Origin of the sequence: Amycolatopsis sp. NPDC001319, from assembly GCF_042896185.1 — a bacterium.
Lineage (GTDB): Bacteria > Actinomycetota > Actinomycetes > Mycobacteriales > Pseudonocardiaceae > Amycolatopsis.
Genome location: NZ_JBIAWY010000006.1, coordinates 1 through 113,973 on the forward strand (window position 1 = coordinate 1; position 113,973 = coordinate 113,973).

Below are 113,973 nucleotides of genomic sequence, written 5' to 3' on the forward strand. Positions count from 1 at the left end.
GCGCACCAACCATCGGCGTTGTTTCAAGCCTTTGTTGTTTGGGCCACCCACTCAATCGCCTGAGGCGAGAGCTTGGTTCGTGTCCCGGTGGCCGCTCGGTTTCCCTGGCGACTTGGAGAACTTTACACGCCCCGAAAGGGCCCGAAACAGGGGGGTACCTTAACCGCGTTCCCGCAGGTCAGAGCCCTGTTTCGGGCCGTCGGCCGGGATCAGCCGCCGAGGCTGACGCCGGCGATGTTCCGCTTGCCCTTCCGCACCACGAGCCAGCGCCCGTGGAGCGCGTCGGACGCGGCCGGCTTCCACTCCTCGTCGGCGATCTTCACGTTGTTCACGTACGCCCCGCCTTCCTTCACGGTGCGGCGTGCGGCGCCCTTGCTGTCCACCAGTCCCCCGGCCAGCAGCAGGTCGACGATCGTCGACTCGTCCGACGCCTTGCCGGTCGGGACCTCGGCCATCGCCGCGTCGAGCGTCTTCGCGTCGAGCTCACCCAGCTCACCGCGCCCGAACAGCGCCTGGCTGGCGGCGATGACCTGCTTCGTCTGGTCCTCGCCGTGCACGAGGTCGGTGAACTCCTGCGCGAGCCGCTTCTGCGCCGCGCGCAGGTGGGGCCGCTGCTCGGTGTCCTCGGCCAGCGCGTCGATCTCCTCCCGGGTGAGGAAGGTGAACATCCGCAGGTAGCGCATCACGTCGGCGTCCCCGACGTTCACGAAGTACTGGTACCAGGCGTACGGCGAGGTCATCTCCGGGTCGAGCCACAGGTTGCCGCCGCCGGTGGACTTCCCGAACTTGCGGCCCTCGGCGTCGGTGACCAGGGGTGCCGTCAGCGCATGCGCGCTCCCGCTCTCGACCCGCCGGATCAGGTCGACGCCGCCGATGAGGTTGCCCCACTGGTCGGAGCCACCGACCTGCAGCTTGCAGCCGTACTGCCGGTAGAGCTGCAGGTAGTCCTGCGACTGCAGCAGCAGGTAGCTGAACTCGGTGTAGGACATGCCGTCGGACTCGAGCCGGCGCTTCACCGTCTCCCGGTTGAGCATCACGTTCACCGAGAAGTGCTTGCCGACGTCGCGCAGGAACTCCAGCACGTTCTGCTGGCCGGTCCAGTTCAGGTTGTTCTCGACCACGGCGCCCGTCGGCGACTCGTCGAACTCGACGAACCGCTCCAGCTGCCCGCGGATGCGCCCGGCCCACTCGGCGACGACGTCGAGGGTGTTGAGCGTGCGCTCCCCCGTGTCACGCGGGTCGCCGATCATGCCCGTCGCGCCGCCGGCCAGCACGATCGGCCGGTGCCCGGCGCGCTGGAAGCGCTTGAGCATCAGCAGCGGGACGAGGTTGCCGGCGTGCAGGCTGGGCGCGGTCGGGTCGAAACCGCAATAGAGGGTGAGGGGTCCCTGGTCGAGGTCTCGCCGCAAAGCGTCGATGTCGGTGGACTGCGCGATCAGGCCGCGCCAGGACAGCTCGTCAAGGATGTGCTCACTCACACCTGTAGATCCTCCCGCACCAGGTCAAGCGACTAACCCGCGGGGCGCACCTGCCGCCGTTTGCCGCCGCGCCGGTAGGCGGACACGGCGGGCGAGCCGTCGACCCAGAACCGCCATGGCGTGTCGATCCCCGTGGCGACGCCGACTCGCGGGCCGCTGCGGATCCGCTCGGGCGGCACCCGCTCGCCGACGCGCAGCCGGACCGGCGAAGCCGGGTCCGTGAGGTCCACGCCGTTCTGCGACAGATCCACGCGCAGCACGGACGTGAGGATGGCGGGTCCCTTGGCGACCTCGCCGTTCCCGCGGGCATTGGGTCGGCGGGCGCGCACGAGGTCCGCGCCCTGAACCACTTCGCCGGCGCGCAGGAGCACCCCGCCGGGCTCGTCTTCTTCCCCGCTGATGACGTTGGCGCAGAAGTGCATGCCGTAGACGAAGTACACGTACAGATACCCCGCCGGCCCCCACATCAGGGCGTTGCGCGGCGTCTTGCCCCGGAAACTGTGCGACGCCGGATCGTCGAAGCCGCGGTAGGCCTCGACCTCCACGAGCCGCACGCCGACGGTGCCGTCGGGCGCGTCGGCCTCGAGGACTGCGCCGAGCAGCAGGTGCCCCAGGTCGACCGGGTCCAGTGCCAGTTCCTCGCGCCGGAACAACCGGTCCACGCGTGCTCCCCTCGTTCCGCCCCAGCCTAACCGGCGGTTCCCGGGTGATCGGTCCGGCCGGGAAGCTCAGGCTCCCCGGCCGGGCCGGCGCGCTACTTCAGCCACTGCCGCACGGTCGTCACCCGGTCCACCAGGCGCTCGAGCTGCTCGGCGACGCGCTCGGGCGCCGTGCCGCCGCGGGCGTTGCGCGAACGCACCGATCCCTCGACGGTGAGCACCTCGCGCACGGCCGGCGTGAGGGCCGGGTTGATGGTGCGGAACTCCTCGTCGGTCAGCTCGTCGAGCCCGACGCCGCGGCCCTCGGCCACGCGCACGCTCTCCCCCGCCGCCTCGTGGGCCACGCGGAACGGCACGCCCTGGCGCACCAGCCACTCGGCGATGTCCGTGGCCAGCGTGAAGCCGGCCGGGGCCAGCTCGGCGAGCCGGTCGGTGTGGAAGGTCAGCGTGGCGAGCATGCCCGCGATCGCCGGGAACAGGAGCTCCAGCTGCTCGACCGAGTCGAACACCGGCTCCTTGTCCTCCTGCAGGTCGCGGTTGTACGCGAGCGGCTGCGCCTTCAGCGTCGCCAGCAGGCCCGTGAGGTTGCCGATGAGCCGGCCCGCCTTGCCGCGCGTGAGCTCCGCGACGTCGGGGTTCTTCTTCTGCGGCATGATCGAGCTGCCGGTGGCCCACGCGTCGTCGAGGGTCACGTAGCCGAACTCGGCGGTGTTCCAGATGATCACCTCTTCGGCGATCCGCGACAGGTTCACCGACAGCATCGCGACGGCGAAGGCGAACTCCGCCACGAAGTCGCGCGACGCGGTGCCGTCGATGGAGTTCTCCACGCTCGTGTCGAAGCCCAGCTCCGTGGCCACGGCCTCGGGGTCGAGGCCGAGCGACGAACCGGCCAGCGCACCCGAACCGTACGGCGACTCGGCGGTGCGGGCGTCCCAGTCGCGCAGGCGGGAGACGTCGCGCAGCAGCGCCTGGCCGTGGGCCAGCAGGTGGTGCGCCAGCAGGACCGGCTGCGCGTGCTGCAGGTGGGTTCGGCCGGGCAGAATGACCTCGGGGTGGCGCTGGGCCTGCGAGACGAGCGCGTCGACCACGTCGAGGGTGCCCGCGACCACGCGGCGCGCGGCGTCGCGCAGCCACATGCGGAACAGCGTGGCCACCTGGTCGTTGCGCGAGCGGCCCGCGCGCAGCTTGCCGCCCAGCTCCGTGCCCGCGCGCTCCAGCAGCCCGCGTTCGAGGGCGGTGTGCACGTCCTCGTCGGCCACGGTCGGTGTGAACGCGCCCGAGGCCACGTCCTGCGCGAGCGTGTCGAGTGCCTCGAGCATGCCCGCGAGCTCCGCGTCGGTGAGCAGCCCCGCCTTGCGCAGCACGCGGGCGTGGGCCCGCGAGCCGGCGATGTCGTAGGGCGCCAGGCGCCAGTCGAAGTGGGTGGAGGCGCTCAGCGCCGCCATCGCCTCGGCCGGTCCGCTGGCGAACCGGCCGCCCCACAGGGCCACCGGCTGGTCTTTCGCGCTCACGTTCTGCCTTTCTGCCTCGGGCGTCTCACGACGCCCGGTGGGTCGGGTGGTCCGGGTGCTCCTGCCCGGTCAGGGGACGGTACCGCCGGCCGACGGGGCGCAGGTGCCGGCCGCGTCCGGCGGGCTCTTCGCCGCGGCGCCCGGTGACGACGGCGGCACCGCCGTGGAACACCAGCCGGACGTCGCCGCACACCTGCTCCTGGCTCTGCCGCACGAACGCGTCGAGCGGCTCGCGCAGCGGCGAGGACCACAGCCCGTCGTGGACGAGCTCGGTCCAGCGCCGGTCGACCGAGCGCTTGAACCGGGCCAGGTCCCGGTCCAGGGTCAGGTTCTCCAGCTCCTGGTGCGCGGTGATCAGCACCCACGCGCCGGGGGCTTCGTAGATCTCCCGGTTGTCCGTGGCGAGGTCGAACCGGCCGACGCCGTGGGCGCCGGCGCGGTGCCCGAGCCGCAGCACGGCCTCGGCCACGCTCACCGTCTCGCCGTCGACCGCCACGGGCACGCCGCGGTCGAACGTGATCACGGCTTCGTCGGGCGCGTCGATGTTGGCCGCGGCGTCCTCGGTGTAGGCGAAGACGTCGCCGGGTCCGTGCCACGGGTCGGGGTCGGCGACCACGACGGAGCGGCCCCAGAGCGTGCGGTCGGGCGACAGCGTGCCCGGTTCGCGTGGCCAGACGACGTCGGCGTCGCGCGCCCGGGCGAGCGCGGTCACGTGTTTCTCGATCAGCGGGCGGGCCAGCGACCCGACGAGCGGATAGCGGTCGTACAGCAGCGCGTTGGCCTGCAGCGCCGGCAGGCAGTGTTCGTTCGCGAACTCGGCGCGCGCGTCGACCACGATCGCCTCGGCCGCGCCGGCCGCGAGGGCCCGCTCCCGCAGGGTCGTGAGGTCGACATCGCCCGCACCGAGGTCGACGGAGACCGCGACCACGTCCGTCTCCCGCGCGAGACGGGCCAGCGCGGCCGTGTCACCGGCGTAGGCGAGGACGGTGGTCACAGCTCCTCGCCCTCCGCCGAACGCCGGGCCAGCGTGGTGAACCGTTCCGCGAGATCCCTGCCGCTCAACGGTTCCCGGGCGATGACGGCCACGGTGTCGTCGCCGGCGATGGAACCGACGACCTCCTCGAGCGCGGCGCGGTCGATGGCGCTCGCGAGGAACTGCGCGGCGCCGGGCGGCGTGCGCAGCACCGTGAGGTTGCCGGACGCGTCGGCCGAGACGAGCAGTTCCGCGAGCAGCCGGGACAACCGCGACGTGCCGCCCTGCACCCCACGCACCGGGCTGCCGTCCTCGGGGATGACGTAGACCGGCGCCCCCGAGTCGGCGCCGCGCAGCTTCACGGCGCCGAGCTCGTCGAGGTCGCGCGACAACGTCGCCTGCGTGACCTCGATGCCCTCGGCCGCGAGCAGCTTGGCGAGCTCGGTCTGGCTGCGGATGGCCATCGTGGACACCAGCTCCGTGATGCGAGCCTGGCGCCCGACCCGGCTGCCGGTCATCGCCCGCTCTGCTCGAACAACCAGACCAGCAGCGCCTTCTGGGCGTGCAGACGGTTCTCGGCCTCGTCCCACACCGCGCTGGCCGGGCCGTCGAGCACCTCGTCGGTGATCTCCCAGCCGCGGTGCGCGGGCAGGCAGTGCAGCACGATGGCCTCGTCGGCGGCGCGCTTGAGCAGCTCGGTGTTGACCTGCAGCGCGCGGAACGGGCCGACGCGGTCGAGGCCGTCGTTCTCCTGGCCCATCGACGTCCAGGTGTCGGTGACCAGCACGTCGGCGCCGGCGACGGCGTCGTGCGGGTCGGTGAACACGGCCGCGCTGCCACCGGTCTCGGTGCCGCGGTGCTTCGCGTCGAGCATCACCTGCTGGTCCGGCTGGAAGCCCTCGGGCGAGACGACCCGCACGTGCATGCCCGCGGTCACGCCGCCGAGCAGCAGCGAGTGGGCCATGTTGTTGGCGCCGTCGCCGAGGTACACCAGCGTCAGCCCGGCGAGCTTGCCCTTGCGCTCGCGGATGGTCATGAGGTCGGTGAGGACCTGGCACGGGTGGAACTCGTCGGTGAGCGCGTTGACGACCGGCACCGACGCGACCGACGCCATGGAGTCGATGCGCTTCTGCGCGAAGGTGCGCCACACGATGCCGTCGACGTAGCGCGACAGGACGCGTGAGGTGTCCTCGATCGTCTCCTCGCGGCCCAGCTGCATCGACCGGCCGTCCACGATCACCGGGTGCCCGCCGAGCTGGCTGATGCCGACCTCGAACGAGAAGCGCGTGCGGGTGGAGTTCTTCTCGAAGATCGCCGTGACCGTCTTGCCGGCCAGGGACTTGTTGCCGAGCGGGTCGGCCTTGAGCGCGTCGGCCAGGTCCAGGAGCGCGGCCTGCTCGGCGGGGCTGACGTCGTCGTCGCGGAGGAAGTGGCGAGGCATCAGTTCGGGTCCTTCGTGGTGGTGGAGTCGAGCGCGTCCGGGAGTGCGGTCAGGAAGGCCTGGGCCTGCCCGGCCTCGAGCACGAGCGGCGGGGCGAGCCGGATGGTGTCCGGCGCGACGGGGTTGACGAGGTAACCGGATTCCTGCACGGCCTTGGCGACCGCGGCGGACACCGGCTCGCGCAGCGTGATGCCGAGCAGCAGCCCGGCCCCGCGCACGCCGCTGACGAGCGGGTGCCCGATCGCCTCGACACCGGTCGCGATGTCCTTGCCCAGCGAGGAAACGTGGTCGAGCAGGTTGTCGCGCGCAATGGTCCGCAGCACGGCCAGCCCGGCCGCGCAGCAGACCGGGTTCCCGCCGAACGTGGTGCCGTGCTGGCCCGGCTTCAGCAGATCGCCCGCCGCGCCGATGCCGATCACGGCACCGATCGGCAGCCCGCCGCCGAGGCCCTTCGCGAGCGTGATGAGGTCGGGGACGATCCCCGCCTGCTGGAACGCGAACCAGGTGCCGAGCCGGCCGATGCCGGTCTGCACCTCGTCGAGCACGAGCAGCGTGCCGGTGGCCTTGGTGATCTCGCGAGCCGCCTGCAGGTAGCCGTCGGGCGCGGGGATCACGCCGGCTTCGCCGAGCATCGGCTCGAGGAACACGGCGGCGGTGTCGGTGTCGACGGCCGCGCGCAGCGCTTCGACGTCGCCGAACGGCACGTGCGTGACCCCGGGGACCAGCGGCGCGAACGGTTCGCGCTTGCTCGGCTGACCGGTGAGCGACAGCGACCCCATCGTGCGGCCGTGGAACGCGCCCTCCGCCGCGACGACCTTGGTGCGGCCGGTCAGGCGGCTGATCTTCAGCGCGGCCTCGTTGGCCTCGGCGCCGGAGTTCACGAACAGGACCTTGCCCTGGCCGGTCAGGCCCGCGACGTCGAGCAGCGCCTCGGCGAGCTCCAGCGCGACCGGGTTCACGTACAGGTTCGACGTGTGGCCCAGCGTCGCGATCTGCTCGGAGACGGCGCGCACCACTTCTGGGTGGGCGTGGCCGAGCGCGTTGACCGCGATGCCGCCGACGAGGTCGAGGTACTCGGTGCCCTCGGCGTCCCACACCCGCGCGCCCTCGCCGCGGACAAGCGTCAGCCCGGGGGTGCCGTAGTTGTCCATCAGGGCCGACTGCCAGTGCTGCCGGCTCGCCTCGTTCGAGGTCGGGGTGGTCACGGGAGCTCCGTTCCTGGGTTCTCGGGGTTCGGGGTGGGTTCGGGGTTCGGGGTGGGCTCGGGGTTTGGGGTGGGCTCGGGGTAGACCATCGTGCCGATGCCTCGTGAGGTGAAGACCTCCAGCAGCACGGAGTGTGCGAGGCGCCCGTCGATCACGTGGGCGCGGTGCACGCCGCCGCGGACCGCGCGCACGCAGGCCTCCATCTTCGGGATCATGCCGCTGGCCAGCTCGGGCAGCATCTTCTCCAGCCGGTCGACCTGGATGCGGTCGATCAGCGACGAGCGATCGGGCCAGTTGGCGTAGAGGCCCTCGACATCGGTGAGCACCACGAGCTTCTCGGCGCCCAGCGCCGCGGCCAGCGCGCCCGCGGCGGTGTCGGCGTTGACGTTGTGCACCACGCCGTCGACGTCGGGCGCGACCGTGGACACCACCGGGATGCGCCCGGCGTTGACGATGTCGAGCACCGCGTCCGGGTTGACCGCGGCGACCTCGCCGACGAGCCCGATGTCGACCTGCTCACCGTCCACAGTGGCCTGTTTGCGTTCGGCGGTGAACAGGCGCGCGTCCTCGCCGGAGATGCCGACGGCGTACGGGCCGTGGGCGTTGATCAGGCCGACGAGCTCACGGCTGACCTGCCCGACCAGCACCATGCGGACGATGTCCATCGTCTCGGGCGTGGTCACGCGCAGGCCGCCCTTGAACTCGCCTTCGACGCCGAGCCGGGTGAGCATCGCGGTAATCTGCGGTCCCCCGCCGTGCACGACCACGGGGCGCAGGCCGGCGAGGCGCAGGAACACCATGTCCTGCGCGAACGCCGCCTTGAGAGTGTCGTCGATCATGGCGTTGCCGCCGTACTTCACCACCACGGTGGCGCCGTGGAACCGCTGCAGCCACGGCAGCGCCTCGATGAGCACCCCGGCCTTCTCGGCCGCCGTCTCGAGCCTTTCGTCCGCGGAAATCAGGTCCTCCGTGCCGGTCATGAGGAGTAGGCGCTGTTCTCTTCGACGTAGCCGTGGGACAGATCGGTGGTGTAGATCGTGGCCTCGGCCGAGCCGACGCCCAGGTCGACGACGACCTCGATGGCGCGCCCCGACAGGTCGGCGGCCGAGCGGTCCGCGGCGGTGGTGCCGGAGGCGAACAGCGTGACGCCGTTGATCGTGATCGACACCGTCTCAGGATCGATCCGCGCGGGCGCGCGGCCGAGCGCCATCGCGATGCGGCCCCAGTTGGGGTCGGAGCCGAACAGCGCCGTCTTCACGAGGTTGTCCTCGGCGATCGTGCGGGCGACCACCACGGCGTCGTCCTCGGACGCGGCGCCGCGCACCGTGACGTCGACGTCCTTGGTCGCGCCCTCGGAGTCGGCGCGCAGCTGCAGCACGAGGTCGTGCGCGACGGCGGTGAGCTGCTCGGTGAGCTCGGCTTCCGTCGGCTCGACCCCGCTCGCGCCGGACGCGAGCACCAGCACCGTGTCGTTGGTGGACGTGCCGCCGTCGACGTCGAGCCGGTCGTAGGTGACGCGGGTGGCGGCGCGCAGCGCGCGGTCGAGAACTTCCTTGTCCGCCACGGCATCGGTGGTGAGGACCGACAGCATCGTCGCGAGGTTCGGCGCGAGCATGCCGGCGCCCTTGGCAAACCCGCCGACGCTCCAGCCGTCCGCGTGAGCCGCGAACGCCTGCTTCGGCTTGGTGTCCGTGGTCATCACGCCGGAAGCCGCGTTCAGGCTCGCCTCGGCGCTCGCGTCGAGTGCCTTGACCGCACTGTCCACACCGGACAGCACCGCGGCCATCGGGAGCCGCTCGCCGATGAGACCGGTGGAGCACACGGCCACCTCGATCGCGCCGATGTCGAGGACCTCGGCGACCTTCTCCGCGGTGGCGTGCGTGTCCTGGAACCCGCCCGGACCGGTCGCGGCGTTGGCGCCGCCGGAGTTGAGCACGACCGCCTTGAGCTTCTGCTGCTTCAGGACTTCCTGCGACCACAGCACCGGCGCGGCCTTGATCACGTTGCGCGTGAACACACCAGCGGCGACGTCGAGCGGGCCGTCGTTCACGACCAGCGTGAGGTCGAGCGCGCCGGAGGCCTTGATGCCGGCGGCGACGCCGGCGGCGCGGAAACCCTTGGGGCCGGTGACGGTCACGGTGCCACTCCCACAGTGGAAAGTCCGGTGGCCTCGGGGAATCCGAGCGCCAGATTCATCGACTGGACGGCACCGCCTGCGGTGCCCTTGGTGAGGTTGTCGATCGAGCAGATCACGACCAGGCGGCCCGCGTCGGCGTCCACACCCACCTGAAGCTGGACGTTGTTCGACCCGAGCGTCGACGCCGTCGCGGGCCACATCCCCGCGGGCAGCAGCTGCACGAACGGCTCGGTGTCGTAGGCCTTCTCGTACACCTCGCGCACGGTGTTCTCGTCGACGTCGCCGATCAGGGGCGCGGTCGCCGTCGTGAGGATGCCGCGCGGCATCGGGGCGAGCACAGGCGTGAACGACACGGTGACGGGCTTTCCCGCCACGCCTGAGAGGTTCTGGGCGAACTCTGGCGTGTGCCGGTGCTTGCCCGCCACGCCGTACGCGCTGGCGGACCCCATCACCTCGGACCCGAGCAGGTTCGGCTTCAGGCTCTTGCCCGCGCCGGAAGTGCCGGTGACCGCCACGACCGTGACGTCCGGCTCGACCAGGCCCGCGGCCAGCGCCGGGGCGAGGGCGAGCGAGCCGCCGGTCGGGAAACAGCCGGGGACCGCGACGCGCTTGGTACCCACGAGCTTCTCGCGCGCGCCGGGCAGCTCGGGCAGGCCGTAGGGCCACTGTCCCGCGTGCTCGCCGCCGTACCAGCGCTGCCAGTCGGCCGGGTCCGCCAGCCGGTGGTCGGCGGCGAGGTCGACCACGAGCACGTCGGGTCCGAGCTGCGCCGCGACCTCGGCCGAATGACCGTGGGGCAGCGCGAGGAACACGACGTCGTGGCCGGCCAGCGTCTCCGTCGTCGTCTCGGCCAGCACACGCCCGGCCAGGGGCGCGAGGTGCGGCTGGTGCGTGCCCAGCAGCGTCCCCGCGCTGCTCGCCGCCGTCAGCGCACCGATCTCGACTTCCGGATGGGTCAGCAACAGGCGCAACAGTTCACCGCCCGCGTAGCCGCTCGCGCCGGCCACCGCGATCTTCACCGTCATACGCATGATTATGCACGACCATGCAATCTCAAACAAACAGGATTCCGCTGGGCCAGGTGTGTTTCCTGCCATGCCGAGGCGGAGCCAGGCCTGCCACGCCGGTCGTCCGCGCCGTTGTCGCAGCTCCCGGCGTCGCGGCGACCGGGCCGTTCGCACTTCACCCGATCGAGTGCTCTCGCCGGGGCCGTGCCCGCGGCCACGAGGGCCGCAGGCACGGCTGCTCACTGGTCCCCCTCGGCTGACTCGCGCAAGCTCGGCGGCGCGGGCAGGTGATGGCCCGGCCGTTCCGGGTCGCAGCCGACGCGCGGCAGGCGGGAGCGGATGCCGCCTGCCGTGCGCTCGAACCGGCGGGCCAGCTCGGCCACCGTGTCGCCCGCGAGCCACGCGGACTCCAGCTCCGCGTCGAGCTCGGCGCTCCACGGTTTCCCTTGCTGAGCGGGCCGTTCGCCCGATCTTCGGCGCGGCCCGCCCGCGAAGGCGTGGAGGCTGCCGGCCAGGAGGTCGGCCACCGCCGGAACCACGGCGGTGTCGAGGTCGAGCCTGCCGTGCACGACGGACTCCCCGTCAGGCCCCTCGCCGCCCACGGTGACCGTGACGCGGCTCTGCTCGGCCGTCTCGCCCGGGCGGGCGACGACGGCGATCTGGTACTGGACGTTTCCGGCCCGGACCTCGGTCCGGTGCTCTTCGATGATCGTCATGGCGGCGAAGGTAGCGCCCACCCCCGACAGAATCCGCTCACGGTCCGTGCCCGGCCGGGTGCGCTCCGAAATTGTCGGACCCGTGTCGTAGCGTTTTCGAGCGATCACGAACAGCGACCGAGGGGGTCCGATGGAAGGGCACGGATCAGGACCGGAGCACAGACACAGGGTGCCCCGATCCGGCGAACCGGACCGGGGCACCGGGAGGAAGGGATCAGAAGTGCGACAGCGTGCCCGTTTTGACCTGGGCCTGGGCTGGTGCCTCGCTCTTCTGCTGCGCGCCCGCCGCCGCCGGGACCGGCGCTGGCACGGGGTCGCACTGCGCGTCGGAGTGGTTGCCCGACGTGCGTTTGGGCAGCGCGCCCGTCGCGAGGTAGTCGGCGACCTTGTCGTCCACGCAGGCGACGCCCGACAGCGAGCCGGCGTGCGTAGTGCCGCCGGGGGCGCTGATCAGGCTCGACTCCGGGAACAGCTTGCGCACAGCGAGGCTGCCCGCGTACGGCGTCGCCGCGTCGAGTTCCTCGCTGATGAGCAGCACGCCACCGACCTTGCTGCCGTCCACCTTCACGGGCTTGCCGGCTTTGGCGGGCCAGTCACGGCAGGGCGCGTTGAACCACGCGTTGCCCCAGGTCTCGAACGGCGCGCGGAAGTACGTCGTCCAGTTGTCGAGGCGCCAGCGGTTCCAGCCGGCCGGCCACTGCACGTCGGTGCACTGGACGGCGCTGTAGACGGCGTACCCGTTGTCGTCACCGGGCGGGTTGGCGGCGTCGTAGAGGTTCTTGAGCGTCTGCCAGTCGCCGCGGTGCACCCAGCCGTCGAACGCCTTGGCCAGGTCTTCCCAGCCGAACACGTAGTAGCCGGCCTGCAGGAAGACGTCGGTCCACTCGTCGCCGCCGATCACGCCGCCCGCGGCCGAGCGGTCGAGCTTCTTCTGCTGGTCGTACCAAAGCGTCTCCACGGCGGACTCGGTCTTGCCGAGGTGGTAGACGTCGTCGTACTTCGCGAGCCAGCCGAAGTAGATCTTGATGTTGCGGTCGAAGGCCACGTCCTGGTCCAGGTTGGCCTGGTACCAGACCTTGCCCGGGTCGACGTTGCCGTCGAGCACCATGCGGCGCACGTTCTTCGGGTACAGCGTGCTGTAGACCTGGCCGAGGTAGGTGCCGTAGGAGAAGCCGTAGTAGTTGATCTGCTTCTCCCCCAGCGCCACGCGGAGGCTGTCCATGTCCTGCGCGACGTCGGTGGTCTTGATGTGCTCGAGGATGGCGCCGTTCTTCGCGCACGCCTTCGCGTAGCCCTCGGCCTTGGCGAGCCAGGTGCGTTCGAGCTGCGGCGTCGAAGGCACGTACGGCGGGCGGTCGTAGGAGAAGTAGCCGCCGTCGCACCGCACGGCCGGCTTGCTGGAGCCGACGCCGCGCGGGTCGAAGCCGATCCAGTCGTAGCTCTCGCCGGCACCGTGCGGCACGTACTGGCCGAGCACCGAGAGCCCGAGCCCGGAACCGCCGGGGCCGCCCGGGTTGACCAGCATCACGCCCTGGTACTGCGCGGACTTGTGCTTGATCCGCGACACGGCGACCTGCACCTTGACGCCGGAGGGTTTCGCGTAGTCCATCGGGGCCACGAGGAACCCGCACTCGGCGCCGGCGTTTCTCAGGCTCGTGGTCTGGCACGGCCCCCAGCTGATCGGCGGCGGGGTGTAGCCCGGCTTCGCCGCCCCCTGCGCTGCGGTGGCGGCCGGCGCGGCGGCCATCGTCCCGACCGCGACACCCGCGGCAGCCAGGACGGCAAGGATCTTCTTCACGGTGGCCCTCTTCGCTCGCGGGTTATCCGAATTGGTCGAAACTACCCACAACCCGGAACAATCTCCTCGCACGACACGACTTGCGCCAGCCGTCGCCCACCGCCGGCCGGCGCGGTGGAGGTGAGCGCGGATGGGTGTGGACAAGGCGTTGGTCTCGGCTGTCCGAACCGGACTCGCCGCCCGGGCGGACCCGGCGAAAGCGCCCGCCATGCAGGCGTACATGAAGTCGGCGATGCCGTATCGCGGGGTGGCCAAGCCCGCGCGCGCCGCGCTGATGAAAGAGGTCCTGGCCGCCCACGTTCTGCCCGATCGGGTGAGTTTTTCAACGACGGTGCTCGCCCTGTGGCGCGACGCGGAATTCCGCGAGGAGCGCTACGCGGCGATCGATCTGTCGGGCCACCGCGCGTACCGGCGGTGGCAGGACCCGGACCTGCTCGGCCTCTACGAGGAGCTCATCGTGGACGGTGCGTGGTGGGACTTCGTCGACGAGGTCGCGATCCGCCGCGTCGGCCCGATCCTGCGCGAGTACCGCGCGGACGTCACGCCGGTGCTCCTGCGCTGGGCCACCGACCCCGACCGCTGGCGGCGCCGCACCGCCGTCATCTGCCAGGTGTCGGCGAAGACGGCCGTCGACCACACGCTGCTGACGGCGGCGATCGAAGCCAACCTCGATGACCGGGACTTCTTCTTGAGGAAGGGCATCGGCTGGGCGTTGCGCGACCACGCCAAAACCGAGCCGGACTGGGTGCGCTCCTTTGTGCGCGACCACCCGGGGCTGTCCCCACTGTCCACACGGGAGGCTTTGAAGAACCTGACCTGACCACGATCGGCCGAACGAGCGGAGAGACCAGGCACGGAGCAGCCGCCGCCAGGCGCGGCACCAGCAGCCGATGACGGTACGGCTAGCGCTCTCTGCCGACCCCGCGACCGGGCGACCCCGGAGACGGGCCACGCAGCAGCCGCCGTGTATCGCCGAGCGAAGCGCACGACCCGGCTGAGGCGGGCAACCAGCGCAGCCTGGCCGCCGCGGGCGACCCCGCGGCGAAGGCCGAGACGACGCCCGCGAACCGAGCCGCTCAGGCCGGCATTCGGGGCACTGCCAGGCACCCAGCCGAGCGGCCACTCGCGGTGGGCGCCGGGCAGGCACCCGAAGTCGGTGCCAGGGCGGCACCCGGGCAGGCACCCCGGGACCAGCGCCCGACGGGCAACCGACGCTGGCACCCATGCCGGGCACCCGAGGCCCAACCCTCGACAGGCGCCCGTGGCAAGCAGCGGGCCGGCCGCTCGCAGCGAGCAGCCACAGCAGGCACTCTGGGTCAACGCCCGTGGCGGGCGGTCGTAGTGGGCGCTGGGCCCGGCGGGCACCCGGGGACGGCCCCTAGTGGGCCGTCGCCGCGCGTGCCCGCGACGGGTGTCCGAAGCCGATGCTTCGATGGGCGACCGAGTCAGCTACCGGGCTAGCCACTCGCAGCGCGCAGCCACGGCAGGCCGCTTTGGTCAGCGCCAGCGGCAAGCACTTGTGGCGGGCGCCGGCGCACGCCGGCGAACGGCCACACGCAGCGGGAAGCCCGGGGCTGCCATCCCGCGCACGCACCCGAGGCCGGCACCTGGGTGGACACCCGGCGCAAAGCGCCTGGGACTGCCACTCGCGGCAGCGACCCAGGGAGCCCACTCGTGAGTAGCCGTGGCAGGCGTCCGAGATGGCGCTGAGGCAGGAACTCGTGGCAGGCACCCGGGGTCGGCGCCGCCGCAGCCGCCAGAAGTCGGCACCGGGGCAGACACCCGGGGTCGCCGCCGCGGCAGGCAGTCGTAGTCGGCACCAGGGCAGGCACCCGGGGTCGCCGCCGCGGCAGGCAGTCGTAGTCGGCACCAGGCCAGGCACCCGAGGTGCGCGCCGCGGCAGGCAGTCGAAGTCGGCACCAGGCCAGGCACCCGGGCAGGCAGCGACCGGAGAGACGGCAGTGGGCCGGAAACTCCGCAGTGAGGCGGTGTCTCCGGCCCACTGGGCCGACGTCGGGCAGGTGCCAGGCTCGGGTCAGGCGCGCAGCGTGGCGCCGAAGCGGTCGCCGGCGGCGGAGACGGCGGCGTCGCGGGCCTTGGTGGCTTCGTCGACCGTCAGGGTGCGGTCCGGGGCGCGGAAGCGGAGCTTGTAGGCCAAGGACTGTTTGCCGTCGCCGATTTGGGTGCCGGTGTAGACGTCGAAGAGGGTGATGTCTTCGAGGAGGTCGCCGGCGCCCGAGCGGAGGACCTCGGCGAGGTCGGCGGACGGGACGTCGGAGGCGGCGACCAAGGCGACGTCGAGCAGCACCGGCGGGTAGGCCGACACGCTCGGGGCCGGGCGGGAGTCCGGCAGCGGGATGGCGTCGAGGTCGAGCTCCATCGCCACCGTGCGGGGCGGCAGGCCGAGGGCCTCGACGACCTTCGGGTGCAGCTCGCCCGCGTGGCCCACCGGCCAGTCGCCCACGCGCAGCTGGGCGCAGCGGCCCGGGTGCCACGGCGGGAGATCCGACGCCTGCACCGTGAGCTCCACGCCGGCGGCCTCGGCCACCAGGCGGGCGGCCTCGACGGCGTCGGCCCAGGAGGCCGGCTCGCCCTTGCCCCACCAGCCGGCGCGGCGGCGCAGGCCCGTGAGCACGACGGCGACGTGCACCGGCTGGGCGGGCACGGCGGCCTCCAGCACGGCGAGCTCCTCGTCGCTCGGCCGGTGCTCGACGCCGAGGTCCGGCACCTTCAGCTGGTGCGGCTTCGGCAGCACGACCTGGCCGATGTGGAAGAGCGACACATCCTTCATGCCGCGGGACACGTTGCGCTGCAGCGTGTCGAGCAGGCCGGGCAGCAGTGTCGTCGACATGCGGTCGTGGTCGGCCTCGAGCGGGTTGCGCACGCGGACGGTGTTGCGGCGCACGTCGTCCTCGGGCAGGCCGAAGGCGTCCCACACCGAGTCGCTGACGAACGGGAAAGGCAGCACCTCGACGTGACCCGCCTCGGCCAGCGCGCGGGCGACGCTGCGGCGGCGCTTCTGCTCCTCGGTGAGGCCACGGCCCGCGGGCGCCGCCGGCAGGACCGACGGGATGCTCTCGTAGCCCTCGAGCCGCAGCACCTCCTCGACGAGGTCGGCGGGCTGCACGAGGTCCGCGCGCCAGCTCGGCGGCGTCGCGGTGACCGACGAGATGCCGGCATCGCTGGTGCTCACCTGGACCTTGCAGCCGATCTGCGTGAGCCGCCGGACGGTGACGCCGCGCTCGTAGCGCACGCCCGCCACCTGGTCGGGCAGGTTGATCGGCATGGTGACCGGCGGCAGCGGCGCCACGCCGCCCTCGTCGGTACGGCCCGGCTGGATGGCGCCCTCGCCGTACTGGCGCAGCAGCCGGGCGGCCAGCTCGACGGCGGCCGCGCACAGACCCGGGTCGGTGAAGCGCTCGAAGCGCTTCGCCGCCTCCGAGAACAGCTTGTGGCGACGCGCCGTGCGGCTGATCGACGCGGGGTTCCAGTGCGCCGCTTCGAGAAGCACGTCGGTGCTCTCCGGGGTGATCTCCGTGCTGGCGCCACCCATGGTGCCCGCGAGCGAGATCACGCCGGAGTCGTCGGCGATCACGATGTCGTCGGCGTCGAGGGTGCGCACGACGTCGTCCAAAGTGGTCAGTTTCTCGCCCTGCCGAGCGCGCCGCACCACCAGGTCGCCCTGGATGGCGGTGGTCGCGAACGCGTGGAGCGGGTGGCCGAGCTCGAGCATCACGTAGTTGGTGACGTCGACCGCCAGCGAGATCGAGCGGATCCCGGCCAGCATCAGCCGGCGGCGCATCCACCACGGTGACGGGGCCGTGGCGTCGAGACCCTTCACGCGGCGCAGCACGAACCGCGGGCAGCCTTCGGGGTCCTCGACCCGCACCGGCCACGCGTCGCCCTCGGCCTCGGGGATGTCGAGCATCGCCGGGTCGCCGAACGGCACGTCGAGCGCATTGGACAGCTCGCGCGCGAGACCGCGGATCGACAGCGCGTAGCCGCGGTCCGGGGTCGGCGTGACCTCGATGACGGTGTCGGTGAGCCCCAGCAACGCGATCGCGTCGTCGCCCGGGCTCGCGGTGCCCGGCGGCAGCACGAGGATGCCGCTGTGGTCCTCGCCGAGGCCCAGCTCCTTGGCGGAGCAGATCATGCCGTCGCTGACCTTGCCGTACGTCTTGCGCGCGGCGATCTCGAAGTCGCCCGGCAGCACGACGCCCGGCAGCGCGACCACGACGAGGTCGCCCTCGGCGAAGTTGCTGGCACCGCAGACGATGCCGCGGGTCTTGATGCCGTGGGGGCCCTCGTTCTCGATCGGGCCTTCGTCGTCGTCCTCGTCGTCGTCCTCATCGGAGGAGCCGGTGTCCTCTTCGGACTCCGGCTCCTCGCCGACCTCGACGCGGCAGAACCGCACCGGCTTCTTGAAGCCCGTCAGTTCCTCGATCTCGGCGACGCGCCCGACCACGAGCGGGCCGGTCACGGGGCCGAGCTCGCTCAGCTCGTCGACCTCGATCCCGATCCGCACGAAGGCGTCGGCCAGGTCCTGGGGCGTGACCTCGTCACCCACGTCGAGGTGCTCGGTCAGCCAGCTCACCGGGACTCGCACTACGCCTCCGTTCCGAAGGGAAGGGTGAACCGGACGTCGCCTTCGACCATGTCGCGCATGTCCGGGATGCCGTTGCGGAACTGCAGGGTCCGCTCGATGCCCATGCCGAACGCGAAGCCCGAGTACACCTCGGGGTCGACGCCGCACGCGCGCAGCACGTTGGGGTTGACCATGCCGCAGCCGCCCCACTCGACCCAGCCGGGGCCGCCCTTCTTCTCCTCGAACCACACGTCCACCTCGGCGGAGGGCTCGGTGAAGGGGAAGAAGTGCGGGCGCAGCCGCGTCTTGGAGCTCTCGCCGAACATCGCGCGCGCGAACGCGTCGAGCGTGCCCTTGAGGTGGGCCATGGTGATGCCCTTGTCCACGGCCAGGCCCTCGACCTGCGTGAACACCGGCGTGTGCGTGGAGTCCAGCTCGTCGGTGCGGTAGGTGCGGCCCGGGCACACGACGTAGACCGGCAGGTCGCGGTGCAGGAGGCTGCGGGCCTGCACGGGCGAGGTGTGCGTGCGCAGCACCAGCCCGGAGTCCTCTTCGCCCACGTAGAACGTGTCCTGCAGCTGGCGTGCGGGGTGGTCCTTGCCGAAGTTCAGCGCGTCGAAGTTGAACCACTCGGCCTCGAGCTCGGGGCCCTCCGCGACCTCGTAGCCCATCGCGATGAAGGCGTCGGCCACGCGCTCGGACACGGTGCTGATCGGGTGTCGGGCACCACGCGGGATCTGGTCCCACGGCAGCGTGACGTCGACGGCCTCTTCGCGCAGCACGTGCTCGTCCCGCTCGGCCTGCAGCACGGCACGGCGCTCGTCGAACGCGGCCTGGACGGCCTGGCGGGCCTCGTTGACCCGCTTGCCGGCGTCGGCCTTCTCCTGCTTGGACAGCGCGCCGATGGCCCGGCGCGCGAGCAGCAGCGGCGCCTGGTCCCCGAGGTGCGCCGGCTTGACGGCGGCGAGCGCCTCCAGGTCGGCAGCGCCCGCGAAGGCCTCTTCGGCCGCCTTGATCGCCGCACGCAGGGTTTCCGGTGCGAGCACGTCGACCGGCTTGTCTGTGGCTCCGGACATGACTCCTCGGCGTCCACTGGGACGGGTTGAGCGGCAGCGCACGGGCAGGCAGCCGCACGTGCACATCGGGCAGCCCAGTCTAGGGGATCGGCCGAGGGCCCCGGCCGCTCACCCTCCGCTAACGAGCGTGCCTCCGCACCGGCTGCGATCGGCCGCGCACGACGGCGCCGGTCAGCGGTGCGCGGCCATCGCGGCGGTGTACACGCAGACGGCGGCCGCCGTGGCCAGGTTGAGGCTTTCGGCCTTGCCGTAGAGCGGGATGCGGACGGCGGTATCGACCGCCGACAGGACCGACTGCGACAAGCCGTGGGCTTCGTTGCCGAAGATCCACGCGACCGGGTCACCGAACGTGATCTCTTCGAGTGAACGGTCCGCGTAGCCGTGGGCGGCCACTGTGCGCAGGCCGGCGGCGGTCAGCGACGACAGCACCGCCGGGATGTCGCGCTCGCGGGCCAGGGGGACCTGGAAGGTGCTGCCGGCGGCGGCGCGCACGCTCTTGCCGTTGTGCGGGTCGACGGTGTCGCCCGCGAGGACCACGGCGTCGGCGCCCGCGGCGTCGGCCACGCGGATCACCGTGCCGGCGTTGCCGGGCTCGGCGACGTCCACGAGGACGACCACGAGCCGGGCACCGGTCAGCACCGTCGCGAGTGGACGGTCGACCAGGGCGCACACGGCCACGAGGCCTTGCGGCGTCACGGTTTCCGACAGGCCCTCGGCGGCGCGGTCGGTGACGAGCGAGACCGCCACCCCCGCCGAGGAGGCCGACGCGATCAGCTCGGGGTGGGCCGCGGCCGCGCGCTCGGTGGCGAACAGCTCGAAAACGGTGCCGTGCGCCAGCGCGGCCTCGACGGCGTTGACGCCTTCGGCCAGGAAACGGCCGGTCTTCTCGCGTTCCGCGCGGCGCGTCAGCTTGCGCGCAGCAACGACCCGGGGGGTCCGTTCGGTGAACGGAACCGCCCCGGGTCGCGGAAAACTGCCGGTCAGGCCGACTTCGCTTCGCCGGTGTTGACGTTCGCCTTGGCGAGCTCGGCGAGCGCCGTGAAGGCGGCGGCGTCGTTGACCGCGAGGTCCGCGAGGATCTTGCGGTCGACCTCGACACCGGCGACCTTGAGGCCCTGGATGAACCGGTTGTAGGTCACGCCGTTGGCACGAGCGGCCGCGTTGATGCGGGTGATCCACAGCTGGCGGAAGTCACCCTTGCGCGCACGGCGGTCGCGGTAGGCGTAGTTGAGCGAGTGAAGCGTCTGCTCCTTGGCCTTGCGGTACAGCCGCGAGCGCTGGCCGCGGTAGCCGCTGGCCAGTTCGAGAGTTGACCGACGCTTCTTCTGGGCGTTGACCGCCCGCTTGACGCGTGCCACTGGTCCATCCTGTCGATTCGGGGGGCGCGGTGGCGCCCGGGGTGATCAGTACGTGTGCGGAGGGTGGCTCAGGCTCAGATGCCGAGCAGGCGCTTGACGCGGCCGGCCTCGGTCTTGGCGAGCTCCGTGGTGCCCTCGAGACGCCGGGTGAGGCGGTTGGACTTCTTCTCCATCAGGTGGCGGCGGCCGGCCTTCTGGCGGCGCAGCTTGCCCGTGCCCGTCACGCGGATCCGCTTGGACGTACCGCTGTGCGTCTTCATCTTCGGCATGGTTGTTCTGTCCTCTTCCGTGCGGCGGCACACCGGTGCCCCGGTGTGCCGCTGACTGTGCTGGGCGCTGCGGGAGGCGTTATGCCTCGGGAGCCGTCTCGGCCTTCGCGACCTTCGGCTTCACGTTCTTGTGCGGGGCCAGCACCATGATCATGTTGCGCCCGTCCTGCTTGGGCGACGATTCGACGAAGCCCAGCTCGGTCACGTCGTCGGCCAGCTTCTGCAGCAGCCGGAAACCGAGTTCCGGCCGGGACTGCTCGCGACCGCGGAACATGATCGTGACCTTGACCTTGTTGCCGGCCGCCAGGAACCGTGACACGTGACCCTTTTTGGTCTCGTAGTCGTGCTGGTCGATCTTCGGACGCAGCTTCTGTTCCTTGATGACGGTCAACTGCTGGTTGCGGCGGGACTCGCGGGCCTTCTGCGCGCTCTCGTACTTGAACTTGCCGAAGTCCATGAGCTTGCATACGGGCGGGCGGGCCTGGGGCGCGACCTCGACGAGGTCGAGATCGTTCTCCTGTGCCAGCCGCAGCGCATCTTCGATCCGGACGATGCCGACCTGCTCGCCGTTGGGTCCGACGAGCCGGACTTCCGGCACCCGGATACGTTCGTTGATGCGTGTCTCGGAGCTGATGGGGCCTCCTTGGTCCGAGTGACTACTTCTCTTCTCGACCTGGTGCCCACATGACTCAGGCCCCGTCTCCGGCATACAACCGGTTCACGGGGCCCGCTCTGTCTCCGATCGCGCCCGATCGCGAGGATCGAACGCTTCGCCGGAGCGACAGATGTACCGACATCCACCACTTCGGCGAGACCGGACCCGGACACCTGAGGCGGTGACGCGGGTGGGAGCGGGGCTCCACTTGCCGCCCCCGATTCCTCGGGAGCTGGTCGCTCGTGGAAGGGTACCAGACGTGTCAGAACAACCTTCGGAACAGCCCCCCTATTCCCCGGACGTCCGCGACCTGGAGGACATCCCGAGCGTCGAGGTGATCAGCCGCGCGGCCGTGATGCTGATGTCGGCCGCGGCCGAACGCCTGGGCCTGGCCGACGCCGACCCGGACACCTCACCCCACCGTGACCTCGACGAAGCGCGCCGGCTGATCACGGCGCTGGCCGGGCTCGTCACGTCGTCCGTAGAGTACCTGGGCCTGCACGCCGGCCCGCTGCGCGACGGGCTGCAGTCGCTGCAGAAGGCGTTCCGCGAAGCCTCCGCCGTCCCCGACGCGCCGGGCCAGGGCCCGGGTGAAAAGTTCACCGGCCCGGTTCACTGACCGTCGCTTCCGAGGCCCGTCCGCCACCCGCGGACGGGCCTTCTTCGTCCCGAAGTCCTCAGGTCCCCGTGTCCCCGAGTCCCGACGGCCTTGCCGAACCGCCCGAAAGACATCTAACATGTTAGATGTGAGTCCGCTCCCCAAAGTCACCCGGCCACTGCTGCGCGACGAGGCCTACGACCGCATCCGCCAGGCCATCATCGACGGCAGCCTCGCCCCCGGCACCCCGCTGCGCGACGCCGACCTGGCCGACGAGCTCGGCCTGTCCCGCGCTCCCGTGCGCCAGGCCCTGCTGCGTCTGGCCGGCGACGGGCTCGTGGAGTCCAAACCGCAGAGCTACACGCGGGTGGCCGCGATCGCGGGCGACGAGGTGCGCGACGCCGTCCAGCTGGTGCGCGCGCTGCACGAGTTCGCCATTCGCCAGGCCCTCCCCCGGCTCGGCACCGAGCAGGTCGCCGAGATGCGCGCGGCGAACGAGCGCTTCGCCGCCGCCGTGGCCGAGGGAGAGGTGGCCGCGGCGATCGCGGCCGACGACGAGCTGCACGACGTGCCCGTGCGCGCGTGCGGCAACCGCGCCGTCGCCGCGACGGTGGAGCGCTACACCCCGTTGCTGCGCCGGCTCGAGTACGCGCGCTTCAGCTCCCTGCCCGCACACCGCTCGGTCCGGCGGCACACCGAGCTCGTCGACGCGATCGAAGCCGGCGACGCCGACACCGCCGCCGCTGTCACCTCGACCATCTGGTCGGACCTCGAAGCAAGCCTGGAGACCCCGTGAGCCTCGCCGACTTCCCGCGTTTCCCCCTGATGATCGGCCCGTCGCCGATCCACCGGCTCGACCGCCTCACCGAACACCTCGGCGGCGCGGAAATCCGGGCCAAGCGCGAAGACCTCAACTCCGGTCTCGCCTACGGCGGCAACAAGACCCGCAAGCTCGAATACCTCGTGGCCGACGCGCTCGCCCAGGGCGCCGACACGCTCGTGTCCATCGGCGGCGTGCAGTCCAACCACACTCGCCAGGTGGCCGCGGCCGCCGCCCGCGCGGGGCTGAAAGCCGTGCTGGTGCAGGAAAGCTGGGTCGACTGGCACGCCCCGCTGCACGACAAGGTCGGCAACATCCAGCTGTCGCGGATCATGGGCGCCGACGTCCGGCTCGTCGAGGCCGGCTTCGGCATCGGGTTCAAGGAGAGCTGGGAGCAGGTCCTCGCGGAGGTCCGGGACGCCGGCGGCAAGCCGTACGCGATCCCGGCCGGCGCGTCCGACCACCCGCTGGGCGGGCTCGGGTTCGCGGGCTGGGTCGCGGAGCTGGAACAACAGGAGCGAGACCTCGGTGTCTTCTTCGACACCGTGGTGGTCTGCTCGGTCACCGGCAGCACCCAGGCCGGGATGGTGGCGGGCGCCGCACTGGGCGGACGACCCCGCCGCATCCTCGGGATCGACGCGTCGGCCAAGCCCGCCGAGACGCGCGACCAGATCACCCGCATCGCCGAGCACACCGCCGAGCTCATCGGCGCGCCCGGCATCGGAGACGTCGAGCTCGACGAGCGCTACCACGCGGGTGTCTACGGCATCCCCGACGAGTCCACTCTGGACGCCATCCGCACGGCGGCGCGGCTCGAAGGCATGATCACCGACCCGGTGTACGAGGGGAAGTCCATGGCCGGACTCATCGATCTCGTGCGCCGCAGCGAGATCCCCCGCGAGTCGACCGTGCTCTACGCGCACCTCGGCGGTCAGCCGGCGATCAACGCCTACACGAGCGTGCTGGGCTGACCGGGTTCGCCCGGGCCCGCCACCCCGGCGAGCCCAGGCGAACCCGGCGAAACCCGGGAGGCCGGACTCAGTCGAGCACGCACAGCACGTCGATCTCCACGAGGAGACTGGCGGGCAGGCCGACGTAGACGGTGGTGCGGGCCGAGTGCGGGCCTTCCCCGATCAGCTCGTTGTAGACCTCGTTGAACGGGCCGAAGTGGCTCGTGTCGGTGAGGTACACGCGCACCATCACCGCGTCGGCCCAGCCCGAACCGGCCTCGGTGAGCAGGGCCTCGATGTTCTTGAACACCTGCCGCGTCTGCGTCGCGATGTCGTCGCCGACGACCGCGCCGGTCGCGGGGTCGAACGCGACCGTGCCCGCGATCTGCAGGATGTTGCCCTTGCGGACGGCCTGCGAGAACTTCGCCGGCGGCTTCGGCGCGTTCTCGGTCGTGATCGCCGTCTTGCCCATCATTACCCCTTTCCGTTCCCCGTCCATCCACTGTGGACGGAAGCCTCGTCGGTGGCGGCGCGCAGCTCCGGCACGAGCGCGAGCAGGCCGTCGTAGTCCAGCAGCACCTTCGGCACCGACATCGACGCCGCGGCCAGCACCTCGCCGCCGGCGCCGCGCACCGGCGCCGCGATGCAGTGGATGAAGTCCTCGTGCTCGGCGTTGTCCACGGCGTAGCCGCGCTCGGCGACCTTGTCCAGTTCCGCCAGGTAGGCCTCGGGCGAGGTGATCGTGTTCGGCGTGAGCACCACGTAGTCCAGCGAACGCGCGATCTCCTCGCGCCGCGCCCGCGGCATCGCGGCGACCAGCACCTTGCCGACGGCGGTGCAGTGCAGCGGCGCGCGTTTGCCGATGCGCGAGTACATCCGCACGGAGTGGTGGCCCTCGAACTTGTCGATGTACACGACCTCGCCGTCTTCGTACGAGGCGAGGTGCACGGTGTGCCCGGTGCGGATGTTGAGCGCCGCGAGCGCGTCGTGGGAGCTGCTGCGCACGTCGAGGTCTTCCAGCGCCTGGTTCGCGAGGTCGAATAGCGCGCTGCCGAGGCGGTAGTGGCGGGTCCCCTCGCGGCGCACGAAGTGGTGCGACTCGAGCGTGCGCAACAGGCGCAGCACGGTCGTCTTGTGCACGCCGATCTCCTCGGCGAGCTCGTCCAGCGTCTTCGCGCCGCGGGCGAGCCCGGCCAGCACGGTCAGCGCCCGGTCCAGGCTCTGGCTCACCTCACCACCACACCCTCTCCCGTCAGGCGGGCCGCGCCCCACTCTTCGGCGTCCGCGCGCAGCAGCGTATCCACCACGGGGGCGGGCAGGGGCGTGCCGACGTCGTCGTGGGTCAGCAGGGTCGCGGCGGCCTGGAGGTGCCCGCGGCGCAGCCGGGTCGACGGGTCGGCGCCGCGCAGGGTGGCGGCGAGGAAGCCGGCCGCGAACGCGTCGCCGGCACCGACCGGCTCGACCACGTCCACGCGCAGCGCGGGTTCGAACACCGGCGCCGCGTCGCCTTCGACGAGTGTCGCGCCGCGTTCGCCGTGCTTCACCACGAGCGTGCGCGGCCCGGGCAGCAGTTCGCGCAGCCGCCTGGGATCACCGGTCCCCCACACGCGTTCGGCCTCGTCGTCGCCGGTGAGGACCAGGTCGGCGAGCCCGGCCAGCTCCGCGAGCACGGCGACATCCTGCCCCAGCGCGGGCCGGTGGTTGACGTCGAACGACACGAGCCGCTCCCCGCGCGGGGCCGCCAGCAACGCGCGCACGAGCGCGAGGCAACTGGCCGACAGCGCGGGCGTGATCCCGGACAGGTGCAGCACGCGCACGCCCTCGAGGTGCAGCCGGTCCACGAGGTCCGGGCCGAGCGCGGAGGCGGCCGATCCGGTGCGGTAATAACGCACCGGGCTGCCCTGGGTGCCGCTTTCCTTGACGTACAAACCTGTCGGACGCGCCGGATCGATCTCCACGCCGCTCACGTCGACGCCGGCCGAGGCGATCTGCTGCACCAGCGCGCGGCCGAACGGGTCGTCGCCGACCGCGCTCACCCACGCGCTCGGCACCCCGAGTGCGGGCAGGTGGCACGCGACGTTCGACTCGGCGCCGCCGAAGGTGCGCAGCCAGCTGCGCACCCGTTCGGGCGGGCCGGGTTCGGCCGGCACGAACAGGGCCATCGACTCGCCGATGCAGAGCACCTCGGGCGGGCTGGTCACTGACTTTCTCCCCGTTCCGTCACCCCGTTGACCTGTGGCGGACCGGATGCTACACCTATGTCGCGCATTTTGCGCAACGCCAGTTGCATCATACGCAACCTATGCCCGCACCGAGGTCTGAATCGATGAACAGCTCCGAGCACGCCGCCCTGACCGCCGCCGTCCGCGCGGGCCGGGACGAGAAGATCGACTGGCGCTTCCGCTCGATCGCGCCCGCGCTGGCCGGGCTCACCCTCGACGAGGCCGCGGCCCGGCGTGCGAACCTGTTCGCCGACGGCTTCTTCGGCCCGTTCGTCGTGCTCGACGCCGCGGCGCTGGAGCACAACCTCGCCACCATGGCGGCGTGGTGCGCCGGGCACGGGATCGCGCTCGCGCCGCACGGCAAGACCACGATGGCGCCCGAGCTGTTCGCGCGCCAGCTCGCGCACGGCGCGTGGGGCGTCACCGCCGCCAACGCCGGGCACCTGCGGATCTACCGCGCGTTCGGCGTCTCGCGGATCCTGCTGGCCAACCAGCTCGTGGACCCGGCGGGCCTGCGCTGGCTCGCGGGCGAGCTGGCGGCGGACCCGGCGTTCGAGTTCGTGTGCTGGGTCGACTCCGTGCGCGGGGTCGAGCTGATGACCGAGGCGCTGGCCGGCTCCGCGCGCCCGGTCGACGTGCTCGTGGAGCTGGGTGGCGCCGGCGGCCGCACCGGGGTGCGCGACCCGGAGACGGCGCTGGCCGTGGCCGAGGCGGTCGCGAAGAGTCCCGCGCTGCGGTTGCGCGGCACGGGCGGCTACGAGGGCGCGCTGTCGCACGACACCGACGACGCCGCCCTGGCCAAGATCAGTTCCTATGTGGACACCCTGCGCGACTCGGCGATCGCGTTCGCAGACCAGGGACTGCTCGCCGAAGGCCAGGTGTACGTGACGGCCGGCGGGAGCGCCTACTTCGACCGCGTGGCCCAGGAGCTCACGAAACCGTGGCCCGACGGCATGGACGTGCTGCCGATCCTGCGCAGCGGCGCCTATGTCACCCACGACGACGGCTTCTACCGCGAGATCTCGCCGCTCGGCGTGCACCCGCGGCTGGCCGGCGTCGAGCCGTTCCACGCCGCGCTGCACGCGTGGGCGCAGGTCACCTCGAAACCCACTGCCGAGCTTGCGCTGCTCACCGCCGGCAAGCGCGATCTGCCCTACGACGAGGGCATGCCGGAGCCGCAGCTGCTGCGCAAGAACGGCGTCAACGCCGAGCTCACCGGCCACGCAGTGACGAAGCTGAACGACCAGCACGCGTTCCTGGCGCTGCCCGCGGACTCCCCCGTCGAGGTCGGCGACTGGGTGCGGCTCGGGCTTTCGCACCCGTGCACGACGTTCGACAAGTGGCCGCTGCTGCCGGTGGTGGACACCGACGGCGAGACGGTCGTCGACTTCGTGCGGACGTGGTTCTGATGGATGTGCTCTGATGGACACTGTCTTCCGCGGCGCCCAAGTGGCCGACGGCACCGGCGGTCCGATCACTCGCCACGACGTCGGGATCACCGGCGACCGCGTCACCGAGGTCGCCGAACCCGGCTCGCTCACCGGAAAGCGCGTGCTGGACGCGGACGGCCTCGTGCTCGCGCCCGGGTTCATCGACATGCACTCGCACTCCGACCTGCAGCTGCTCACGAACCCGGACCACCTCGCGAAGGTCTCCCAGGGCGTGACCACCGAGGTGCTCGGGCAGGACGGCCTCTCGTACGCGCCCGTGGACGACACCGTGCTCGAGGCACTGCGCCAGCAGCTCGCGGGCTGGAACGACGACCCGGCCGGCTTCGACTGGAACTGGCGCTCGGTCGGCGAGTACCTCGACCGGCTCGACCGCGGCGTGGCCGTGAACGCCGCCTACCTCGTGCCGCAGGGCACCGTCCGGATGCTCGCGGTCGGCTGGGAGAACCGGCCGGCGACCGGGGCCGAGCTCGACCGGATGAAGGAACTGATCGCGACCGGGCTCGAAGAAGGCGCTTTCGGGCTGTCCTCGGGGCTCACCTACACGCCGGGCATGTACGCGGACACGGCCGAGCTCGTCGAGCTGTGCCGCGTGGTCGGCGCGCACGGCGGCTACTACAGCCCCCACCACCGCAGCTACGGCGCCGGTGCGCTGGAGGCCTTCGCCGAGATGGTCGACGTCTCGCGCCGCGCGGACTGCCCGCTGCACCTCGCGCACGCCACGATGAACTTCTCCGTCAACAAGGGCAAAGCACCGGGGCTGCTGAAGCTGCTGGACGACGCCCTCGACGCCGGCGGCGACATCACCCTCGACACCTACCCGTACCTGCCGGGCGCCACCTACCTGTCGGCGCTGCTGCCGAGCTGGGCCACCGAGGGCGGGCTCGACGCCACGCTCGCGCGACTGTCCGATGCGGACACCCGCGAGCGGATCCGCGTCGAGATCGAAGAGACCGGCTCGGACGGCGCGCACGGCGTGCCCATCGACTGGTCCGGCATCGAGATCAACGGCGTGCGCCACCAGAGCAACGTCGGCCTCGTCGGCCACAGCGTCGCGGAATCCGCCCGTACGCAAGGAAAAACGCCCGCCGAGCTGTACTTCGCCACGCTGGTCGACGAACGGCTCGGCACCTCGTGCCTGATGCACATCGGCCACGAGGAGAACGTGCAGGCCATCATGCGCCACCGCACGCACACCGGCGGTTCCGACGGCCTGCTCGTCGGCAACCGGCCGCACCCGCGCGCCTGGGGCACGTTCCCCCGTTACCTCGCCCGCTACGTCCGTGAACTGGGCGTGCTCGGGCTGGCCGACTGCGTCGCGCACCTCACCGGGCGCGCGGCGCGGCGGCTGCGGCTCACCGACCGGGGCCTCGTGCGCCCCGGGTACGCGGCCGACCTGGTGCTGTTCGATCCCGCCACGATCACCGACACCGCCACGTTCGAAAACCCGAGGCAGCCCGCCGAGGGGATCTCCCACGTCTTCGTGAACGGCGTCGCCGCGATCGAGGACACCCACCCCACCGGCGCCCTCGCCGGCCATTCCCTTCGTCACCCCGGGAGGGGCCGATGATCCACTGGCTGCAGACCACGACCGGCGGTCTGCTGACGCTCGCGGCGGTTTCGATCGCCGTCCTGCTCGTGCTCATCATCAAGGTCAAGCTCGAACCGTTCATCGCGTTGATCGTGGTGGGGGTGCTCACCGCGCTGGCCGCCGGCCTGCCCGTGGGAACGCTGGTCGGCACCGCGCAGAAGACGTCGGACTCCTTGCTGGAGAAGGGGTTCGGCAGCATCCTCGGGCACATCACGGCGATCATCGGCCTCGGCACCCTGCTGGGGTCGATCCTCGAACGCTCCGGGGGCGCCCGCGTGCTGACCTCGGCGCTGCTGCGCGCGTTCGGCGAGAAACGCGCGCCGCTCGCGATGGGCCTGTCCGGTCTGATCTTCGGCATCCCGGTGTTCTTCGACATCGGCATCTTCGTGCTGGCGCCGCTGGTCTACGCGGCGGCCAAGCACGGCGGCCGCTCGATCGTGCTCTACGCGATGCCGCTGCTGGCGGGCCTGTCGATCACCCACGCGTTCATCCCGCCCCACCCCGGGCCCGTCGCGGCCGCCGGGCTGCTGCACGTGGACCTCGGCTGGCTCATCCTGATGGGCGCGGTCTGCGGCATCCCCGCGTGGTTCGTCGGCGGCATCCTGTACTCGACGTGGATCGGCAAGCGCGTGAACGTGCCGCTCGCCGAGGAGTTCGCCAAGCTCGCCGGCGACGACGACGAAGAGAACCCGAACCCGCCGTCGCTGGCCCTGGTCAGCGGCATCATCGCGATCCCGCTCGTGCTGATCCTGGTGGGCACGTTCGGCAGCATCGTGCTGCCGAAGAACTCCGGTGCGGCCGGGGTCGCGGCGTTCCTGGGCACGCCCGCCATCGCGCTGACGATCGCGACGCTGCTCGCCTCGTGGCTGCTGGGCCACCGCCGTGGCATGACGGGGACGGACCTGGCGCAGCTGTCGGCGAACGCGCTGCGCCCGGTCGCGATGATCCTGCTGGTGGTGGGCGCGGGCTCGTTCTTCGGGGCGGTGCTCTCGGCGACCGGCATCGGCCAGGCCGTCGCCGGCTCCCTCGGCGACGCGGGCCTGCCCGTGATCCTCGCGGCCTACATCATCAGCTGCGGCATGCGCGTCGCGCAGGGCTCGGCGACGGTCGCGATCGTGACCACCAGCGGCATCGTCGCGCCGACGGTGGTGGAGCTGCACTACTCGCAGCCGCAGCTGGCCCTGATCGTGATCGCGATCTCCGCGGGCTCGATCATCGCCTCCCACGTGAACGACGGCGGCTTCTGGATCGTGTCGCGCTACTTCGGCCTTTCCGTGCCCCAGACGCTGAAAACGTGGACCGCGCTCGAAACAGTCCTTTCCCTCAGCGGTTTCGCCGTGGCAGCATTGATCATGGCAGTGGTCTGAACCACCTTCTGGTCCCCTCACCGTTGGGAGAAACCTCGATGGCCGGACTTTCCCGTCGCACGTTCCTCGGCGCCGCCGGCGCCGCCGGACTCGGCACCGTGCTCGGCACCCAGCTCGCGAACGCCGCACCCGCCGGGTGCGCGCGAGACGCGCGCGCGATCGCGTACGTCGGCAGCTACACCAGCACCCCACCGGCCGGGCACGGCCTCGACGTGGTGGGCCGCACGGGCACCGCGCCGGCGCTCACCCCGGTGCGCACCGTCGCCGGGGTGCCCGACGCGTCGTGGTTCGACCGCAGCCGCGACGGCCGCACCCTCTACGCGACGAACGAGGGTGACCCGAATGGCGCCATCTCGGCCCTCGACGTCACCACGGCGAACCGGCCCCGGCTGCTCAACTCCGTGTCGTCGAAGGGCAGCGCGCCGACGCACCTGTCGGTGCACAGCAGCCAGAAGTACGCGCTGGCGGCCAACTACGGCTCGGGCAGCGTCGTGGTGCTGCCGATCCTGGCGGGCGGCAAGCTCGGCCCGGCCACGGACGTGCAGCAGCACCAGGGCGCCGAGCGGGACGCGCACGCGCACCAGGTGGTGAACGACCCGACCGGGCAGTGGGTGCTGTCGGTGGACCTCGGCGCCGACTCGGTCTACGTGTACACGCTCGACACCGGCAGCGGGAAGCTCGCGCTGCACCAGCAGGTCACGCTCCCCTCCGGCGCGGGGCCGCGGCACCTGGCGTTCCACCCGAACGGCCGCTACGCCTACCTCGCGCAGGAGCTGCGCCCGGAGATCACCGTGCTGTCCTGGGACGCGGCGGCGGGCCGGCTCACCCCGCTCGCGGTCGTCCCCGCGGTACCGGCGGGCAGCACCGGCGACCTGTTCCCGGGCGAGATCGCCGTGTCGACGGACGCCAAGTTCGTCTACGCGACCGTCCGCGGCCCGAACACGATCGCCACGTTCTCGGTGTCCGGCGGCGGCACCACGCTCAAGCTGGTGTCCAGTGTGGACACCGGGGGCAACTGGCCGCGCCACGTCGCGCTCTCGCCCGACGAACGCTGGTTCTACGTGTCCAACCAGCGTTCGGGCACCGTCACCTGGCTGCCGCGCGACCCGGCCACGGGCCTGCCCGGCGCGGTCGCCGGCTCGCTCGCCGTGCCGTCGGTCAACTCCGTTTTCTTCGCCTGACCCGGCGTCGCCGGCCGGCGGCGGACCAGACCGGTCCGTCGCCGGCCGGCCCCTACCCTCTGGGAGCTCAACGATGAGAGTGCGTCGTACGTTCACCGCCATCACTGTCTCCGCGGCGCTGGCCCTGCTGGCCGGCTGCGCGCCCACCCAGTCGGCCCCGGCGGCCTCGGGCGGGGACGACCAGACCGGCACGCTGCGCGTGTGGCTGTTCGACGAGGCCAGCCGCGCACCCAAGGAAGCGGCGGTGAAGGAGGCCATCACCGAGTTCAAGGCCGCGCACGCCGGCGTGGACGTCGACGTGCAGTGGGTGCCGGTCGAGGGCCGCGCCGACAAGTTCTCCGGCGCCTTCAACGACCCGTCGAACGCGCCCGACGTCGCCGAGTTCGGCAACACCGACGTGGCGAGCTACGCCCAGACCGGTGCGCTCAGCGACCTCACCGGCGACATCTCGTCGTGGAGCGACGGCAAGGACCTGCTGCCCTCGGTGCTCGGCACCGCGAAGTCGGGCGGCAAGACCTACGGCCTGCCCTGGTACACCGGCATCCGCGCCCTCTACTACCGCACCGACGTGTTCACCGAGCTGGGTCTCGAGCCGCCGGCCACCCTCGCCGAGCTGACCGACGACGCCCGCAAGATCCACGCCGCCAAGCCCGACCTCTACGGCATCTCGACCGGCGGCAAGTACACCTACGCGCTCCTGCCGTTCGTCTGGGCCAACGGTGGCGACGTGGCCAAGCAGGACAGCGGCAAGTGGACGTCCACTGTGGAGTCGCCGCAGGCGAAGGCCGGCATCACCGCGTACGCGAACCTGCTCAAGGACGACATCTGCCCGCCCGCCGCGTGCGCGAACCTCACCGGCACGCAGAGCGTGACCGCGTTCGCCGGCGGCAAGGCCGGGATGACCATCGGCGGTGACTTCAACCGCAAGGCCGTGGAACAGGGTGCGGTTAAGGGCAAGTACGCCGTGGTCCCGCTGCCGGGCACCACGCCGGGCTCGGTCGCGCCCGCGTTCGCCGGCGGCAACCTGCTGGGCGTGTTCGGCGCGAGCAAGCGCCACGGGCTCGCCGTGCAGTTCGCGGAGCTGCTGGCCGGGGCGAAGTACCAGGAGAAGATGTACAACGCCATGGGCAACCTGCCCACGCTGGAGAGCGTGCAGAAGAAGCTCGCGGCGAGCGACCCGACGCTCAAGCCGTTCGTGGACACCCTCGCCGCCGGCACGAAGTTCGTGCCGAGCACGCCCGGCTGGTCGAAGATCGACAGCCAGAACGTGCTGCCCACCGCCGTGCAGCAGATCGCGACCGGCGGCAAGGACGTCGACGGCGCGCTCGCCGACGCCACGGCGGCGATGAACAAGAACTTCGGCTGATGGTCACGCAGCAGCTGCCCGTGACCGTCCCGGCTCCGGTCGCGCCCCGCCGCGCGCGCCGGCGGCGGGACGGCCGGGCGGCGCTCCTCTACCTGCTGCCCGCCGGCATCCTGCTCGCGGCGCTGCTGGTGTACCCGATCTACCAGCTGGTGCTGATCTCGTTCTACGACTACGGGCAGCCCCAGGCCGCGGGCGCGGCGCCGCTGGTGTTCCTCGGGTTCGACAACTATGCGGCGCTGCTGCAGGACGTGCAGTTCTGGACGGTGCTCGCGAAGACCGTCGGGTTCGCCGCCGCGTGCGTGCTCGGCAGCCTGGTGGTCGGGACGGCGCTGGCGGTGCTGGCGTCGAAGGTGCGCGCGGTGCCGCGGACGCTGCTGTTCCTCGCGGCGCTCGGCGCGTGGTCGACGCCCGCGATCGCCGGCTCGTACGTGTGGCTGTTCCTCTTCGACACCGACTTCGGCCTCGTGAACGAGGTGCTCTCGGGCATCGGCTTCACGGGCATGGCGCACCACTCCTGGACGTTCGGCACCTTCGGCGCGTTCGGGCTCGTGGCCGCCGAGGTGATCTGGTGCTCGTTCCCGTTCGTGCTGGTCACGATGTACGCCGGGATCAAGGCGATCCCGGAGGAGGTCCTCGAGGCCGCGTCGCTGGACGGCGCGTCGGCGTGGCGCAGCACGTGGGCCGTCGTGCTGCCGATGGTGCGGTCGCTGCTGATGATCGCGACGATCCAGTCGATCATCTGGGACTTCAAGGTGTTCACCCAGATCTACGTGATGACCAACGGCGGCGGCGTGGCCGGGCGCAACCTCGTGCTCAACGTCTACGCCTACCAGCAGGCCTTCGCCGGGCAGGAGTACGGCCTCGGCTCGGCGATCGGAGTCGTGATGACGCTGCTGCTCCTGTCGATCACCGGACTGTACGTCCGGTCCCAGCGCCGGAGCACGGCATGGCTGTGATCACGGCGAAGTCGCGCACTCGCCGCGTCCGGCGGCCGGGCCGGCTCGTCGCGGAGATCGTCACGGTCGTGGTGGCCGGGATCGTCGCGTTCCCGCTGTACTGGATGGTGCTCTCGGCGTTCAAGCCCGCCGACGAGATTCAGACGGCGAACCCGAAACCGTGGACGCTGGCGCCTTCGCTCGACAGCTTCCAGCGCGTGCTCACCGTTTCGGGCTTCGGCCGGTTCTTCGTGAACAGCCTCCTGGTCGCGCTGGCCGTGGTGGTGCTGTCGCTGCTGCTGTCGTTCCTGTCGGCCGTGGCCCTCACGCGGTTCCGCTTCCGCGGCCGCACGGTGCTGCTGGTGATGATCCTCGTGGCGCAGATGGTGCCGGTGGAGGCGCTGACCATCCCGCTGTTCTTCCTGATGCGCCAGATCGGCGCGGTCGCGCCGGCGTTCGGGCTCAACGAGCTGGGCTCGCTCGTGCTCGTGCACCTGGCGTTCAGCCTGCCGTTCGCGATCTGGATGCTGCGCGGGTTCGTCGCGGCGGTGCCGGTGGAGCTGGAGGAAGCGGCGAAGCTGGACGGCGCGTCGCGGATGCGCTTCACGTGGCAGATCCTGTTCCCGCTGGTGGCGCCGGGCTTGGTCGCCGTGAGCGTGCTGGCGTTCATCCACGCGTGGAACGACTTCCTGTTCGCGAAGACGTTCATCATCTCCAAGACCGAGAACCAGACGCTGCCGCAGGCGATCCTGGTGTTCTTCAAACCGGAGGACACCGACTGGGGCGCGGTGATGGCGTCGTCCACCCTCATGACGATCCCGGTGCTGGTGTTCTTCGTGCTGGTGCAACGCCGGCTCGTCGCCGGGATGTCCGGCGCGGTGAAAGGCTGATCATGCCCGGGTTCGACACCCTGCTCCCCCGTCCCGTCTCCGTCACGGAGGTGCCGGGCACGTGCCCGTGGCCGGCCCCGGTCACCGTGCGGCCGGCGCCGGACCTGCCCGCCGAGGGCTACCGGCTGGCGATCACGCCCCACGGCGTCACGCTGTCGGTCGCCGACGCGGCGGGCGAGGTGTACGGCCGGCAGACGCTGCGCCAGCTCGCCGGGCCGGACGCGTTCCGGGCGGCGTCGATCCGCTCCGGGCTGAGGTTGCCGTGCGGGGTGGTGGAGGACCACCCGCGGTTCGGCTGGCGCGGCTGCCTGCTCGACGTGGCGCGGCACTTCCGCACGAAGGCCGAGGTGCTGCGGTTCGTCGACCTGCTGGCGGCGCACAAGCTCAACGTGCTGAACCTGCACCTGACCGACGACCAGGGCTGGCGCATCGAGGTGCCGCGGTTCCCCCGGCTCACCTCGGTCGGTGGCTGGCGGCGTTCGTCGATGGTGGGGCGCCACGACGGTCCCGAGCGCGACGGCCGTCCCCACGGCGGCTTCTACTCCACCGACGACCTGCGGGAGATCGTCGCGTACGCCGCCGCGCGGGCCGTGACGGTGGTGCCGGAGATCGACGTGCCCGGCCACGCCCGCGCGGCCATCGCCGCGTACCCGAAGCTCGGCCCCGACCCCGACGCGGACTGGGAGGTGTGGACGTCCTGGGGCATCAGCACTTCGCTGCTCGACCCTTCGGAGTCCACTTTGGCCTTCTTCCGCACGGTGTTCGACCACGTGCTGGACATCTTCCCGTCGCCGGTCATCGGCCTCGGCGGTGACGAGGTGCCGGGCGCGACCGAGGCCCACGGCCGATTCGTCCGCGAGATCGCCGCGCACCTGGCCGCACGCGGCAGGCAGGCGCTCGGCTGGGACGAGGTCCTCGACATCGACGACCTCCCGCCCATGGTGATCGGCGCCTGGCAGGACGAGGCGCGCGGCGAGCTGGCCGCGTCCCGGGGTCACGACGTGGTGCTGTGCCCCGAGAACCGCGTGTACCTCGACCACCGCCAGTCCGACCACCCCGACGAGCCCATCCCGGTCGGCTACCTGCGCACACTGGAGGACGTCTACACCTACGATCCGGCGCTGACCGGCCCGCACCTGCTCGGCGCCCAGGCCCAGGTCTGGACCGAGCACCTCGACACCGCGCGGCGCGTGGACTACGCGGCTTTCCCCCGGCTGAGCGCGTTCGCGGAGCTGGCCTGGACCACCGGGCCCCGCGACTTCGCCGAGTTCCTGCCGCGCCTGCGCGACCACCACCTGCCGCGGCTCGACGCGCTGGGCGTGGAGTACCGGCCGCTCGACGGGCCGCACCCGTGGCAGACCCGGCCCGACGCACCGGGCCGCCCTCGCTGAGCTCTAGCGCTGCCCGCGGTCCGGCCGGACCACGTGCGGCCCGGGCCTCCCCTCCGGCAGCGCGCGCACCGGACGGACGCCCGTGGCCCACCACCAGAACGCCGCTCCGACCACCGCCACCAGCAACCCGCCGACCATCAGGACCACCGCGAGCCCCACGACCGACGCCGACAGCGCGGCCATGCCCCCGACCACGGCCAGCACCCCGGCGAAGTACACCAGCGCCCATCCCAGCAGCGACTGCCGCACCTTCCGGACGGCCGCGACGCGCAGCTCGAGCTCGGCGCCGCACCAGTCGCAGACGGCCGTCGCCGAGGCGTAACCGGCCGTGGGGCGCCGGACGGTGAGCCGCGAGGTGCGTTCGCTGCCTTCGGCACTGCGCTCGTGCGCGAGGTGCCGCAGCAGCAGCCGTGGGCGCGGGTCTCGCTCCACCGGATTCCCCTTCGTCGGGCTGGTTCGCGGCGACCGTACCTCGTGCCCCGCCGAGCTGTGTAGGGCGTTATACAGAAACAGTGCGCGAACAACCGTCCGGGTGAGGCCGGGCGATTCGCCCCGCACCCGGCGCGACCAGGTACTGGTCGTCAGGCGGGGCCGTGGCGGTACCAGACCTCGGGGCGCCCCACCTGGCCGTAGCGGGGTTCGCGGTGGGCCAAGCCGTTGTCCGCCAGGTACTCCAGGTAGCGGCGGGCCGTGACGCGCGACGCGCCGATCGCGCTCGCCGCGCCGGCGGCGGAGAGCCCTTCGGAGGCGGCGGCCAGGGCGGCGGTGATCGCTTCGAGCGTCTCGGCGCTCATGCCCTTCGGCAGGGCCTGCTGCTCGCTCGTGCGCAGCGTCGCAAGCGCGCGGTCGATCTCGGCCTGGCCGGTGACCTCGCCCGAAGCCCGGTGGAACTCGGCGTAGCGCTCGAGCTTTTCCCGCAGCGAAGCGAACGTGAACGGTTTCAGCAGGTACTGCACCACGCCCACCGAGACCGCCGCCTTCACCAGCGCGAGGTCGCGCGCCGAGGTCACGGCGATCACGTCGATGGGCAGGCCGGCCGCGCGCAGTGAGCGGCACACGGCGAGGCCGTGGGTGTCGGGCAGGTAGAAGTCGAGCAGCACGAGGTCGACGGGTTCGCGCTCGCAGAAGCGCAGCGCGTCGCCGCCGGAGTGGACCACGCCGGCGACGCTGAAGCCGCCCACGCGCTCCACGTAGAGCCGGTGGGCCTCGGCGGCCACGGGCTCGTCCTCCACCACCAGCACGCGGATCACCGCAGCGCCTCCTGCCTCGGCAACCGGACCGTGAACACCGCGCCACCCTCTTGCCCGACGTCGACGCGGCCGCCGTAGCGCCGGACGGCCTGGGCCACCAGCGCGAGCCCGAGCCCGTGGCCCTCGGCCGCCTTCGTGGACCAGCCGCGGCGGAACATGTCCTCCACAGCTTCCTCCGGTACGCCCGGGCCGTTGTCGGCGACCCGCAGCAGCAGCCCGTCCTCGTCGGTCCGCGCGGTGACGACCACAGCCGGCCGGCCGGCCGCCCCGCGCGCGGCGGCGTCGATGCCGTTGTCGACGAGGTTGCCCAGGATCGTCACGAGGTCCCGGCCGGCGATCCCGCCGCCGAGGTCCTCGATCACCGTGTCGGGCGTGATCGTGAACTCGACGCCGCGTTCGCTGGCCTCCGCGGCCTTGCCGAGCAGCAAGGCCGCGAGCACGGGCTCGGACACCGCGCTCATCACGCGGTCGGTGAGCTCCTGGGCCAGCGCGAGCTCGGCCGTCGCGAACTCCACCGCGTCTTCGGGCCGGCCGAGCTCCACGAGCGAAACGACGGTGTGCAGCCGGTTCGCGGCCTCGTGCGCCTGCGACCGCAGCGCCTCCGACAGGCTGCGGGCGGTGGTGAGCTCACCCGTGAGCGTCTGCAGTTCCGTGTGGTCGCGCAGGATCACCACAGTGCCCTGCGCGCGCCCGCCGGAGCGCACGACGGTGGTACTGACCACCAGCACGCGCGTGTCGGTGAGGTGCAGCTCCTCGGTGCGCGTCTCGGCGGACACGAACGCGGCCACCAGCTCCGGCGGCAGCCCCAGCTCGACCAGCGGCCGCCCCACGGGATCCGCGGTGAGGCCCAGGAGCGTGCGCGCGCCGTCGTTGCACAGGCCGACGCGGCCGTCGCGCCCGACCAGCAGCACGCCTTCGCGCACGGAGTGCAGCACGGCTTCGTGGTACTCGAACAGGTTGCTGAGCTCACCGGGCGCGATCCCGCGCGTCTGGCGTTTGAGCCGGGCGCTCACGAGCCAGCCGCCGCACGCGCCGACCAGCAGCACCGCGGCCGCGACACCGGCGAGCGGCCATACCCGGTCGCGCAGCTCGGCGGAGATCGCGGCGATCGTGATGCCCACCGCCACCAGCGCGACGACGCGGTGGTTCGCGTCGAGCACCGGCACCACGGCGCGGACGGAAGGCCCGAGCGAACCGGTGTAGGTCTCGGTGACCACGCCACCCTCCTGGGCGGCGGCGATGTGGCCGAGGAACGGCTGGCCGATCAGCGCCGGATTCGGGTGCGTGTAGCGGATCCCCTGCGGCGTCATGATCGTGACGAAGTCGACGTCGGCGTCGGCCTGCACCCGCACCGCGTAGGGCTGCAGCACTGCCGTCGGGTCCGGTGTGGACACCGCCCGCACCACTCCCGGCGAGTCGGCGATCGCGTGGGCGACCGCCAGCGACTGGTCGCGCGCCCGGTCGGTCGTCGTGCGGCCGGCGTCGAGGTACGCGATGGTGATCCCGCCACCCACGAGCACGAGCAGCACCGCCAGCTGGAGCACCAGCAGCTGGCGGGCGAGGCTCCAGCGGCTCGTCCGGGTCCGGGTGGGCGCAGGCACGTGCCCATACCAGCACATACGGGCGGACGGCAACACCCGGGTGGTGCGACGGCCCTCGCGTACCACTGTCCGAACCGGACTGGACCTCTCGTGCGAACTCAATGAACACAACGGTGACGCTGGTCATATCCTCCCCGCATAGTGACCGGCGTTCCACCCCTTCCCCGACTGGAGGCAACGGTGCCGACACCGACCCCCGAAGCGGCCGCGCCCCGGCGCGACCGCACGCGTTACCTTTATCTGGCCGTGATCGTCGCCGTGGTGCTCGGCGCCGCGGTCGGCCTGATCTGGCCGTCGGTCGGCAAGGAGCTCGCCCCGCTGGGCACCGGTTTCGTCAACCTGATCAAGATGATGATCGCGCCGATCATCTTCTGCACCATCGTGCTGGGCATCGGCTCGGTCGCGAAGGCGGCGAAGGTCGGCAAGGTCGGCATCACCGCGCTGGTCTACTTCGTCGTGATGTCGACGTTCGCGCTCGCGATCGGCCTCATCGTCGGCAACATCCTGCACCCGGGCAGTGGTCTGCACCTCAACCCGGCCGACGTCACCAAGGTCCACGACCAGGCCAAGGGCGCCGAGGGCGGCGTCGACTTCGTGCTCGGGATCATCCCGACCTCGTTCGTCTCGGCGTTCACCGAGGGCCAGACCCTGCAGGCGCTGCTCATCGCCCTGCTGACCGGGTTCGCGCTGCAGAAGCTCGGCCGGCGCGGCGAGCCGATCCTGCGCGGCATCGAGCACGTGCAGCGCCTGGTGTTCCGCATCCTGTCGATGATCATGTGGGCGGCACCGGTCGGCGCGTTCGGCGCGATCGCGGCCGTGGTCGGCGCGACCGGCTGGGGCGCGCTGCGCAGCCTGCTGGTGATCATGCTCGGCTTCTACGTGACGTGCCTGATCTTCGTCTTCGGCGTCCTCGGCGCGGTGCTGTGGGTGGGCGCGCGGGTCAACATCTTCCAGCTGCTCAGGTACCTGGGCCGCGAGTTCCTGCTGATCCTGTCCACGTCGTCGTCGGAATCGGCGCTGCCGCGGCTGATCGCGAAGATGGAGCACCTCGGCGTGAGCAAGCCGGTCGTCGGCATCACGGTGCCCACCGGCTACTCGTTCAACCTCGACGGCACGGCGATCTACCTGACCATGGCGACGCTGTTCATCGCCTCGGCGCAGGACGAGCCGCTGGCCCTGGGCGAGCAGATCGGGTTGCTGCTGTTCATGATCCTGGCCTCGAAGGGCGCGGCGGGCGTCAGCGGCGCCGGCATCGCGACCCTGGCGAGCGGGCTGCAGTCGCACCGGCCCGAACTGGTCGACGGCGTCGGGTTCATCCTCGGCATCGACCGGTTCATGTCCGAGGCCCGCGCGCTGACGAACTTCGCCGGCAACGCCGTGGCGACCGTCCTCATCGGATCGTGGATGAAGGAGTTCGACCGCGACAAGTCCCGCCAGGTCTTCGCGGGGTCCGCGCCGTTCGACGAAGCCACGCTGCTCGACGAAGCGCCCGCACCGGTCACCACCGAGCCGCCCAGCGACCGGGGCGAACCCGTGGGTGCCTCCGCGGGCAACTGAAGCCGTTCGCACCCCAGGGCTCCTTCCGGCCCACACTCCCCCGCCGGGGTGCGAACACCCCCGTGTGCCGTGGTCGTGAGCGTCCCCCGTGCTCACGACCACGGCACACGCGTTTCTACTGCGCGTCGTAGACCTCGCGCGCCACGGCGATCGCCTCGCGGTGGCGCTGCGCCCAGTCCACGAGCCCCGACAAGGTGCCGTAGAGCTCCCGCGCCATCGGCGTCGCCTCGTACTCCACACGCGGTGGCACAGTCGGGTAGACGGTGCGCTCCAGCAGCCCGTCGCGTTCGAGGTTGCGCAGGGTCAGCGTGAGCATCCGGCGGCTGATGCCCGCCACCGAACGCTCCAGCTCCGTGAACCGCACCGGGCCCTGCGACGCCTCCAGCAGGATGCCGATCGCCCACTTGCCACTGATCCGGTTGAGCACCTCGAGCAGCGTGCACGCCTCGAGTTTCTCCGGGTCGATCGCGCTGACCTGCTCGGTCACAGCGGTGTTCCCCTGGGACATGAAAGTGCCTCCTTCCGCGCCCCTCGATGGTCACACAAGATGGTCGCAGTAACAAGAGATGCCCTGGGCGCGACCTGGGGATTCTCTTCGGTGATCGTTCTGGAGGGACCGAAATGCCGGAAGTCCGTCGGCGGGCCGTCGCACTCGTGGTGCTGTGCGCGGCCTCGCTCATGGTGGTGCTCGACGGGAGCATCGTCGCCGTGGCGCTGCCCTCGATCCAGGCCGAGCTGGGCTTCACGTCCGCGGGCCTGGCCTGGGTCGTCAACGCCTACCTCGTCGCGTTCGGCGGGCTGCTCCTGCTCTCCGGCCGCCTCGGCGACCTGCTGGGCCGGCGGCGGGTGTTCCTCGCCGGGCTCGTGGTCTTCACCGCGTCCTCGCTCGTGGCCGGGCTCTCGACCGACGCGGCGGTGCTGGTGACCGCCCGGTTCGTGCAGGGTGCCGGCGGCGCGCTCGCGTCGGCCGTGGTGCTGGGCATGATCGTGACGATGTACCCCGAACCCCGTGCGCAGGCGCGGGCGATCGGCGTCTTCAGCTTCACGCAGGCCTCGGGCGCGTCGATCGGGCTCATCGCGGGCGGCGCGCTCACGCAGGCGCTCGACTGGCACTGGACCTTCTACGTGAACCTGCCGATCGGCGCCGCCGCGCTGGTGCTGGCGCCGCTGGTCGTGGACGCGGACCGCGGCCGCGGGTTGCGCACGGGGATCGACGCGCTGGGCGCGGTGCTCGTGACGGGCGGCGTCATGCTGCTGGTGTACGGGATCGTCGAGACCGGGGCCGCACTTCCCTTGGCGGGCGCGGTTTTGCTGCTCGTCGCGTTCGTCGTGCGCCAGGCCCGGGCCCGGACTCCGTTGCTGCCGCTGCGGCTGTTCCGCGTGCGCGCGGTCAGCGGCGCCAACGTCACGATGGTGTTCATGGTCGCCGGCATGATGGGCTTCCAGTTCGTGACCGCGCTGTACCTGCAGAAAGTGCTCGGGCTCGACGCGCTCGCCACCGGGCTCGCGTTCCTGCCGGCGCCGGTGATGATCGCGGTGTTCTCCCTGGGGATCTCGGCGAAGCTCAGCGCGCGCTTCACGCCGGGCGCGGTGCTCCTGGGCGGGCTCGTGGTGGTCGCGATCGCGTTCGCGCTGCTCACCACCGTGCCCACGGACGGCAGCTACTTCCTGCACGTGTTCCCGGCCCTGGTGCTCATGGGTTCCGGTGCGGGCGCAGCCATCCCGGCCGTGATGGGGCTGGCGATGTCCGGGACGGACCCGGCCGACGCCGGCGTGGCGTCGGGCCTGATCACCACCACGCAGCAGGTCGGCGCGGCGATCGGCACCGCGGTGCTCGCGACGGCCGCCGCGGCGCGCACGGCAGGACTGGCGTCGGAGGGGGCTCGCGCCGCACTCGCTTCGGGCTACCGGCTCGCGTACGGGCTGAGTGCGGGCTTCGTGCTCCTCGCCGCGGTGGCGGCGGCGCTCGTGCTGGTGTGCCGCCCGCGCCCGGTCGCGAAGCCGGACCTGTGCGTGGCGGGTCAGGCCAGGTAGGCGGCCAGGCCGCGGTGGCCCCGGCTCATCATCCACGCGTGGTTGGCGCGGAAGAACGGCCGGGCCACCGTGTCCAGCTTGCGCAGCAACGGTTTGCGGGCCCGCACGTGCTGCGTGATCTCCAGCCGCGTGCCCGCACCGACGGGGTGCAGCGCGCCGGCGAGGAAGCCTTCGAGGTCACCGCTCAGCCCGACGCGGACGTGGCCCGCGTCGGGGTCCTCTTCCTCGCGGTGCATGGCGATCACCAGCCGGTACGGCAGGCGCGAGCGGCAGACGACCTCGGCCGTGTCGTCGTCGAGGCGGCGGACCGAGCGCACGTCGGGCCACCACCGCGGATAAGCCTCGAGGTCCACGACGGCGTCGAAGACCCGGCGGGCCGGGGCGACCGGGAGCCACCAGGTGCTGGAAAACCGGTACTCCGCCCCCGCCACCGCCTTACACCCGCGCCGAGACCAGGTCCCGGCCGTCGAGGGTGACGATGCCGACCGAGGTGACGTCGGCCGGCGCGACCAGGACCGAACCGTCGAGGCCGAAGCCCTGCGTGCTCCACTTCTCCGACACGAGCCAGCTGCCGGCGTCCCACTTCGCGCCGGTCTTGTCCGTGACCACGAGCTTGCACTTCTCGCCCGCGGGGATGCCCTTCACGGCCACGTGGACCTTGACCCAGCCGGCCGCGGGGATCACCGACGCGGTGAGGCTCGCGCCCGTCGCCGCGTTGGTGGCGGCCACGTCGCGGGTGCCGGGCACGGCCACCTGCTGGGCGGGTTCGGGCGCCGTCTGGCGGCCGATGAAGACCCCGCCGCCGAGCGCCACCGCGGCGACGACCGCCGCGGCCGCGATCGCGAGCCCCCGGCGGGAGGAGCCGCGGCTCGGGGCCGCGGCGGATTCGGCGGGAGCGGCCTGCTCCTCCTCGGCCCGGATCCGGCGCAGCGTGCGCTGCAGCAACAGGTCGCCGCCCTCGGGCGGGCCGTCGAGGAACGCCTCGGGCGGCACCTCGTCGAGCGCCTCCCGCAGGGCGCCGAAGTCCTTGAGCTCGAAGCGGCACTGCGCGCACGTGGCCAGGTGGCGTTCGAACTCGACCGCCTCGGCCGGGTCCAGCGCGCCGAGGACGTAGGCGCCGAGCTGAGTGTGCTCCTGCTCGACCGCGCTCATCTCACTGCCTCCGTTCCGCCGCTCACCATCGCCGCGCGCAGGGCGCGCAGCGCGTAGTAGGACCGGGATTTCACGGTGCCGGGAGCGACCCCCAGCATCTCGGCTGCCTCCGCCACCGATCTCCCTCGATAGTAGATCTCCACGAGCACGTCGCGATGGTCTTGCGACAACCCTTCGAGGGCTCCCAGCACCGTCATCGAGTCGACCACCCCCTGGGCGTGGTCGCGTTCCACCGGCGCCGCGAGCGTCTCCGGGCCTTCGGCCACCTCCGGCGGCCGCGAAGCGCGGGCCCGCGCCCGGTCCGTGACGAGGTTGCGCACCACGGTGAGCAGCCAGCCGCGCACGGACCCCTCGCGGTCGCCGCTCAGGTCGTCGGCGTGCTTCCAAGCCCGCACCAGCGTTTCCTGGACCACGTCCTCGGCGGCCGCGCGGTCGCCCGTGAGCCTGGTCGCGTAAGCCAGCAGGCTCCGGCCGTGTTCCGCGTAGAGCTGCTCCACGAGCCGCTCGGCGGCGGCCCGTTTCGGCCGCCCGCGTCCGATCGCCACCCTCGACCTCCCGACGGTGTTCTGGGTAGGCGAGGACAGTACTGCAAACCACGGCGTGAACGCCGGTCGTCGCCGCACGCCCAGCACCGCCGCCGTGTCCACCGGGAGATCGCCCCCTTTCCGCGTGCTCGACGTGTGCTCGATGCCGGGGTGAGAGTCCCCGACACCCCTCACACGGATGCCGGCGCGATGCGGTTCACCGCGAATTCAGAAAGTTCGCCGGGGAATTCGCCGCCGGAGGCGGGACGGATGGGTTGTGCCGGTGATCGGGACGCGGCTTGTCGATCACCGGCGCGGGTTCCTAAGCTGACGCGGCACCGCCGCCGCCTGGACGTCCCGGAGGCCTCGCCGTGCCCGTGAAAACCCGTCTCGCGCTCGCGGCGCTGGCTGTCCTGGTCACCGCCGGCTGCTCCTCGGCCCCGGCCGCGACTCCGGCGTCACCTGGGCCGGGCCTCACGGCGACGCTCACGACCCCGACGGACATCGACCTGCGCTGGCCCGCGGGCGACCCCGCCGCGGCCGGGCACCTGCTCGAATACGCGAACTCCGCCGGCGGCCCGTGGACGGCGCTGCAGTACTTCCCGCGCTCGCAGACCACCTACCGGCACCCGGACCTGATCCCGGACACGCCGTTCTTCTACCGCGTGCGGGACTTCTACGGTCCGGTGTCGGCGGTGGTGCGCCCGGGCGCGCCCGGGCGCGCTGCTCCCCCGGTCGCGGCCGTGCCGGTGCGGACGCCGGGGGACGCGGCTGCTCCGGCCGACGTGACCGTGGTCCCGGCCGAGGACGCGTCGGTGCACTTCACCTGGGCGGACCGTTCGAGTGACGAGGCCGGGTTCCTGGTGGAGATCCGCAAGCCGGGCGCGGCGGGCTTCGTGCCGGTCGAGATCACCGACCCGAACACCACGACCTGCGCGCTGTCGCTCCTGCCCGACGAGCAGGGCTCCGCCTTCCGCGTGCGCGCGCTCTACTACGGGCCGCTCTCGCCGGTGGTCGACCGCACGACCGGCAAGGACTGACTCCCGCCGGTGCGGTGACCCGCGTTCGGGCCACCGCACCGGGACGGGTCAGGCCGGGTTGAGGACCTGGCCGAGGAACTCGCCCGTGTAGCTCTCCGGCACCGACGCGATGTGCTCGGGCGTACCTTCCGCGACGACCATGCCGCCGCCGGAACCACCCTCCGGGCCCATGTCGATGATCCAGTCGGACGTCTTGATCACGTCGAGGTTGTGCTCGATCACGATCACCGTGTTGCCCTTGTCCACCAGCCCGTTGATCACGCCGATCAGCTTGCTGATGTCCTCGAAGTGCAGGCCCGTGGTCGGCTCGTCGAGGATGTAGACCGTCTTGCCCGTGGAGCGCTTCTGCAGCTCGCTCGCGAGCTTCACGCGCTGCGCCTCGCCACCCGAGAGGGTCGGCGCGGGCTGGCCCAGGCGCACGTAACCGAGGCCGACGTCGACGAGCGTCTGCAGGTGCCGGTGGATCGCCTTGATCGGCTCGAAGAACTCGGCCGCCTCCTCGATCGGCATGTCCAGCACGTCGGACACCGTCTTGCCCTTGTAGTGCACCTCGAGCGTCTCGCGGTTGTAGCGGGCGCCCTTGCAGACCTCGCAGGGCACGTAGACGTCGGGCAGGAAGTTCATCTCGATCTTGATCGTGCCGTCGCCGGCGCACGCCTCGCAGCGGCCGCCCTTGACGTTGAACGAGAACCGGCCCTGCTGGTAGCCGCGCACCTTGGCCTCGGTGGTGGCCGCGAACAGCTTGCGCACGTGGTCCCACACGCCGGTGTAGGTCGCCGGGTTGGACCGCGGGGTGCGGCCGATCGGCGACTGGTCCACGCGCACCAGCTTGTCGACCGTGTTCAGCCCGTTGACCCGGGTGTGGCGGCCCGGGACCTGGCGCGCGCCGTTGAGCTTGTTGGCGAGCACCTGGGCGAGGATGTCGTTGACGAGCGTGGACTTGCCCGAACCGGAGACACCGGTGACGGACACGAGGCAGCCGAGCGGGAACGACACGTCGATGCCGCGCAGGTTGTGCTCGCGCGCGCCCACGACCGTGAGCTGCCGCTTCTTGTCGACCGGGCGCCGGATCGCCGGCACCTCGATCGAGCGGCGGCCAGACAGGTAGGCGCCGGTGAGCGACTCCTTGCTCTTCAGCATCTTCTTGTACGGTCCACTGTGGACGATGTGCCCACCGTGCTCGCCCGCGCCCGGGCCGATGTCGACGACCCAGTCGCTCGCGCGGATCGTGTCCTCGTCGTGCTCCACCACGATCAGCGTGTTGCCGAGGTCGCGCAGGCGCGTGAGGGTCTCGATCAGGCGGTGGTTGTCGCGCTGGTGCAGGCCGATCGACGGCTCGTCGAGCACGTAGAGCACCCCCACCAGGCCCGAGCCGATCTGCGTGGCCAGCCGGATGCGCTGCGCCTCGCCGCCCGACAGGGTGCCCGACGCGCGGTCGAGCGAGAGGTAGGTGAGGCCGACGTCGAGCAGGAAGCGCAGGCGCGCCTGGATCTCCTTGAGCACCGCGCCGGCGATCATCGCCTCGCGCTGCCCGAGCACCAGCTCGTCGAGGAACTTCGACGCCTCGTCGATCGACAGGGCGCAGACCTCGGCGATCGAGCGCTCACCCTGCGTCTCGTGCTCCAGGGTGACCGCGAGGATCTCCGGCTTGAGCCGCGTGCCCTGGCAGGTGGGGCACGGCACCTCGCGCATGTAGCCCTCGTACCGCTCGCGCATGTACTCGGACTCGGTCTGCTCCTGGCGCCGCTCGAGGAACGGGATCACGCCCTCGAAGTTGGCGTAGTACGAGCGCTGCCGGCCGTAGCGGTTCCGGTAGCGCACGTGGACCTGCTCGTCGACGCCGTGCAGCACCGCCTTCTGGACCTTCGCCGGCAGCTGGCGCCACGGCGTGTCCATGCGGAAGCCGATGGCCTCCGACAGCGACTCCAGCAGCCGGATGAAGTAGTCGGCGCTCTGCCCGCCGGCCCACGGCGCGATGGCGCCCTCGCCCAGTGACAGCTCGTCGTCCGGCACCACCAGCTCCGGGTCGACCTCCTTGCGGATGCCGATGCCGGTGCACACGGGGCACGCACCGTAGGGCGAGTTGAACGAGAACGACCGCGGCTCGAGGTCCTCGATCGCGAGCGGGTGCCCGTTGGGGCAGGCCAGGTTCTCGGAGAACCCGCGTACGCGGTTCGGGTCGTTCTCGGGCAGGTCGACGAACTCCAGCTCGACCAGCCCGTCGGCCAGCCGCAGCGCCGTCTCGACCGAGTCGGTGAGCCGCTGGCGCGAGCTCGTCTTCACGCTCAGGCGGTCGATGACCACGCCGATCTGGTGCTTCTCCTGCTTCTTCAGCTTCGGCGGGTCGGTGAGCGGGTGCACCTTCCCGTCGACGACCACGCGCGCGTAGCCCTGCTGCTGCAGGTTCTGGAACAGGTCGAGGTACTCGCCCTTGCGCCCGCGCACGACCGGCGCGAGCACCTGGAAGCGCGTGCCCTCGTCCATGTCGAGCACCTGGTCCACGATCTGCTGCGGCGTCTGCTTGCTGATCAGCTCACCGCACTTGGGGCAGTGCGCCTTGCCCGCGCGGGCGTAGAGCAGCCGCAGGTAGTCGTAGACCTCGGTGATCGTGCCCACCGTGGAGCGCGGGTTGCGCGAGGTGGACTTCTGGTCGATCGACACCGCGGGCGAGAGGCCCTCGATGAAGTCGACGTCGGGCTTGTCCATCTGCCCGAGGAACTGCCGCGCGTACGCCGAGAGCGACTCGACGTAACGGCGCTGCCCCTCGGCGAAGATGGTGTCGAAAGCGAGGCTCGACTTGCCCGACCCGGACAGGCCCGTGAACACGATCAGGCTGTCGCGGGGCAGATCGAGGTCGACACCGCGGAGGTTGTGCTCGCGGGCCCCGCGAACAACGAGGCGATCAGCCACGCCCACGTCCCTTCAATTCAAATCTCGGCTCGGAGGCCGGCCCGGTGGAAGTCCTGCACGGGCGGCCGCGTCCATGCTAGGACCGACCACCGACAGAAACCGGGCTCTGGCTCTTCGACCTGGGCTTTTGCGGGTTCCTGGGCGGTTTTGCCCGCCCGCCGGGCGGTCCGGCGACGGCCGTTCCACCCACGCGGTGAGCGCCCGGCCGGCGACCGGCACCGCGGAGCCGCGGCCGGCCGGGGACACCGATGTCCGGCAGGGCGCGCGCCAGGACGTAACCCGGTTCCCGGCGCACCAGGTAGAGACCATACGAGATCCCGGCGAGCCGGGTGAGCGCCGGGGCGACCCCGCGCGGGGTCCTGGGGCATCGCCCGGTGGAACGGGAAGACGTGCAGGTCCGGTACCACAATACAGGCCGCGAAGAGCAGCTCGAGGCGTCAGGACGCCGGCCGAAGGAGACGTTCACGACAGGGATCGGCGTGCGGCGCGGGTCGAAGGTCGACAACCGAACCACGGTGAGTACGACCATCAACACCCAGACGAGCCACATCATCACTCGATCGGTGCGCCACCGCCGCGAGGCAGCGCAGAACGCTCACCTCCGCCACGAACCGCGCCGGGCGTAGGTGCTCGGGGGTGGGACAGACCGCGTCGACCCGGCTACCGTGTGGACGTGAACATCGCCGACACCTACACCGGGCACGTCGAACCGGGCGGCGACGCCGCCCGCCGGACGCTGGACGCGCTGACCATCACCAAGCTCTCCGTGGGGCCGATGGACAACAACGCGTACCTGCTCGTCTGCCGCGCCGAGAACGAAGCGCTGCTGATCGACGCCGCCAACGACCCCGAGCGCATCTCCGACCTCATCGGCCACGGCCCCGACCGGCCCGCGCTGCGCACCGTCGTGACCACCCACCAGCACCAGGACCACTGGCAGGCCCTGGGCGCCGTGGCGGGCGCCAACGGTTCCAACACCGCCGCGCACCCCCTCGACGCCCCGCCACTGCCCGTTCCCCCCGACTTCCTGGTCGAACACGGCGACACCCTGAAGGTCGGCCAGGTCACCCTCGAGGTGATCCACCTGCGCGGCCACACGCCGGGCTCCATCGCCCTCCTGTACCGCGACCCGGCCGGCCACCCCCACCTCTTCACGGGCGACTCACTGTTCCCGGGCGGGGTCGGGAAGACTTCGTCGCCGGAGGACTTCGCGTCGCTTCTGGACGACGTCTCGGCGCGGATCTTCGACGAACTGCCGGATGAGACGTGGTTCTATCCGGGGCACGGGGATGACTCGACGCTCGGCGTGGAGCGGCCGAAACTGGCGGAGTGGCGTTCGCGCGGTTGGTGAGCTGAAGGTTTGTTCGAACCGGGCTGTCTGGGTTTCAGGCAGCCCGGTTTTGTTTCGCCTGAGACAGATGGGGCCTCAGACGAAAGGACCGAGCAGTTCGAGCGAGCTGACCGAAACGGCGGCGTCGGCCGATCAACCTCGTTACCTGGCACCCTCGTCGAACGGGTCGTCGCGGCGCGCTGAGCGGCCGCGTTTCGTTTACAGGACCGCGATGTCGCTGATGCGCCACTGGCCGTTGTCTTCCGTGGCGGTGAGGCGGACCTGGGCGCCGCCGCTGGAGGTGTCGGGGGTGGCGGCGCGGGAGGTCGTCTGGTCGGCGAAGACGAGGACGTGGGCGGTCGTGCCGGTGATGTCCTTGATGCCGATGGTGCGGACGCGGCTGGTGAGGGTGAGGTGGTTGGGGACGGCCTGTTGCTGGACGGCCGAGAGCAGCTGCCGGTACTGGGTGACGGCGTTTCCGGTGAGGTACTGGTCGGCGGCCCGTTGGGTTTTGGCGACGTCCTGGTAGTCGAGGGAGAAGACGGCCTCGAAGGCGGCGCTGAGCTGGCCGGTGACGGCGGAGGTGGCGGCGCTGTCGGAGAAGGCGGTGTTGGCGGCCGGGCCGGAGGTCGTGGACTGGTGGGCTTGCCAGGCGAACCAGCCGGCGGCGGCGAGGAGGACGACGGTCAGCGCCGACAGGCCGACGGTCACCCGGCTGCGGAGACGGTTGCCCGGCGCCGCGGTTGCCGGTTCGGCTGAAGCGGCCGGCGAGGCATCATCGGCGGGCGGCTCGGGATCTGAGTCCGACGTGGCGGCAGGGCGACTGCTCGGGGCGGCGTCGGAGTCCGGTGTGCTCGCAGCACGATCCTTCGATTCGATCCCGGAGTCCGGCGCGACCGCACCACGATCCTTCGATTCGATCCCGGAGCCCGGCGCGACCGCACCACGGCCCTTCGACTCGATCCCGGAGCCCGGCGCGACCGCACCACGGCCCTTCGACTCGATCCCGGAGTCCGGCGCGACGGCTCCAGTCTCGGCGGCGAGGCCCGGCCCCACGGCCGGCTCGATCACGTCGACGGCCGAGGCCGCGGAAGGCTGCGCGGCGCGGGGTTTGCCGGCGACCGCGGTGCGGCGCGGGCGGGGGGACGGCGGGCGGTGGCGGGTGAGGGCCATGGCGGGAATCCGTTCGGAAGGGGCTCAGAGGCTGACGGTGACCGGCTGCGCGGCGGAGAGCTTCCAGCCCTCCGGGGTCCGCGTGACGGTCGCCTGGAAACGGTTGCGCTTGACCGCCGCCGGGGTGGCGCCCTGGCGCGCGGTGACTTCCACGACGGCCATGAGCTGCGCGGTGCCGGCCTGCGCGTCGAGCTGGGACAGCGCGGCGTCGAGGACGCGGGCGGTGGTGGTGCTCTTGGCGGTCTGCAGGGCCGTGACGCCCTGGGCGTGGCCGGCACGGATCTGGTCGAGCAGGGGGCCGGTGGTGACCGTCTCCCACTTGCGCAGGTCGGCGTCCGCGGTGGTGTAGTTCGCGGTCGTCAGGGTGGCGACGGCGGTTTCGCCCGCGGCCTCGGCCGCCTCACGATCGGCAGCGATCGAGACGGGGTCGCTGTGGGCCGCCGAGGCCCACCACCAGCCGGTGCCGGCCGCGGCCAAGGCGGCGATCACCACGGCCACCGCGGCCAGTCGTTTTCCGGAGAAGCGCATGGGAATCCTCATTTCGCGCGAGCCGAGCCGACCGAGCCGGCCGAAGTCGTGGCCGGAGTCCCGGCCAGAGATGGACCAGGAGCGGAAGTCGAGACACGGCGCATGGAATTCCTCACTTCGCGCCGAACAAGCCGGCCGAGGTAGCGACGACGAGCAGGTCGCGCAGAAATAGCCCCGAGGCCGTAGCCGAGACAGGGCACAAAAGAAGTCCTCACCTCGCGCGAGACAAGCCGAGCAAGCCGGGCCAGGGCGGAAGCCGAGACAGGACGCACGGGAATCCTCCCTTCGTGCGAGACAAGCCGAGCGAGCCGGCCCGGGGTGGAAGCCGAAACGAGTCGCATGGAAATCCTCACTTCGCACCGGAAAGGCCGAGCAGCCCGGCCAACGACGTAGGCCCGGAAAGAGCCGGAACCCCCAGCAGGCCCGGCAACGGCGCACCACCCACCGGAGACCCACCGGAAGACCCAACCGCCGGAGGCGGCACCGCAAGCGGCTTCCCGCCGTAAGGCGCGTTCTGCGAGCCCCGCACCGAGCTCGGGCTCCCCGGCGGCAGGGCGCAGTACGCCGTGGTGTTCGCCGGCGCCTGGGCGACCTGGTCGGCGGGCCGGCGAACCGTGTTCTCGTAGCCGCGGGTGCAGACGTACGGGTCGAAGAAGTTGAGCACCAGGCCCAGGTGCGCGGTGCCGTCGCCGGGGACGACGGTGTTGGCGAGGGTCATGAGCTGGGGGTAGGACACGAGGATGTCCTCGATGCCGTCGCGGCGGGGGGCGATGACGTCGGCCGTGGTGAGCAGGTTGGCGAGCAGCACGCTGAGCTGCGGGCCGGTCTCGGTGAGCACGGCGTTGATCTGCTGGGCCGCCTGCGGGGCGGCCGCGATGAGGTGCCGGAGGTCGCCGTCGGAGGACTTGAGCTGGGTGGCCAGCACGCGGAGGTTGGCGGAGAAGTCCTTGATCTGCGCCGATTGCGTGTTCTGGGTGTCGAGTACGACGCGTGCGCTGGACAGGAGCTGCGAAGTCTCGTCGACGTGGTCGAGCGCCGCCGCGGTGAAGGTGTCCGTCGAGTCCAGCAGCTGCCGCAGGTCGGGCGCGGCGGAGCCGGACAGGGCGTTGTCGAGCTCGTCGACGACCGTGCGCAGCTGGTCGGTCGGCACGCTGCCCGCGAGTGCCTCCACGTGGTCGAGCAGCTGCTCGGTCGGCACCGGCGTCTGGGTGTCGCGCGAGGCGATGACCGAGCCGTCGCCCAGGAACGGGCCGGAGCCGGTGCGCGGCAGCAGGTCCACGTACTGCTCGCCGACCGCGGAGCGGTTCGCCACCACGGCCTCGACGTCGGCGGGCACGGGCGGCGCGTCGCGGTCGAGGACGAGGTCGGCCTCCGTGCCGCCCTGCGCGCCGAGGCGGACGGCGCCGACCTTGCCGACAGTCACCCCTCGATAGGTGACGTCGGCGTCGGGGTAGATGCCGCCGGAGTCGGCCAGCTCCAGGTGCACGGTGGCGCCCTGGCCGCCGAAGAACCGGCCCAGCCCGGCATACCGGACGCCGACGTAGCCGACGGTCACCAGCGACAGCACGACGAACACGAGGATCTTGAACCGGGTGCCCCGCGTCAGCATCTACAGCCCTCCCAGGATCGCGCCGAGCACGCCGCCGAGACCCGGCGCCGAAGCAGGCGGGGCGGACGGACCGGATGGGACGGCCGTGCCCGGCAACGGCAGCACCGGCGAACCCGGCGGCAGCGACGGCGAGCCCAGCACCGAGACCGGCAGCCGCGGCGCGCCCAGGATGTTCGGCAGCACCGAGTCGAGGTCCAGGTCGAGTTTCGCGGTGAAGTTCGTGTAGTCGCCGCGGATCGAGTCCAGCGACTTGGTGTTGAACGGGAAGGTCAGCAGATAGTCGAGGCTGCGCGGGATGTCCTGCCCGGTCTTGGTCAGCTGCTCCAGCGTCGGCCCGAGCGAGCGCAGGTCGGCGACGAGGTCGGCCTGGCTGCGCCGGACCGTGTCGACGGTGACGCCCGACAGCGACGTCAGCGCCTGCAACATCCCGACGAGCTGCCCGCGCTGCTGCTCCAGCACCTGCAGACCGGGCCCGAGGTCCGCCAGCGCGCGGCCGAGGTTGTCGCGCTGGCCCTTCAACGTCGTGGCGAGCCGGTCGAGGCCGTCGAGCGCGCGCACGATCGTGGCGCGCTGGGCGTCCAGGGCGGACACGAGCGAGTCCACACTGGACAGGAGCCCGCGCAGCTCGCCTTCGTTGCCCTTCAGCGCCTTGGTCACTTCCTGGCTGATGGTGCGGATCTGCTCCACTCCCCCGCCGTTGAGCAGCAGCGACAGCGCGCCGAGCACCTCCTCCACCTCGGGGTAGCGGTTGGTGCGGTCGGCGGTGATCACGGCGCCGTCGGCGAGCGTGCCGGCCGGTTTCACCGCAGCGGGCGGGGAAAGCGCCACGTACTTCTCTCCCAGCAAGCTCGACTGCACCAGCTGCGCATCGGCGTTCGCCGGCAGGTGCACGTCCCCGTTGACGGTCAGCCGCACCTGCACCGTCCAGCCGTCGTCGCCGAGGTCGACGGAGTCGACGCTGCCCACCGGCACGTCGTCCACCTTCACCGCGGCGTGCGGCACGAGGTCCAGCACGTCGGGGAACTGCACGGTCACGTGGTACGGGTAGTCGCCGGTGTCGGCGCCACCGGGCAGCGGCGCGTCGTACAGCCCCGAGTAGTCGCCCGCGCCGCAGCCGGACACCAGCAGGCAGACCGAACCCAGGGCGAGCACGCGGAACCGGTTCATCGGGCGCCTCCGGCGGTCACGAGCGGCAACGGCAGGTTCCCCGTCTGCAGGCCGTTGAGCACCTGCGCACCCGAAGGCAACGGCACCACGCCGTTGAGAACGGGCGCCAGCTGGTCGCACGCGTCGGCGAGCGTGGCCGGCAGCTGCTTCGGCGTGCTCTGCCGCACGAGCTTGCACGCGGTGACCAGCGGCGGCGAGGTCAGCTCGTTGATGTCAAGCCGCGCGTCGAGGGTGCCGCTGGTCTCGTTGTACGCGTTGACCAGGTTGTTCAACGCCAGCGGCGCCACGTCCAGGATCTCCGCGAGCGACGCCCGCTGGTCCGAGAGCACCTGCGTCACCGCGGCCAGGTTGTCCACATTGGACTTGATCCCGGCGCGGTTGTCCTGGATGAAGCGGCGCACCCGGTCGAGCGCAGAGCCCAAAGTGGACAACGCCGCCGCGAGCTGATCCTTCTGCCCGGCCAGGAAGCCCGACGCGTCGGACAGCCGCCCGGTCAGCTCGCGGAACTGGCCGTCGCTGCGGGCGAGCGTGGTGGTGAACTTCTGCAGATTGTCCACGGTGCTGAACAGGTCGCCGCTGTTGTCCGACAACGTCTTGCTCAGGCTGCTGAGGTCGTGCAGCGTCTGGTTGATCGTCTGGCCGGTGCCGTCGAGGTTCTTCGCGGCGGTGTCGAGCACGTCGGTCAGCGCGCCGCCGGAGTTGGCGCCCTTCGGGCCGAGCGCGGTGCTCAGCTGGTCGAGGCTCTGGTACAGCTGGTCGATCTCGGCCGGCGTCACGGTGCGCTCGCGCGGGATCACGGCGCCGTCGGCCAGTGCCGGGCCACCGAGGTACACGGGGGTGAGCTGCACGTACCGGTCGGCGACCAGGCTCGGCGCGACCACGACCGCGCGCGCCCCGGACGGGACCGACACGTCACCGGACACCGACAGCACCACCTGCACGTCCGAAGCCCGCGGTGTCACGCTCTCGACGCTGCCCACCTTCACCCCGAGCACCCGCACGTCGTTGCCCGGGTACACCCCGATGGCGCGCGCGAAGTACGCGGTGAACTGCCGGTCGCCCGGCCGCGACGAGAGCCACCACAGGCCCGTCGCGGCCACGAGCCCCAGCACGACGGCGACCACGGCGTAGCGGAACGCGTGCCGACGCACCGCACCGACGAAACCCATCAGTTCCCTCCCGGCACGCCGGAGTTGGTCCCCGCGGGCAGGCAGCCCTCGGGGTTCGCGACGAGAAGATCGAGGTTCACGTTCGGCGGGACCACGCCGCACGCGTAGGTGTCGAACCAGCGGCCGTTGCCCAGGGTGTTGGTGAAGACCCGGTAGAACGGCGCGAGGTTGCGCAGGCCCGCGGCCAGGTTGTCCTGGTTGTTCTCGAGCAGCGTGGTCACCTGGTTCAGCTGGTCGAGCGCGGGTTTCAGCTGCGCCTCGTTGTCCTGCACCAGCCCGCTGACCTGCACGGCGAGCGACTGCGCGCCCGACAGCAGCGCCGCGATCGCCTGCTCGCGCGCCTGGATCTCGCCCAGCAGCAGGTTTCCGTCCGACAGCAGCTTCTGGAACTGCTCGTCGCGGTCGGCGAGGATGCCGCTCACCTCACGAGTGCTCGCCAGCAGCGCCGCGAGCTGCTGGTTGCGCGAGGACACCGTCTGCGACAGCGCGGACAGCCCGCCCAGCGCCTCCTTCAGCGACTCCGGCGTGCCGCGGAACGCGTCGGAGATCGTGGTGAAGCTCTGCGCCAGCTGCTGCGTGTCGATCTGCCCGACGGTGTCGGACAGGTGCTCGACCGCCGTCGTCACGTCGTAGGGCGACACCGTGCGCGAGCGCGGGATCACCACGTCCGGGTCGAGCGGTGCGGTGCCCTCGGGGTCGAGCGCGAGGTACTTCTGCCCCAGCAGCGTCTTGATCTGGATCGACGCCGACGTCTGGTCGCCCACCCACGCGTTCTTCGCGGTGAAGGCCACGCGCACGTGGTCGCGCTCCAGCGAAACGTCTTTGACGGCACCGACTTTGACACCGGCGATCCGGACCTCGTCGCCGGAGGTCAGCCCGGCCGCCTCGGAGAACTCGGCCGCGTAACGCGTGCCGTCGCCGATCACCGGCAGGTCCTCGTAGAAGTACGCGGCGAGGCTGCCGAGCAGGATCACGACCACCCCGACGATGCCGATCGGGACCGGGTGACGTTCTTCGAAGGCCTTCACCGCGTGCACCTCGCCGGCTGCTGCGTGGCCGGCACCGGCAGCACCGGCACCTCCACGTCGAGGGAGCTGATGCCGACCTGGCCGGTGACCTGGCAGGCGTAGAAGTTGAACCACGACCCGTACGTCGCCGTCGGCGTGATCTTGGCGGCGTTCTCGGGCAGGTGCTGCAGGAACTGCTGCACCAGATCCTGGCCCTGGTTGAGGTTCGCCGCGAGCGAGCCGAGGCCCGCGATGTCGCGTTTCAGCGGCTCCCGGCCCTGCTCCAGCAACCCGGACACGGAGCTGCTCACGTCGGCGAGCGCGCTCACCGAGTCGCCGATCGGCTTGCGGTCCGCGGCCAGGCCGGACACCAGCTGCTGCACGGTCGTGACCAGCCCGGCGAGCTGGTCGCCGTGGCTGGTGACGGTGTCGAGCACCGAGTTGAGGTTGTCGATCACGCGCCCGATCACCTCGTCCTTGCCCGCGATGGTCGACGCGAGCGAGGCGGTGTGCTGCAGCAGCGAGGTGATCGTGCCGCCCTCGCCCTGCAGCACCTGGATCAGCTCGTAGGACAGGCTGTTCACGTCGTCGGGCGAGAGCGCCTGGAACAGCGGCTTGAACCCGTTGAACAGCACGGTCAGGTTGAGCGCCGACGTCGTCTGCGTGAGCGGGATGGTCGCGTCGGCCGCCAGGATCGGGCCGGGCGCGGCGGAGTCGCGTTCGAGCGCGATGTAGCGCTGGCCCACCAGGTTGCGGTACTTGATCTCGGCGTGCACCGCGGCCGGCAGCTTGCGCCGGCTGTCCACGGTGAACTCGACGAGCGCCAGCTTCCGGTCCGTGATCCCGATCTCGGACACCGAGCCGACGCGCACGCCGTTGATGCGCACGTCGTCGCCGGTGTTGAGCGCGGTCACGTCGGAGAACACCGCGCGGTAGCTCGACTCGCTCGAGAACGTGATGTTGCCGATCGTGAACGCCAGCAGCGCCGTGGCGAGCACGGTGACCGTGACGAACACGGCGATCTTGAGCAGCGTCGGCGTGAGGCTCCTCATCGGACGGTCACCTCCGTTCCCCGGTACAGCGGGCCCACGAGCAGCGAGCTCCACGACGGCACCTCGGTCTGCGGCACACCCAGCTGCGGTGCCAGCAACGCCGACAGCAGCTGCTGCTCCGCCCCCGAGTTGGCCAGCGCCGCACCGCCGCCGCCGACGGGCGACGAACCGTCCTGGATCGGCCGGCCCTCGGGGTACTGCGGCGCCTTCTCCCCCGGCTGCAGCGAGTAGCAACGCGGGCCGCGGTGCTCGTCGTAGGCCGGCGTGTCCTGCCCGGGCACGTACTTGCCGCGGCTGTTGGCGATCTCGATCGTCAGGTGCAGCTTGTGGTCGCCGTCGGCGCCGCCCCAGACGTCGTCGAGCTTCGGGCCGAAGTCGGCCAGCTGCTTCGTCAGGCACGGGTACTCGGGCGCGTAGCGCTCCAGCAGGTCCAGCGTCGGGCGCGAGTCGCTCGTGACGCGGATCAGGTTGTCCTTGTTGGCGGCCAGGAAGTCGCGCAGATTCAGCCCGGTGGTGGTGAGGTCGGAGTAGAGCGAACGCAACGAGTCCTGTTGCTGCGCAATCGTTTTCGTCGTCGTGGTGAGGTCGCTCAGCGCCTGCAGCAGGTCCGGCGCGGCCTGGTCGTAGGTGTCCGCGACACCGGGCAGCGCGGCGAGGTCGGCGGTCAGGTCGGGCACCGACGGGTTGATCCGGCGCACGTAGTCGCCGAGCCGCGTGAGCGTCTGCCCGAGCTGCTCGCCGCGGCCGTCGAGCGCGTCGGACACCGCGTTGAGCGTGGTCGAGAGCTTCTGCGGCTGCACGGCCTGCAGCACCGGCATCAGCTTGTCGAGGATCTGGTTGAGCTCCACGGCCTCGGCGCTGGTGTCCTGGTGGATCACCGCCCCCTCGGTCAGCCGCGCGCTCGCCGGGTGCGCCGGCTCGACGAGGTCGACGTAGCGCTCGCCGAAGAGCGTCTTCGGCAGCAGCCGCGCGGTCACGTCCGCGGGGATCAGCGTCGCTTGACGCGGATCGAGCGCGAGGGTGAGCGAGGTGCCGTCGCCGGAGGTGGTGATTTCGCGCACCTCCCCCACGAGGACGCCGCGCAGCTTCACGTCGGCGAGCCGCGTGAGCTGGTTGCCGATGTGCCCCGCGCGCAGCGTCACCGTGGTGACGGTCGTGAACACCTTGTCGTAGGCGGCGATCGTCAGGCCCAGGAAGGCGAGGATCGCGGCGAAGTAGGCCAGCCCCATCAGGCGCCGGGGCACGGCGGGCAGGCGCCCGCGTTCGGTGGTCATCCCGCGATCCGCACGGTCGTGGTGGTGCCCCAGATGGCGAGGCTGAGGAAGAAGTTCAGCACGACCACCGTCACGATCGCGCTGCGCACGGCCTTGCCCACGGCCACGCCCACCCCGGCGGGCCCGCCGTTGGCGGTGTAGCCGTGGTAGCAGTGGATGAGGATCAGCGCCACCGCGAACACCAGCACTTTGCCGAAGGACCACAACACGTCCCCCGGTGGCAGGAAGAGATCGAAGTAGTGGTCGTACGTGCCGGCAGACTGTCCATTGAGGACCACGGTGATCTCCCGCGAGGCGACATACGAGCTCAGCAGGCCCAGCGCGTACAGCGGGATGATCGCCACGAACCCGGCGACCATCCGCGCCGTGACGAGGAACGGCAGGCTCGGGATGCCCATCACCTCGAGCGCGTCGATCTCCTCGGAGATCCGCATCGCGCCCAGCTGCGCGGTGAAGCCGGACCCGACAGTGGCCGAGAGCGCGATGCCCGCGACCAGCGGCGCGATCTCGCGCGTGTTGAAGTACGCGGACACGAACCCGGTGAACGCGGCGGTGCCGATCTGGTTCAGCGCCGCGTAGCCCTGCAGGCCCACGACCGTGCCGACGAACAGGCTCAGCGCCATCATCACGCCCACCGTCCCGCCGATCACGGCCAGCGCGCCCGTGCCGAAGCTGACCTCCGACAGCAGGCGCGTGATCTCACGCGGGTAGCGGCGCAGCGTGCGCGGCGTCCACAGGAGCGCGCGCAGGTAGAACCACAGCTCGTCCCCGTGCCGGTCGAGCGAGCGCACGGGGGCGCCGGCCAGGCCGAGGAAGTCTTCGCGCAGGGCGCGCGTGGTGGTCGTCATCAGCTCCCCTTGGCGGGAACGATCTGCAGGTAGATCGTGGTGATCACGAAGTTGGCGAAGTACAGCAGCAGGAAGGTGATGACCACGGCCTGGTTCACCGCGTCGCCGACCCCCTTGGGCCCGCCCGAGGGGTGCAGCCCGCGGTAGCAGGCCACGATCCCGGCGGTGAACCCGAAGATGAACGCCTTGAGCTCGCTCACCCACAGGTCGGGCAGCTGCGCCAGCGCGTTGAAGCTCGCCAGGTAGGCACCGGGCGTGCCGTCCTGGAGGAAGACGTTGAAGACGTACCCACCGGCCACGCCGACGATGCTGACCAGGCCGTTGAGCAGCACGGCGACGCCCACCATGGCCAGCACGCGCGGCACGACCAGGCGCTGGATCGGCGAGACGCCCAGCACCTTCATCGCGTCGATCTCCTCGCGGATGGTGCGTGCGCCCAGATCCGCGCAGACAGCGCTTCCTCCGGCGCCGGCGATGATCAACGCGGTCACGATCGGCGCGGCCTGCTGCACGGTGGCCAGCACGCCCGCGGCGCCGGTGAACGACTGCGCGCCCAGCTGTTTGGTCAGCGAGCCGAGCTGCAACGCGATCACCGCCCCGAACGGGATCGCCACCAGCGCGCTCGGCAGGATCGACACGCTCGCCACGAACCAGAACTGGCCCACGAACTCGCGCGTCTGGAACGGCCGGCGCGGCACGAGCCGCAGCACGTCCAGACCGAGGGCGAACATCCGGCCGGTGTGGCCGAACGCGCGCGAGCCGGGAAACGTCCACGCGGTGCTCATGAGACCTCCTCGACGCGGTGCCGGCCCGCGTGCTCGACGCCGTAGCGCCGGCGTTCCTCCGGCGTGAGCGACGCGAGGATCCCGTCCTGCGCCGCTTCGGGCAGCGTCGGCAGGAGCCGCAGCACTCGGTCCTTGCGCCGTGCTTCACCCGGGCGGGCCGGCAGCCCCGGCGCGGGCTGCATCTGCGGCGGGATGCCCACGACCTCTTCCACGCCGCCGGCGTGGTGCCCGGCGGCGAACTTCGCGCGTTCGGCGGCCATCGTCGCCGAGTCCTTCTCCTCGCTCATGCCGATCGGGCCGTCCATCCGGCCGTTGAGGAACTGCCGCACCACCGGCTCCTCACTGGTCAGCAGGACCTCGCGCGGCCCGAACATCACGAGCTCACGGCGGAAGAGCATGCCGAGGTTGTCGGGGACGGTCCGGGCGAGGTTGATGTTGTGCGTGACGATGAGGAACGTCGCGTCGCTCTGGGCGTTGACGTCGAGGAACAGCTGCGAGATGTAGGTGGTGCGCACCGGGTCGAGGCCGGAGTCGGGCTCGTCGACGAGCACGATCTCCGGGTCGAGCACGAGTGCGCGGGCCAGCCCGGCGCGTTTGCGCATGCCGCCGGAGATCTCGCCGGGCAGCTTGCGGTCGGCGCCGGACAGGCCCGTGAGCTCCAGCTTCTCGTGCACGATCCGCCGGATCTCGGTCTCCGACTTGCGGGTGTGCTCGCGCAGCGGGAACGCGATGTTGTCGAACAAGGTCATGGAGCCGAACAGCGCGCCGTCCTGGAACAGCACCCCGAACAGCTTGCGCACCTCGTAGAGCCGGTGCTCCGAGCACGTGACCACGTCGACGCCGTCGACCACGCAACGGCCGCGGTCGGGCTTGAGCAGCCCGATCAGCGACTTGAGGAACACCGACTTCCCGGTTCCCGAGGGACCCAGCAGGACGGACACCTCACCCGGGGGCAGGGTGAGGGTCACGTCCCGCCAGATCGTCTGGCGCCCGAACGACTTCGTCAGGCCCTCGACGACGACTTCCGCACCCACCGTTGTGCTCGCCCTTCCCGGCTCAGCCGACGATCAGGTCCTCGCGCCCGTCGGCGCGCAGCTTTTCGACGTACACGGGGAAGAGCTTCTTCGACAGCGGAGCGAGCTTGATCAGCTTCGACACCGGACCGTCCACCTTGACCTTGCCGCGGGCCATGGCGAACGTGAGGTTCACCTTGCCCTGCCAGTAGCCGTTGGCGACCTCGCTGTCCATCGTCATGGTCGCGTCGGCCGGCGCGTCGAACGCGTCGCCGGTCACGCGGCGGTTCTGCGTGTCGATCAGCAGCGCGGACTCGGGGTTGGTGCACACCATCTTCAGCACCAGGCCGGTGCCGGCGAGCTTGGCGGCGAGGTCGGCGTCGGCGAACGCGGTTTCGAAGATGCCGCCGATGTACTGGTAGATCTCTTCGGGCTTGCTGAACGCGGGCATGGCTGGCCTCCGGTCTGTTCGGGAACGTGGTCTCAGAAGAAGCAGGGCATGGCGCGCACGGCGTGCACGAAGTTGCCGGCCAGGTAGTCCGGCTCGCCGGCGGTGATGGTCGGCAGCGTGCGCAGCAGCTCGCCGAACAGGGCGCGCAGCTGGGCCTTGGCGACCTGGTTGCCGAGGCAGAAGTGCGCGCCGCCCCCGCCGAAGCTCACGTGCGGGTTGGGGCTGCGGCTCAGGTCGAAGCGGCCGGGCTCGTCGAACACCTCGGGGTCGAAGTTGCCGGACGCGTAGAACATCACCACCTTCTCGCCGGTGCTGACCTGCTGCCCGCCCAGCTCGAAGTCCGCGACGGCCGTGCGGCGGAACGTCATCACCGGGGAGGCCCAGCGGACGAACTCGTCGAGCGCGCTGCCGATGCGGCCGTCGAAGTCGGCCATCAGCCACTCGCGCTGCTCCGGGAAGTCGGTGAGCGCGCGCAGCGTGTGGCTGGTGGTCTGGCGGGTGGTGTCGTTGCCCGCCACCGAGAGCAGCACGAAGAACGCCGCGATCTCCTCGTCGGTGAGGCGCTCACCGTCCACTTCGGCCTGCACGAGGTTGGTCATCAGGTCCTCGGCCGGGTGGGCGCGGCGGTGCTCGGCCATCTCGAACGCCACACCGTGCAGCGTCATCTGGGCCTCGAAGATCATGTCGATCGGGTCGCGCCCGTCGAGGTAGACCGGGTCGGCCCAGGACACCGACGCGTCGGCGGCGTGGGCCACGCTCTCGCGGTGGGACTCGGGGATGCCGACCATGTCCGAGAGCGTGCGGATCGGCAGCTGCCCGGAGCACTGGCGCACGAAGTCGGCACCGCTGCCCGCCTCGGCCAGCTCGCGCACGATGTCACGGGCGTTGGCCTTGATCTGCTCCTCGATGCGGCGCACCTGCTTCGGGGTGAACGCGGCGCTGACGAGCTTGCGGATCTTCGTGTGCCGCGGCGGGTCCATCGCCAGGAACGACTGCGACGCCTCGAGCATCTCCTCGGGGATGTTCTCGAACATCACGCCCTGGCCGGACACGAACACGTCGTTGCGGCGGCTGACCTCGACGATGTCGGCGTGGCGGACCACGGCCCAGTAGCCGGGGTCCTCGGGGTCCTCCATCAGCGCGTCCTCGACCGGCCGGTGCCACGACACCGGGCGCTGCAGGCGCAGCGCGGCGAAACTGCGCTCGCGGTCGGCGGCGCGGGTCGACCAGAAGGCCCGCGACGAAAGGTCGATCTCGTCGTACTCGCGCTGCTGCGGGGTCACGATCGCGGTCATGCGGGGATCTCCTGTCCCAAGTAGACGGACTTGAGCTGCTGGTAGGCGGCCAGGCCCTCGGGGCCGAGCTCGCGGCCGACGCCGCTGGCCTTCACGCCGCCGAACGGCGCGCCCAGGTCGAGGTCGTAGAAGTTGACGCCGACGCTGCCGGTCTCCACGCGGCGCGCCACGTCGAGGCCCTTCTCCACGTCGGAGGTCCAGATGGTGCCGCCGAGCCCGTAGTCGGAGTCGTTGGCGATGGAGACCGCTTCGTCGACGTCGCCGTACGGGATCACCGTGAGCACCGGGCCGAAGATCTCCTCCCGCGCGATCCGGCTGCCGTTGTCGACGCCGCCGAACACGGTCGGCTGCACGTACCAGCCACGGTCGCGGTCGGGGCGCCCGCCGCCGGCCGCCAGCGTGGCGCCGGACTCGCGGCCCACGGCCACGTACTCCTCGACCTTGCGCCGCTGCTTGTCGCTGACCAGCGGGCCGATGTGCGTGCCAGGATCGAGCGGGTCGCCGACGGTCAGCGCGGAGGCCAGCCCGGACAGCGCGGCGACGACCTCGTCGTGGCGCGAGCGCGGGGCGAGGATGCGCGTGGAGAGGTAGCAGGTCTGGCCGTTGTTGAGCAGGCTGGCCGTGGCCAGGCCCTGCACGGTGGTGGCCAGGTCGGCGTCGTCGAGCACGATCGCCGCCGACTTCCCGCCCAGCTCCAGCGTGACGGGCCGCAGCAGGCGGCCGCAGGCCTCGCCGATCTTGCGGCCCACGGGCGTGGACCCGGTGAACGCGACCTTCTGCACACCCGGGTGGGTCACGAGGTACTCACCGATGTCGGCGCCGCCGGAGATCACGTTGAGCACGCCCGCGGGCAGCCCGGCGCGTTCGGCGGTGGCCGCGAGCTCCAGCGCGTCCAACGTGGTCTCGGGCGACGGCTTGAGCACCACGGTGCAGCCCGCCGCCAGGGCCGGCGCGAGCTTGAACATCGTGAGCACCTGCGGGAAGTTCCAGGGCACCACGAGCGCGACCACGCCGACCGGCTCCTTGCGCACCACGGTGACGCCCTGCCCGTCCAGCCGCGGCCGGCGCTCCTCGGCGGGCGCGGCGCCGAGCGCGGCGTAGTACTGCAGGATCCCGACCGGGCCGGCCCCCTCGGCGGCGGTGGCGATGGTGATCGGCATGCCGTTCTGGATCGTGGTGAGCTCGGCGCGCTGGGCCACGTTCTTGCCCAGCTCGTCGGCGAACGCCATCAGCAGCCCGGACCGGGCTTCCGGTGTGAGCCCGCCCCACTCCGCGGACCGCAGCGCGCGACCGGCGGCGGCGACCGCGGCGTCCACTTCGGACTCCCCCGCGAGCGGCACGGTGCCGATGCGTTCCTCGGTGTCCGGCGAGACCACGGCGAGCGTGGCGCCGCCGGCCGGGCGCACCCACGCGCCGTCGATGTACAGGGCTTCGTGTTCGTGCATCAGCGCACTCCTTCGGACACGGGTTCCCGCCGCCGGGCGGCGAAGTCGAGCGCGCCGGACCAGTCGGTGCGGCGTGCGATGAGGGCCCGGAACTTCATGATCTCCCGCTGTTTGTTCACCGCGAGCACGCCGGTGAGGCGATCGCCGGAGCGGTACAGCGCGACGAACCGGCCCTCGTCCGGATCGCCGAGCACCACCCGGATCTCGTCGGCGTCGGGCACGCCCGCGAACTGGATGCGGGTGTCGTACCAGTCGGACCAGAAGTAGGGCACGGTCTCGTACGGCTCGGCCGCCCCCGCCACCGCCGCACCGACGCCCGCCGCGGCCCCCTGCTCCGCGGCGCTGCTCCAGTGCTCCAGGCGCATGGCCCGGCCGAACACCGGGTTGACCCACCGGGCGACGTCCCCCGCCGCGTACACGCCGGGCAGCCCCGTCGCGAGCGTCGCGTCGCACACCACGCCGTCCTCCAGCGTGAGCCCGCTGCCCGCGAGCCAGTCGGTGGCCGGGACCGCGCCGGCGCCGACCACGACCAGGTCCGCGTCCAGCGTGGTCCCGTCGGCCAGCCGCACGCGTTCGACGCGGTCGTGGCCTTCGACCCCGGTCACGGCGACGCCGCAGCGCAGGTCGGTGCCGTTCGCGCGGTGCAGCGCCGAGCAGGGTTCGCCCATGGCGCCGATCGCGCGCATGAGCGGCGTCGGGGCGGCCTCCACCACGGTCACCGGCAGGCCGCGTTTGCGTGCTGCCGACGCGACTTCCGAGCCGATGAACCCGGCGCCGATCACCACCGTGCGGGCACCGGCGTCGAGGGCCGCGCGCACGGCGAGCGCGTCGTCGAGGGTGCGCAGCGTGTGCACGCCGGCCAGGTGGCTCGTGCCGGGCAGCGTCCGGGCGGTCGCGCCGGTGGCGATCACGAGGCCGTCGTACGGGATCTCGCGATCCCCCGCGTGCACCGCGCGCTCGGCCGGATCCAGCGCGTGCGCCCGGGTGCCGAGCACGAGCTCGACGCCGAGCTCGTCGCGCAGCACCTGCTCCTCGCGGAACACCGGCGCGGCGACCGGCCCGTCGAGGAACGCCTTCGACAGCGGCGGCCGGTCGTAGGGCAGGTGTTCCTCGGCGCCGACGAGCGTCACGGACCCGGTGAACCCGGCCTTGCGGGCGCCCTCCACGGCCCGCAGCCCGGCCAGGGAGGCACCGACGACGACGAGACGGGTCACTTCTCGAGCCTCAGGGCTTCGGTCGGGCAGCCCGTGACGGCTTGCTCCACTTCGGACTCCAGCCCGTCGGGCACGGTCTCCGACGACAGGACCAGGTCACCGTTGTCGTCCACCTCGAACACCTCGGGTGCGAACGACTCGCAGATGCCCAGCCCGGTGCAGCGGGCGCGGTCCACGACGATCTTCACGTGCTCACTCCTTCCGCGCGGAGGGAACCAGGACGGGCTTCACGACCTCGCCCTTGAGGCTCGCCTGCTCGGCTTCGTTGATCTCCTCGAACGGGAACGTCTCCACGAGCCGGTCGAACGGGAACCGGCCCTGGCGCCACAGCTCGATCAGCCGCGGGATCATCACCTGCGGCACGGCGTCGCCTTCGAGGATTCCCATCACGTTGCGGCCCACGGCGAGCGCCGTCGGGTCGAGCACCAGGTCGCCCTGCTGCACGCCGACGAGCCCGCAGGTGCCGGTGGGGCGCAGCACCGCGATCGCGGTGGTGATCACCGACGGCACGCCGGTGGTGTCCAAGGTGTACTGAGCGCCGCCCGTGGCCGCGAGCAGCTGCTCGGCCAGGTCGGGCGCGGCGCCGTCGACGGTGTGCGTGGCACCGAGTTCCTTCGCCAGCTCCAGCCGGCGCGGGTTGAGGTCCACGGCGACGATCCGCGCGGCCCCGGCCACCCGGGCCGCCATCACCGCGGACAGGCCCACGCCACCGGCGCCGAACACGACGAAACTCGTGCCGGGCTCCACGCCGAGCGCGCTGAACACCGAGGCCGCCCCGGTCTGGATGCCGCAGCCGAGCGGGCCGAGCAGCTCCAGCGGCAGCTCCGGGTCGACCTTCACCGCGTTGCGCGCCGCGACGACCGAGTGCGAGGCGAACGACGACTGCCCGAACCAGCGCGCGGCCACGGCTTCGCCCGCGGCGTCGAGCACCGGCTGCTCGCCGTCCGGGTCGTGGCCGGTGAGGTTGCGCGGGAAGAAGGTCTCGCAGTACGACGGGTGCCCGGCGACGCAGTTGGCGCAGTGGCCGCAGAAGTCGAACGACAGCACCACGTGGTCGCCCGGCGCCAGGCTCGTCACGTCGGCACCCACGGCCTCGACGACACCCGAACCCTCGTGCCCGGTGATGATCGGCGGCGCGGCCAGGAACCCCGGTGCACGCGGCAGCAGGTCGGTGTGGCAGAGCCCGGCGCCGGCGATGCGCACCAGCACCTGGTCCGCGCCCGGCGCGGGCAGCTCGACGTCCTCGATCCGGTAGGGCCCGTCGGCGGCGCGCAGCACCGCGGCCTTGATCTGCATGGTCTTCTCGCTCCTGGTGGGTCCGAAGTGGTCGGTCAGCGGGTGAGCTCGCCCTTGACGAGCTTCCCGGTGGGCGTGCGGGGCAGCCGGTCGACGAAGGTGAACGCCCGGGGGACCTTGTAGTGCGCGATGCGCTCGCGCAGGTACTCGCGCAGCTCGTCGCCGAGGCCCGGCCCGGCCTCGCCCACGGGTTCGACGAACGCCTGCACCGCCTCGCCCATCTCCGGGTCGGGCACGCCGACCACGGCGACGTCGAGCACCTTCGGGTGCAGCGTCAGCGCGTTCTCGATCTCCTGCGGGTAGATGTTCACCCCGCCGGAGATGATCATGAAGGCCTTGCGGTCGGTGAGGAACAGGAAGCCGTCCTCGTCGACGTACCCGACATCGCCGGTGGTGGTCCACGTCGGGTGCCGCGGGTGCTGCGCCTCGGCGGTCTTGCCCGGGTCGTTGTGGTAGGCGAACGGCAGCGCGTCGCGTTCGAAGTAGACGGTGCCGATGCCGCCCGCCGGCAGCTCTTCGCCGTCCTCGCCGCAGATCCGGATCACGCCGACACCGGCCGGCCCGACCGAACCGGGCTTGCGCAGCCACTGCTCGCTGTCGATGAACGTGATGCCGCTGCCCTCGGTGGACGAGTAGTACTCGTGCAGGACCGGGCCCCACCAGTCGATCATGGCGCGCTTGACGTCGACCGGGCACGGCGCCGCGGCGTGGACGGCCACGCGCTGGCTCGACAGGTCGTACTTCACCCGCGTGGCTTCCGGCAGCTTGAGCATGCGGACGAACATCGTCGGCACCCACTGGCTGTGCGTCACGCCGTAGGTCTCGATCGCGGAAAGCGCTTGCTCCGCGTCGAACCGCTCCATCAGCACCACCGTGCCGCCCAGCGCCTGCACCACGCCGCCGAAGCGCAGCGGCGCCGCGTGGTAGACGGGCGCGGGCGAGAGGTAGACCGTGCCGGGGCCGAACCCGTACAGGGGACCGAAAACCGCGGTGTAGACATCGCCCGGCTCGTCGACCCGGCGCTCGGGCAGCGGCGGCTTGATGCCCTTCGGCCGGCCGGTGGTGCCGGACGAGTAGAGCATGTCCATGCCGCGCGGCTGCTCCGCCAGCGGCTCGGCCGACGTGCCCGCCAGCGCGTCCTCATAGGACTCGTAGCCGGGCACGCTTCCCCGGTACGCCAGGCGGAGGCGCACCTTCGGCGTCTCCGCGACGACGGCCTCGGCCACCTCGGCGAGCCCGGCCGACACGATCAGCGCCTCGGCGCCGCAGTCGTCGACGATGTAGGCGACCTCGGCCGGCGACAGGTGCCGGTTCACGGCCGTGATGTAGAGCCCGGAACGCAACGCCGCCCAGTAGACCTCGAACACTTTCGGGTCATTTCCGGACAGGAGCGCGAGGTGGTCGCCGCGGCGCAGCCCCGCGTCGTGCAGGTAGCGCGCCAGCCGCGCCGAACGCTCCTCCAGCTGCCCGTACGTGAGCACCTCGCCGCCGGCCACGACGACGGCGGGCTTGTCGGGGAACTGCTCGGCGTGGACACCGGGGTACATGGGCGCTCCTGGCAGGGGAACCGGACGGGGAGCCGACCGGTGCGCCGCGGGCGCCCGAACCGGTCGGCTGTGACCTCGGGAGAGCTATCTAGCGTTCGTTAAGTTGAGCGTATGGTCCAGCTCACATGTTGTCAAGACAGTATGTCTGGATTCTCTGTCCAGTCAATTCGAGCGGCGAGCCGGTAGGGTGAGAGCGAGGACAAGGAGGCTGGATGCCGTCGGTGACCCGCAAGCCCCAGACCGCGCGCAAGCAGCAGCGCCGGGAGACGCTCGGCCGCCAGTTGCTGGAGGCCACCGAGCGCCTCATGGGCGAGGGACTCACGTTCACCGAGCTGAGCGTCGACCGCCTGGCGTCCGAAGGCGGCATCTCGCGCGCCACCTTCTACGTCTACTTCGAGGACAAGGGCCAGTTGCTGCGGCTGTTCGCCCAGCACGTGTTCGCCGACCTCACCGAAGCCGCGCAACGCTGGTGGAACAGCGCCGACGCGCGCGACCCCGAGGACCTGCGGGCCTCGCTGAGCGAGATCATCGCCCGCTACCGCAACCACCGCTCGGTGCTCTACGCGGTGATCGAGATGGCGGCGTACGACTCCGAGGTCGACGAGCTCTACCGCGGCATCATGGAGGGCCTCGTCGACGCCATCGCGGCGATCATCGAGCGCGGCCAGGCCGCCGGCACGATCACGCCGATGCCCGTGCGCGCCACGGCTTCCGCGCTCACCTGGATGGTCGAACGCACCTGCCACCAGACCCTGCGCTTCACCCCGGAGTCCGAGGACGACGCGCTGGCCGACTCCATGACCGAGGTCATCTGGCGCACCCTGTACCTGGAGCCGGCGCCGCGTCCGTGACGCACCTCAGCGCTTGCGCTTCACCGGCCGCGCGCCGACCGTGCGCAGCGCGAGGTCCACGTACCGCCCGGCGAGCTCTTCGGGCTTCAGCGGGCCGCCGGGCTGGTACCACCGCGCGATCGACTGGCACATGCCCAGCACGGCCCGCACCGTCTCCTCGGGGTGGGCCACGGTGAACACGCCCTCGCGCGCGCCGTCCTCGATGATCCCGGTCAGGACGGTCTCGATCTCCTTGCGGCGCGCGGCATAACGCTTGCGCGAGTCCGGCGAGAGGTGCCGCAGCTCCAGGTCCAGCGCGGCCAGCCGCGTGCGGTGCGTCATGTGCAGCACCACCGCCTCGACGACGTTGACCAGCTGCTCCCGCGGACCGGCCGCGTCGGCCGCCGCCGCGTTGACCCGGCTGACGGCTTCGCCGGTGCCCAGGTCGAGCAACGCGGCGAAGGCGCCTTCCTTGCTGTCGTGGTGGTAGTACAGCGAGGGCACGGTCTGCCCCACCCGGCGGACGATGTCGCGCACCGAGGTGCCGTGGAAACCGTGCTCGTAGAACGCGTCGAGCGCGGCGGCGAGCAGGGGCGTCAGCTCCAGCTCGTCGTAGTGCCGCCAGTCGGCCCCCGGCTCGACCTCGACCGAGACCGAGGCGGAGGCCGGGGCCACCGCCTCCCGCACACGCACCATGTTCCACCCATCGAGTCCGGAAGCTTCCCCGCCGAGTCTAGGCTCAGCGCGGGGCCATGCGGATGGCGCCGTCGAGCCGGATGGTCTCGCCGTTGAGCATCGGGTTCTCCACGATGTGGCAGGCCAGCGCCGCGTACTCCGCCGGGTCGCCCAGCCGGGACGGGTGCGGCACCTGCGCCCCGAGCGACTCGACGGCCTCGTCGGGCAGCGTGGCGAACAGCGGCGTGTGGAACAGCCCGGGCGCGATGGTCATCACGCGGATCCGGAGGCTCGCCAGGTCGCGCGCGATCGGCAGCGTCATGCCGACGATCCCGCCCTTCGACGCCGAGTACGCGGCCTGCCCGACCTGACCGTCGAACGCCGCCACGGACGCGGTGTTCACGATGACCCCGCGCTCCTCCCCCAGCGGGTCGACCTGCGCGATGCGCTCGGCGGCCAGCCGGAGCACGTTGAACGTGCCGATCAGGTTGACCGACACCACCTTCGTGAACGCGTCCAGCGGGAACGCGCCCTTCTTGCCGACGGTCTTCACCGCGTTGCCGATGCCCGCGCAGTTCACGACCACCCGCAGGTCGCCCAGCGACGCGGCCATGTCGACAGCGGCCCGCACGTCGGCCTCGCTCGTCACGTCGGCCGGCGCGAACACACCGTCCAGCTCCGCGGCGACCGCGGCACCGTCCGAAGTGGGCAGATCGACCACGACCACCTTCGCGCCGCGCTTGTGCAGCTCCTTCGCGGTGGCCAGGCCCAGCCCCGACGCCCCGCCGGTCACGAGCGCGACCGTGTTCGCGATGTCCATCCGTGTCCTCCTCAGGCCAGCACGCCGGCCAGGCGGCCGGCGATGATCTCGTGTGCCTCCGCGACGATGCGGGAGACCAGCTCCGCCACCGTCGGCACGTCGTGGACGAGCCCCTGCACCACACCCGCGGACCAGATGCCGAGGTCGATGTCGCCGGTCTCGTAGACCTTGCGGCCGCGGCTGCCCGCCACCAGGTCGCGCACGTCGTCGAAGCCACCGCCGCCGGCGAGGATGCCGACCACTTCGCGGCTCGTGGCGTTGGACGCCACCCGGGCGGTGTTGCGCAGCGACCGGAAGATCAGCTCCGTGTCCCGCTCGGTCGCCTCGACGAGGCGCTGCTTCACGTTGTCGTGCACCGGCGCCTCGGCCGTGGCGAGGAAGCGGGTGCCCATGTTGACGCCGTCGGCGCCGAGCGCGAGGGCGGCGACGAGGCCGCGGCCGTCGGCGAACCCGCCGGAGGCGATCATCGGGATCGTCACCTGCTCGGCCGCGGCAGGGATCAGCACCAGCCCCGGGACGTCGTCCTCACCGGGGTGCCCGGCGCACTCGAACCCGTCGATCGAGACCCCGTCCACGCCGAGGGCCTGCGCCTTCACCGCATGACGGACACTGGTGCACTTGTGCAGCACCTTCACCCCGGCCGCGCGGAACGCCGGCAGGTGCTCGGCGGGGTTGAACCCGGCCGTCTCGACGACCGGCACGCCGGAGCTGGTGATCACGTCGCGGTACTCGGCGTACGGCGGCGGGTTGATCGACGGCAGGATCGTGAGGTTCACGCCGAAGGGTTTGTCCGTGAGCTCCCGGCAGCGGACGATCTCCTTCGCCAGGTCCTCCGGTGTCGGCTGTGTGAGCGCGGTGAGGAACCCGAGCGCGCCCGCGTTGGCCACGGCGGCCACGAGCTCCGCGCGGCCCACCCACTGCATGCCGCCTTGGACGATGGGGTGCTCGACCCCGAAAACCTCGCAGAAGCGCGTGCGCAGCATCCGGACTCCCTTGTTCGGCCCACGGTTTCCGCACCGAAGGTAACTTAGCGATCGTTAGATATACAGTGACCCTGGTCTCTTGACAGCGGCGGGCGTGTTTAACGATCGTTAGATAACTTTCGACGACGCAGGGGGCACCGTGCAGCGCCAGCTCTTCACCGCCGACCACGAGGCCTACCGCGAACTGGTGCGGGAGTTCACCGCGCGCGAGGTCGTGCCGAACCTCGACCGCTGGGACGCCGACCGGCTGATCGACCGCGAGGTCTGGCGCGCCGCGGGCAAGCAGGGCGTGATCGGGCTGGCCGTGCCGGAGGAGCACGGCGGCGCCGGCCAGCCGGACTACCGCTACCGCGTGGTCGTCGCCGAGGAGCTGGCACGCGTCGGAGCGGCATCGCTGCACTCGAGCTTCGGGCTGCAGGACGACATCATCATTCCCTACGTGCAGGACCTCGGCACCGACGAACAGCGCCGGAAGTGGCTGCCGGGCATGGCTTCGGGCGAGCTGATCGGCGCCATCGCAATGACCGAGCCGGGTGCGGGCAGCGATCTGCAGGGCGTGCGCACCACGGCCGTGCGCGACGGTGGCGAATGGGTCCTCAATGGACAGAAGACCTTCATCACCAGCGGCATCAACGCCGACTTCGTGATCGTGGTGGCGCGCACCGACCCGGCCGCGGGCTCACGCGGGTTCAGCCTGATCGTGGTCGAGGACGGCACGCCCGGTTTCACGCGCGGGCGCAAGCTCGACAAGGTCGGCCTGCACGCGCAGGACACCGCGGAGCTGTTTTTCGAGGACGTGCGGGTGCCGGCGGCGAACCTGCTCGGCACCGAGGGCCGCGGGTTCGCGCACCTGATGGAACGGCTGCCGCGCGAGCGCATGTCGATCGCCGTCGGCAGCCTCGCGAGCGTCGACGCGGTGTTCGCCGAAACGCGCGAATACTGCTTCAGCCGCAAGGCGTTCGGCAAGCCGATCGGCGACTTCCAGAACACCCGTTTCGTGCTCGCGGAGATCGCCACCGAACGCGACGTGACGGCCGCGTACCTCGACGCGTGCGTGCACGAGCTCAACGCCGGCTCGCTCTCCGCGGTCGACGCGGCGAAGGCCAAGTGGTGGGCCAGCGAGCTGCAGAAGCGCGTGATCGATCGCTGCGTGCAGCTGCACGGCGGCTACGGCTACATGCTGGAGTACCCCGTCGCCCGGGCCTTTGTGGACTCCCGCATCCAGACGATCTACGGCGGCACCACCGAGATCATGAAGGAGATCATCGGCCGTGATCTCGCCGCCGGCCACTGACCACCCCACTGACACAGAAAGCGGACGACACATGGGTTTGCGCACGGCGAAGGAGTACCGGGACGGGCTGCGCGACGGCCGTCGCGTGTTCTACCGCGGGCAGCGGGTGGCGAGCGTGGGCGACCACCCGGAGCTGACGCTCGCGGTGGACCACTCCGCGCACTGCTTCGACATCTCGCAGTCGCACCCCGAGCTGGCCGTCGCCGACGGCTACTCGGCGTTCTACCGGGTGCCGCGTTCGGCCGAGCAGTTGCGGTCCCGCGGCGAGCTGATCGAGACCGTCTCCCGGCTGGGCGGCGGGATCATCGTGCTCAAGGAGGTGGGCAGCGACGCGATGTTCGCGTTGCTGCGCACTCTGGAGGGTGAAGAGCTGGAGCGCGCGAAGGCGTTCCACGAGCGCGTGTGCCGCGACGACCTGGCTCTGGCCGTGGCGCAGACGGACGTGAAGGGCGACCGTTCGCTCGCGCCGCACCAGCAGGCCGACCCGGACCTGTACCTGCGGATCGTCGACGAGGACGCCGACTCGATCACCGTGCGCGGCGCGAAGTGCCACACGTCGTACTCGGCCAACGCCGACGAGCTGATCGTGCTGCCGACCCGCGCGATGGGTCCCGACGACGCGGACTACGCGGTGTCGTTCGCGATCCCGATCGACACTCCGGGCCTGAACATCTACGTCTCGCCCTACCTCGCCGGCGAGCGCAACGAGTTCGAGTTTCCGTTGTCGTCGAAGCACAAGATGCTCGAGAGCCTCACGGTGTTCGACGACGTGCGGGTGCCGAAGGAGCGCGTGTTCCTCAACCGCCGCCCCGAGCTGGCGGGACCGCTGGCGATCGCGTTCGTGGACTACCACCGGTTCACCGCGATCAACTACAAGCTGCCCCTGCTCGACCTGCTGGTGGGTTCGGCGACGCTGATCGCGGAGTACAACGGCATCGCGCGCGCCGGGCACGTGAAGGACAAGATCACGCAGCTGATCGCGTACGCCGAGACCGTGCGCGGGCTCGCGGAGCTGGCCGCGCTGCGGTCGCGGCCCGGGCAGGACTGCATCCAGCAGCCCGACCCCGTCGCGGTGAACACGGCGAAGTACACCTTCGCGCACGGTTTCCACGACGCGGCGGCGAAGCTCATGGACCTCGCCGGCGGTCTGCTCGCCACCGGCCCCGGCGGTGAGGACTGGGCGAACCCGGAGATCCGCGCGGTGCTGGAGAAGTACTACGCGGCCGCGGTGCCGGCCGAGCCCCGCCTGCGGCTGCTGAACCTCATCGCCGACCTCACCGCCCGCGACTACGGTGGCTACCAGGCCGTGCTCGCCACGCACGCGGAAGGTTCGCTGGAGGCGGAGAAACTGCAGATCGCCCGCACCTACGACCCGACGCGCGCCCGGGCGTACGTCAGCCGCCACGCCGGACTCGCCTGAAAGGGGCCTTCCTTGACCGCGCCAGTTGATGTGCCAGTGAAGATCGTGCAGGACGGTGCCGCGCTGCGCATCGAGTTCGACCGGCCCGACCGGCTCAACGCCGTGACCACCGCGATGCTCGTGCGCGCGGGCGACGCCGTGGAGGAGGCGCTGGCGGACGCGAGCGTGCGCGTGGTCGTGCTGACGGGTGCCGGGCGGGCCTTCTGCGCCGGCGCCGACCTCGCCGGCACCGATATCGAGGCCGACCCGGACACCGGCACGATCGACGCCGCCAACCGGCTCACCCGCCTGTTCCGCGACATCCCGAAGCCGGTGGTGGCCGCGGTGAACGGCCCGGCCGTGGGCGTGGGCTGCTCGTTCGCGCTGGCCGCGGACCTGTGCGTGGCGCGCGAGTCGGCGTACTTCCTGCTGGCTTTCGCCAACGTCGGCCTGATGCCCGACGGCGGCTCCACCGCCCTGGTGCCCGCCGCCATCGGCCGCGCGCGGGCGGCGCGCATGGCGATGCTGGCCGAGCGCGTGCCGGCTCCGCAGGCCCTGGAGTGGGGCATGATCTCGCACGTCGTCGCGGACGCCGACTTCGACGCGGAGGTCGCGCGCATCACCCGGCAGCTCGCCGAAGGCGCCACGGCTTCGTTCGCGCAGACGAAGCGGGCGTTGGCCGCTTCGTCGCTGGCCCAGCTCGACGGCGCGTTCGAGCTGGAGCGGGCCGGTCAGTCGTCGTTGTTCGCCACCAAGGACTTCGCCGAAGGCCTGGCCGCCTTCCGCGCCAAGCGTCGTCCCGAGTTCCGCGGCGAGTGAGGGCTACTGCCGCTCGTAGGGCAGCTTCTCCCCCGCCTCCACGGCGAACGGGAGCCGGTTGCCCTCGGGCGGCAGCGGGCACGTCGCGAAGTCGGTGAACGCGCAGGGCAGGTTGCGGGCCCTCGTGAAGTCCAGCGTGACGCGGCCCTGCTCGTCCGGCTTGTCCACCGCGAGCGACCGGTTGGCGGCGTAGGTGGTGACGCCGCTGGTGGCGTCGGTGAAGAGGATCGTGAAGCCGCCTTCGCGCCCGTTGAAGGCGGTGAGCGTGTACTCGGTGCCGTCGCGGGTGAACCGGACCTTGCCGGGCGCGGTGTACACGTGCGACAGCCCCTCGACCACCGCCCCCACCGTCACCGGCCGCGGCTCCTCGAACGCCTCGAACTGTGCTTCGACGGCCCAGTTCTCGTCGGGCTCGTACGCCGGCACACCCCGGAACGTCTTCAGCACCGGCGCCTCGGGATCGTGCACGCGAATCAGGTACCCCGACCGCCTCGCGATCTCCACCTCTACGGCCCCGGCCACCACCCGCGTCCCGGCGCCGCTGTTCACCAGCTCGATCCGTTTGACGCCGGTGATCTTCTCGCCCTCGTGCACGAGGTCCGCACCATCGGGGTCGACGTACGCGGCTTCCGCGTCCTGCCACCACTTCCCGGGCAGATTTCCGTAGCTGCGCGGCTCATTCCCCAGCCAGTCGAGGGAGACCAGCGCCAGCCAGCCGTAGGGCTCGGCCAGCTCCTTCTCACGCTGGACCTTCCAGTCCTGCCAGGCTTGGGTGAAGTCCCTTGTGCTCGCCGTCATGCCTGCCCCTTCCGTCGACCCGTGCTGGAGACAACGCCTCACCGTGGGCGTTGTTCCACGTCCCACCATGCGGGCGCGGATACTTTCGGGCGAGTGGCGACGGCGACGGGAGCACCGGGCATGGCGGACGACACCGAGGCCCCGCTGGGGACTCGCTACGAGGTCTCGGGCGGGGCGATGCTGCTGCACCGCTCCGGCACCGGCGGGCCGCCCGTGGTGTTCCTGGCCGGGGGCGGCATGTTCGGCCTGTACTACCGGACCGTGCACGACCTCGTCGCGGAGTTCACCACGAGCGTGTTCTACGACCGGCTCGGCACGGGCTGGAGCGACCCGGTGGAGCTCCCCCGCAGCGGCACGCAGGTCACCGACGACCTGCGCGAACTGTTGCGCGCCGCCGAAGTGCCCGGCCCGTACGTGCTGGTCGGACATTCGCTCGGCGGCCTCTACGCGCGGCTCTACGCGAAGCGGTTCCCCGGCGAGGCCGCGGGCCTGGTCCTGCTCGACCCGACGCACGAGGACATCGTCGGCTACCTGCCGGAGGAGAAGGCGCGGCTGTTGCGGAACTCCAGCACCGAGGATGTGTTCCCGCCCGAACAGCTGGACGCGATGCGGACCGCGTACCGGGCCACGTTCGGCCGGGCGCTCGCCGGCTGGCCCGCCGAGATCCGCGAGCCACTGCTGGACCAGGGGTTCAGCCGTGAGCGCTACCGGCAGTCCCTGCGGGAGCCGATGAACCTGCCGCGCCTGTTCGACGAGGTCCGCGCCGCGGGGCCCGATCCCGATGTGCCGCTGATCTTCGTGTCCGCCATGGGGATCGACCGGTTCGCCGAGGAGCTGCTGCCGCCCGAAGCGCGGGCATCGCCGGCGGAGTCCAACGAGGCCAAGCACCGGTTGTACACCGACCTGGCCGCCGCGCTCCCCCGGGCCGAAGTCCGCCGTCTGGACGACGCCGGGCACTCGGGCCTCGCCTGGCTGCGGCCGGACGCCGTGGTCCGGGCATCCGGGACGTGTCGCCGCGCTGACCCGGGCCCGGCAAGTCTCGGGTCGGAAACGGGGGCCCTGTCGATCTCGCGACGGCGTTACGATCCGCCCTCCGGGTGAGGGGGAGCCATGGGGGAAACCGCTTCGGAGACGGCCGCGAGAACCAGGGCGCCGTTCGCGGCCGGCGGGGTCGGGATCGTGGTGGTGGTGCAGGCCGCGGTGCTCACGGCGCTGTCGGGCGGGTACGGCTTCCACCGCGACGAGTTCTACTACGTCGCCGCCGGGAACCGGCTGGCGTGGGGGTACGTGGACCAGCCGCCGTTGACGCCGGCGTTGGCGAGGCTCGCGACGAGCCTGTTCGGGGACACGGCGCCCGCGCTGAGGGTGGTCGCGACGCTGGCCGGGGTGGCGACGGTGCTCGTGCTGGCGCTGGCCGCGCGGGAGTTCGGGGCCGGGCACGCGGGTCAGGTGATCACCGCCGTGGTCACGGCGCTGTCCGGCTACGTCCTCGTCGTCTCGCACATGCTGTCCACCACCACGATCGACATGCTCGTCTGGTCGGTGCTGGGGCTGTTCACCGTCAAGCTGCTCAAGACCGGTGACGGCCGCTGGTGGCTTGCCATCGGCGCGGCGACCGGCGTCGGGCTGCTCAACAAGTGGCTCGTGCCCCTGCTGCTCCTCGCGCTGGCCGTCAGCGTGTTCATCACGGGACCCCGCGAAGTGTTCCGGACATGGTGGCTGGCGGCGGGCGTCGCCATCGCGCTCGCGGCGGTCGCGCCCGTGCTCGTCTGGGAGGCTCGCAACGGCTGGCCCATGGTCGCCTTCGCCGGCGGCATCAGCGAAAACGACGGCGCCGAGAACCGCCTGATGTTCGTGCCGCTGCAGATCGCGTACCTCTCCCCCGCGCTGGTGCCCGTGTGGATCGCCGGGATCGTGCGGCTGTGGAAGACGCCGCGGCTGCGCTCGCTGTCCCTCGCGTACCCGATCCTGTGCGTCGTCCTGCTCGCGCTCGGCGGCAAGCCGTACTACTCGCTGCCGCTGCTGATGCTGCTCACCGCGGCCGGCGTGCAGCCCGCGCTGGAGTGGTTCGCGCGCCGCCGGGCGAGGCGGTGGTGGCTGGTCGCCGCGGCGTTCGGGGCGGCGGTCTCCCTCGCCATCGGGCTGCCGATCGTGCCGGCGCAAGCGCTGGGCCCGGTGCTCGCGCTGAACAAGGAACAGGGCGAGCAGATCGGCTGGCCGGGGTTCGTCGCGACCGTCGCCGATGCGTGGCGGCAGATTCCCGAGAAGGCCAACGCCGTCGTCTTCACCAGCAACTACGGCGAAGCGGGCGCGATCGAGCACTACGGCCCGGCCCACGACCTGCCCGCGCCGTACTCCGGCCACATGTCCTACGCGGACTGGGGCCCGCCGCCCGACCGGATGGACGGGGCCGTGGTGCTCGTCGGCTCGTTCGACCGCCCGGCCCGCGCGTTCACCGGCTGCCGCGAGGTCGCCGTGCAGGACGCCGGGATCGACAACGACGAGCAGGGCACGCCCGTCGCCCTGTGCACCGGGACCACGGCCGCGTGGTCGGCACTCTGGCCGAGCCTCCGCCACTTCTCCTGACGCGCTCGGTAGGGTCGCTGCGTGAGCGATGAGGCCGTGGAGATCTACACCGACGGAGCGTGCAGCGGCAACCCCGGCCCGGGCGGCTGGGGCGCTTTCCTGCGCTACGGCCGCCACGAGCGCGAGCTCTACGGCGGCGAGGACACCGTGACCACCAACAACCGCATGGAGCTGATGGCGCCGATCCGCGCGCTGGAAAGCCTCACGCGGCCCTCGGTCGTGCGCATCTACACCGACAGCACCTACGTCCGCAACGGCGTGACGCAGTGGATGCCGCGGTGGAAGAAGAACGGCTGGCAGACCGCGGCGAAGCAGCCCGTGAAGAACGCCGACCTGTGGCAGCGCCTCGACGCCGCGGGCGAGCGCCACGAAGTCGAGTGGCTGTGGGTCAAGGGCCACGCCGGCCTGCCCGAGAACGAGCGCGCCGACCGGCTGGCCGTGAAAGGTGCGCAGGAGTCCGCCCAGGCCGGGGTCAAGCGTGCCCGCGCCTGACCCACGCTGTCCCTGCGGCCTGCCCCAGCCCTACGCCGAGTGCTGCGGCCGCTTCCACGACGGCCGCCAGGCCGCGCCCACCGCCGAGCTGCTCATGCGCTCGCGCTACAGCGCGTTCGCCGTCGCCGATCCCGCGTACCTGCTGGCGACGTGGCACCCGGACACCCGCCCGAAGCGGCTGCGCCTCGACGACGGCCAGGAGTGGACCGGCCTCGACATCCTCGGCGGCACGGGCGGCGGGCTGCTGCAGAACGAAGGCACCGTCGAGTTCCGCGCGCACTACCGCTTCCGCGGCAACGAAGACACGCTGCACGAGAACAGCCGCTTCGTCCGCGAAGCCGGCCAGTGGTTCTACGTCAGCGCACTCTGAACCTGTCCTGCGAAACCGCGCTCACAGGGAATCCCACAGCCGGCGTTGCCCGGCGTCCGGATCGGACACGGTCGTGCTCACGTCGTCGAACAGCCGCGTGATCCGCGCGCCGGGCTCGTACGGAGCCCAGCCCGGGTCGCCCGTCGCGACGAAGCGGACCCACACGTCGAACATCTGCGTCGCCATCGCCTGCAGCCGAGCCGGATCCGGTTTCGCCAGCGCGAACAGGAAGCGCCAGTTCTTGTTGCCGATGTCGTCGAACATCAACGGCACGTCGAGCCCGTGCACCGCGCCGAGCCCCTTGCCGCGCGGCGCGATCCGCCAGTCGAGCCGGTACATCCACGCGGTGCCGCCGGCGGCGTGCTGCGCCTCGGCCAGCCGGATGGCGGGCAGCCACCAGTCGCCGGCCGTCCGCACGCGGTTGCGCAGCTGGTCCTCGGGCCAGCCGGGCAGCAGCTCGCGGTACGCGGCGACGCCCTTGGCGATCGTCTCGTCGTCGAGCATCGTCGAGCCGGTGCCCAGCAGCTTCGCGCGGCCGGTCTGCAGCCAGGAGAACAGGTCCTGCTCGTCGGCCGTCGTGCCGGTGAGGATCCGTACGTCGCGCGCCGCGCCGTCGGCCACGGCTTCACCCGGGTACCGCGGCAGCAGGTCGCCGTCGACGATCACGCGGTAGGTCACGAGCTTTCCCGAAGCGGCCGCGACCCGTTGCTGCGCCTCGAGGATCCGCGGCACCGGCAGCGTCGCGAGCTCGTCCGCGGCCACGCCGAGGTCGGCCAGCAGCGCCGCCGCCACGGCCTCGCCCTCGGCCGGCGTGTGCACGACCGAGCCGACGCCCGTGCCGCTCTGCACGATCGCCTGGCGGAAGAGCCCCCGCGTCCGCGGCACGGCCAGCAGCGTGCCGACGGTGCGCCCGCCGTTCGACTGCCCGGCGAGCGTCACCCGCTCCGGGTCGCCGCCGAACGCCGCCACGTTGTCGCGCACCCACTCCAGCGCGAGCACCTGGTCGTGCAGCGAAAGATTCCCCTCGGACACCCCGGGCAGCCGCAGCATGCCCAGCACCCCGAGGCGATAGCCGACGGTCACCACCACGATGCCTCGGCGCGCGTACGCCGACGCGTCGAACTGGTGCGGCGAGCCCATCACCCCGCCACCACCGTGGATCCACACCAGCACCGGGTACGGCCCGGGTGAGGCCGGCGCGTAGACGTTGACGTGGAGGCAGTCCTCCTCACCGGTGAACCCGCGCCCGGTCACCTCCGGCTGCGGCGCCCGCGCGGCGAACCGCGTCGCGTCGCGGACGCCGGCCCAGCTGCCGGCCGGTCGCGGCGGCCGGAACCGCAGCGGGCCCACGGGCGGCTCGGCGTAGGGCACGCCCAGGAAATACCCGACTCCGGCGCGCACTTCGCCACGCACCGCACCGGCTCGCGTCTCCACCGTCGTCACGCGGGCCAGCCTACTGATCACGCAGGTGGCGAGTTCCGTGTCCCGCGAGCACCCGCGGCCGCGCGCGGGTCATGATTACCCCGTGCACATCGCGGCGGAATTGGTGGCGCTGGTCGTGACGGTCCTGGTCGTCACGGTCATCGCGAGGCGTCTGGACTGGTCGGCGCCCCTGTGTCTGGTCGCGGTGGGGGTCGCGGCGTCGTTCATCCCGAGCCTGCCCGACTACCAGCTCGACCCCGAGGTCGTGCTGATCGGGCTGCTGCCCCCGCTGCTGTACTCGGCGTCGATCCAGACGTCGCTGGTGGCGTTCAACAAGCTGCGCGGGCCGATCCTCGTGCTGTCGGTGGGTCTCGTCGTGTTCACGGCGTTCGGCGTCGGAGTGGTCGCCTGGGCCGTGGTGCCGGGCCTGCCGCTCGCCGCCGGGATCGCGCTCGGCGCGGTGGTCGCGCCGCCCGACGCGGTGGCGGCGAGCGTGGTCGCGCGCCGGGTCGGCATGCCGCGCAAGCTCGTGCGGCTGCTGGAGGGCGAGAGCCTGTTCAACGACGCGGCCGCGCTGGTCACCCTGCGCACCGCGATCGCGGCCATCGCCGGGTCGATCAGCCTGTGGCAGGTCGGGCTCGACTTCCTGCTCGCCGCGGTCGGCGGGATCGTGGTCGGCCTCCTGGTCGGCTTCGTCGCGACCCAGCTGCGCAAGCGCCTGGAGGAACCGGTCACGGACACGGCGCTGTCGTTCGCCGTGCCGTTCGTCGCGTACCTGCTGGCCGAGGTCGCGCACGGCTCCGGGGTGCTCGCGGTGGTCGTCTGCGGCCTCATGCTCGGCCACGAATCGCCGCGCATTCTCTCGGGCTCCACCCGGCTGGCGTCGCGGCTCAACTGGCAGACCGTGCAGTTCCTGCTGGAGAACATGGTTTTCCTGCTGATCGGCCTGCAGCTGCGCGGGATCCTCATCGACGTCTCCAAGACGGGCCTGTCGGTGTGGGAGCTCCTCGGCATCTGCGCGGCGGTGCTCGGCACGGTGATCCTCACGCGCGTGCTGTGGCTGATCGGCATCGGCGTGCAGAAGCGCCTCACCGCCCGCTTCGTCAAGAAGCCGAAGATCTGGCCCTGGCGCTACTCCGCCGTGATCGCCTGGGCCGGCATGCGCGGTGTGGTCACGCTCGCCGCGGCGTTCGTGCTCCCGGCCGACACCCCGCAGCGCGCCGTGCTGGTGCTGGCCGCGTTCGTGGTCGTGGCCGGCACGCTCGTGGTGCAGGGCATGACGCTGCCGACGCTGATCCGGCGCCTGCGCCTGCCACGGCCCGACCCGGCCGAAGACGCGCTGCAGGAAGCCGCCGTGGTCAACGACATGACCCGCGCCGCGCTCGCGAAGCTCGAGGAGATCAGCACCCCGGACGACCCGCCCGACATCGTCGAACGGCTGCGCGACCGCCTCCAGTACCGCGCCGACTCGGCGTGGGAGCAGCTCGGCCGCCAGAGCGCGCTCGCGGAGACGCCGAGCGACGCCTACCGGCGGCTGCGCCTGCAGCTGCTGGAAGTCGACCGCGAGCAGTTCCTGCTGGCGCGCGACAACGGCACGGCCGACGACACCGTGCTGCGCCGCGTGCTGGCCCGGCTCGACATCGAGGAGTCGCTGCTCGACCGCGTCGAAGAGGAAGCACCGGTCGTCGAGCGCGAGCTGAGCACGCCGGCCGTCACGGCGCGCTCGTGCAAGCACCTGGCGCACCCGTGGCGCGACGTCGACCCGAGCTCTCCCGACGTCTGCGCCGCGTGCATCGCGGAAGGCACGACCTGGGTTCATCTGCGCATGTGCCTCAAATGCGGCAACGTCGCGTGCTGCGACTCCTCGCCGCGCAAGCACGCGACACTGCACTTCCACGACAGCCGCCACCCGGTGATGCGCAGCTTCGAACCGGGTGAGACGTGGCGCTGGTGTTTCGTGGACAAACAGCTGGGCTGAGGACCCCGGCTCGCAACCCGGCCCGGATAGGGTCGGGGCCATGAGCACGCCCGAGCAGGAAGTCGAATACCGCCAGCACCGGTTCAGCCCCCCGCCGGGAGCGACCGAGATCTTCCTGGTGCGCCACGGAGAATCCGCGCCCGCGCGGATCAGCGCACCGTTCGACCTCGTCGACGGCCAGGCCGACCCCGACCTCGCACCCGAAGGCCGCGACCACGCCCTCCGCATCGGCGAACGGCTCGTCGGCGAGCGCATCGACGCGCTCTACGTCACGACGCTGCGGCGCACCGTGCAGACCGCCGCGCCGCTCGCCGAGAAGCTCGGCCTCACGCCCGAGGTCGTGCCCGAACTGCGCGAAATCCACCTCGGCGACTGGGAGAACGGGCTCTTCCGCCAGTACACGACCGAGGGGCACCCGATCGTCGACCGGCTCTGGACCGAGCAGCGCTGGGAAGTGATCCCGGGCGCGGAGTCCGACGAGGCGTTCGGCCTGCGCATCCGCCGGGCACTCACGCGGATCGCCGAGGCGAACCCCGACCGCCGCGTCGCGGTGTTCACCCACGGCGGCGTGATCGGCGAGGTGTTCGCGCAGGCGAGCCGCGCGGTCGACCGCTTCGCGTTCCTGGGCGCGGACAACGGGTCCATCTCCCACCTCGTGGTGCACGGCGACCGGTGGCTCGTGCGGCGTTTCAACGACACCGCTCACCTGGCGGCGCCGCTCGGCTGACGCCGGGGCACCCACGCGAAGGTCCACCGGCGGCGCACCGGCTCGTCGCGGCGGATGAACCCCGCCGCGACGAGCTGCACGGTCGTCAGGACGGCAACGGATTCCGCGGCCAGCAGCCCGATCAGCACGAGCGCCTGCGCGATGCCGGCCTGAATCGGGCCCGCGCCGCCGAGCAGCAGACCGACATACGCGCCCGGCAGCGTGACCAGCCCGACCGTGCGCGTCTGGTCGAGCGCCGGGATCAGGGCCTGCCCGGCCGACGGACGGCAGATCTCCAGCGCGGCCAGCCGGGGCAGGAAACCCAGCGCCAGCGCGGCTTCGTACTCGCCGTGGCGCAGGGCGAGCTCGTCGAGCGCGCGGCGCGCCGACTGCGACGTGGCGGTCATCGTCCCGCCGATCACGATGCCGGCGATCGGCACGACCGTGATCGGTTCCGGCGGCACAACTCCCGATGCGAGCACCAGGGCCAGCACGGGCGCGACACCCGAGGCCAGCGCCAGCGCGACCCAGCCGATCCGGCGCGGCACCCCGATGCGAGAGGCCGACGTGACGACGGCGATCGCGAACATCAACAGCACGAACAGGCCGGTGAGCCAGCCCGACCGCAGGATCAGCGTGATCACCAGGGACACGAGCGCGAGCTGCGCGATCGCGCGGACCGCCGCCACCAGCACCGCCCGGCCCTGCCCCAGCCCGCCGAAGCGCACCACCGCGCCTCCGGCCAGCGTGAGCACCGCGAGGACGATCACCAGGGCGGGCCCGAACCCGATCGCACCGTTCACGCCCGTGATCCTGCCCCAGGCAGGCTCACCCGGACCTCATGCGGTGCAGCTGAGCTGCGCGCCCTCCCCCGACACGGACTTCTCGGCGACGACGGCGCCGTCCACGGTGATCCGGCAGGTCAGCGCGCCCGGCCCGGCGCTCTGCGCGGCGAGGCTCGCGAACTCGGCTTCGCCGGCGGGCGCGGTGCGCGTGACGGTGACCGACCACGGCGTGGTGACCTCGGTCTGCTGCTCGAGGCCCGCGTCGGCGGCCACGTAGGTGAGGTTGCGGGCGCCGCCTTCGCCTTCGAGCGCGTAGACGATGGTGCGGGTGACGTCCTGGACGGCCACGGGCTCGGCCTGCGCGACCTCGGTCGGGGACGCCTGGCCGGGTTCGCCGGCCCTCGGCGCCGCTTTGGGCGTGACGTACGAGGCCACGGCGATCGCGACGGCGATGACGCCGACCACGACGACCACGCTGCCGAGCGGCTTGAGCCGGCCCGGACCACCCGCACCCGGCGGCGATGCCGGAGGGGTCGCGGCAGGAACACTCATGGAGAGGTCTTCTCTCGTTCGAGCGCACTTCTGACGAGTACGATGCCTGGTTCTCGTCCGAACGTCACTCGGCGTTAGCCAACCGCGCAAAGTTGGTGAAACTTCACCCTTACGGGTGCCCCAGTGGACCAGTCACCGATGTGGTCACCACGGACGATGCCCATAACACCGTCGTGATAGCCGGTCACGGAGAGTCAGTCCACGACCCCCTGTTCGGCCAGCATCCGCAGCACGCGCTGCCCGGCGGGCGGGCACACCGCGGCGTCGGCGGCGCCCAGCCACGCCGCCTCGGCGATCTCGGCCGACGGCGCCGGCTCGCCCGTGTGTTCGGCCGTGTAGCAGGTCATGCGCACGCGGCGGCCGTCGGCGAACCCGTCGGCCTGCTCGTCGAGCAGCGCGAAGAACCGGAAGGTCAGCGGGTCGAGCTCCACGCCGAGCTCTTCGCGGATCTCGCGGCACAGCCCCGCGACGTCGCCCTCGCCCGGCTCGCGTTTGCCGCCGGGCAGGTAGAACTTCTCCTTGCCCCGCGTGCGCACCGACAGCAGCCGCCGGTCGCGGACGTGAACCCAGGCCAGCGCGTCGATCGGGGTCATGGGTCGCATTCTGTCGTATCCGGAGGGGAGAATCGGGGCGTGTACTCGGAGACGCTCGCGCCCGAGCCGGTGCGCGCCGTGGTCCGCTGCCTGTGGCGGTCGGTCCAGGCGGGCCCGAAGCGGATCGTGCCCGACGGCTGCGTGGATCTCGTCGCCGGCGACGGCGAGGTCTTCGTCGCGGGCCCGGACACCGCTGCGTGGTCGTCGGTCACCTCACCCGGCGCCACGCTGAACGGCCTGCGGTTCCACCCCGGCGCGGCGCCGGCGGTGCTCGGCGTCGCGGCCGACGAGCTGCGCGACCGGCGGCTCCCGCTGGCCGAGGTGTGGGGCCGCCGCGGCGAGCTGCTGACCGACGCGGTGCTCAGCGGCGCGCGCAGCCTCACCGACGTCGTCGCCGGCCGGGAAGCCGACCCCGACCCGGCCGTGGCCGAGCTGCTGTCACACCTGCACACTGCGCCGGTCCGTGTGGGCGCCCCGGCGACGGCCGTGGGCGAACGGCAGCTGCGGCGCCGCTTCACCGTGGCGGTGGGCTACGGACCGGCGACCTACCTGCGCGTGCTGCGCTTGCAACGCGCCATCGCCCTCGCTCCGCGCGCGCCGGGGCTGGCCGACCTCGCCGCCAGTGCCGGGTACGCCGACCAGGCCCATCTGTCACGGGAGTGCCGGGCGCTGACCGGGCTGACGCCGAGGGCCTACTTCTCCTGAGTCTGAGCCTGGGCCGCGCGTTCCTGTTGTGCGGCAAGGAAATGCGCGATGTCGGCTGTCGCCGGGTACAGGGCGCGGTAGCGGGCGTAGAACTCGTCGTAGACGTCGGCGCGCGCCGGATCGGGCCGCACGACGGTGGCGACCGGGTTCCACGCGTCGATGTCGGGCTCCAGGCCGACGGCGAACGCGGCCAGCAGCGCGTCCCCGAAGGCGGCGCCGATCGTCTCGGTGGGCACGTGCTGCTCCGCACGCGTCACGTCGCTCACGATCTGCGTCCACACGCGACCCTGCGTGCCGCCGCCGACCGCGACGAGACGGCGGCCCTCTCCGGAGCCCATCGCCTCCAGGTTGTGCCGGACGCCGTACGCGGTGCCTTCCAGCGCGGCGCGGTAGAGGTCGGCCCTGGTGTGCGACAGCGTGAGCCCGGCAAGCACCCCGCGCGCGGCCGGGTCCGGCACCGGCGTGCGTTCGCCGGCGAAGTACGGCAGCATCAGCAGCCCGCGGCTGCCGGCGGGCACCTCGCCCGCCTCGGCGACCAGGTCGGCGAACTCGCCGCCGACGAGGTCGCGCAGCCAGTCGGTGATCGCACCGGACGTCGCCATCCCGGCGGCGAGCGAGTAGGTGCCCGCGAACGCGCCGCGCGTGGCCCACAGGCCCGGCACCGGCCGCGGCTGGGCGGCGGTCTGCACGAGGAACATCGTGGTGCCGTACATGAGCATCGTGTCGCCGGGCGCCCGCACCCCGGCGCTCGCCGCCTCGGCCCACGCGTCGACCGTGCCGCAGGTGACGGGCAGGCCCGCGGGCAGCCCGGTCGCCGCTGCCGCCGGGGCGGAAACCGTGCCGGCCACTTCCGTCGGCCACGCCAGCCGCGGCAGCTCCACGCCGGGCGCGACCAGCCGGGCCCAGTCCTCGGCCCACGCGCCGGCGCGCAGGTCGTACATCGGGTCGCACTGGCTCGCCGAGTGGTGGTCGAGCACGTACTCCCCGGTCAGCCGCAGCACGAGGTACGAGCTCGCCATGAGGAACAGCTTCGCGCGCTCGGCCACCTCGGGCTCGTGCCGGAACAGCCAGCGCCACTTGGGTCCCACGGCCTGGCTGGACAGCGCGCTGCCACCACGCTCCACAATGGACTCCTCGCCCAGCTCCGCCGTGAGCTCGGCGATCTCCGCGCCCGCGCGCGTGTCCACACCGTAGAGGATCGCCGGGCGCAGGGGCCGGCCGTCGGCATCGGCGGGCAGCAGTACCGGCCCGATGCCGCTCACGGCCAGCCCGGCGAGCGGCCGGTCGCCGGCCGCCGCGGTGAGCTCGCGCACGAGCGCGGTGAAGTCGGCCCACCACACCGTTTCCGCGTCGTGCTCGAACCAGCCGGGCCGCGGGCGGGAGGTGGTGTGCGCGCGGCCGGCGCGCGCCAGTATCGTCCCGTCGGCACCGACGAGGACGCCTTTGGAACTGGACGTGCCGATGTCGATGCCGAGCAGCAGGCCCGGATCCACCGCGACTCCCCGTATGCGGACGGTAAACGATTACCCGGGACGCTATTCTTCGGGGGACGAGGGTGTCAAGGACAGCCGGAGGAGGTCACGGTGGCCACGATCAGCGACGTCGCCGCGCGCGCCGGCGTCTCCACCGCCACGGTGTCCCGGGCCCTCAACGGCAAGTCCACAGTGGACCCGGAGCTCGCCGCGCGGGTGCTCGTGGCGGCCGAGGAGCTGGGCTACCACCCCAACGGCCTGGCCCGGAACCTGCGCCGTCAGGAGACGGCCGTGCTGGCGCTGATCATCTCCGACGTCGAGAACCCGTTCTTCACGGCGATCGCCCGCGGCGTCGAGGATCTCGCGCAGATCTCGGGCTACTCCGTGGTGCTGTGCAACTCCGACGAGAACGAGGACAAGGAGCGCCGCTACATCGACGTCGCGCTCCAGGAACGCGTCGCCGGCGTGGTGCTCTCCCCCACGGGCCGCTCCACCAACGTCGACCGCCTGCGCCGCCAGGGCACGCCGGTGGTCGCGGTCGACCGGCCGCTCACCGGCCCGGACGGCGACCAGGTCCTCGTGGACACCCGCCGCGCCGCCCGCGACGCGACCCGCCACCTCGTGGCCGGCGGCTACCGCCGCATCGCGTGCCTGACCGGTCCCGCCGGCGTCCGCACGGCCGACGACCGCCTCTCCGGCTACCTCGACGCCGTCGGTGAGGAGAACGCGCTCTTCCGCCGCGCCGAGTACCGCGCCGAGGGCGCGCGCGTGGCCGCCACCGAACTGCTCGAACTGCCGGATCCCCCGGACGCGCTGCTGGTGGCCAACAGCACCATGACGATCGGCGTCCTGGAGACCCTCGCGAGCCGCGGCGTGCGCCCCGGTCGCGACGTCGGCATCGTCTCCTTCGACGACGCCCCCTGGACAACCCTGATCGACCCGCCGCTGACGGTCGTCGCCCAGCCCGCCTACGAGGTCGGCCGCGTGGCCGCGCAGCTTCTGCTCGCCCGCATCACCGACGGCACCCGCCGCCCCACCACGACGACGCTGGAAGCGCGGCTCATCGAACGGCAGAGCTCGCGCCGGCGGGGGTGACTTCCGCGGAGGTCACCCGGCCGCGGCCGCTTCGGTATAGATTTTTCGCGTTGGCCGAACGGGGAGGGGTCTTCCGAGCATGGAACCCGTGTCACTGATCGTCGCGGCAGTGGTCGCCGGTGCGACGGCCGGGCTGAAGGAGCAGGCGCAATCGGCCGTGCGCGACGCCTACGGTGCGCTGAAGCAGTTGATCACGGGTCGCCACAAGGTCGACGTCACTCCGGTGGAGCGCCGGCCCGAATCCGCGGCGAAGCAGCAGTCGCTCGAGGAGGATCTCGCCGACGCCGGCGCCGCCGAGGACGCGGAGGTGCGCGAAGCGGCGCAGCGGGTGGTCACCGCGGTGCGGGAGCACGACGCCGCGGCCGCGCGCGCGGTCGGTGTCGACCTCGACGACGTGGCGGCCCAGCTGATCAGGATCAGCAATGTCTCCGTTCGCGGCAACGCCACCGGCGTCGAGCTCAGCCGCGTCGAGGCCCAGGGCAGCATCGTGATCGAGGGCATCCGGGTCGAAGAAGGTGACAACCCGGCCCGCCCTTGAGAGCGACCGGTCCGGCGACGCCCTCCTTCGGGCTCCGCGAGGTCCGGGCCGGTCGCGACATCAGCGTCACGGTCAACCAGCAGTTCGCCGCTCCTGAGCAGTCGCGGGACGAGTGGCCGAAGCTCGTCGGCTTCGTGCCCCCGCGCGCCGCGGGTCTCCGGCACCGCGGGATCGCCGGCGAACTCGGCACCGGCGGGACCGTGGTGCTCGCCGGGATGAGCGGTGCGGGCAAAACCCAACTGGCCGTGGGCCACGCCGGACAGCTGCTCGAACGGGGTGACCTCGACCTGCTCGTGTGGCTCACCGCCGAATCGCGCGAGGCGGTGCAGCTCGGCTACCTCGCGGCCGCCGCGGCCGTGTTCGGCGAGGAAGCCGTTGGCGAACAGGCGATCCGGCGGTTCCTGACGTGGCTGGCCGAGACGAGCCGAAGCTGGCTGGTCGTGCTCGACGGCCTGATCGAGGTCGAGGACCTGCGCGAGCTGTGGCCACCGCGGCACAAGACCGGGCAGACCGTCGTCACCACGCGGGAAGACGACGCCGTCTTCTCGCCCGGCGTCCGGCGCATCCGGGTGGACCCGTTCGACGAGACCGAAGCGGTGGCCTACCTGCGGTCGAGACAGGCCGGCAGCCCGGGCCGCGCCGCGGGCGCGGACGAGCTCGCGAACGCGCTGCTGGGGTTTCCCCCAACCCTCGCGCACGCCGCCTCGTGGGTCGCGATGCGCGATGCGACCTACGCCGAGTTCCTGCACTCGTGGTCGGCGCGCCGCGATCGGCTCCGCCCCGTGCACAGCGCGCTCGCGCACACGAACATGCCGTTGCAGAACGGCTTTTCGGAGACCGTGCACCTTGACGTGGTCGCCACCTGCGCGCTGATGCTCGACCTGGCCGACGGGCTCGTCAGGCCGGTGCTGGACCTCGCCGCGCGGGTGGCCGGCGGTCCCGTCCCGATGGCGTTCTTCGAATCGCCGGCGCTTTCCCGGTTCCTGGCCACGAGCACCGGCCGCGACGTGACGACCGACGACGTCCGGCACGCGGTGAACCAGGCGGCGCGCCTGGGGCTGGTCACCGTCGACGATCGGCGCTCGGTCCGCCTCGACGGCTGGGTGCGCCAGATCCTCCTGGAGCACCTGTACTTCGCCCGGGAACAGGCCCGCGAAGCACTGGTGGACCAGTGGTCACCGCCACCCGGCGTCAACGACGTGACGGCGGCCTGGCTGGCAGCGGCGAGCGCGCCCGACCCACCCGCCTTGGGCGAAAGCGCCGCCGGCGACGCCCTGCTGGACGCGTGGCCGGAGCCTCGTGGCGAAGCCGGGCCGCACCAGGTGTTCTTCTCCGCCGCCCGCGCACTGCGTTCGTGGGCGGAGGAAGAGCTGTGGCGGGGCCGATGCCACCCGGTCCTGATCCGGGCGGGCACGGCCCTCAAGGACGCCGGGCTGACGCAGCCCGCGGCCCTCTACTTCCAGTACCTCCATCGCAAGGCGGTGCGCCGCCTCGGCCAGGACCATCCGGACACCCACGAGATCCGCGGTCACCTGCTCGTCGTGCGCGGCCTGCTGGTGCACGACGACGCCGACCCGTTGCGGGAGCTGCTGGCGGAGCAGACCCGGACGCTCGGTCCCCTCAACCGGGCGACGCTGTCCACCCGCGGCAAAGTCGCGTTCGCCCAAGCCTCCACCACGCCGGGTGATCGCGGCGGCGAGGAGGAACTCGCGAAGGTCCTCGACGACCAGCGCAGGATCCTGGGACGCACCGACGCCGACACCCTCCTCACCCGCTACTTCCTCGGCTGTCTGCGCTTCTGGTCGGGCGACCTCGATGGCGCGCTGCGCGAGCTCAAGAAGCTGGAGAAAGACCAGCGGCGAGCGCTCAAGCACGATCATCCGTACACGCTGTACACCCGGCAGCTGGTCCTCGAGACGCGCGCGGCGAAAGAGGAGACCGGCGTCCTCGGTGCGCTGGAAGAACTGATCGCGGACCAGCGGCGGGTGCTCGGCCGGGACAGCGAAAAAGCACTGGTGACGCGCCACAACCTCGCGGTGCTCCGGCTTCCGGGCAACGATCCGCTCGACGGCGCGGACGAACTGGGCTCCGTGCTCGCGGATTTCACGAGGGTGTTCGGCCCCGATCACCGAGAGACCTTGGCCGTCCGGCGCAACCTCGCCGCGACGTGGGCCGAAGCCGGTGACGAAGTCGGCGCGCTGGCGCAGCTCGAGGGCGTGCTCCGGGACGCGGTCAGGGTGTTCACGCCGGACGACCGCGACCTCGAAGGCCTCCGCCGCCTGCACGACGAACGCCGGCACAGCGCCTGCTGGGAAGTCTTCGACGAGTTCGAACGGATCTGGGGTCCCGGTTGGCACCTGTCGCAGCGGAAGGCGGCCGTCAGCTCGGCCTCCTCCGCCGGCGACGCCCTGGCGATGGCCCGGTTCTGGCGGGAGATCCTGGAGTCACCCGAAGCAGCGGCGTCCCGTGAAGCGGAGGGCGAGCTGTCCGTCCGCCGCATCCTGGCGTGCTGGCTCGGGATCGCCGGCTACCCGGCCGACGCGGCCGCCCAGCTCGGGCAGGTGCTCGAGGAGGCGAGCCGGACGTGCGGACCCGACCACCGCATCACGCGGACCGCCCGCCACAACCTGGGTTTCTGGCGGTCCCGGGCCGTGAACCCGTGAGCGGCCGAAACCCTGAAAAAGACGACGTGCCTGGTGGACCGGCCAGTACCGGTGCACCAGGCACGTCCCACCCCCTGTCCCCCCAGCACCGGCGGCCGAGACCGCCGGAGCCCGCAACAGCACGAGGCGGGAAATCGATTACCAACCGAACGTAAAGGGGCCGCGGCGGAGTGTCAAGGGCACGAAAGCCTGGACAGCACCACCACCGGCCGGGCAGACTGACGCGAAATCGCCTACGCCGCGTGTTGGGTTCTGTGCACTGAGTGTCGATCTCTGGTGAATTCACCCACAGATCCGGTGACCAACCGCACGAACCCGCACACGCGAGCTAGTCTGAGCGCATGTCAGTCGCGCTCGAGAACGTCCTCGCCAAGGCGGGGCTCAAGGCCGACGCCACGGAGTTCCTCACGCTCGTCGAGGACGCGGCGCGCAGGCTGTCACCGCCGAACCCCGACCCGTCGCACTACTTCTCGCCCGACCAGCAGGCCGCGCTGGCGGACGTGGGGCTCGACCTCACGCCGCACGGCGACGACGAACCCGACTTCCGCGCGCGCACCGTGGCCGCCCACGCCGTGCTCGCCGACTCGGCGCTCACCGTCACCCAGGCCGCGAAGGCGCTGAAGATCGACGACAGCCGCATCCGCCACCGCCTCAAGGAAGGCCGGCTCACGGGCTGGAAGGACCAGGGCTGGCGGCTGCCGTCGTGGCAGTTCAACGGTTCCGGCGTGCTGCCCGGCCTCGAGGCGGTGCTGCGCGCGATCCCCGAGGACCAGCCCGCGCTCGTCGTCGCCGCCTTCATGAACACCCCGCAGGACGATCTGGTGATCAGCGACCGGCCGGCCACGCCGCGCCAGTGGCTCCTCTCGGGCGGTGATCCCGAGCAGGTCGCGCGCCTCGTCGCCACGCTCGGCTCGCCGTTCTAGGCTGTCCCGACGCCCAAGATCACCGACACAGGACGGACGACCCCCGACGCATGGCCCGGCTCCCCCTGCCGCCCGCGCGATCCGTGCTGGTCAAGGAGCTGGACCGCGCCCACGACGTGGTGGCGGTACAGCCCGAGACCAGGCTGGTCCGCATCTTCACCGCGCACGGCAACCACCCGCAGCAGTGGAACTCGTTCCGCTACACCGGCCCGCTCCCGCACGGCCGGTTCGACCAGCAGCCGCCCGGTCGCGGCGGCCAGCCCGTGACCGACCCGGGCAACGGCGTGCTGTACTTCGGCCTCACCGTGCGCACGAGCGTCGCCGAGGTATTCCAGACGAGCTCGACGGTCGACCGCAAGACACGCGGGCCGCGGCTGGTGGTCGTGCGCCCCGTCCGGCCGTTGAGGTTGCTCGACCTCACCGGCCTGTGGCCCACGCGCGTGGGCGCGTCGCAGGAAATTTCCAGCGGGCCGAAGAAGATCACCCAGGCCTGGGCGCGCGCGATCCGCAGCGCGCTGCCCGACCTCGACGGGCTCTGGTACCGCTCGTCGATGGACTCCGGCGACCCGTCCGTGTGCCTGTGGGACCCGCCGGCGGGCGCCGCGCTGCCGATCGCCCCGGATGTCCTGCTGCCGCTGGACCACCCGGGGCTCGACGTCCCGCTCGGCCGGGTCTGCGAAGAGCTGAACTACACGCTCCTCAACTGAGCGCTCAGCCCAGGTGGCGCGACCACCACTCCAGCACCGCGTCGAAGCGCTGCACGCGGTGACGCGGGCGCCCCGCGCGCGACAGCTCGTGGCCTTCGCCCGGGAACAGCAGGAACTCCGCGTCGGCACCCGCGCGGCGCAGCGCCACGAACATGCGCTGCGCCTGCTCCAGCGGACAGCGCCAGTCCTGTTCGGAGTGGACGACCGCGAACGGGATGGTGATGTCGGCCGCGTAGGTCAGCGGGCTGCGGTCGCGCAGCACCTCCGGGTCGGTGCCGATGTAGGAGTCGACGAAGAAGTAGCCGATGTCGGAGCTGCCGACCATCGAGTCCCACGCGTTCACCGCGCGCTCGCTCCACGCCGCCTTGAACCGCTCCGGGTGGTGGGAGGCGACCCAGCTGGTCATGAACCCGCCGTACGAGCCACCCATGATGCCGACGCGCGAGGAGTCGAGGTCGGGGCGTTCGAGCGCCTTGTCCAGCAGCGCGAGCACGTCGTCGACGTCGACGGTGCCGAAGCCGAACGTGATCGCGCGGCCGTGGCCCTGCCCGTAGCCCGCCGAACCGCGCGGGTTGCCGAGCACCACGGCGTAGCCGGCCGCGGCGTAGACCTGGGCCTCGTCGAACACGGCCCAGTCCTGCTGCGCGAACGGCCCGCCGTGCACGACCCGCAGCACCGGGTGCGGGCCTTCGCCCTCGGGCAGCACGAGCCAGCCGTGCACGGGGTAGCCGTCGGGCGAGGTCGTGGTGAGCTCCTCGACAGGCCGCAGCCCCTTGTCCCGCAACGGCTTCGAGTAGTCGGTGAGCACCCGCGGGCCGCCGGCGTCGAGCACGACGACGTCACCCGAGGTCTCCGGCGTGGCGACCACCGCGACGATCGTGTCGCCGTCGGCCGCGAAGCCGCGCACCACCACGTGGCCGTCGTGCAGCACGCGCAAGTCGGCCAGCACGGCGGCGTCGGCCGAAGCCGGGACCGCGCGCAGCTCCACCGCGCCGCGGTTGCGCACGGCCACGAGCACCTCGCCGTTCACGGGAATCGCGGGGCCGGAGCCGCTCTCCACGTCGACGGTCTCGATGTCGGTCATCCGCCGCGCCTTCGCCGGACCGCCGGTGCCGATCGTGGCGGCGTAGAGGCCGGTGTTGCAGGCCTCGCGGTGACCGTCCTCGTAGGACGAACCGTAGAAGAACAGGGTGCCGTCGGGACCGAACACGGGCTGCTCCGCGTAGCCGTGGCACGCCACGAGCAGCTCGGGCTCCCCGCCACCGGCCGGGAACGCGACCAGGTCGCGGTAGTCGGTCTCCACGCGGTCCCAGTCCTGCGCCACGGTGACGACCACGCGCTCGCCGCCGGGCGTCCACGCGGGATCGTCGACGTCGTAGGCGACCGGCGAGATCGGCTCGAACTCGGGCAGCGCGGCGGCGTCCAACGCGCTGACCGCGTCGAGCACGAACAGCCGTTTCATCCGGTCACGCAGGAACCCGACGTCGTCGATGCGGTAGTCGAAGCGGGTGATCCGGCGCGGCGCCTCGGCGGGCGGCTCCGGCTTCTCACCGTCTGCGTCCTCGGTGCCGTAGCGGCCCGCCTCCGGCACGCGCGCGGTGAACGCGAGCCGCCGCGAGTCCGGCGCCCACACCGGCGCGTCGGCGCCCAGGTGCAGCGACGTCAGCCGCTTCGCTTCGCCGCCCGCGGCCGGCATCACGTGCACCTGCGCACTGCCGTCGGCGCCTTCTCCCTCGCCCGCCCGCAGGAACGCGACCCAGCGCCCGTCGGGCGAGATCGCCGGGGCCGCGTCGTGCGGACCTTGTGTCCAAGCGGTGTCCCCTCCCCCGAGTCCCACCCGGCGCAACGCGCTGTGGTTGGCATTGGACTCGAGGTCGGGGTGCTTGACCGCGGTCAGGAGCAGGTCACCCCGGAGTGCGGGGCGGCCGGGGACGACGAGGGCTTCGATGTCGGCTGGTCGCATGCCGACGACCGTACCGGATCATTAGCAAAGCGAAAGACTTATTCCGCCGGGACGCGCGCCCGTTCGTCCTTTTTCGCCTTGGCGAGACTCGCCACCGTGGTGATCGCCAGCACGACCACGATCACGCCGAGGGACACCCAGTTGTTGATGTCCAGCCAGTCGGGCGCCACGTGGTACTCGTGCAGCGCGTGCACCACGAGCTTCGCGCCGATGAACGCGAGGATCACCGCGAGGCCGTAGGACAGGTACACCAGCTTCTCGACGAGACCGCCGAGCAGGAAGTACAGCTGGCGCAGGCCCATCAGCGCGAACGCGTTGGCGGTGAACACCAGGAAGGCCTCCTGGGTGATCCCGAAGATGGCCGGGATCGAGTCCACCGCGAACAGCAGGTCGGCCGAGCCGATGGCGACGATCACCACGAGCATCGGCGTGATCATCCGCTTGCCGTTGACCTTGACCGTGTACTTGTGGTCGTGGAAGTCGTCGGTCACCGGGGCGACCTTGCGGACCCACCGGGTCACCGCGTTCTCGTGGTACTCCTCTTCCTCGTCCTTCTTGCGCAGCATGCTGATCGCGGTCCAGATCAGCACCGCGCCGAAGAGGAAGAACACCCACACGAACTGCGCGATCAGCGCCGCGCCCACCGCGATGAACACACTGCGCATCGCGAGCGCGAGCAGGATGCCCACGAGCAGCACGCGGTGCTGGTGGATCGCCGGCACCTTGAACGACGCCATGATGATCATGAAGATGAACAGGTTGTCGACGCTCAGCGAGTACTCGGTGATGTACCCGGTGAAGAACTCGACGCCCGGGTCGTGCCCGGCGAAGACCCACACGCCGATCCCGAACACGACGGCGCAGGCGATGTAGAAGATCACCCACCGCGCGGCCTCGGCCGGTTTGATCGCGTGGGGCTTGTGGTCGACGATCACCAGATCGAGTGCGATCAGGGCCAGCAGGCCGCCGACCGTGGCGATCCACAACCACAGGGGGACAGTCATCACAGCAATTACCTCCGGATAGCGCGTAGCAGCAACTAACCGGAGGTCTCTTCCGCCGGTTCCTTTCTACCGGCCGACGGTGCCGGGGGCCACGCCACCGTGCTGACGACACCGCCGCGAAGGAATACTCCCCTCACAGCGCGTCCAGTTTGCCGGTTACGGCGCGCGAACGCCAGCGGAGGTTGCCCTCGTCACCGAACCGGTGGTGTTACCTCCGTCACCGAGGCCGAAAAACGCCCGTGCTCGCGTGAACTGTGCCGATCGTTGCCGATCCGACCACAGTCACGGCCGAATGGCTTCGTGGCAACGGTTACGTGCTGCGTGGGGGCGACCTGCTTTGGTCGGATTGGCATGAAGATGTCTGATCCGTGTGAGCCCCGCGCGCGGCTCTCAGCGAAGCTCAAATAACGTCAGCACGTGCCCCGAATCCCGTTGCCGCGCACGCGCGGTGCCCGGCTGACCGCGCTGGCCGCGGTCGTGGTGGTCGCCGCCGCCGTCGTGGCCGTCTGGACCACGAGCGGCTCGCAGCCCGCTCCCGTCCGGACCCAGGACGCCAACCTGGCGATGCCGGCCGCGCCCGGCTCGGCCGAGCAGGTCCGCATCGACACCACCACCTACTACCCCGAGAAAACGCCCGCCCCCGCCGTGCTGCTGGCCCACGGTTTCGGCGGCGACAAGTCCAGCGTGGACCCCCAGGCCCGCGAGCTCGCCCAGCGCGGGTTCGTCGTGCTGACCTGGTCGGCGCGCGGTTTCGGCCGCAGCACCGGCAAGATCGGCCTCAACGACCCCGACGCGGAGGTCGCCGACGCGAGCCGGCTCATCGACCACCTCGTCGCGAGCCACGAAGTCGCCACCCGCGCGGGCGGTGCGCCGGAGATCGCCGTCACCGGCGCGTCCTACGGCGGCGCGCTGTCGCTGCTGCTCGCCGGCACCGACAAACGCGTGGCCGCCGTCGCCCCGGTGATCACCTACAACGACCTGGCCCAGGGCCTGATCCCCAACGCCGGCGCCACCACGCCGCCTGCGGCGAAGACCCCGGCGGCGGGCGAGTTCGCGCCCGACGGCGTGTTCAAGAAGAGCTGGGCGGGCATCTTCTTCTCCTCCGGCTCGGGCGCGCCGAGCGCGGGAGCGTCGTCTTCGGCCGAGGCACCCGAGGCCGGGCAGGAGACCGACGACAACGGCGGCTCGGTCGGCGGCACCGGAGGCACCGGCGGCGGCGGCGACGCGCAGGCCGCCCTCGCCCCGGTCCCCGGCCAGGCCCAGCCGGGCCAGGCGCCGGCCGCCGACCCGTGCGGCCGCTTCACCGCGCAGGTCTGCCAGGCGTACACGGAGCTGGCGACCACCGGGAAGGTGAGCGCGCAGACCGTCGCGCTGCTGCACCGCGTCTCACCCGCGTCGGTCACGGACAAGATCACCGTGCCGACGCTGCTGGTGCAGGGTGAGAGCGACACGCTGTTCGGCCTGGACCAGTCCGACGCCACCGCGCGCCAGATCTCCGCGGCCGGCGGCAAGGTCCGCACCATCTGGTACACCGGCGGCCACGACGGCGGCGTCCCCGGCCCGCAGCTGCGGGCGAAGATCGGTGACTTCCTGTGGTCGGCGCTGACCGGCGACGGCGACCCGGGCACCGGCTTCAGCTACGACGTGCAGGGCACTTTGCGGGCCAACGGCGCGCCGTCCGTGCGCACGGTCAGCACCGACGCGTACCCGGGCCTCGCGGGCGCGGGCACCGAACGCCGCCAGATCGCGCTCGCCGGTCCGCCGCAGCCGGCCGTGCGGCCCGCGGGCGCCAACCCCGCGGCCGTGAGCGGCATCCCCGGTCTCAACGGGCTGGCGGCGGGTTCGTCTCGCCTGGCGCCGTTGTTCAGCACCGACCCGCCGGGCCAGGCCGCGCAGTTCCGCAGCGCGCCGTTCGACAGTCAGGTCCTGATCGCGGGTTCCAGCACCGTGCGGCTGCAGGTCGCCACCGATCCAGCGCATCCGCTGCCGGAGGCGGTGCTGTTCGCGAAGCTCTACGACGTGGGTCCCGACGGCACCCGCGTGCTGCCGGCCAACGCCGTGGCACCGTTCCGCGTGGCGAACCTGCCGGCGAACGGCACCCCGGTGGACGTGACGGTGACGCTGCCGGGCATCGTGCGCCCGATCGAGGCCGGGCACTCGCTGCGGCTCGTGGTCGGCACCACCGACCAGTCGTTCTCGACGCCGACCGCGCCGGGCGTGTTCCGCATCGCGCTGGCTTCGGGCTCGGCGCTCGCCATGCCGGTCGTGCCCGGCACGTCGGTGGGCACGCCGGCGCCGAAGGGCCAGCTGATCGGCATCGGCGTGACGCTGCTTGTCGCCATCATCGCGCTCGTGTTCGCCGCGATCCGCCGCCGGCGCGCGCACGACGTCGACCCGGACCTGGCGGACACGCCGCTCGTGATCAAGGGGCTGCGCAAGCAGTACGCGGGCGGGTTCGTGGCCGTGAAGGACCTGTCCTTCCGCGTGGAGCCGGGCCAGGTGCTCGGCCTGCTCGGCCCGAACGGCGCGGGCAAGACGACGACGCTGCGCATGCTGATGGGCCTGATCACGCCGACCGCGGGCGAAATCCGCGTGTTCGGCCACAAGATCTCGCCCGGCGCGCCCGTGCTGTCGCGGATCGGGTCCTTCGTGGAGGGTTCCGGCTTCCTGCCGCACCTGTCGGGCAAGGCGAACCTCGAGCTGTACTGGGCGGCGACCGGGCGGCCCACCGAGAAGGCCCACTTCTCGGAAGCGCTCGAGATCGCGGGCCTGGGCGACGCGGTGAACCGCCGCGTGAAGAACTACAGCCAGGGCATGCGCCAGCGCCTCGCGATCGCGCAGGCGATGCTCGGGCTGCCGGAACTCATGGTGCTCGACGAACCCACCAACGGGCTCGACCCGCCCCAGATCCACCAGATGCGCGAGGTCCTGCAGCGCTACGCCGCCACCGGGCGCACGGTCGTCGTCTCGAGCCACCTGCTGGCCGAGGTCGAGCAGACCTGCTCGCACGTGGTCGTGATGCACCGCGGGACGCTCGTGGCCTCGGGCGAGGTCGGCGAGCTGGCGGCCGCGAGCGGCGAGGCGACGTTCCGCGTCGGCGACCCGGCGGCGGCCTCGGCGGCGCTCAAGGGCCTCAGCGGCGTCACGGACATCGACGTCGAGGGTGACCTCGTGCACGCGAACCTCGACGGGATGCCGCGCGCCGACGTGGTGGCGGCACTCGTGCGCGCGGGTGTCGCGGTGGAGCAGGCCGGGCCCCGGCGCCGGCTGGAAGACGCGTTCCTGCAGCTGGTCGGAGACAACTCATGAGCAACACCAACGGTTCGGGCGGGGTCCACACCGACCCCGCCGCCCTGCGGGAGCTGAGCGAGCTGGCGACGGCCGAGCAGGCCGAAGTCGGCCCGGACGGCGCCGTCGCCGGCTACCGCGCCGAGCGCACGCTGCGCCTCGGCGTGGAGCTGAAGCGGCAGTTCAAGCGGCGGCGCACCCAGCTGGTGCTGGGGTTCGTGGCGATCCTGCCGTTCATCCTCGTGGTGGCGTTCGAGGTCGGGCAGTCGAACCCGAACCGCCGCTCGGGCGGGTTCGTGGACCTCGCGACGGCGAGCGCGCCGAACTTCGTGGTGCTCGCCCTGTTCGTGTCCGGCACGTTCCTGCTGCCGATGATCGTGGCGTTGTTCTTCGGCGACACGATCGCGAGCGAGTCGTCGTGGTCGAGCCTGAAGTACCTGCTGGCGATCCCGGTGCCGCGCCACCGGCTGCTGCGGCAGAAGGCGATCGTGTCGGGCCTGCTGTCCGCCGCGGCGCTGGTGCTGCTGCCGCTGGTGTCGCTGCTGGTGGGCGTGATCTGGTACGGCGCGGGCGACGCGATCAGCCCCACGGGCGACGCGGTCACCTTCGGCGACAGCATGATCGCGCTCGTGCTGTCCACTGTGTACATCATCATCCAGCTGGCGTGGGTGGCCGGGCTGGCGCTGCTGCTCAGCGTCTCCACCGACGCCCCGCTCGGCGCGGTGGGCGGCACGGTGCTGGTGGCGATCCTGTCGCAGATCCTCGACCAGATCACGGCGCTCGAAGGGCTGCGCAACTACCTGCCCACGCACTACTCGTTCGCCTGGATCGACCTGATCTCCACCGACATCGACTGGTCGAACATGGCCAGCGGGGCGCTCTCGTCGCTCATCTACACCACGGTGTTCCTGCTGCTGGCCGGTCGCCGGTTCGCCACGCGGGACATCACGAGCTGACCCGCCCGGCGTCCGGCCGTCCCGCACGGGCGGCCGGACGCCGGTAACGTCTCCTCGCGTGACCATCCACCTCGCAGTCGAAGACGGCGTCGCCGTGCTCACGCTGGAGCACGGCCGCGGCAACACCCTCGACACCGCCACCTGCCGGGAGCTCGTGCTCAAGCTCGAGGAGGCGGCCGACGGCGCGAAAGCCGCGGTGCTGACCGGGTCGGGCGACATGTTCTCCGCCGGCGTCGACCTGCTCAGCCTCGATGCGGGTGGTGCGAGCTACGTCGGCGGGTTCCTGCCCGCGCTCTCCGACGCGCTGCTGGCGGTCTTCGGCTTCCCGCACCCGCTCGTCGCCGCGGTCAACGGGCACGCGATCGCGGGTGGGATGGTGCTGGCCGCCGGGTGCGACCACCGGGTGGCCGCCGCCGGCCCCGGGCGCGTCGGCGTGACCGAGCTGCTCGTGGGCGTGCCGTTCCCGCTGGCCGCGACGGAGATCCTGCGCTGCGCGTACGGCACGAACCCGCTCGCCGCGCTCATGTACAGCGGCGCCACGCTGACCATCGACGACGCGCTCGCCCGCGGCCTGGTCGACGAGGTGGCGGCGCCGGAGGAGGTGCTCGGCCGGGCGCGTGAGCTCGCCGCCCGACTCGGCGAGCTGCCGGCGGAGGCGTTCGCCCACACCAAGGCGCAGCTGCGCCAGCCCTACCACGAACGGATCGCGGAGAACCGCGCCGCCGACGACGTGCACGTGGACCGGATGTGGCGTTCGGCGGAGTCGCTGGCGCGCATCAAGTCCTATGTGGACCGTGTGCTGACGCGCTAGCCGCGGACCCTACGGAAGTCGGCGCCCGACCGGATGGTGCGCCTTGCCGGGCGCGGCCGGGTCTGTGAGGATCCGGAAGTTGATCTCGGGGCCGTCGAGGGGGAACCACGTGCGCAGGCTGCTCACCGTCCTGTCCACCGTCGTGCTGGCTGCCGTGGGGCTCACGCCGGTCGCGAGCGCGACCGGCGAGGGGGACATCGCGGCCGCGCTGGCCACGATTCCGGGACTGACGGTGGTGAAGGAGGACCCGGCGCCGGCGGGGTACCGGTTCTTCGAGCTGACGTTCACGCAGCCGGCCGACCACCGCCGGCCCGACGGGCCGAAGTTCGAGCAGCGGTACACGCTGCTGCACCGCGACTTCTCCGCGCCGACGGTCGCGTTCACCAGCGGGTACAACGTGTCCCTGTCCCCGAACCGCTCGGAGCCGACGCGGATCGTGGACGGCAACCAGCTTTCGATGGAGTACCGCTACTTCACGCCTTCGCGGCCGCAGCCGGCGAACTGGTCGCGTGACCTCACGATCTGGCAGGCCGCGGCCGACGAGCACGCGGCCGTGCAGGCGTTCAAGAAGATCTACCCGGGCAAGTGGCTCGCGACCGGCGGCAGCAAGGGCGGGATGACCGCCACGTACTTCCGCCGCTTCTTCCCGGACGACGTCAACGGCACGATCCCCTACGTCGCGCCCAACGACGTGATCGACCCGATCGACAAGTACAACCGGTTCCTCGCGAACGTCGGCGACCCCGCGTGCCGCGCATCGTTGAGGGCGATCCAGCGCGACGCGCTGAAACGGCGTGACGAGCTGGGTGCGCTGGCCAAGGACGACGCCGCGCGCAAGGGCTACAGGTTCACCACCGTGGGGTCGATCGACGAGTCGCTGGAGATCTCGGTGATCGACTCGTACTTCGCGTTCTGGCAGTACCAGCCGGCGTCGGCGTGCGCGTCGATCCCCCGCGCGGGTGCGCCGGCCGCCGACGTGTGGGCGTGGTTCGAGCAGGTGGAGAGCCTCAACACGTACTCCGACCAGGAGCTCGAGCCGTTCGTGCCGTACTACTACCAGGCCGCGGTGCAGCTCGGCTCGCCCGAGGCGTACGACAGCTACCTGCGCGACCTGCTGCGCTACCCGGGCACGGACGTGCCTTCGACGTTCGTGCCCGCGTCGGTGAAGCTGCCGCGCTTCGACTTCCTGGCGATGCCGGACGTCGACTTCTGGGTGAAGGCGCACGGCCGGCAGCTGCTGTTCGTGTACGGCTCGAACGACCCGTGGGGCGCGGAGCCGTTCGAGCTCGGGTATGGCTCGCGCGACTCGTACCGCTACTTCGTGCCGGGCGGCAACCACGGTTCGACGATCGCGCAGCTGCCCGCCGCGCAGGCCGCGGAGGCGACCGCGACGATCCGCCGCTGGGCCGGCCTGCCGGCCGCTTCGTCGCGATCGCTGGCTGCGGCCACGGAGCCGGCGGGGTTCCCGGACTTCGACGCGAACCAGGTTCTGGCGGACCGCCCTCGCCTGTGAGTCCTTTGTGGATCTTGGCCGGCTCGCTCGCCGGGTGAGGACCGGCGGGGGCGCGTAGTCTCGGGCGCGCCCTGTCGGCCCGGTCTGAGGAGGCAGCCATGCCCCGGCCCGTCCACTTCGAAATCCACGCCGGCGACCCGCAGCGCGCGGTCGCCTTCTACACCGCGGTGTTCGGCTGGCACATCGAACAGTGGGGCGAGGTCCCGTACTGGGTCGTCTCCACCGGCGACGGCGAAGGCATCGACGGCGGCCTCCTCCCCCGCCGCGGCCCCGCCCCCGCCGAGGACGCCCCGGTCTCCGGCTTCATCAACACGATCGAGGTCACCGACGTCGACGCCACCATCGACGCCGTCGCCCAAGCCGGTGGCACCATGGCGCTGGCCAAGGACCCCGTCCCGGGCGTCGGCTGGCTCGCGTACTGCAAGGACACGGAGGGGAACATCTTCGGCGTCCTTCAGCCGGACGAGAACGCTCCGGCTCCGGATCGCCCTGTCTCCTGACCGCTCACGGCCGGCGCGCCTTGGGCAGCTTCGCCCGCACCGCCTCGTAGGACGCGTCGAGCAGCTCCTTGAGCTCCTCGTCGGGCACCGCAGCGGCTGGGCCCGCACCCAGGTCCACGCGATTCCAGCCGTACCGCCCGAGATAGTCGAGTACAGCCACCGACTCCGGATAACGCTCCCGCAGCTCGGCCGCCTCCTCCCGGTTCGCGCCGCCCTTGAGCCCCACCGAGCCCGGCCGCTCCAGCCCGATGAACGCGAACGCCCTGCCCACGACCTTCACCACGAGCACGTGCTCCCCGAACGGATAGGTCTCCACGGCCCCCGGCTTGCCCAGGCAGTGCTCGATCACCTCGTCGACCCGCACGCCGCTCACCTCCGTCCAACCCCGGCGAGACCCGACCGAAGCAGTCGCGCCCTCCGCCCGCGGCCCGGGGCGGCCTTCCCCGCGGCCCGCCGCACCCGAAGGGCAGCGGACCGCCGGAGGGTGTCAGCGGATGCCGGCCGCGTCCATGCCGCGGAGTTCCTTCTTCAGGTCCGACACCTCGTCGCGCAGGCGGGCGGCGAGTTCGAACTGCAGGTCGCGGGCGGCCTGCATCATCTGGTCGGTCATCTGCTGGATGAGGTCGGCCAGCTCGGCGCGCGGCATGCCCGACACGTCCTTGTCCACGAGCATGCCGGAGCTGCGGACGCGGTCGCCCTGTTCGGGTTTCTTGCCGCGCGAGGTGTTGCGACCCGAGCCGCCGACGGCGACGGCCTGGTCGGAGTCGTCGGCTTCGCTGTAGACGCGGTCGAGGATGTCGGCGATCTTCTTGCGCAGCGGCTGCGGGTCGACGCCGCGTTCCTCGTTGTATTCGACCTGCTTGGCGCGGCGGCGGTCGGTCTCGTCGATGGCGTGCTGCATCGAGTCGGTGATCTTGTCCGCGTACATGTGGACCTCACCGGAGACGTTTCGCGCCGCGCGGCCGATCGTCTGGATCAGCGAAGTGCCACTGCGCAGGAAGCCTTCCTTGTCCGCGTCGAGGATCGCCACCAGCGACACCTCCGGCAGGTCGAGGCCCTCGCGCAGCAGGTTGATGCCGACCAGCACGTCGAAGTCGCCCGCGCGCAGCTGGCGCAGCAGCTCGACGCGGCGCAGCGTGTCGACCTCCGAGTGCAGGTACCGCACGCGGATGCCGAGCTCCAGCAGGTAGTCGGTGAGGTCCTCGGCCATCTTCTTGGTGAGCGTGGTGACCAGCACCCGCTCGTCCTTCTCGGCGCGCTCGCGGATCTCGTGCACCAGGTCGTCGATCTGGCCCTCGGTGGGCTTCACGACGACCTTCGGGTCGACCAGGCCGGTCGGGCGGATGACCTGCTCGACGAACTCGCCGCCGGTCTGGCCCATCTCGTACGGGCCCGGCGTGGCCGACAGGTACACCGTCTGCCCGATGCGGTCGGAGAACTCCTCCCACGTCAGCGGCCGGTTGTCGACCGCGCTCGGCAGCCGGAACCCGTAGTCGACGAGGTTGCGCTTGCGCGACATGTCGCCCTCGAACATGCCGCCGATCTGCGGCACGGTCTGGTGCGACTCGTCGATCACGAGCAGGAAGTCGTCCGGGAAGTAGTCGATCAGCGTCGCGGGCGCGGACCCGGCCTCGCGGCCGTCGATGTGGCGCGAGTAGTTCTCGATGCCGGAGCAGAACCCGACCTGGCGCATCATCTCGATGTCGTAGGCCGTCCGCATGCGCAGCCGCTGCGCCTCCAGCAGCTTGCCCTGCTTCTCCAGCTCGGCGAGGCGCTGTTCCAGCTCCGCCTCGATGCCCTTGATCGCCTTCTCCATGCGCTCCGGCCCCGCGACGTAGTGCGTGGCCGGGAAGATCCGCACCTCGTCGACCTCACGCACGATGTCGCCGGTCAGCGGGTGCAGGTAGTAGAGCTTCTCGATCTCGTCGCCGAAGAACTCGACGCGGATCGCCAGCTCCTCGTACGCCGGGATGATCTCCACCGTGTCGCCCCGCGCGCGGAAGGTGCCGCGCGCGAACGCGATGTCGTTGCGCGTGTACTGCACGTCGACCAGCGCGCGCAGCAGCACGTCGCGGTCCACCTGCGCACCGACCGCGAGCTTGGTCGAGCGGTCGAGGTAGGACTGCGGGGTGCCCAGGCCGTAGATGCAGGACACACTGGCCACCACGATCACGTCGCGGCGCGAGAGCAGGTTCATCGTGGCCGAGTGGCGCAGCCGCTCGACGTCGTCGTTGATCGACGAGTCCTTCTCGATGTAGGTGTCCGTCTGCGCGATGTACGCCTCGGGCTGGTAGTAGTCGTAGTAGCTGACGAAGTACTCGACCGCGTTGTTCGGGAAGAGTTCCCGCAGCTCGTTGGCCAGCTGCGCGGCCAGGGTCTTGTTCGGCGCCATGACCAGCGTGGGCCGCTGCACGCGCTCGATCAGCCACGCGGTGGTGGCCGACTTGCCCGTGCCGGTGGCGCCCAGCAGCACGACGTCCTTCTCGCCCGCCTTGACCCGGCGTTCGAGCTCGTCGATGGCCGCCGGCTGGTCGCCGGCGGGCGTGTACTCGCTGATCACTTCGAACCGGCCGCCGGAACGGGGGACGTCGGAAACCGGCCGGAAGTCGGACTGCGCGAGGACGGGGTGTTCGGTTGCGAAAGCCACGTCCACCAGAGTAGGCCGACCCACCGACAGTTTTCAGCCGAGGCGCCACCACAGGCCCGCTGACCTGGGCCGGAACCCCGTTCAGCAACCGTCGCAGCAGGTGCAGAGCAGCACGCACGGGTCGCAATCGCAGTGGTTCTGCCGCACCTTGCCGCTCCACGGGCCCGGGAACGGGTCCCGGCAGCAGAACTGGCAGCTGCAGCACATGTAGGTCGCGACCGCGCAGCCCTCGAAGAACCCGCGCGGCCGGGGCGGCACGGCGAACCTCGGCACCCAGCAGCCACCGCCGTCGCCGTCCTCGGGCCCTTCCCCCGGCTTGCGCTTCTTCTTCGGGGGCTTCGGCGGAGGCGGAGGCGAAGGCGCCGACGAGTGCGGCCCCCACCCGGGGTGACCGGCCGGAGCGGGCGGCACCCCAGGCGGCACCGGTCCCGGCCCGAGCCATCCGGGCGGCGGCTCCTGCCGGTGCCCGAACGCCCGGTTCACGGCCTGGCGCAACTCGTGCACCAGCAGCGCGTGGACCAGCTCCGGCTGCGCGAACGACGCCTTCCGCACCGCGAGCTCGGCTCCGAGCACCGCGTCCACGGCGAGCCGCCGCGCCTCGGCGAGCGCCGTTCCCGTGACCGTCAACGGGTTCCAGCTCCCCGCCGCGTCGTCTGCGGGCTGGTCCTCCACCGCGTCGAGCAGGTGCGCTACCCGCCCGAACAGGCGTCCGGCCTCGGCGAGCGGCGCCACGTTGCCGGGGCGCCCCGCCAGCACCGCCGTCTGCGCGAACGCCGCCGACGCGGCCGCCTCGGCCGGCCCGGTGACCAGCAGCAGCGAGTCGCCCGCGGTCACCTCGTCCTCCAGTGCGCTCTGCCGCGAAACCGCGGCCACCAGGACCGACGTGTCGAAGCCGATGCGCGCGCCGGTGCGGGCGCCCTGCGCGGACCACCGGGCCGCGAGCTTCTTCGCCGGTGTCCGCAACGCTCCTCGGCCGAGGGCACCGTCGCCGTCGGCCACGTGGTCCTCGACCTTGGCCGAGGCCAGCACCAGCGACACGGCCGCCGCGAGCTGCGCCCCTTCGCCTCGCGCGACCGACGCCGAACGCATCCCGCGCAACGCACACGGCCCCGCGAGCCGGCGCCGGCCCGCGGCCTGCGCCTCCACGAGAGCGGAGATCACCAGCGAGTCGTAGTTCGTCACGACCCGCGCGAGGTGCCCGTGCTCGTCGCGCAACGCGAGGCACAGCCCGCACAGGTGCGCGAGCCAGTCGGCGTGCAGCCGCGCGGACAGCCGGTGCCGGCACGGCCGGATGATTCCGAACACGATCCCTCCCCAGGTCCGGGTCAACGTAACCGGCGAACCGGACATCCGGTGCGGAAGTGGCCGAGCCGTGACCGCCCCCGGCAACCGGGTGGATTTCGCGGACACCGGCCCCGGCGAACCGCTCGGATCGCCCCGCGCCCGGCAGGATGGGCGGATGACCGACGTGCACCCGCCGAAGGTGGAGAGCTTCGACCCGGCCGCCGGCGTCAACGTGGACCCCAAGGGCATCGAGCGGCAGGTGGAGGAGTTCCGGACCGAGCCGTTCGGGCTGTACCTCGCGCGCCCGACGCCGGGGCGCGCCCAGTTCCGCTACCTGGAGTCCTGGCTGTTGCCCGACCTCGGCCTGCGGATCACCGACTTCTGGTTCAACCCCGGCCACGAACGCGATCAGACCTTCTACCTCGACGTGGTGCGCGTGCGCCGCGAGGGCACCCGGTGGTTGTCCACGGACCTCTACCTCGACCTCGTGCTCAAGGACAAGGTCTCCGTGCGGGTGATCGACTCCGACGAGCTGCTCGCCGCCGTCTCCGCGGGTCTGCTGCCCCAGGCCGAAGGCGAGTACGCGCTCGAAACCGCCTACGCCACCGTGGAAGGGCTGGCCGCGCACGGATACGACCTCGCGGCCTGGCTGTCCACAAAGGACATCACCGCGACCTGGCGCCGGCACCCCTAAGGGCCACCGGGTCCACCGATCGGTGGATGCCCGCCGCCTGGCGGTGGATGCCGGATCTGGCCGTTCCGGCGATCCGCCGCACCCCTTCCCCACGGGACTCTTCTTCACGACGGAAGAAGAGCTCGAGAGGGGACGGCGGACATGCCGGTGATCGAGGTCCAGCACCTCCACAAGACCTACGGGGACAAGGTGGCGGTGGACGACGTGTCGTTCACCGTCGAGCCGGGCGAGATCTTCGGGATCCTCGGCCCGAACGGCGCGGGCAAGACCACCACGGTCGAGTGCCTGGAAGGCCTGCGCACGCCCGACGGCGGCACGCTGTCGGTGCTCGGGCTCGACCCGCGGCGCGAGCGCCACGAGCTGCGCCAGCGCCTGGGCGTGCAGCTGCAGGAGAGCCGGCTGCCCGAACGGCTGCGCGTGAGCGAGGCGCTGGAGCTTTACTCGTCCTTCTACCGCAAGCCGGCCGACACCGAGCGGCTGCTCGGCCTGCTCGGGCTCACGCACCAGCGCGACACCGCCTACAAGAAGCTCTCGGGCGGGCAGCAGCAGCGTTTGTCGATCGCGCTCGCGCTCGTCGGCAGCCCCGAGATCGCGGTGCTCGACGAGCTCACCACGGGCCTCGACCCGCAGGCCCGCCGTGACACGTGGGACCTGGTCGAGGCGGTGCGCGACGAGGGCGTGACGGTCGTGCTCGTCACCCACTTCATGGAGGAGGCCGAGCGCCTCTGCGACCGCATCGCCGTGATCGACTCGGGCCGGGTGGTCGCCGTCGACACGCCCGCCGGGCTGGTCCGCCAGGTCGGCGACGAGCAGCGCATCCGGTTCCGCCCGTCGGCGCCGGTCGAGCTCGCACAGCTGAAGGCGCTGCCCGACGTGCTCGAGGTCGAGCGCCACGGCTCGCAGCTCGTGGTCACGGGGCGCGCCAGCGCGCTGCAGACCGTGACGTCGTTCCTCGCCCGCAAGCAGGTGCTCGCGGGCGACCTGCGCGTGGAGCAGGCGAACCTCGACGACGCGTTCGTCGCGCTGACCGGCCGGAAACTGGACTGAGGGGACTCGAAGACATGCTCACGAAGATGACCACCGTCGAGGCGAAGCTGTTCCTGCGTGACCCGGCGGCACCCGTCACCGTGGTCGGCATCCCGCTCGCACTGCTGCTCGTGTTCGGCCTGATGCCGGGTTCGGGCAAGCCCAGCGCCGAGTTCGGCGGGCACGCGCCGCTGCCGACCCTGATCGCGCCGATGGCCGTGGCGATCCTCATCGCGATGCTCGCGGTGATGATGTTCCCGGCCGCCGTGGCCACTTACCGCGAGAAGGGCGTGCTCAAGCGCCTGTCCGCGAGCCCGGTGCCACCCCGACGGCTGCTCGCCGCGCAGCTGCTGGTGAACCTCGCCGCCGCCGCGGTCGCGATCCTGCTCGTCCTGGGGGTGGGCAGGATCGCGCTCGGGATGGCGCTGCCGGAGAACCTCGGCGGGTTCCTGCTCGTGATGGTGCTCGGCGCGCTGGCGTTGTTCTCCGTCGGCACGCTGATCGCGGCGCTCGCGCCCACCAACCGCGCGGCCAGCGGCATCGGTGCCGCGGCGTTCTTCCCGATGCTCGCGCTCGGCGGCGTCTGGGTGCCGAAGGAGCAGCTGCCTCCGGTGCTGCAGCACGTGGCCGACGTCCTCCCGCTCGGCGCGACGATCAACGGCCTGCGCGAAGCGGCCGCGGGGAACTCGCCCGAGCTGCTGCAGCTCGGTTCGCTCGTCGCCTTCGCCGTGGTCTGCTCGGCGATCGCGGCCCGCACCTTCCGGTGGGAGTGACCATGTCCGTGACGACGCTGCCGGCCGCCCAGCGCGTGGCCGCCCCGTTCGCCCGGGTCCCGGTGTTCGTGCTCGCCGGCTTGCTCGGCGTGGCGCTGCTGCTCACCGCGAGCCGCTACGGCTACATGGGCGACGAGCTCTACTTCCTCGCCGCCGGCAGGCACCTGGCCTGGGGTTATGTGGACCAGCCGCCGATGCTGCCCCTGATCGCGCGCGCCATGGACACGATCGCCCCGGGTTCGGTGTTCGTGCTGCGGCTCCCGGCGATGCTCGCGATGGTCGCGTCGGTGGTGTTCGCCGCGCTCATCGCCCGCGAGCTGGGCGGCCGCGCGAAGGCCCAGACGCTGACCGCGGCGACGTGCGCGGTCAGTACGCAGTTCATCGCTTCGGGCCACTACCTGGCCACCTCGACGCTGGACCCGTTCCTGTGGACCGTGGTGATCTGGCTGCTCATCCGCTGGATCCGCACCCGCGGCGACAACCTGCTGTTGTGGGCCGGCGTGGTCACGGCGGTGGCGCTGTACGTGAAGTTCCTGATCGGCGGCTTCTGGGCCGTCGCGATCGTCGCCCTGCTGGTCTTCGGGCCGCGCGAGCTGCTGCGCCGGCCGAAGCTGTGGGTCGGCGCGGCCATCTCGGTGGCGGCGCTGGTCCCGACGCTGATCTGGCAGGCCACGCACGGCTGGCCGCAGCTCGGCATGGGCGAGGCGATCTCGGCCGAGGTGCAGCAGACCTGGGGCGGGCGCCTGCTGTGGCTGCCTTCGGCGCTGCTCACCGCCGGGTTCCCGATCGGGATCGCGCTGCTCTGCTACGGCGTGTGGCGCCTGCTGCGCTCGCCGCAGCTGCGGCCGTACCGCTTCCTGGCGTGGACCACGCTCGGCCTGGCCGTGGTGTTCATCGCGGTCAACGGCCGCTCCTACTACATCGCCGGCATGTTCGCCCCGTGCTGGGCGGCGGCCGCCGTCGAGCTGGAGACCGGCCGGGCCTCGCGCTGGTGGCGCTGGCTCGCGACCTGGCCGGTGTACGCCGTCGCGGCACTGCTGGCCCTGCCGATCTCCCTGCCGGTGTGGCCGCAGCCGTGGCTCGTGGCGAACCCGAACCTGCCCTCGCCGACGTTCGCGTTCGCCGAGATCGGCTGGCCGGAGGCCACGCGCTCGGTGGCGAACCAGTTCGCGAAGCTGCCCGACCCGGCGCACACGGCCCTCGTCGGCGAGTCCTACTGGTCGGCCGGCGCGCTCGACCACTACGGCCGCCCGCTCGGCCTGCCCGAGCCCGCCAGCCCGAACCGCGGCTACGCGACGCTCGTCGTGCCGCCGGACTCCGACACCAGCGTGCTGTTCATCGGCGCGGACCCGCAGCCGCTGCTCGGCCACTTCGCCGACCTGCACCGGATCGGGAAGGTCGACACCGGCACGGCCCTGCCGAGCGTCGCCGACGACACGCCGCTGTGGCTCGCCACCGGGCGCCTGCAGCCGTGGCAGCAGATCTGGCCGCACCTGGTGAACACGCACAACTGACCCCGGGGTGTGCCCGGCGCCACACACCAGCCGGTGGCGCCGGGCCCCGGCCCGTAGGGTGCCGCGCAACAGGCCCGACCCGGCGATACTGTGCCCGACCAAGTGACGGTGCCCGACCGACTTGCCCGACCGATGACTTGCCCGACCGAGGACAGGGAGCACGATGGAAGCCGTGACCACGGCAGGCGCGCCCACCAGGCCGGACGTGGCCGTCGCCGAGTTCGCGCGGCGTCCGGTGACGCTGCTCGCGGCCGGGACCGCGGCGGTCCTGCTGGCCACGGCCGGCCGCTACGGCTACTTCGGCGACGAGCTGTACTTCCTCGCCGCCGGCAAGCACCTGTCGTTCGGGTACGCCGACCAGCCGCCGGTTCTGCCCCTGCTCGCCGCGCTGATGAACGCGATCGCGCCGGGCTCGCTCGTCGTGTTCCGGATCCCGGCGATCCTCGCCACCGCCGCCGGGGTCGTGGTGACCGCGCTGATCGCGCGCGAGCTCGGCGGCCGTCGCAAGGCGCAGACCCGAGCCGCCGCCGCGTTCGCGATCTGCGGCCAGTTCGTGGGCAGCGGCCACTACCTCGCCACGTCGACCGTCGACCCGCTGCTGTGGACGCTCGTGCTGTGGCTGCTCGTGCGCTGGCTGCGCACCCGAGACGACAACCTCCTGCTGTGGCTGGGCCTGGTCACCGCGGTCGCGCTGAACGTCAAGTTCCTCATCGGCGCGTTCTGGGCGATCACCGCCGTGACGGCGCTCGTCTTCGGCCCGCGCGACCTGCTGCGCCGGCCCAAACTCTGGGCAGGAGCGGGGATCGCGGTGCTCGCCTGCGTGCCGACGTTGCTGTGGCAGTCGCTCAACAGCTGGCCGCAGCTGGGCATGGGCGACGCGGTCTCGCGCGAAGTCACCGAAGGCGGCGGCCGCACCGAGTTCCTGCCGGGCCTGCTCGCCGGCGCCGGGCTCGTCATCGGCGCCCTCGGCGTCTGCTACGGCCTAGGTGTGCTGCTCGCCGCGCGAAGCCTGCGGCCGTACCGGTTCCTCGGCTGGACGGCGATCGGCGTGGTCGCGGTGTTCCTCGTGGCCAACGGCCGGTTCTACTACGCCGCCGGCATGTTCCCGATCCTGTGGGCCGCCGCGGCCGTGCACCTGCAGGACCGCCGCCCCGCGCTGTGGTGGCGGTGGGTGCCGACGTGGCCGGTCTTCGTGCTTTCCGCGCTCTACAGCCTCCCGTACGCGCTGCCGGTGTGGCCGGTGCAGTGGCTCGTGGAGCACCCCGACGCACCGCATCCCGCGTACGCGACCGAAGAGGTCGGCTGGCCGGACCTGGCCGGCTCCGTCGCGGACGTCTACCGGCTGCTGCCGCCCGAGCAGCGCGCCCACACCGCGCTCGTGACCGCGGGCTACTGGCAGGCCGGCGCGCTCGACCGCTACGGCCCGGAAGCCGGTCTGCCCCAGGCGTACAGCGGCAGCCGCGGCTTCTGGTACTTCGGGCGGCCGGGCGAGAACTCGGTCGACGCCGACACGGTGCTGTTCGTCGGCGCCGACCCGGCGAAGCTCGCGCCGCACTTCCGCGACGCCCGCGTCGTGGGCTCGGTGCAGAACCGCCTGGGCGTGCTCAACGCGAGCGAGCACCTGCCGATCTGGCTGCTCACCGGTCGCACCGAAAGCTGGCCGGTGATCTGGCCTCAGGTGAAAGATCTGAAGGCATGAAGCCGGAGGACGTGCGGGACGTGAAGCTCGACTGGCGGGGCTCGCTCCTGGCGCCCCTGTCACCGCGCGAAGGGGATCCGCCGCTGCGGTGGCATTCGTGGTTCAACCGCGCCGAGACGACCGCCCCGTTCGTGCTGCTGGCGATCCCCACCGTGCTGAGCCTGCTGCGCATCGACCAGACGGGCGCCCACCGGCTCACCACGCTCGCGATCGCCGCCGGCGCCGCGGTGTGGCTCCTGCTGACCCACAAGCTGCCCGGCGACAAGCTACGCGAGAACGCTGCCTTCGCGGCGCTGAGCTTCGCGGGCGTCGTGAGTTTCGGTTCCGCGCTCGAAGCGCGCGAGACGTACTTCCTCATCTTCATGGTGCACGGCTTCTTCGCGGCCATGCGGATGCGGCCGTTGGTGATGTCGATCCTCGGCGTGGCCATCACGTCGCTGCTCATCAACACCGTCGCCAACGGCGGCCCGATCGAGGCGCTGGCCACGGCCCCGGCGATCTGGGTGACGCTGGTGATCGTGCAGACGGCCGCGATCGGCGGTGGCGGCGCGGTGTTCGCGGCCGTCGGCCGGCAGAGTGCGGAACGCAAGCGGGCACTCGACCAGCTCGCCGCCGCCGAGGCAGAAAACCGGGGCCTGCAACGGCAATTGCTCATCCAGGCGCGCGAGGCCGGGGTGCTCGACGAGCGGCAGCGGCTGAGCCAGGAAATCCACGACACGCTCGCCCAGGGCTTCACCGGGATCATCACGCAGCTCGAAGCCGCCGCGCAGGCCCGGGAAAACCCCGCCGAGTGGCAACGGCACCTCGACACCGCGAAGGCGCTCGCGCGCGAGAACCTGACGGCGGCGCGGCGGTCCGTGCACGCGTTGCGGCCGGAGCCGCTGGAGTCGGCGACGCTGCCCGACGCGCTCGCCGAGGTGGCGCGGCTGTGGAGCGAGCGCACCGCGGTGCCCGCCGGGTTCTCGACCACGGGCACGGCCGAGGCGCTGCACCCCGAGATCGAGGCGACACTGCTGCGGATCACGCAGGAGGCACTGTCCAATGTGGCCAAACACGCCGAGGCCGGCCGGGTGGGGCTCACGCTGTCGTACATGGGCGACGAGGTCACGCTCGATGTGGTCGACGACGGCGTCGGCTTCGACCCCGACAACCCGCCCCCGAGCGAAGGCGGCTTCGGGCTGCCCGGGATGCGAAGCCG

At 71.8% G+C, this 113,973-nt stretch carries 104 protein-coding genes (1 of these 104 only partly in view); 43 read left to right on the forward strand and 61 right to left on the reverse strand.

Annotation, left to right across the window (positions count from 1 at the left end):
• Nucleotides 1–209: 209 nt before the first annotated feature.
• From tyrS to ACFY1H_RS23360, 12 genes are all read right to left on the reverse strand, one after another.
• Nucleotides 210–1,478, reverse strand: coding sequence for a tyrosine--tRNA ligase (tyrS, locus tag ACFY1H_RS23305; protein WP_386949436.1), 1,269 nt, complete (start codon nt 1,476–1,478; stop codon nt 210–212).
• Between the two features lie 32 nt (nt 1,479–1,510).
• Nucleotides 1,511–2,140, reverse strand: coding sequence for a DNA-3-methyladenine glycosylase (locus ACFY1H_RS23310; RefSeq protein ID WP_366590542.1), 630 nt, complete (start codon nt 2,138–2,140; stop codon nt 1,511–1,513).
• A gap of 92 nt (nt 2,141–2,232) precedes the next feature.
• Nucleotides 2,233–3,648 (reverse strand): argininosuccinate lyase, encoded by a 1,416-nt coding sequence (argH, locus tag ACFY1H_RS23315; RefSeq protein WP_366590540.1) that lies wholly within the window; start codon nt 3,646–3,648, stop codon nt 2,233–2,235.
• 25 nt (nt 3,649–3,673) lie between these two features.
• The gene (locus ACFY1H_RS23320; protein ID WP_386949439.1) at nt 3,674–4,642 is read right to left on the reverse strand and encodes an argininosuccinate synthase domain-containing protein; all 969 of its coding nucleotides are present in this window, start codon (nt 4,640–4,642) and stop codon (nt 3,674–3,676) included.
• Nucleotides 4,639–5,139, reverse strand: a complete 501-nt coding sequence (locus tag ACFY1H_RS23325) for an arginine repressor (protein ID WP_366590535.1) — start codon at nt 5,137–5,139, stop codon at nt 4,639–4,641. Before ACFY1H_RS23325 ends, ACFY1H_RS23320 begins: the two co-directional genes overlap by 4 nt.
• Entirely contained in the window at nt 5,136–6,062 is a 927-nt protein-coding gene (argF, locus tag ACFY1H_RS23330) for an ornithine carbamoyltransferase (protein ID WP_366590532.1), read from the reverse strand. The genes ACFY1H_RS23325 and argF overlap by 4 nt, the downstream gene beginning before the upstream one ends.
• Nucleotides 6,062–7,267, reverse strand: a complete 1,206-nt coding sequence (locus tag ACFY1H_RS23335; protein ID WP_366590529.1) for an acetylornithine transaminase — start codon at nt 7,265–7,267, stop codon at nt 6,062–6,064. Before ACFY1H_RS23335 ends, argF begins: the two co-directional genes overlap by 1 nt.
• Nucleotides 7,264–8,247, reverse strand: a complete 984-nt coding sequence (gene argB / locus ACFY1H_RS23340; RefSeq protein WP_386949444.1) for an acetylglutamate kinase — start codon at nt 8,245–8,247, stop codon at nt 7,264–7,266. Before argB ends, ACFY1H_RS23335 begins: the two co-directional genes overlap by 4 nt.
• A complete protein-coding gene (gene argJ, locus ACFY1H_RS23345; protein ID WP_386949447.1) occupies nt 8,244–9,404 on the reverse strand; it encodes a bifunctional glutamate N-acetyltransferase/amino-acid acetyltransferase ArgJ in 1,161 nt (386 codons plus the stop codon). The genes argB and argJ overlap by 4 nt, the downstream gene beginning before the upstream one ends.
• Nucleotides 9,401–10,429, reverse strand: a complete 1,029-nt coding sequence (gene argC / locus ACFY1H_RS23350) for an N-acetyl-gamma-glutamyl-phosphate reductase (RefSeq protein ID WP_386949450.1) — start codon at nt 10,427–10,429, stop codon at nt 9,401–9,403. Before argC ends, argJ begins: the two co-directional genes overlap by 4 nt.
• A gap of 221 nt (nt 10,430–10,650) precedes the next feature.
• The gene (locus tag ACFY1H_RS23355) at nt 10,651–11,127 is read right to left on the reverse strand and encodes a helix-turn-helix domain containing protein (protein ID WP_386949452.1); all 477 of its coding nucleotides are present in this window, start codon (nt 11,125–11,127) and stop codon (nt 10,651–10,653) included.
• A 214-nt stretch (nt 11,128–11,341) separates the two neighbouring features.
• Nucleotides 11,342–12,925, reverse strand: coding sequence for an alpha/beta hydrolase (locus ACFY1H_RS23360; protein ID WP_386949455.1), 1,584 nt, complete (start codon nt 12,923–12,925; stop codon nt 11,342–11,344).
• Between the two features lie 130 nt (nt 12,926–13,055).
• Between ACFY1H_RS23360 and ACFY1H_RS23365 the strand changes: the two genes are divergently transcribed.
• A complete protein-coding gene (locus ACFY1H_RS23365; protein ID WP_366581640.1) occupies nt 13,056–13,745 on the forward strand; it encodes a DNA alkylation repair protein in 690 nt (229 codons plus the stop codon).
• A gap of 1,215 nt (nt 13,746–14,960) precedes the next feature.
• Here the strand turns inward: ACFY1H_RS23365 and pheT are convergent.
• From pheT to infC, 6 genes are all read right to left on the reverse strand, one after another.
• The gene (gene pheT / locus ACFY1H_RS23370) at nt 14,961–17,531 is read right to left on the reverse strand and encodes a phenylalanine--tRNA ligase subunit beta (protein ID WP_386949460.1); all 2,571 of its coding nucleotides are present in this window, start codon (nt 17,529–17,531) and stop codon (nt 14,961–14,963) included.
• Nucleotides 17,531–18,586, reverse strand: coding sequence for a phenylalanine--tRNA ligase subunit alpha (pheS, locus tag ACFY1H_RS23375; protein ID WP_386949463.1), 1,056 nt, complete (start codon nt 18,584–18,586; stop codon nt 17,531–17,533). The genes pheT and pheS overlap by 1 nt, the downstream gene beginning before the upstream one ends.
• Before the next feature lie 171 nt (nt 18,587–18,757).
• Nucleotides 18,758–19,570 (reverse strand): TrmH family RNA methyltransferase, encoded by an 813-nt coding sequence (locus tag ACFY1H_RS23380; protein ID WP_386950501.1) that lies wholly within the window; start codon nt 19,568–19,570, stop codon nt 18,758–18,760.
• Nucleotides 19,567–19,944: a 50S ribosomal protein L20 gene (gene rplT / locus ACFY1H_RS23385; RefSeq protein WP_360606056.1), complete on the reverse strand. Its 378-nt coding sequence runs from the start codon at nt 19,942–19,944 to the stop codon at nt 19,567–19,569. Before rplT ends, ACFY1H_RS23380 begins: the two co-directional genes overlap by 4 nt.
• A 74-nt stretch (nt 19,945–20,018) precedes the next feature.
• The gene (gene rpmI / locus ACFY1H_RS23390; RefSeq protein WP_086672342.1) at nt 20,019–20,213 is read right to left on the reverse strand and encodes a 50S ribosomal protein L35; all 195 of its coding nucleotides are present in this window, start codon (nt 20,211–20,213) and stop codon (nt 20,019–20,021) included.
• Between the two features lie 79 nt (nt 20,214–20,292).
• Nucleotides 20,293–20,922: a translation initiation factor IF-3 gene (gene infC, locus ACFY1H_RS23395; RefSeq protein WP_366581637.1), complete on the reverse strand. Its 630-nt coding sequence runs from the start codon at nt 20,920–20,922 to the stop codon at nt 20,293–20,295.
• A 205-nt stretch (nt 20,923–21,127) separates the two neighbouring features.
• Here infC and ACFY1H_RS23400 point away from each other — a divergent pair, with 205 nt between their 5' ends.
• The 3 genes from ACFY1H_RS23400 to ACFY1H_RS23410 all read left to right on the forward strand — a co-directional run bounded on the left by ACFY1H_RS23400 (nt 21,128) and on the right by ACFY1H_RS23410 (nt 23,257).
• Nucleotides 21,128–21,487 carry a DUF1844 domain-containing protein gene (locus ACFY1H_RS23400; protein ID WP_366581636.1) on the forward strand — a complete coding sequence of 120 codons (360 nt, stop codon included), beginning with the start codon at nt 21,128–21,130 and terminating at the stop codon, nt 21,485–21,487.
• Nucleotides 21,488–21,614: 127 nt separating this feature from the next.
• Entirely contained in the window at nt 21,615–22,262 is a 648-nt protein-coding gene (locus ACFY1H_RS23405; protein ID WP_386949468.1) for a GntR family transcriptional regulator, read from the forward strand.
• Nucleotides 22,259–23,257 (forward strand): 1-aminocyclopropane-1-carboxylate deaminase, encoded by a 999-nt coding sequence (locus ACFY1H_RS23410; RefSeq protein WP_386949470.1) that lies wholly within the window; start codon nt 22,259–22,261, stop codon nt 23,255–23,257. Before ACFY1H_RS23405 ends, ACFY1H_RS23410 begins: the two co-directional genes overlap by 4 nt.
• A gap of 67 nt (nt 23,258–23,324) precedes the next feature.
• On the opposite strand, the gene ACFY1H_RS23415 is transcribed toward ACFY1H_RS23410, so the two are convergent.
• From ACFY1H_RS23415 to ACFY1H_RS23425, 3 genes are read right to left on the reverse strand one after another with little or no spacing between them, the layout of a single operon-like run.
• Entirely contained in the window at nt 23,325–23,708 is a 384-nt protein-coding gene (locus ACFY1H_RS23415; RefSeq protein WP_366581633.1) for a RidA family protein, read from the reverse strand.
• 2 nt (nt 23,709–23,710) lie between these two features.
• A complete protein-coding gene (locus tag ACFY1H_RS23420; RefSeq protein ID WP_386949474.1) occupies nt 23,711–24,466 on the reverse strand; it encodes an IclR family transcriptional regulator in 756 nt (251 codons plus the stop codon).
• On the reverse strand, nt 24,463–25,437 hold the full coding sequence (locus ACFY1H_RS23425) for a sugar kinase (protein ID WP_386949477.1): 975 nt from the start codon (nt 25,435–25,437) through the stop codon (nt 24,463–24,465). The genes ACFY1H_RS23420 and ACFY1H_RS23425 overlap by 4 nt, the downstream gene beginning before the upstream one ends.
• Nucleotides 25,438–25,562: 125 nt before the next feature.
• Between ACFY1H_RS23425 and ACFY1H_RS23430 the strand changes: the two genes are divergently transcribed.
• From ACFY1H_RS23430 to ACFY1H_RS23465, 8 genes are all read left to right on the forward strand, one after another.
• The gene (locus tag ACFY1H_RS23430) at nt 25,563–26,867 is read left to right on the forward strand and encodes an amino acid deaminase (RefSeq protein WP_386949480.1); all 1,305 of its coding nucleotides are present in this window, start codon (nt 25,563–25,565) and stop codon (nt 26,865–26,867) included.
• A gap of 13 nt (nt 26,868–26,880) precedes the next feature.
• Nucleotides 26,881–28,476 (forward strand): D-aminoacylase, encoded by a 1,596-nt coding sequence (locus ACFY1H_RS23435; RefSeq protein ID WP_366581629.1) that lies wholly within the window; start codon nt 26,881–26,883, stop codon nt 28,474–28,476.
• Nucleotides 28,473–29,864, forward strand: a complete 1,392-nt coding sequence (locus tag ACFY1H_RS23440; RefSeq protein ID WP_386949483.1) for a GntP family permease — start codon at nt 28,473–28,475, stop codon at nt 29,862–29,864. The genes ACFY1H_RS23435 and ACFY1H_RS23440 overlap by 4 nt, the downstream gene beginning before the upstream one ends.
• Nucleotides 29,865–29,902: 38 nt before the next feature.
• Entirely contained in the window at nt 29,903–31,045 is a 1,143-nt protein-coding gene (locus ACFY1H_RS23445; protein ID WP_386949486.1) for a lactonase family protein, read from the forward strand.
• A 73-nt stretch (nt 31,046–31,118) separates the two neighbouring features.
• The gene (locus tag ACFY1H_RS23450; protein ID WP_386949489.1) at nt 31,119–32,411 is read left to right on the forward strand and encodes an extracellular solute-binding protein; all 1,293 of its coding nucleotides are present in this window, start codon (nt 31,119–31,121) and stop codon (nt 32,409–32,411) included.
• Nucleotides 32,411–33,367, forward strand: coding sequence for a carbohydrate ABC transporter permease (locus ACFY1H_RS23455; RefSeq protein ID WP_386949492.1), 957 nt, complete (start codon nt 32,411–32,413; stop codon nt 33,365–33,367). The genes ACFY1H_RS23450 and ACFY1H_RS23455 overlap by 1 nt, the downstream gene beginning before the upstream one ends.
• Nucleotides 33,358–34,236, forward strand: a complete 879-nt coding sequence (locus ACFY1H_RS23460) for a carbohydrate ABC transporter permease (protein WP_386949495.1) — start codon at nt 33,358–33,360, stop codon at nt 34,234–34,236. The genes ACFY1H_RS23455 and ACFY1H_RS23460 overlap by 10 nt, the downstream gene beginning before the upstream one ends.
• Before the next feature lie 2 nt (nt 34,237–34,238).
• Nucleotides 34,239–35,627: a beta-N-acetylhexosaminidase gene (locus ACFY1H_RS23465; RefSeq protein WP_386949498.1), complete on the forward strand. Its 1,389-nt coding sequence runs from the start codon at nt 34,239–34,241 to the stop codon at nt 35,625–35,627.
• Between the two features lie 3 nt (nt 35,628–35,630).
• Here ACFY1H_RS23465 and ACFY1H_RS23470 read toward each other — a convergent pair whose 3' ends face one another.
• From ACFY1H_RS23470 to ACFY1H_RS23480, 3 genes are all read right to left on the reverse strand, one after another.
• Nucleotides 35,631–36,059, reverse strand: coding sequence for a hypothetical protein (locus tag ACFY1H_RS23470; protein WP_386949501.1), 429 nt, complete (start codon nt 36,057–36,059; stop codon nt 35,631–35,633).
• Nucleotides 36,060–36,208: 149 nt separating this feature from the next.
• Nucleotides 36,209–36,877 (reverse strand): response regulator, encoded by a 669-nt coding sequence (locus ACFY1H_RS23475; RefSeq protein WP_366581616.1) that lies wholly within the window; start codon nt 36,875–36,877, stop codon nt 36,209–36,211.
• Nucleotides 36,874–38,496 (reverse strand): ATP-binding protein, encoded by a 1,623-nt coding sequence (locus ACFY1H_RS23480; RefSeq protein WP_386950504.1) that lies wholly within the window; start codon nt 38,494–38,496, stop codon nt 36,874–36,876. Before ACFY1H_RS23480 ends, ACFY1H_RS23475 begins: the two co-directional genes overlap by 4 nt.
• Nucleotides 38,497–38,658: 162 nt before the next feature.
• On the opposite strand from ACFY1H_RS23480, the gene ACFY1H_RS23485 reads away from it, so the two are divergent.
• Nucleotides 38,659–40,035 carry a cation:dicarboxylate symporter family transporter gene (locus ACFY1H_RS23485; protein WP_386949505.1) on the forward strand — a complete coding sequence of 459 codons (1,377 nt, stop codon included), beginning with the start codon at nt 38,659–38,661 and terminating at the stop codon, nt 40,033–40,035.
• A 115-nt stretch (nt 40,036–40,150) separates the two neighbouring features.
• On the opposite strand, the gene ACFY1H_RS23490 is transcribed toward ACFY1H_RS23485, so the two are convergent.
• Nucleotides 40,151–40,543, reverse strand: coding sequence for a helix-turn-helix domain-containing protein (locus tag ACFY1H_RS23490; RefSeq protein ID WP_366581610.1), 393 nt, complete (start codon nt 40,541–40,543; stop codon nt 40,151–40,153).
• 113 nt (nt 40,544–40,656) lie between these two features.
• Here ACFY1H_RS23490 and ACFY1H_RS23495 point away from each other — a divergent pair, with 113 nt between their 5' ends.
• The gene (locus ACFY1H_RS23495; RefSeq protein WP_386949509.1) at nt 40,657–42,069 is read left to right on the forward strand and encodes an MFS transporter; all 1,413 of its coding nucleotides are present in this window, start codon (nt 40,657–40,659) and stop codon (nt 42,067–42,069) included.
• On the opposite strand, the gene ACFY1H_RS23500 is transcribed toward ACFY1H_RS23495, so the two are convergent.
• Genes ACFY1H_RS23500 through ACFY1H_RS23510 form a run of 3 tightly spaced genes read right to left on the reverse strand, consistent with a single transcriptional unit; the run spans nt 42,057 to nt 43,766 of the window.
• Entirely contained in the window at nt 42,057–42,500 is a 444-nt protein-coding gene (locus ACFY1H_RS23500) for an SRPBCC family protein (protein ID WP_366581607.1), read from the reverse strand. The genes ACFY1H_RS23495 and ACFY1H_RS23500 overlap by 13 nt on opposite strands.
• A 4-nt stretch (nt 42,501–42,504) precedes the next feature.
• Nucleotides 42,505–43,221: an anti-sigma factor family protein gene (locus ACFY1H_RS23505; RefSeq protein ID WP_386949513.1), complete on the reverse strand. Its 717-nt coding sequence runs from the start codon at nt 43,219–43,221 to the stop codon at nt 42,505–42,507.
• Nucleotides 43,218–43,766 carry a sigma-70 family RNA polymerase sigma factor gene (locus ACFY1H_RS23510; protein ID WP_366581602.1) on the reverse strand — a complete coding sequence of 183 codons (549 nt, stop codon included), beginning with the start codon at nt 43,764–43,766 and terminating at the stop codon, nt 43,218–43,220. The genes ACFY1H_RS23505 and ACFY1H_RS23510 overlap by 4 nt, the downstream gene beginning before the upstream one ends.
• Before the next feature lie 350 nt (nt 43,767–44,116).
• On the opposite strand from ACFY1H_RS23510, the gene ACFY1H_RS23515 reads away from it, so the two are divergent.
• The gene (locus tag ACFY1H_RS23515) at nt 44,117–44,785 is read left to right on the forward strand and encodes a fibronectin type III domain-containing protein (protein ID WP_386949516.1); all 669 of its coding nucleotides are present in this window, start codon (nt 44,117–44,119) and stop codon (nt 44,783–44,785) included.
• A 48-nt stretch (nt 44,786–44,833) separates the two neighbouring features.
• Here the strand turns inward: ACFY1H_RS23515 and uvrA are convergent, their stop codons facing one another.
• Nucleotides 44,834–47,695 carry an excinuclease ABC subunit UvrA gene (gene uvrA / locus ACFY1H_RS23520; protein WP_366581598.1) on the reverse strand — a complete coding sequence of 954 codons (2,862 nt, stop codon included), beginning with the start codon at nt 47,693–47,695 and terminating at the stop codon, nt 44,834–44,836.
• Between the two features lie 673 nt (nt 47,696–48,368).
• Between uvrA and ACFY1H_RS23525 the strand changes: the two genes are divergently transcribed.
• Complete coding sequence (locus ACFY1H_RS23525) at nt 48,369–49,046, forward strand: MBL fold metallo-hydrolase (RefSeq protein WP_366581596.1); 678 nt, start codon at nt 48,369–48,371, stop codon at nt 49,044–49,046.
• A 198-nt stretch (nt 49,047–49,244) separates the two neighbouring features.
• Here the strand turns inward: ACFY1H_RS23525 and ACFY1H_RS23530 are convergent, their stop codons facing one another.
• The 18 genes from ACFY1H_RS23530 to ACFY1H_RS23615 all read right to left on the reverse strand — a co-directional run bounded on the left by ACFY1H_RS23530 (nt 49,245) and on the right by ACFY1H_RS23615 (nt 67,898).
• Nucleotides 49,245–50,198, reverse strand: coding sequence for a hypothetical protein (locus tag ACFY1H_RS23530; protein ID WP_386949520.1), 954 nt, complete (start codon nt 50,196–50,198; stop codon nt 49,245–49,247).
• Between the two features lie 24 nt (nt 50,199–50,222).
• On the reverse strand, nt 50,223–50,726 hold the full coding sequence (locus tag ACFY1H_RS23535; protein ID WP_386949523.1) for a hypothetical protein: 504 nt from the start codon (nt 50,724–50,726) through the stop codon (nt 50,223–50,225).
• 349 nt (nt 50,727–51,075) lie between these two features.
• The gene (locus ACFY1H_RS23540) at nt 51,076–52,335 is read right to left on the reverse strand and encodes an MCE family protein (RefSeq protein ID WP_386949526.1); all 1,260 of its coding nucleotides are present in this window, start codon (nt 52,333–52,335) and stop codon (nt 51,076–51,078) included.
• Nucleotides 52,336–53,502, reverse strand: coding sequence for an MCE family protein (locus ACFY1H_RS23545; RefSeq protein ID WP_386949529.1), 1,167 nt, complete (start codon nt 53,500–53,502; stop codon nt 52,336–52,338).
• Nucleotides 53,499–54,671: an MCE family protein gene (locus tag ACFY1H_RS23550; protein WP_386949531.1), complete on the reverse strand. Its 1,173-nt coding sequence runs from the start codon at nt 54,669–54,671 to the stop codon at nt 53,499–53,501. The genes ACFY1H_RS23545 and ACFY1H_RS23550 overlap by 4 nt, the downstream gene beginning before the upstream one ends.
• Nucleotides 54,671–55,699, reverse strand: a complete 1,029-nt coding sequence (locus tag ACFY1H_RS23555) for an MCE family protein (RefSeq protein WP_386949534.1) — start codon at nt 55,697–55,699, stop codon at nt 54,671–54,673. Before ACFY1H_RS23555 ends, ACFY1H_RS23550 begins: the two co-directional genes overlap by 1 nt.
• Nucleotides 55,696–56,730, reverse strand: a complete 1,035-nt coding sequence (locus tag ACFY1H_RS23560) for an MCE family protein (RefSeq protein ID WP_366581582.1) — start codon at nt 56,728–56,730, stop codon at nt 55,696–55,698. Before ACFY1H_RS23560 ends, ACFY1H_RS23555 begins: the two co-directional genes overlap by 4 nt.
• Nucleotides 56,727–58,004 carry an MCE family protein gene (locus tag ACFY1H_RS23565; RefSeq protein ID WP_386949538.1) on the reverse strand — a complete coding sequence of 426 codons (1,278 nt, stop codon included), beginning with the start codon at nt 58,002–58,004 and terminating at the stop codon, nt 56,727–56,729. The genes ACFY1H_RS23560 and ACFY1H_RS23565 overlap by 4 nt, the downstream gene beginning before the upstream one ends.
• Nucleotides 58,001–58,852, reverse strand: coding sequence for an ABC transporter permease (locus tag ACFY1H_RS23570; RefSeq protein ID WP_366581578.1), 852 nt, complete (start codon nt 58,850–58,852; stop codon nt 58,001–58,003). The genes ACFY1H_RS23565 and ACFY1H_RS23570 overlap by 4 nt, the downstream gene beginning before the upstream one ends.
• Complete coding sequence (locus ACFY1H_RS23575) at nt 58,852–59,637, reverse strand: ABC transporter permease (RefSeq protein ID WP_366581575.1); 786 nt, start codon at nt 59,635–59,637, stop codon at nt 58,852–58,854. Before ACFY1H_RS23575 ends, ACFY1H_RS23570 begins: the two co-directional genes overlap by 1 nt.
• The gene (locus ACFY1H_RS23580) at nt 59,634–60,671 is read right to left on the reverse strand and encodes an ATP-binding cassette domain-containing protein (RefSeq protein WP_366581573.1); all 1,038 of its coding nucleotides are present in this window, start codon (nt 60,669–60,671) and stop codon (nt 59,634–59,636) included. Before ACFY1H_RS23580 ends, ACFY1H_RS23575 begins: the two co-directional genes overlap by 4 nt.
• 22 nt (nt 60,672–60,693) lie before the next feature.
• On the reverse strand, nt 60,694–61,101 hold the full coding sequence (locus ACFY1H_RS23585) for an SCP2 sterol-binding domain-containing protein (RefSeq protein ID WP_360606121.1): 408 nt from the start codon (nt 61,099–61,101) through the stop codon (nt 60,694–60,696).
• A gap of 32 nt (nt 61,102–61,133) precedes the next feature.
• The gene (locus ACFY1H_RS23590; protein ID WP_386949544.1) at nt 61,134–62,396 is read right to left on the reverse strand and encodes a cytochrome P450; all 1,263 of its coding nucleotides are present in this window, start codon (nt 62,394–62,396) and stop codon (nt 61,134–61,136) included.
• On the reverse strand, nt 62,393–63,841 hold the full coding sequence (locus ACFY1H_RS23595; protein WP_386949547.1) for an aldehyde dehydrogenase: 1,449 nt from the start codon (nt 63,839–63,841) through the stop codon (nt 62,393–62,395). The genes ACFY1H_RS23590 and ACFY1H_RS23595 overlap by 4 nt, the downstream gene beginning before the upstream one ends.
• On the reverse strand, nt 63,841–65,055 hold the full coding sequence (locus ACFY1H_RS23600; protein ID WP_386949550.1) for an NAD(P)/FAD-dependent oxidoreductase: 1,215 nt from the start codon (nt 65,053–65,055) through the stop codon (nt 63,841–63,843). The genes ACFY1H_RS23595 and ACFY1H_RS23600 overlap by 1 nt, the downstream gene beginning before the upstream one ends.
• Nucleotides 65,052–65,243, reverse strand: coding sequence for a ferredoxin (locus ACFY1H_RS23605; RefSeq protein WP_220241991.1), 192 nt, complete (start codon nt 65,241–65,243; stop codon nt 65,052–65,054). Before ACFY1H_RS23605 ends, ACFY1H_RS23600 begins: the two co-directional genes overlap by 4 nt.
• Nucleotides 65,244–65,247: 4 nt before the next feature.
• Nucleotides 65,248–66,351: an NAD(P)-dependent alcohol dehydrogenase gene (locus ACFY1H_RS23610; protein WP_366581565.1), complete on the reverse strand. Its 1,104-nt coding sequence runs from the start codon at nt 66,349–66,351 to the stop codon at nt 65,248–65,250.
• A 35-nt stretch (nt 66,352–66,386) separates the two neighbouring features.
• Nucleotides 66,387–67,898, reverse strand: coding sequence for an acyl-CoA synthetase (locus ACFY1H_RS23615; RefSeq protein WP_366581563.1), 1,512 nt, complete (start codon nt 67,896–67,898; stop codon nt 66,387–66,389).
• 212 nt (nt 67,899–68,110) lie between these two features.
• Here ACFY1H_RS23615 and ACFY1H_RS23620 point away from each other — a divergent pair, with 212 nt between their 5' ends.
• Entirely contained in the window at nt 68,111–68,749 is a 639-nt protein-coding gene (locus ACFY1H_RS23620) for a TetR/AcrR family transcriptional regulator (RefSeq protein WP_366581561.1), read from the forward strand.
• Nucleotides 68,750–68,755: 6 nt separating this feature from the next.
• On the opposite strand, the gene ACFY1H_RS23625 is transcribed toward ACFY1H_RS23620, so the two are convergent.
• Genes ACFY1H_RS23625 through ACFY1H_RS23635 form a run of 3 tightly spaced genes read right to left on the reverse strand, consistent with a single transcriptional unit; the run spans nt 68,756 to nt 71,206 of the window.
• Nucleotides 68,756–69,424 (reverse strand): TetR/AcrR family transcriptional regulator, encoded by a 669-nt coding sequence (locus tag ACFY1H_RS23625; protein ID WP_386949555.1) that lies wholly within the window; start codon nt 69,422–69,424, stop codon nt 68,756–68,758.
• Nucleotides 69,425–69,467: 43 nt separating this feature from the next.
• A complete protein-coding gene (locus ACFY1H_RS23630; RefSeq protein ID WP_386949557.1) occupies nt 69,468–70,223 on the reverse strand; it encodes a 3-hydroxyacyl-CoA dehydrogenase in 756 nt (251 codons plus the stop codon).
• An 11-nt stretch (nt 70,224–70,234) separates the two neighbouring features.
• Entirely contained in the window at nt 70,235–71,206 is a 972-nt protein-coding gene (locus ACFY1H_RS23635) for a nitronate monooxygenase family protein (protein ID WP_366581556.1), read from the reverse strand.
• A gap of 139 nt (nt 71,207–71,345) precedes the next feature.
• Here ACFY1H_RS23635 and ACFY1H_RS23640 point away from each other — a divergent pair, with 139 nt between their 5' ends.
• From ACFY1H_RS23640 to ACFY1H_RS23650, 3 genes are read left to right on the forward strand one after another with little or no spacing between them, the layout of a single operon-like run.
• Nucleotides 71,346–72,500: an acyl-CoA dehydrogenase family protein gene (locus ACFY1H_RS23640; protein WP_386949560.1), complete on the forward strand. Its 1,155-nt coding sequence runs from the start codon at nt 71,346–71,348 to the stop codon at nt 72,498–72,500.
• Nucleotides 72,501–72,531: 31 nt separating this feature from the next.
• Nucleotides 72,532–73,920, forward strand: a complete 1,389-nt coding sequence (locus ACFY1H_RS23645) for a 4-hydroxyphenylacetate 3-hydroxylase N-terminal domain-containing protein (protein ID WP_386949562.1) — start codon at nt 72,532–72,534, stop codon at nt 73,918–73,920.
• Nucleotides 73,921–73,956: 36 nt separating this feature from the next.
• Nucleotides 73,957–74,718, forward strand: coding sequence for an enoyl-CoA hydratase-related protein (locus ACFY1H_RS23650; RefSeq protein ID WP_386949565.1), 762 nt, complete (start codon nt 73,957–73,959; stop codon nt 74,716–74,718).
• A gap of 3 nt (nt 74,719–74,721) precedes the next feature.
• On the opposite strand, the gene ACFY1H_RS23655 is transcribed toward ACFY1H_RS23650, so the two are convergent.
• The gene (locus ACFY1H_RS23655) at nt 74,722–75,516 is read right to left on the reverse strand and encodes a DUF1684 domain-containing protein (RefSeq protein WP_386949567.1); all 795 of its coding nucleotides are present in this window, start codon (nt 75,514–75,516) and stop codon (nt 74,722–74,724) included.
• A gap of 120 nt (nt 75,517–75,636) precedes the next feature.
• Here ACFY1H_RS23655 and ACFY1H_RS23660 point away from each other — a divergent pair, with 120 nt between their 5' ends.
• The 4 genes from ACFY1H_RS23660 to ACFY1H_RS23675 are packed head-to-tail and all read left to right on the forward strand — an operon-like array spanning nt 75,637 to nt 78,964.
• Nucleotides 75,637–76,617: an alpha/beta fold hydrolase gene (locus tag ACFY1H_RS23660; protein ID WP_386949569.1), complete on the forward strand. Its 981-nt coding sequence runs from the start codon at nt 75,637–75,639 to the stop codon at nt 76,615–76,617.
• Between the two features lie 9 nt (nt 76,618–76,626).
• The gene (locus ACFY1H_RS23665) at nt 76,627–78,102 is read left to right on the forward strand and encodes a glycosyltransferase family 39 protein (RefSeq protein WP_386949572.1); all 1,476 of its coding nucleotides are present in this window, start codon (nt 76,627–76,629) and stop codon (nt 78,100–78,102) included.
• A gap of 21 nt (nt 78,103–78,123) precedes the next feature.
• Entirely contained in the window at nt 78,124–78,594 is a 471-nt protein-coding gene (rnhA, locus tag ACFY1H_RS23670; protein ID WP_386949575.1) for a ribonuclease HI, read from the forward strand.
• Entirely contained in the window at nt 78,581–78,964 is a 384-nt protein-coding gene (locus ACFY1H_RS23675; RefSeq protein ID WP_386949578.1) for a YchJ family protein, read from the forward strand. The genes rnhA and ACFY1H_RS23675 overlap by 14 nt, the downstream gene beginning before the upstream one ends.
• A gap of 21 nt (nt 78,965–78,985) precedes the next feature.
• Here the strand turns inward: ACFY1H_RS23675 and ACFY1H_RS23680 are convergent, their stop codons facing one another.
• Complete coding sequence (locus ACFY1H_RS23680) at nt 78,986–80,407, reverse strand: carboxylesterase/lipase family protein (protein ID WP_386949581.1); 1,422 nt, start codon at nt 80,405–80,407, stop codon at nt 78,986–78,988.
• A gap of 82 nt (nt 80,408–80,489) precedes the next feature.
• Here ACFY1H_RS23680 and ACFY1H_RS23685 point away from each other — a divergent pair, with 82 nt between their 5' ends.
• Complete coding sequence (locus ACFY1H_RS23685) at nt 80,490–82,364, forward strand: Na+/H+ antiporter (RefSeq protein ID WP_386949584.1); 1,875 nt, start codon at nt 80,490–80,492, stop codon at nt 82,362–82,364.
• Nucleotides 82,365–82,404: 40 nt separating this feature from the next.
• Nucleotides 82,405–83,091: a histidine phosphatase family protein gene (locus ACFY1H_RS23690; RefSeq protein ID WP_366581535.1), complete on the forward strand. Its 687-nt coding sequence runs from the start codon at nt 82,405–82,407 to the stop codon at nt 83,089–83,091.
• Here the strand turns inward: ACFY1H_RS23690 and ACFY1H_RS23695 are convergent.
• The 3 genes from ACFY1H_RS23695 to ACFY1H_RS23705 form a co-directional block, all read right to left on the reverse strand.
• Nucleotides 83,067–83,873: an ABC transporter permease gene (locus tag ACFY1H_RS23695; protein WP_366581533.1), complete on the reverse strand. Its 807-nt coding sequence runs from the start codon at nt 83,871–83,873 to the stop codon at nt 83,067–83,069. The genes ACFY1H_RS23690 and ACFY1H_RS23695 overlap by 25 nt on opposite strands.
• 36 nt (nt 83,874–83,909) lie before the next feature.
• Nucleotides 83,910–84,407: an MmpS family transport accessory protein gene (locus ACFY1H_RS23700; protein ID WP_366581531.1), complete on the reverse strand. Its 498-nt coding sequence runs from the start codon at nt 84,405–84,407 to the stop codon at nt 83,910–83,912.
• A 194-nt stretch (nt 84,408–84,601) separates the two neighbouring features.
• Nucleotides 84,602–85,000, reverse strand: a complete 399-nt coding sequence (locus ACFY1H_RS23705; RefSeq protein ID WP_386949588.1) for an NUDIX domain-containing protein — start codon at nt 84,998–85,000, stop codon at nt 84,602–84,604.
• Between the two features lie 39 nt (nt 85,001–85,039).
• Between ACFY1H_RS23705 and ACFY1H_RS23710 the strand changes: the two genes are divergently transcribed.
• Nucleotides 85,040–85,705, forward strand: coding sequence for a helix-turn-helix domain-containing protein (locus ACFY1H_RS23710; protein ID WP_386949591.1), 666 nt, complete (start codon nt 85,040–85,042; stop codon nt 85,703–85,705).
• Here the strand turns inward: ACFY1H_RS23710 and ACFY1H_RS23715 are convergent.
• Nucleotides 85,693–87,198: an FGGY-family carbohydrate kinase gene (locus ACFY1H_RS23715; protein WP_386949594.1), complete on the reverse strand. Its 1,506-nt coding sequence runs from the start codon at nt 87,196–87,198 to the stop codon at nt 85,693–85,695. The genes ACFY1H_RS23710 and ACFY1H_RS23715 overlap by 13 nt on opposite strands.
• Before the next feature lie 90 nt (nt 87,199–87,288).
• On the opposite strand from ACFY1H_RS23715, the gene ACFY1H_RS23720 reads away from it, so the two are divergent.
• The 5 genes from ACFY1H_RS23720 to ACFY1H_RS23740 all read left to right on the forward strand — a co-directional run bounded on the left by ACFY1H_RS23720 (nt 87,289) and on the right by ACFY1H_RS23740 (nt 93,103).
• Entirely contained in the window at nt 87,289–88,272 is a 984-nt protein-coding gene (locus tag ACFY1H_RS23720; protein ID WP_366581524.1) for a LacI family DNA-binding transcriptional regulator, read from the forward strand.
• Nucleotides 88,273–88,360: 88 nt separating this feature from the next.
• On the forward strand, nt 88,361–88,810 hold the full coding sequence (locus ACFY1H_RS23725) for a hypothetical protein (protein ID WP_386949598.1): 450 nt from the start codon (nt 88,361–88,363) through the stop codon (nt 88,808–88,810).
• Complete coding sequence (locus ACFY1H_RS23730) at nt 88,807–91,473, forward strand: hypothetical protein (protein ID WP_386949601.1); 2,667 nt, start codon at nt 88,807–88,809, stop codon at nt 91,471–91,473. Before ACFY1H_RS23725 ends, ACFY1H_RS23730 begins: the two co-directional genes overlap by 4 nt.
• Before the next feature lie 341 nt (nt 91,474–91,814).
• The gene (locus ACFY1H_RS23735; protein ID WP_364185642.1) at nt 91,815–92,396 is read left to right on the forward strand and encodes a DNA-binding protein; all 582 of its coding nucleotides are present in this window, start codon (nt 91,815–91,817) and stop codon (nt 92,394–92,396) included.
• Between the two features lie 50 nt (nt 92,397–92,446).
• Entirely contained in the window at nt 92,447–93,103 is a 657-nt protein-coding gene (locus ACFY1H_RS23740; RefSeq protein WP_366581519.1) for an RES family NAD+ phosphorylase, read from the forward strand.
• A gap of 4 nt (nt 93,104–93,107) precedes the next feature.
• On the opposite strand, the gene ACFY1H_RS23745 is transcribed toward ACFY1H_RS23740, so the two are convergent.
• Both ACFY1H_RS23745 and ACFY1H_RS23750 read right to left on the reverse strand, forming a co-directional pair.
• Complete coding sequence (locus ACFY1H_RS23745; protein WP_386949605.1) at nt 93,108–95,066, reverse strand: alpha/beta fold hydrolase; 1,959 nt, start codon at nt 95,064–95,066, stop codon at nt 93,108–93,110.
• A 38-nt stretch (nt 95,067–95,104) separates the two neighbouring features.
• Nucleotides 95,105–96,070: a TerC family protein gene (locus tag ACFY1H_RS23750; protein WP_366581515.1), complete on the reverse strand. Its 966-nt coding sequence runs from the start codon at nt 96,068–96,070 to the stop codon at nt 95,105–95,107.
• A gap of 417 nt (nt 96,071–96,487) precedes the next feature.
• Between ACFY1H_RS23750 and ACFY1H_RS23755 the strand changes: the two genes are divergently transcribed.
• From ACFY1H_RS23755 to ACFY1H_RS23775, 5 genes are all read left to right on the forward strand, one after another.
• Nucleotides 96,488–99,379, forward strand: coding sequence for an alpha/beta fold hydrolase (locus ACFY1H_RS23755; protein ID WP_386949607.1), 2,892 nt, complete (start codon nt 96,488–96,490; stop codon nt 99,377–99,379).
• Nucleotides 99,376–100,314, forward strand: a complete 939-nt coding sequence (locus tag ACFY1H_RS23760) for an ABC transporter permease (RefSeq protein WP_386949610.1) — start codon at nt 99,376–99,378, stop codon at nt 100,312–100,314. Before ACFY1H_RS23755 ends, ACFY1H_RS23760 begins: the two co-directional genes overlap by 4 nt.
• A 58-nt stretch (nt 100,315–100,372) precedes the next feature.
• Nucleotides 100,373–101,125 (forward strand): enoyl-CoA hydratase/isomerase family protein, encoded by a 753-nt coding sequence (locus ACFY1H_RS23765; RefSeq protein ID WP_386949613.1) that lies wholly within the window; start codon nt 100,373–100,375, stop codon nt 101,123–101,125.
• Between the two features lie 109 nt (nt 101,126–101,234).
• On the forward strand, nt 101,235–102,638 hold the full coding sequence (locus ACFY1H_RS23770; RefSeq protein ID WP_386949616.1) for a S28 family serine protease: 1,404 nt from the start codon (nt 101,235–101,237) through the stop codon (nt 102,636–102,638).
• A gap of 98 nt (nt 102,639–102,736) precedes the next feature.
• On the forward strand, nt 102,737–103,138 hold the full coding sequence (locus ACFY1H_RS23775; protein WP_366581506.1) for a VOC family protein: 402 nt from the start codon (nt 102,737–102,739) through the stop codon (nt 103,136–103,138).
• 4 nt (nt 103,139–103,142) lie between these two features.
• Here the strand turns inward: ACFY1H_RS23775 and ACFY1H_RS23780 are convergent, their stop codons facing one another.
• From ACFY1H_RS23780 to ACFY1H_RS23790, 3 genes are all read right to left on the reverse strand, one after another.
• Nucleotides 103,143–103,502 carry an MmcQ/YjbR family DNA-binding protein gene (locus ACFY1H_RS23780; protein WP_366581504.1) on the reverse strand — a complete coding sequence of 120 codons (360 nt, stop codon included), beginning with the start codon at nt 103,500–103,502 and terminating at the stop codon, nt 103,143–103,145.
• 123 nt (nt 103,503–103,625) lie between these two features.
• Entirely contained in the window at nt 103,626–105,785 is a 2,160-nt protein-coding gene (gene uvrB, locus ACFY1H_RS23785) for an excinuclease ABC subunit UvrB (RefSeq protein ID WP_366581503.1), read from the reverse strand.
• 81 nt (nt 105,786–105,866) lie between these two features.
• Complete coding sequence (locus ACFY1H_RS23790; RefSeq protein WP_386949621.1) at nt 105,867–107,090, reverse strand: DUF5685 family protein; 1,224 nt, start codon at nt 107,088–107,090, stop codon at nt 105,867–105,869.
• Nucleotides 107,091–107,244: 154 nt separating this feature from the next.
• Here ACFY1H_RS23790 and ACFY1H_RS23795 point away from each other — a divergent pair, with 154 nt between their 5' ends.
• The 6 genes from ACFY1H_RS23795 to ACFY1H_RS23820 all read left to right on the forward strand — a co-directional run.
• A complete protein-coding gene (locus tag ACFY1H_RS23795) occupies nt 107,245–107,763 on the forward strand; it encodes a DUF402 domain-containing protein (RefSeq protein ID WP_366581499.1) in 519 nt (172 codons plus the stop codon).
• A 141-nt stretch (nt 107,764–107,904) separates the two neighbouring features.
• Nucleotides 107,905–108,810 carry an ABC transporter ATP-binding protein gene (locus ACFY1H_RS23800; protein ID WP_386949624.1) on the forward strand — a complete coding sequence of 302 codons (906 nt, stop codon included), beginning with the start codon at nt 107,905–107,907 and terminating at the stop codon, nt 108,808–108,810.
• 26 nt (nt 108,811–108,836) lie between these two features.
• Nucleotides 108,837–109,562: an ABC transporter permease gene (locus ACFY1H_RS23805; RefSeq protein WP_386949627.1), complete on the forward strand. Its 726-nt coding sequence runs from the start codon at nt 108,837–108,839 to the stop codon at nt 109,560–109,562.
• A gap of 2 nt (nt 109,563–109,564) precedes the next feature.
• The gene (locus ACFY1H_RS23810) at nt 109,565–111,076 is read left to right on the forward strand and encodes a glycosyltransferase family 39 protein (protein WP_386949630.1); all 1,512 of its coding nucleotides are present in this window, start codon (nt 109,565–109,567) and stop codon (nt 111,074–111,076) included.
• Nucleotides 111,077–111,239: 163 nt separating this feature from the next.
• Complete coding sequence (locus ACFY1H_RS23815) at nt 111,240–112,775, forward strand: ArnT family glycosyltransferase (protein ID WP_386949633.1); 1,536 nt, start codon at nt 111,240–111,242, stop codon at nt 112,773–112,775.
• Nucleotides 112,772–113,973 carry the 5' portion of a sensor histidine kinase gene (locus ACFY1H_RS23820; RefSeq protein WP_386949636.1) on the forward strand. 145 nt of this gene lie beyond the right edge of the window, so the window shows 1,202 of its 1,347 coding nt (coding positions 1–1,202); its start codon is at nt 112,772–112,774; its stop codon lies beyond the right edge, outside the window. The genes ACFY1H_RS23815 and ACFY1H_RS23820 overlap by 4 nt, the downstream gene beginning before the upstream one ends.

Excerpts from the sequence above, each read along its gene's own strand:
- ACFY1H_RS23325 (WP_366590535.1), bottom strand. The coding sequence starts at position 5,139 with ATGACCGGCAGCCGGGTCGGGCGCCAGGCTCGCATCACGGAGCTGGTG.
- argF (WP_366590532.1), bottom strand. The coding sequence starts at position 6,062 with ATGCCTCGCCACTTCCTCCGCGACGACGACGTCAGCCCCGCCGAGCAG.
- argB (WP_386949444.1), bottom strand. The coding sequence starts at position 8,247 with ATGACCGGCACGGAGGACCTGATTTCCGCGGACGAAAGGCTCGAGACG.
- argC (WP_386949450.1), bottom strand. The coding sequence starts at position 10,429 with ATGACGGTGAAGATCGCGGTGGCCGGCGCGAGCGGCTACGCGGGCGGT.
- ACFY1H_RS23355 (WP_386949452.1), bottom strand. The coding sequence starts at position 11,127 with ATGACGATCATCGAAGAGCACCGGACCGAGGTCCGGGCCGGAAACGTC.
- ACFY1H_RS23365 (WP_366581640.1), top strand. The coding sequence starts at position 13,056 with ATGGGTGTGGACAAGGCGTTGGTCTCGGCTGTCCGAACCGGACTCGCC.
- pheS (WP_386949463.1), bottom strand. The coding sequence starts at position 18,586 with ATGTCCGGAGCCACAGACAAGCCGGTCGACGTGCTCGCACCGGAAACC.
- rpmI (WP_086672342.1), bottom strand. The coding sequence starts at position 20,213 with ATGCCGAAGATGAAGACGCACAGCGGTACGTCCAAGCGGATCCGCGTG.
- infC (WP_366581637.1), bottom strand. The coding sequence starts at position 20,922 with ATGCCGGAGACGGGGCCTGAGTCATGTGGGCACCAGGTCGAGAAGAGA.
- ACFY1H_RS23415 (WP_366581633.1), bottom strand. The coding sequence starts at position 23,708 with ATGGGCAAGACGGCGATCACGACCGAGAACGCGCCGAAGCCGCCGGCG.
- ACFY1H_RS23430 (WP_386949480.1), top strand. The coding sequence starts at position 25,563 with ATGAACAGCTCCGAGCACGCCGCCCTGACCGCCGCCGTCCGCGCGGGC.
- ACFY1H_RS23435 (WP_366581629.1), top strand. The coding sequence starts at position 26,881 with ATGGACACTGTCTTCCGCGGCGCCCAAGTGGCCGACGGCACCGGCGGT.
- ACFY1H_RS23440 (WP_386949483.1), top strand. The coding sequence starts at position 28,473 with ATGATCCACTGGCTGCAGACCACGACCGGCGGTCTGCTGACGCTCGCG.
- ACFY1H_RS23445 (WP_386949486.1), top strand. The coding sequence starts at position 29,903 with ATGGCCGGACTTTCCCGTCGCACGTTCCTCGGCGCCGCCGGCGCCGCC.
- ACFY1H_RS23450 (WP_386949489.1), top strand. The coding sequence starts at position 31,119 with ATGAGAGTGCGTCGTACGTTCACCGCCATCACTGTCTCCGCGGCGCTG.
- ACFY1H_RS23455 (WP_386949492.1), top strand. The coding sequence starts at position 32,411 with ATGGTCACGCAGCAGCTGCCCGTGACCGTCCCGGCTCCGGTCGCGCCC.
- ACFY1H_RS23460 (WP_386949495.1), top strand. The coding sequence starts at position 33,358 with ATGGCTGTGATCACGGCGAAGTCGCGCACTCGCCGCGTCCGGCGGCCG.
- ACFY1H_RS23465 (WP_386949498.1), top strand. The coding sequence starts at position 34,239 with ATGCCCGGGTTCGACACCCTGCTCCCCCGTCCCGTCTCCGTCACGGAG.
- ACFY1H_RS23480 (WP_386950504.1), bottom strand. The coding sequence starts at position 38,496 with ATGTGCTGGTATGGGCACGTGCCTGCGCCCACCCGGACCCGGACGAGC.
- ACFY1H_RS23490 (WP_366581610.1), bottom strand. The coding sequence starts at position 40,543 with ATGTCCCAGGGGAACACCGCTGTGACCGAGCAGGTCAGCGCGATCGAC.
- ACFY1H_RS23495 (WP_386949509.1), top strand. The coding sequence starts at position 40,657 with ATGCCGGAAGTCCGTCGGCGGGCCGTCGCACTCGTGGTGCTGTGCGCG.
- ACFY1H_RS23505 (WP_386949513.1), bottom strand. The coding sequence starts at position 43,221 with ATGAGCGCGGTCGAGCAGGAGCACACTCAGCTCGGCGCCTACGTCCTC.
- ACFY1H_RS23530 (WP_386949520.1), bottom strand. The coding sequence starts at position 50,198 with ATGGCCCTCACCCGCCACCGCCCGCCGTCCCCCCGCCCGCGCCGCACC.
- ACFY1H_RS23535 (WP_386949523.1), bottom strand. The coding sequence starts at position 50,726 with ATGCGCTTCTCCGGAAAACGACTGGCCGCGGTGGCCGTGGTGATCGCC.
- ACFY1H_RS23540 (WP_386949526.1), bottom strand. The coding sequence starts at position 52,335 with ATGCTGACGCGGGGCACCCGGTTCAAGATCCTCGTGTTCGTCGTGCTG.
- ACFY1H_RS23545 (WP_386949529.1), bottom strand. The coding sequence starts at position 53,502 with ATGAACCGGTTCCGCGTGCTCGCCCTGGGTTCGGTCTGCCTGCTGGTG.
- ACFY1H_RS23550 (WP_386949531.1), bottom strand. The coding sequence starts at position 54,671 with ATGGGTTTCGTCGGTGCGGTGCGTCGGCACGCGTTCCGCTACGCCGTG.
- ACFY1H_RS23560 (WP_366581582.1), bottom strand. The coding sequence starts at position 56,730 with ATGAGGAGCCTCACGCCGACGCTGCTCAAGATCGCCGTGTTCGTCACG.
- ACFY1H_RS23565 (WP_386949538.1), bottom strand. The coding sequence starts at position 58,004 with ATGACCACCGAACGCGGGCGCCTGCCCGCCGTGCCCCGGCGCCTGATG.
- ACFY1H_RS23570 (WP_366581578.1), bottom strand. The coding sequence starts at position 58,852 with ATGACGACCACCACGCGCGCCCTGCGCGAAGACTTCCTCGGCCTGGCC.
- ACFY1H_RS23575 (WP_366581575.1), bottom strand. The coding sequence starts at position 59,637 with ATGAGCACCGCGTGGACGTTTCCCGGCTCGCGCGCGTTCGGCCACACC.
- ACFY1H_RS23585 (WP_360606121.1), bottom strand. The coding sequence starts at position 61,101 with ATGCCCGCGTTCAGCAAGCCCGAAGAGATCTACCAGTACATCGGCGGC.
- ACFY1H_RS23590 (WP_386949544.1), bottom strand. The coding sequence starts at position 62,396 with ATGACCGCGATCGTGACCCCGCAGCAGCGCGAGTACGACGAGATCGAC.
- ACFY1H_RS23595 (WP_386949547.1), bottom strand. The coding sequence starts at position 63,841 with ATGCACGAACACGAAGCCCTGTACATCGACGGCGCGTGGGTGCGCCCG.
- ACFY1H_RS23610 (WP_366581565.1), bottom strand. The coding sequence starts at position 66,351 with ATGCAGATCAAGGCCGCGGTGCTGCGCGCCGCCGACGGGCCCTACCGG.
- ACFY1H_RS23615 (WP_366581563.1), bottom strand. The coding sequence starts at position 67,898 with ATGTACCCCGGTGTCCACGCCGAGCAGTTCCCCGACAAGCCCGCCGTC.
- ACFY1H_RS23620 (WP_366581561.1), top strand. The coding sequence starts at position 68,111 with ATGCCGTCGGTGACCCGCAAGCCCCAGACCGCGCGCAAGCAGCAGCGC.
- ACFY1H_RS23625 (WP_386949555.1), bottom strand. The coding sequence starts at position 69,424 with ATGGTGCGTGTGCGGGAGGCGGTGGCCCCGGCCTCCGCCTCGGTCTCG.
- ACFY1H_RS23630 (WP_386949557.1), bottom strand. The coding sequence starts at position 70,223 with ATGGACATCGCGAACACGGTCGCGCTCGTGACCGGCGGGGCGTCGGGG.
- ACFY1H_RS23635 (WP_366581556.1), bottom strand. The coding sequence starts at position 71,206 with ATGCTGCGCACGCGCTTCTGCGAGGTTTTCGGGGTCGAGCACCCCATC.
- ACFY1H_RS23645 (WP_386949562.1), top strand. The coding sequence starts at position 72,532 with ATGGGTTTGCGCACGGCGAAGGAGTACCGGGACGGGCTGCGCGACGGC.
- ACFY1H_RS23655 (WP_386949567.1), bottom strand. The coding sequence starts at position 75,516 with ATGACGGCGAGCACAAGGGACTTCACCCAAGCCTGGCAGGACTGGAAG.
- ACFY1H_RS23660 (WP_386949569.1), top strand. The coding sequence starts at position 75,637 with ATGGCGGACGACACCGAGGCCCCGCTGGGGACTCGCTACGAGGTCTCG.
- ACFY1H_RS23665 (WP_386949572.1), top strand. The coding sequence starts at position 76,627 with ATGGGGGAAACCGCTTCGGAGACGGCCGCGAGAACCAGGGCGCCGTTC.
- ACFY1H_RS23690 (WP_366581535.1), top strand. The coding sequence starts at position 82,405 with ATGAGCACGCCCGAGCAGGAAGTCGAATACCGCCAGCACCGGTTCAGC.
- ACFY1H_RS23700 (WP_366581531.1), bottom strand. The coding sequence starts at position 84,407 with ATGAGTGTTCCTGCCGCGACCCCTCCGGCATCGCCGCCGGGTGCGGGT.
- ACFY1H_RS23705 (WP_386949588.1), bottom strand. The coding sequence starts at position 85,000 with ATGACCCCGATCGACGCGCTGGCCTGGGTTCACGTCCGCGACCGGCGG.
- ACFY1H_RS23735 (WP_364185642.1), top strand. The coding sequence starts at position 91,815 with ATGTCAGTCGCGCTCGAGAACGTCCTCGCCAAGGCGGGGCTCAAGGCC.
- ACFY1H_RS23740 (WP_366581519.1), top strand. The coding sequence starts at position 92,447 with ATGGCCCGGCTCCCCCTGCCGCCCGCGCGATCCGTGCTGGTCAAGGAG.
- ACFY1H_RS23745 (WP_386949605.1), bottom strand. The coding sequence starts at position 95,066 with ATGCGACCAGCCGACATCGAAGCCCTCGTCGTCCCCGGCCGCCCCGCA.
- ACFY1H_RS23750 (WP_366581515.1), bottom strand. The coding sequence starts at position 96,070 with ATGACTGTCCCCCTGTGGTTGTGGATCGCCACGGTCGGCGGCCTGCTG.
- ACFY1H_RS23760 (WP_386949610.1), top strand. The coding sequence starts at position 99,376 with ATGAGCAACACCAACGGTTCGGGCGGGGTCCACACCGACCCCGCCGCC.
- ACFY1H_RS23775 (WP_366581506.1), top strand. The coding sequence starts at position 102,737 with ATGCCCCGGCCCGTCCACTTCGAAATCCACGCCGGCGACCCGCAGCGC.
- ACFY1H_RS23795 (WP_366581499.1), top strand. The coding sequence starts at position 107,245 with ATGACCGACGTGCACCCGCCGAAGGTGGAGAGCTTCGACCCGGCCGCC.
- ACFY1H_RS23800 (WP_386949624.1), top strand. The coding sequence starts at position 107,905 with ATGCCGGTGATCGAGGTCCAGCACCTCCACAAGACCTACGGGGACAAG.
- ACFY1H_RS23805 (WP_386949627.1), top strand. The coding sequence starts at position 108,837 with ATGACCACCGTCGAGGCGAAGCTGTTCCTGCGTGACCCGGCGGCACCC.
- ACFY1H_RS23810 (WP_386949630.1), top strand. The coding sequence starts at position 109,565 with ATGTCCGTGACGACGCTGCCGGCCGCCCAGCGCGTGGCCGCCCCGTTC.
- ACFY1H_RS23815 (WP_386949633.1), top strand. The coding sequence starts at position 111,240 with ATGGAAGCCGTGACCACGGCAGGCGCGCCCACCAGGCCGGACGTGGCC.